Raw genomic sequence first — 115,343 nt, forward strand, 5'->3', positions numbered from 1 at the left:
GAACGCCTTATCCGGCCTACAACCGCATTTCCCCGTAAGCCTGATAAGCGTAGCGTTATCAGGCGGCAGACAAAAAAAAGCCCCTCACAAGAGGGGCTTGATGATCATAGGCTAATTATCCAAGCTGTTTACGCGCGTTGCGGAAGATACGCATCCACGGGCTGTCCTCGCCCCAATTTTCCGGGTGCCAGGAGTTGCTCACGGTACGGAACACACGTTCTGGGTGCGGCATCATAATGGTGACGCGACCATTTTCAGTGGTCACAGCAGTAATACCATTCGGCGAACCGTTCGGGTTAGCCGGGTAAGCCTCGGTCACCTTACCGAAGTTATCGACGTAGCGCAGTGCCACCAGACCTTTGCTCTCAAGCTGAGCCAGATGCGCACCGTCACGCACTTCCACACGACCTTCACCGTGAGAAACGGCAATCGGCATCATCGACCCCACCATATCGGCAAGCAGTAAGGACGGGCTTTGCGTCACTTCGACCAGGCTGAAGCGGGCTTCAAAGCGGTCGGAGTGGTTACGCACAAAGCGCGGCCACAGGTCGCTTCCTGGGATTAGCTCACGCAGGTTAGACATCATCTGGCAACCGTTACACACCCCGAGCGCCAGGGTTTGCGGGCGATGGAAGAAGGTTTCGAACTCATCACGCACGCGGTTGTTGAACAAAATTGACTTCGCCCAACCTTCCCCTGCGCCGAGTACATCGCCGTAAGAGAAGCCGCCGCAGGCTACCAGCGCCTGGAAGTTACCCAAGCCGATGCGTCCCCCCAGCAGATCGCTCATGTGTACATCGATGGCGTCAAAGCCCGCACGGTGGAAAGCTGCCGCCATTTCGACGTGGGAGTTAACGCCCTGCTCGCGCAGCACGGCCACTTTCGGACGCGCACCGGTGGCGATATACGGCGCGGCAACATCGTCGTTAATATCGAACGTCAGTTTGACGTTGAGACCCGGATCGGCATCGTTGGTTTTAGCGTCGTGTTCCTGATCGGCGCATTCCGGGTTATCGCGCAGACGTTGCATCTGCCAGGTGGTTTCCGCCCACCACATACGCATCGTGGTGCGACTTTCGCTGAACACCGCATGACCATCTGCTTCGACCACGAAGCGGTCGCCCTGCACGGCTTTCCCCAGATAGTGCACGCAATCGGCCAGGCCATGTTGAGCCAGCAACGCCTCAACCGCTTCACGATCACCTGCGCGAACCTGAATCACCGCGCCCAGCTCTTCGTTAAACAGCGCCGCCAGACGATCTTCCCCCAGAGAGTGGATATCAGCTTCAATACCGCAGTGACCAGTGAAGGCCATTTCCGCCAGCGTCACCAGCAAGCCACCGTCGGAGCGATCGTGGTAGGCCAGCAGCTTACGTTGTGCGACCAGCGCCTGAATGGCGTCGTAGAAGCCTTTCAGTTGCGCTACGTTACGCACATCGGCAGGCTTATCCCCCAGTTGACGGTAAACCTGCGCCAGCGCCGTCGCACCAAGCGCGTTGTGACCCAGACCAAGGTCAATCAGCAACAGGGCGTTATCTTCAGTAGAAAGCTGCGGGGTAATGGTGTGGCGCACATCTTCCACGCGGGCAAAGGCGGTGATCACCAGCGATAGCGGCGAGGTCATTTCACGCTGTTCGTTGCCTTCCTGCCAGCGGGTTTTCATCGACATAGAGTCTTTGCCCACCGGAATGGTCAGGCCAAGCGCCGGACATAATTCTTCCCCAACGGCTTTTACCGCTTCGTACAGTCCGGCGTCTTCGCCAGGGTGACCTGCAGCCGCCATCCAGTTGGCCGACAGTTTAATGCGTTTGATATCGCCAATCTGCGTTGCCGCAATGTTGGTCAGCGCCTCACCTACAGCCAGACGCGCAGAGGCTGAGAAGTCGAGCAATGCGACTGGCGCGCGCTCGCCGAGAGACATCGCTTCGCCGTAGTAGCTATCGAGGCTTGCGGTAGTGACCGCGCAGTTGGCGACCGGGATCTGCCATGGACCAACCATCTGGTCACGCGCCACCATACCGGTAACGGTACGGTCACCGATAGTCACGAGGAACGTTTTCTCCGCGACAGTTGGCAGATGCAGCACGCGGTTAACCGCATCTGCAATCGAGATTTCACTACGATTCAGGGCATCGCCTTTGGCTTTCAGCGTCTGCACATCGCGGGTCATTTTCGGTGTTTTACCCAGCAGCACATCGAGTGGCATGTCGATCGGCTGGTTGTCGAAGTGGCTGTCGCTCAAGGTCAGATGCTGTTCTTCGGTAGCTTCACCGATGACCGCGTACGGCGCGCGTTCACGCTTACACAGCTCATCGAACAGCGGAAGCTGGTCAGCAGCAACCGCCAGCACGTAGCGCTCCTGTGACTCGTTACACCAGATTTCCAGCGGGCTCATACCCGGCTCATCGCTGAGGATATCGCGCAGCTGGAACTTACCGCCGCGACCGCCATCGCTTACCAGCTCCGGCATGGCGTTAGACAGGCCACCCGCGCCAACGTCATGGATAAACAGAATTGGGTTCGCATCACCCATCTGCCAGCAACGGTCGATAACTTCCTGGCAACGACGTTCCATTTCCGGGTTGTCACGCTGTACAGAAGCGAAATCAAGATCGGCATCAGACTGGCCGGAAGCCATAGAGGAGGCTGCCCCGCCACCAAGGCCAATGTTCATCGCCGGGCCGCCGAGGACGATCAGCTTGGCGCCAACGACGATCTCGCCCTTCTGCACGTGATCGGCACGGATGTTACCGATCCCGCCTGCCAGCATGATCGGTTTATGGTAACCGCGCAGCTCTTCGCCGTTATGGCTGTTGACCTTTTCTTCATAGGTACGGAAGTAGCCGGTCAGCGCCGGGCGACCAAATTCGTTGTTAAACGCCGCGCCGCCCAGCGGGCCTTCAGTCATGATGTCGAGCGCGGTGACAATACGATCCGGCTTACCAAAGTCCTCTTCCCAAGGCTGTTCAAAGCCAGGAATACGCAGGTTGGAGACGGAGAAGCCTACCAGCCCGGCTTTCGGTTTTGCACCACGACCGGTTGCACCCTCATCGCGGATTTCTCCGCCGGAGCCGGTTGCCGCACCTGGCCACGGAGAGATAGCCGTCGGGTGGTTATGAGTTTCTACCTTCATCAGGATGTGGGCTGGTTCCTGATGGAAATCGTAGCGGCCGGTTTTGTGATCGGCAAAATAGCGGCCCACTTCAGAACCTTCCATTACCGCGGCGTTGTCTTTATAGGCAGACAGCACGTGGTCCGGCGTGGTTTCGAAGGTATTCTTGATCATCTTGAACAGCGACTTAGGCTGTTGTTTACCGTCGATAACCCAGTCGGCGTTAAAAATCTTGTGGCGGCAGTGCTCGGAGTTGGCCTGCGCAAACATGTACAGTTCAATGTCGTTCGGGTTGCGCCCCAGTTTGGTGAACGCATCCTGCAGATAGTCAATTTCGTCTTCCGCCAGCGCCAGACCCAGACGCAGGTTAGCGTCGATCAGCGCCTGACGTCCCTCACCCAGTAGATCAACGCTGGAGACCGGCGCCGGTTGGTGATGGACAAACAGTTTTTCGGCATCGTTCAGCGCAGAGAAAACCGTTTCCATCATTCGGTCGTGCAGTTCGTCGGCCACCATCTGCCATTGCTCAGCGGTCAGTGTAGAGGCTTCTACATACCAGGCAATGCCACGTTCCAGGCGGCTAATCTGATGCAGACCGCAGTTGTGGGCAATATCAGTCGCTTTAGAAGACCACGGGGAGATGGTGCCAGGGCGAGGCGTAACCAGCAGCAGTTTTCCTTCCGGGGCGTGGCTTTGCAGAGCAGGACCATATTTCAGCAGGCGTGCAAGCTGCGCGTGCTCATCTTCATTTAACGGTGCATTCAGATCGGCAAAATGGACGTACTCGGCGTAAATATTGTGGACCTGGAGGTTGGCAGCCTGAAAACGTGCCAGCAGTTTGTTAATACGGAATGCAGACAGTGCAGGTGAACCACGCAGAATTTCCATCATAAGTCTCTCGTCTTCTAAGCTTTCGGTGTGCCCAAGTGGGGAAACGGGCGTCATTATAAAGAATCTACCGCGCCGACGAAACCGTTTGCGTCGAAATAAAATCACGACCGTCACTTATCATCAAATGCGGTCAGATTTCTGAATAAGTTGCCAACTGACGCAAGTTTAAGCAAAATGCCGTTCATTAATGACGACTTCACTTCTTAATCAACACCACAGCAGGCAGAGAAAACGTACGGTTCAGAGAATTAACTAATTGAAAAAATTAAAGATTAATTATCTGTTCATCGGCATATTGACGCTGTTGTTGGCAGCGGCCCTTTGGCCATCTATTCCCTGGTTCGGTAAAGCCGAAAATCGTATCGCCGCCATTCAGTCGCGGGGAGAGCTGCGCGTCAGTACCATCGACTCGCCGTTAACTTACGCGACCCTCAACGGCAAAAAATTCGGCCTGGATTATGAACTGGCCCAGGAATTTGCCGACTACTTAGGCGTGAAGTTAAAAGTTACCGTACGCCAGAACATCAGCCAGCTTTTTGACGACCTGGATAACGGCAATGCCGACCTGTTAGCCGCAGGCCTGGTCTATAACAGCGAGCGGGTGAAAAATTACCAGCCGGGCCCGACCTATTATTCGGTTTCACAACAGCTGGTGTACCGGGTTGGGCAATATCGCCCGCGCACGCTTGCCACCGTGAACGAAAGCCAACTGACTATCGCCCCGGGGCACGTGGTGGTTAACGACCTCCAGCAGCTAAAAGAGAAAAAATTTCCCGATCTGAGCTGGAAAGTTGATGACAAAAAGGGCACCACCGAATTGCTCGATGATGTAATCGCCGGAAAGCTGGATTACACCATTGCAGATTCTGTCGCCATCAGCTTATACCAACGCGTGCATCCTGAGCTGGCCGTGGCGCTGGACGTCTCTGACGAACAGCCGGTGACCTGGTTTAGTCGTCTGGACGATGACAACACGCTGTCTGCCGCCTTGTTGGATTTCTTTAACACCATGAATGAAGACGGTTCTCTGGCACGGCTGGAAGAGAAATATCTCGGGCATGGCGATGATTTTGACTATGTCGATACCCGCACCTTTTTGCGCGCCGTAGACAGCGTGTTGCCGGACCTTAAGCCGCTGTTTGAGAAGTATGCGCAGGAGATAGACTGGCGACTGCTCGCCGCAATATCCTATCAGGAGTCGCACTGGGACGCGCAGGCTACATCCCCGACCGGCGTACGCGGACTGATGATGCTGACCAAAAATACTGCTCAGAGTCTCGGGCTGACCGACCGTACCGATGCCGAACAGAGTATCAGCGGCGGCGCGCGATACTTGCAGGATATGATGAGTAAAGTACCGGATACCGTCCCCGAAGGAGAACGCATCTGGTTTGCCCTTGCAGCCTATAACATGGGTTATGCGCACATGCTTGATGCGCGGGCGCTAACGGTGAAAACCAAAGGCAATCCGAACAGTTGGTCCGACGTAAAACAGCGGCTACCGCTGCTCAGCCAAAAGCCGTATTACAACAAGCTGACCTATGGCTATGCGCGTGGCCACGAAGCTTACGCCTATGTGGAAAATATCCGTAAGTACCAGATTAGCCTGGTGGGGTATCTGCAGGAGAAAGAAAAACAGGCGCAGGAAACGCAGCAACTGGCTCAGGATTACCCGGCGGTGTCGCCGGCTGAGCTGTTGGGTAAAGATAAATTTCCGCTTTCAGCCTTTCTGACTCAGACGTCGTCAAACTACCTGTCGCACTCCCCTTCCCTGCTATTTTCGGCACAAAAGAAAGAGGACCAGTAGTCTGATTGGTATTTACTGATTAGCGGATTTTTTCAGGGCCTTGATTTCCTGCCGACGCATGCGAAAGAAATCACTGAGCAACGTGGCACATTCATCCCGCAGGACCCCCTCTGTCACTTCAACCCGATGATTCATCCCAGGGTGATGCAGCACATCCATTAATGACCCGGCAGCGCCCGTTTTCGCATCGCGTGCACCAAAAACGACCCGACCGATACGGCTATGCACCATCGCGCCTGCGCACATCACGCACGGCTCCAGAGTGACGTACAGCGTGGCATCTAACAGACGGTAGTTTTGCAGCACCAGGCCGCCCTGACGCAGCGCCATAATCTCAGCGTGGGCAGTCGGATCATGATGACCTATCGGGCGGTTCCAGCCTTCGCCAATCACTCGGTTGTTATGTACCAATACCGCACCCACCGGGACTTCACGCTCATCCCAGGCGCGCTTAGCCAGCGTTAAAGCATGACGCATCCAGTATTCGTGGCTAAATTCAACATCTGACAAAGGGGTTACTCCACCAATAAAAGCGGGCGCATTATACACAGACGCTATCGTTTACTCTATTCGAGTTGTTGCAGCTCTCCGCGCGGCGTGACGCGCCAGCGATGCTGGCAAAAAGAGAGTAACGGATTATCCTGCTTACTGTCGCTGTAGCCGCTGTAGAGAGACAACGGTGCGCCAATCTGCCGCTCCAGTTGCGTCACTTTCTCATGGCCCAGACAGCGCAGAGTCAGCACCCAGCCGCCGTATCCCCGCGCCATTTTGCTGGCGATCAGATTGACTCGCGGTAACCACGGAGTATCAAAGTAAACCTGCTCGACCAACGACTGCGGAGAGCCGGTGATAAGCCAGATGTCAGCGTCAGAGCTTAACAGGTAGGTTGTCAGCCGCTGCTGCACGAGCGGAAATGCTGTCACGTTACTGCGAAACCAACGCACAAAGTCGGCCTGATGCGCTTTCAGACGCGCCTCGCTGCGACCAAAAGTGCATCCCCATAACAGCAGGCTCATTGGCCAGCGGGCGGCGCGCCCTTGTATTAGCAATGCCAGCGCAATCACCGGTAGCAGAGGCAGCACCAGCAACGCGTTCAGCGGCTGGCGACGCAGCAGATAACGAATAAAACTACCGAACATATCCTGCTGGTGTAACGTGCCATCCAAATCAAAAAAGACAACGCGGCGCTGGTGATTGGTCAAACCTTATTCCTCTGGATCAGTGAATCCCAATAGCCAGGTAAACAGGAACCCGGCGATAACTGCTACCAGATAGCCTAACAGATAGAACATCACTTTTCCGGCAACAATCGTCAGTGCCAGCGGTAATCCGGAGATGCCAAACGTGATGACCGTCGCCACCTTCCAGTAGCTAATCAGCGCTCCACCTACCGCGCCGCCAAGACATGCACCGATAAACGGCTTACCCAACGGCAGCGTTACGCCAAAAATCAGCGGCTCGCCTATACCCAGCAGTCCGACAGGCAGTGCACCTTTGATTACTTTTTTTAACCGCGCATTTCGGGTTTTCATCAGAACCGCGATCGCAGCACCTATTTGCCCAACGCCCGCCATCGCCAGGATCGGAAAGAGCGCGTTATAACCGTGTGCCTGAACCAGCTCAACATGGATGGGCACCAATCCCTGATGAAGTCCAGTGAGCACCAACGGCAGGAAGGTTCCTGCCAGCACGGCACCGACCAGAAAACCGCCGCGATCGATAGCCCAGGATGCGCCGTGAGCAATAGACTCAGAAATCCAGCCGCCAAGCGGTTGCAGCGCCACAATCGCGATTACGCCGGTAATGATGGTAGTCAGCAGCGGATTAAGGATAAGCTCCAGTGATTCTGGCAACAGCTCGCGGAATTTGCGTTCGATCCAACACATCAACACCACCACCAGCAGTACCGCGATCACTCCGCCGCGCCCCGGCTGCAACGCTTCGCCAAACAGCGTGATTTGTGCCAGTTGCGGGCTGGAGAGAATCCCCGCCATCACCCCGCCCATCGCCAGGGAACCACCGAAAACTTTGGCGGTATTCACCCCGACCAGAATATTCATAATGGCAAACACGGCGCTGCCAAATATGCCCATCAACCCCAGCATATTCGGATAGTGGGTCGCAAAATCCCCCACGATGTCCGGGCGCTTAAGGATGTTAATAATGCCGGTAATCAAACCAGAGGCGATAAACGCCGGAATAAGAGGGATAAAGACGTTCGCCAGCTTGCGCAGCGCATCGCTCATCGGCGCTTTGTACTTCGCTTTGGCATCTGACTTTGTGCGCTCGATATCATTGGCACCAGCTCGCTCGCCGCCATCGGCAATCAGGGAACGCATGGCATCCACCACTTTGGCCGCTTTACCGGGGCCGACAATAATTTGGTGTTGCGCGCCCTGCTTCACGTAGCCGCTGACACCGGGCAGTTGCCTGAGACGAGGGATATCGAGCTGTCCATCATCCTGAACTTCAACCCTGACGCGGGTCATACAGTTTTCCAGGCGCAGAATATTTTTCTCTCCACCAACGCCCAGTAGAATATCGCTGGCCAGCACCACCGTCTTATCCATATACACCTCTTAGTGTTCTAACGCCGCGCGTAAAAAACCCTGGTGAGCGGCAAGCTTTTCGCGGGCGGCAGCGGCGTCAAGGCCGGTGAGCGCCATTAAAATAGCTGGCTTAACGTCAAAATCAGTCTGCTTTAGCAGCGCTTGCGCCTGTTCACGCGCAATTCCCGTGGCTTCAACCACCATACGGCACGCCCGATCGACCAGTTTGACGTTGGTTGCCTGCATGTCCACCATCAGGTTCTGATAAACCTTACCGAACTTCACCATCGCTCCGGTGGAGATCATATTGAGCACCAGCTTTTGCGCGGTGCCGGATTTCAGTCGTGTTGACCCGGTCAGCGCCTCTGGCCCCACTACAGGAGAAATGGCAATATCCGCTTCATGCGCGATAGGGGAATCCGGATTGCAAGAAATAGCCACCGTCGTACAGCCCACCGAACGCGCATATTTCAGCCCACCAATTACATACGGCGTGCGACCAGATGCTGCCAGCCCCACCACCAGATCCTGCGCGGTAAGATTGAGCGCACACAGATCGTCTTCACCTAACTGTGGGTTATCTTCCGCACCCTCAACCGCCTTCAGCAGCGCGCCCGGCCCCCCGGCAATCAACCCAACCACCAGACCGTGCGGAACGCCGAAGGTCGGTGGGCATTCAGACGCATCCAGTACCCCGAGACGCCCGCTGGTCCCCGCTCCCATGTAAATAATGCGACCACCTGCTTTTAGCGCGTTAGCTGCCGCATCAACCGCACACGCAACTTGAGGCAGAGTTGCTTTTACTGCTTCGGCTACCAGCGTATCCTGTTGATTAAAACGATGAACCAACTCCAGCGTGGAGAGCGCATCCAGGTCCATGGTCTGTGGATTGCGGGTTTCTGAAACTAATGCACCGAGATTCATTTTTTGTTCCTTAGGAATTTTTAATTCATAATAATCTGCCATAATGGAATATTATATTCATCCAGGCGAATGAAATTTTGTTTTGTAATCGCCATCACGTTTTCGCCAGGAGACAGCATGAACTGTTTAATTCGCATTCGTCAGCGTTACCCGGACCTCGCGCAAAGCGATAAAAAATTGGCAGATTATCTCCTTTCCCAGCCGGATACTGCGCGTCATCTCAGTTCGCAGCAGTTGGCCGCGGAGGCGGGCGTCAGCCAGTCCAGCGTGGTGAAGTTCGCGCAAAAGATGGGTTTTAAAGGATTTCCTGCACTCAAACTGGCGATCAGCGAAGCGCTGGCCAGCAATCCCAACCCCCATTCCATTCCGGTACATAATCAGATTCGCGGTGACGATCCTATGCGTCTGGTGGGGGAAAAGTTGATTCAGGAGAACGTGGCGGCGATGCATGCGACGCTGGACGTCAACAGCGAAGAGAAACTGATGGAGAGCGTCACAATGCTGCGTTCAGCCCGACGCATTATCGTGACCGGGATTGGCGCATCGGGTCTGGTGGCACAGAATTTTGCCTGGAAGTTGCTGAAGATTGGTTTTAACGCGGTGGTGGAACGCGATATGCACGCCCTGCTGGCGACGGTGCAAGCCCTTTCGCCCAACGATCTGCTGCTGGCCATTTCGTATACCGGAGAGCGCCGCGAGCTCAACCTGGCTGCAGATGAAACGTTGCGCACCGGCGCGAAAATCCTCGCCATCACTGGATTTACACCGAACGCCCTGCAGCAACGGGCAAGTCATTGTCTGTACACGATTGCCGAGGAGCAGGCCACGCGCAGCGCAGCGATTTCCTCCACTCATGCGCAAATGATGCTCACTGATTTACTGTTTATGGCGCTGGTGCAGCAGGATCTGGAGCATGCTCCGGAACGTATTCGCCACAGCGAAGCTCTGGTAAAAAAACTGGTCTGAACAAAGAATGCGCGTATAATGCCCGCCCGATTTGTGATGTTTTGAGAGTTTCCTGATGGCCCTGTTAATCACTAAAAAGTGTATCAATTGCGATATGTGCGAGCCCGAATGCCCGAATGAGGCGATTTCGATGGGTGATAGCATTTACGAGATTAACAGCGACAAGTGTACGGAATGCGTAGGCCATTACGACACGCCAACCTGCCAGAAGGTGTGCCCGATCCCCAATACTATTTTGAAAGATCCGGCACATGTCGAAACAGAAGAGCAGTTGTGGGATAAGTTTGTGCTGATGCACCACGCCGATAAACTTTAACCGCGTCGCCATTCGGCGATGAAGCCTGATGGCGCTAATGCTTATCAGGCCTACCCAGCCCTGCAATAATCGTATAACCCGTAGGCCGGATAAGACGCCACGCGTCGCCATCCGGCAACGTGCAGAATCTAACTCTCGATAATCACCGTGGCGCAGGCGTAGTGACGCTCATCGGCCAGCGTCACATGCATATGCGCGACGCCGAGTTTTTCCGCCAGTTTTAACGCCTCTCCCCATAATCGCAGACGCGGCTTACCGAGTTCGTCGTTAAAGACTTCAAACTGATTAAACGCCAGCCCATTGCGAATACCCGTGCCAAAGGCTTTTGCTGCCGCCTCTTTGACTGCAAAACGCTTCGCCAGGAAACGCACCGGCTGCTGATGCGCTTCCCAGATTGCCCATTCGTTGTCGCTGAGCACACGTCTTGCCAGGCGGTCGCCGGAACGGGAGATTACCGCTTCGATGCGGGCAATCTCCACGATATCCGTACCTAATCCCAAAATCGCCATTAGCCACGCGCTTCCAGCATCAGGCGCTTCATTTCGACTACGGCATCTTTCAGACCGCTCATCACCGCGCGCCCGATAATGGCATGGCCAATGTTCAACTCATGCATTTCCGGGATCCGTGCAATAGCTTTAACGTTGTGATACGTCAGGCCGTGGCCCGCATTCACCTTCAGGCCAAGGCTGGCGGCAAAAGTTGCCGCTTTGGCAATACGCGCCAGTTCGCTGGCCTGCTCTGCGTCGGTTTTCGCATCGGCGTAACAGCCGGTGTGAATTTCAATAAACGGCGCGCCAACTTCCGCAGCGGCCTTAATCTGTTCTTCGTCGGCATCGATAAACAGCGAAACCAGAATGCCTGCGTCCGCCAGGCGTTTGCAGGCATCGCGCATCTTGTCACGCTGACCGGCGACGTCCAGACCACCTTCAGTGGTAACTTCCTGACGTTTTTCCGGCACCAGGCAGCAAAAATGCGGCTTAGTCTCAACGGCAATCGCCAGCATCTCTTCGGTGACTGCCATTTCCAGATTCATGCGCGTATCCAGCGTCTGGCGCAAAATACGCACGTCACGGTCGGTGATATGGCGACGGTCTTCACGCAGGTGTACGGTAATACCGTCCGCGCCCGCCTGTTCAACGATAAACGCTGCCTGAACCGGGTCCGGATATGCGGTACCGCGTGCATTACGTAACGTGGCAATGTGGTCAATATTGACGCCTAACAGTAATTCAGCCATGACAATCCTCGTTAATCATTATTTGTTTTTACTGCGCGTTTTGGCATAAATTGCCGGAACAGTTCCCGGCTTTTTAACGGCTTACCACCAAGATACGGCTTTAACGCCATGCGGGTAAAGCGTTTCGCGGCGCGTAACGTATCGACATCAGGAAATTCACGCGACTCAAGTGCTTTGAGATGGCGTCCGGTAAAGGTATTGTTATCAATAACGACGCTGGCAATAAACCCTTTTTCTTCCCGGTAACGATAGGTCATCGTGTCGTCTACCGGCTCGCCGCTGCCCGCACAGTGGGTAAAATCGACGCCGTACCCCAGATGTCCAAGTAAGGCCAGCTCAAAGCGACGCAATGCAGGTTCTGGCGAACCCGTCACGCCAGCCAGCGCCTGAATACAGTTCAGGTAATCGAAAAAGAGTTCAGAAAAGCGGGTTTCGTACTCGAGTACGCGCGAGACAAGCTCGTTGATATACAAGCCGCTGTACAGCGTGATACCGCTAAGAGGGAGTGCCAGAGAAACGGCTTCAGCACTACGTAGGGTTTTGACCTCTCCACGCCCACCAAAGCGAAGCAACAACGGGGTAAAAGGCTGGAGCGCGCCTTTGAGATTAGAACGTTTGGAACGTGCGCCTTTAGCCACCAGGCGCACGCGACCCGACTCTTCCGTGAAGACGTCCAGCACGAGACTGGTTTCGCTCCAGGGGCGACTATGCAAGACAAAGGCTCGTTGCCATCCTTCCATATACTCGCCGTGTTTCAGAAGATGGGTTTAGACGTCGTCGCCGTAACCGAGGCTACGCAGCGCGCGTTCGTCATCGGCCCAGCCGGATTTCACCTTCACCCACAGTTCGAGGTGGACCGGCGCTTCGAACATCTCCTGCATGTCTTTACGCGCTTCGATGCCGATGGTTTTAATTTTGGCCCCTTTGTTGCCAATAACCATCTTCTTCTGCCCTTCACGTTCAACGAGGATCAGACCGTTAATATCGTAACCACCGCGCTCATTGGAGATAAATCGCTCAATTTCCACGGTAACGGAGTACGGCAATTCAGCACCCAGAAAACGCATCAGCTTTTCACGGATGATTTCTGAGGCCATAAAGCGCTGAGAACGATCTGTGATGTAATCTTCCGGGAAGTGATGAATAGCTTCCGGCAAATGCTTACGCACGATGCCCGCAACGGTATCGACATTCAAGCCGGTTTCGGCAGAAATCGGCACGATATCAAGGAAGTTCATCTGGCTTGCCAGGAACTGCAGGTGCGGCAGCAGATCGGCTTTTTCCTGAACGTTGTCTACTTTGTTCACAGCCAGAATAACCGGGGCTTTGCCATCACGCAGCTTGTTGAGCACCATTTCGTCGTCCGGCGTCCAGCGGGTGCCTTCCACAACGAAAATAACCAGTTCAACATCACCGATCGAGCTGCTCGCCGCTTTATTCATCAGGCGGTTGATCGCTCGTTTTTCTTCCATATGCAGGCCCGGGGTATCGACATAAATCGCCTGATACGCGCCTTCGGTATGGATGCCAACAATACGGTGACGTGTTGTCTGAGCCTTACGTGAGGTAATAGAAATCTTCTGCCCAAGCAGATTATTCAACAGGGTGGATTTGCCGACGTTCGGGCGACCGACGATGGCAATAAATCCGCAGTAAGTTTTCTCTTCGCTCATTCCAGCTCCAGTTTTTTTAACGCCTGTTCGGCGGCAGCCTGCTCAGCCTTACGACGGCTCGAACCTGTGCCAACCACCGGTTCACTCAGGCCGCTGACCTGGCAGTGGATAGTAAATTCTTGATCGTGTGCTTCACCACGGACCTGTACCACCAAATAAGACGGCAGAGGCAGGTGGCGACCCTGCAAATATTCCTGCAGGCGCGTTTTCGGATCTTTTTGTTTGTCGCCTGGGCTAATTTCATCCAGACGAGTTTGATACCAGTTCAGGATTAATTGCTCAACGGTTTGAATATCGCTGTCGAGGAAGACGCCGCCGATCAAGGCTTCAACGGTATCGGCCAGGATCGATTCACGACGGAAGCCGCCGCTTTTCAGCTCACCAGGCCCCAAACGTAAACATTCACCGAGGTCAAACTCACGGGCTAATTCAGCCAGCGTATTGCCGCGAACCAGCGTTGCGCGCATGCGGCTCATGTCACCTTCGTCCACTCGTGGGAAACGGTGATACAGCGCATTAGCGATAACAAAGCTCAAAATAGAGTCGCCCAGAAATTCTAAACGCTCGTTATGTTTGCTGCTGGCGCTCCGGTGAGTTAATGCCTGCTGCAACAGCTCCTGATGATTAAAAGTGTAGCCCAGCTTCCGTTGAAGCCGATTAATTACGATGGGGTTCATGCGATACCAATAAATGAATGCGTCAACAATTCAGCACACGAAACAGACCTGATATACGCACTTTGCGGAGCCATCTGGCTTCGCCTGCATGCTTTTATATACAAACCAACGCTGTTTCGTGTGCCGTGGCAACCTGTCGGTGCCAACCTAAAACTTCGGGGGAATATTCTATACACAACGACAAGGGATGTCGTTAGTCTGCGGGAATTTATCCGAGAAATAATTCACGCTGCCGCCGTAATGACGACAACGTGAACGATTATCGGCGATTAGTGAATGCCACCAATACGGCTTAAACGCACACCGGTCGGCCATTCACCTTCTTGCTTATCGAAACTCATCCAGATAGCGGTCGCTTTACCCACCAGATTCGCTTCCGGCACAAATCCCCAGTAACGGCTGTCCGCACTGTTGTCACGGTTATCACCCATCATGAAGTAGTGCCCTGGCGGGACGATCCAGGTTGCCAGTTGCTGACCAGGCTGGCGGTAATACATTCCCACCTGATCCTGCGCGATTGGCACGGTCAGAATGCGGTGCGTAACCTCACCCAGCGTTTCTTTACGCTCAGAGAGACGAATACCGTTCTCTTTCGTTTCGTTCGGCGGAACTTCAAAGAAGCCACTGGTCGCTTCCCCACCGTTACGGCGCGCAAAGGTCTGTACGAAATCACTTGGCTGAACATCCGAATACGTTACCGGCAGCGCGTTTTCACACGCCTGACCGGAACGGCATCCTGGCTGAATAGTCACTTCTTTCGCCACTGGATCGTACGTTACTTTGTCTCCCGGTAAACCGACAGCACGTTTAATGTAGTCCAGGCGCGGATCTTCCGGGTATTTAAACACCACGATATCACCGCGTTTCGGATGACCGGTTTCGATCAGCGTTTTCTGGTAAATCGGATCTTTAATCCCGTAGGCGAATTTCTCCACCAGGATAAAGTCACCGATAAGCAGCGTCGGCATCATCGAACCTGACGGGATCTGGAACGGCTCATAAATAAATGAACGTACCACCAGCACAATCGCCAGTACCGGGAAAACGGATGCCCCGGTTTCCAGCCAGCCCGGCTTAGGGGATACTTTTTTCAGCGTTGCTTTATCCAGTGAATCACCTGCAGCAGCTTGCGCTGCTGCCTGACGCTCCCGGCGTTTTGGTGCGAAGATGAATTTATCTACGCACCATAAAATGCCCGTCACCAGTGTGGCAATCACCAGAATCAGGGCAAACATGTTCGCCATGCCAACTCCTTAAGATTATTTGCTGTCTTTACCGACATGCAGAATGGCGAGGAACGCTTCCTGCGGCAGTTCGACGTTACCGATCTGCTTCATGCGCTTTTTACCCTCTTTCTGTTTTTGCAGCAGCTTTTTCTTACGGCTGATATCACCGCCGTAGCATTTCGCCAGAACGTTTTTACGCAGCTGCTTCACGGTTGAACGCGCGATGATGTGCGTACCAATGGCCGCCTGGATCGCGATATCAAACTGCTGGCGAGGGATTAGATCTTTCATCTTCTCAACCAGTTCGCGGCCACGGCTCTGGGAGTTGTCGCGGTGAGTAATCAGCGCCAGCGCATCGACACGTTCGTTGTTGATAAGGACATCAACGCGCACCATGTCAGACGCCTGGAAGCGTTTGAAGTTATAGTCCAGCGACGCATAGCCGCGAGAGGTCGACTTCAGACGGTCGAAGAAATCGAGTACTACTTCCGCCATCGGAATCTCATACGTCAGCGCCACCTGGTTACCGTGGTAAACCATGTTGGTCTGGACGCCACGCTTCTCGATACACAGGGTGATGACGTTGCCAAGGTAAGCCTGCGGCAGCAGCATGTGACACTCAGCGATCGGCTCACGCAGTTCGTAGATGTTGTTCAGCGGCGGCAGCTTGGACGGGCTATCGACGTAGATAGTCTCTTTCGCCGTGGTTTCGACTTCGTAGACTACGGTCGGCGCGGTAGTGATCAGATCCAGATCGTATTCACGCTCCAGACGTTCCTGAATGATCTCCATGTGCAGCAGACCAAGGAAGCCACAACGGAAGCCGAAGCCCAGCGCGGTAGAGCTTTCCGGTTCGTAGAACAGGGAGGCGTCGTTCAGGCTCAGCTTGCCAAGCGCGTCACGGAAGTTTTCATAGTCGTCAGAGCTGACCGGGAACAGACCGGCGTAAACCTGTGGCTTCACTTTTTTAAAGCCTGGCAGCGGTTTGTCTGCCGGGTTACGCGCCTGCGTCAGGGTATCGCCAACCGGCGCGCCGAGGATGTCTTTAATCGCACAAACCAACCAACCTACCTCGCCGCATTTCAGCTCGGTACGGTCAACCTGTTTTGGCGTGAAGATCCCCAGGCGGTCGGCGTTATAGACCTGACCGGTGCTCATTACTTTAATTTTGTCGCCTTTACGCATGGTGCCGTTTTTAATACGCACCAGCGACACCACGCCAAGGTAGTTGTCGAACCAGGAGTCGATGATCAGCGCCTGTAATGGGCCTTCCGGATCACCTTCCGGCGGCGGAATGTCGCGTACCAGACGTTCAAGAACGTCAGTGACGCCAACGCCGGTTTTCGCCGAGCAGCGAACGGCATCTGTCGCATCGATACCGACGATATCTTCGATCTCTTCCGCTACGCGTTCAGGATCGGCGGCCGGTAGGTCGATTTTGTTCAGAACCGGCACCACTTCCAGATCCATTTCCATGGCGGTATAGCAGTTAGCCAGGGTCTGTGCTTCTACGCCCTGCCCGGCATCAACCACCAGCAGTGCACCTTCACAGGCGGCAAGCGAACGGGAAACTTCATACGAGAAGTCAACGTGGCCCGGGGTGTCGATAAAGTTAAGCTGATAGGTTTCACCATCAGATGCTTTGAAATCGAGCGTCACGCTCTGCGCTTTGATAGTAATACCGCGCTCACGCTCAAGATCCATCGAGTCGAGAACCTGCGCTTCCATTTCACGGTCAGACAGGCCACCGCAGATCTGGATAATACGGTCAGACAGCGTCGATTTACCGTGGTCGATGTGAGCTATGATTGAAAAGTTACGTATGTTCTTCATATAGTGTAATTATTGTGCCTTACGCCCGCCTGAGCAGGCTCTGAGAAGTCGCTGTTCTGAGCTTAACGTCTGTTTAAGTGAAACGCCGCATTCTACACTACAACGCTGAGGCGAGGAAATGTTCATAGAGCAAGGATAGCGGGAACTGGAAACAACTTTGCAAAGTCGATGAAACTTTTGTCGGATGGCGGCATAAACGCCTTATCCGGCCTACGCCTGCATCTGAGGACGCTGTAGGCCTGATAAGCTCAGTGCCATCAGGCAAAGATATCACTGCTGGGTTTCGACGCGAATAAGATCGGGTGGGAGAGCAACGTTCAGAATGACCGGCTGCCAGGCTTCGCGTTCAGCAAGCTTACGAGAGTATCCACGAGCAATCAGGAATCCGCCCACGCCCCCCAACACTGCTCCGCTTAATGCCGCAAGATCGGAACCAAACAGTACCTGGAATAGCGCCGCGAAAAGAAACAGTCCCGCCAACGGAGACATGTAGACCAACATCGCCGAACCAAGCAGGCTACCTTCGGCAATGCCCAGTTCAACTTTTTGACCAGGGGTCAAGGGATCGTCGCAGGGCACCACGATGGTGTGTGTGGTCTGTGGTCCCAGTTTGTTCAGCACGCGGCTCCCGCATCCGGCCCGGGAAGCACAGCTACTACATGATGCTTTAACATCACAGCTGACCGTCGCCAGACCATTTTGCCAGGAGACGACCGTCGCCCACTCTTTAATCATTGTGCAGCCCTGAACTTAATATTGTCCGCGATACGCTTCGCCGTTTGCGGCGGAAGCTCACCGACAATAGTGATTTCGGCGTTATCTCGCACGCTGGTGCTAACCGTGCGGCGTCCAGTGCGCAGCAGTTGATCGGCACTGTTTTGCATCGCGCGGTTTACGTTCACGGAGAAACTGAACAGACCATCGGAATAAAGCCGTGATTCGATCGGCATGTTATCCATCGTCGGCAGCGGACGTCGACTGCTGGACACCTCGCTGAAGCCTTGCGGCAACCACGACGGACTCCAGTTAAAGTTGGTTTTCTCACCCGCAGGAACTGACAACAACGGCGGCAGATTGGCTTTCGCCAGCGTCTGCATGCTGTCGCTGACACCGTTGTTAACAGTAAACGCGATGACGCGGAACTGTTCCAGCGTTTCGCCATCACGGTCAAGAAGATCAACACGCATTGGCAGCTTGGTCTCAGCGTCCATCCAAACGATATAGCTGTAACGGGTGCCGTCACGCGCCACAACGCGGATCACTTCACAGAGCCTATCGGCAATACGGGTGCGGCCTACTGAGATAAAATCATAGTAGGGAGCAAGACGTTTGAAGTCGGTGTAAATCAGGGAGGGCAGTGAGTCAACGATATAGTCGCCGTTCAGAGTGAACGGTTCGAGACCTGGCTCAAAATAACTGATTTCGTTGCCACGTTGCACCACTTCCCGGCGCGGACCATCCATTTGCAACAGTTGCGCGAGCGGACGGTTATCCAGGCGGGCATGGCGATAACGTAGGGATTCAACACCCTGCTTATTGATGCTGACAAATGACAGCTCATAGGTGAGCGACTGGCTGGCCAGATTCATCTGCTGCAACAACGCCCCGGACGCAGGATTGGCCGAGGCGTTGACAGAGAAGAACAGGCTACCAGCCACAAGTGACATGGCAAACCAAAGTTGCTTCATTACTGCGATTGCGTTCCTAAAGTTTGAATTCCTGGCACCTGCACAGCGGCTTGCTGTGTCTGGGCCTGCTCAAACTGAAGCTGTTCAGAGTGCAGTCGACGTTGCAGTTCGTAATCCTGCAACATGGCATTAATACGACGACGCTGCTCCTGTACCTGCTGTTGCTGACCGCCGCTGGCCGTCGCGTCAGAAGGTACACCCAGGCTTACCGGACTGGCTTTACCCATCATCGGTAATGTATTAAATACCGGCGTTTCGGGCTGCTGGGACGTTTCAGATTGCCCATTATAGTGCTGGACGCCAACAATAACTGCAAGTGATACACACGCGGCCACACCCATTTGAGTAAGCTGCGCGGCCCACGGACGCATTTTCTTCCAGAACGGCATTTTCTGCCACTGGTGCGGTGCTGGCTGGGCCTCAGGAATCAATGGCGCCGTCTGACGTACCGGCTCATCCTGGATGGCGGCCATTACGCGGGCGGAAATATCGAAATGGAGAACGTCGGCAGTATCACCTCGCATGGAATCGCGAATCAGGTGATAACTCTCCCAGGTTTTTTGCATTTCCGGGTCGTGAGCCAGCTCTTTGAGCAACTCAGTATCCAGCGTTTCGCCATCCATTAAAGCGGAAAGTTTTTCTTTCTGCATGCCTAATACCTTTTCCAGTATCCCGCTATCGTCAACGCCTGATAAGCGGTTGAACTTTATTATCAATAGCTTCCCTCGCTCGGAAGATACGTGAACGCACCGTACCCACCGGACAATCCATGATAGCGGCTATCTCTTCATAGCTCAGGCCATCCAGCTCCCGCAAGGTTATTGCCATGCGTAAATCTTCCGGGAGGGACTCAATAGTTCGGAAAACTATCTGTCTCAGTTCTTCTGACAACATTAAGTTCTCAGGGTTCGAAATTTCTTTCAGCGCACCGCCACTTTCGTAATTTTCTGCTTCAATCGCATCTATATCACTGGAAGGTGGACGACGCCCCTGAGCGACCAGGTAATTCTTCGCTGTATTGACCGCAATACGATACAGCCAGGTATAAAAAGCACTATCCCCCCGGAACGAGTCCAGCGCACGATAGGCTTTGATAAATGCTTCTTGTACTACATCGGGTACATCACCCGATGGTACATAGCGAGAAACCAGACTCGCCACCTTATGCTGATAGCGCACTACCAGTAGGTTAAAGGCTTTCTGATCTCCCTTCTGGACCCGTTCTACCAGGACCTGGTCCGTTAACTGCTCGCTCATCCGAGGTAAAGTCTCCCCAAACCAAATTTCCACGCGCCTTCGAAACGCCACTCCATCAGCTTCACTATGAGCAAGCAAATGCTTAGAGTGCTCAAGTTTCGTAAAGTTCCGTTACGCATTGTTTTTTGTTTGTCATGTTGTAGACAGGTCTTATCTCTCATTATAAGTCTACATAACCCGATCAACGCACTATCTGTACAGAAATGCCCATTTCACCGCTTGCAGAGTAACCCAACGGGCACTTTATTTCATCACATAATCTGATGCTAACGGCCTGCTTCACAAAATATTTTTGCCTATTTCACCCTCATCATGTTTTTCTTTCATGTTTAGTCATTGCAACACGTTTAAAAATAAAACGTGCAGTATCGCGCAATGTGGTGCTATGGTGACCAAACACTGTTTAGTAAATTAAACAAAAATCATGAATACGACTCCTGAATTATCCTGTGACGTGCTGATCATTGGCAGCGGGGCTGCCGGACTCTCACTGGCGCTGCGCCTGGCTGAAAAGCATCAGGTTATTGTCCTGAGCAAAGGGCCGGTCAGCGAAGGCTCGACATTTTATGCCCAGGGCGGTATTGCCGCGGTTTTCGATGAAACCGACAGTATCGACTCCCACGTTGAAGATACGCTGATTGCCGGGGCCGGGCTGTGCGATCGCCATGCGGTGGAATTTGTCGCCAGCAATGCCCGTACCTGCGTTCAATGGCTTATCGATCAGGGCGTCTTATTTGATACGCAGGTTCAGCCTAACGGTGAAGAGAGCTATCACCTGACCCGTGAAGGCGGTCACAGCCATCGACGCATCCTGCACGCTGCGGATGCTACCGGCAAAGAAGTCGAAACCACCCTCGTCAGCCAGGCACAAAATCATCCCAACATCCGGGTTCTCGAGCGCAGTAATGCTGTCGACCTGATTGTCTCCGATAAAATCGGTCTGCCGGGAACGCGTCGGGTTGTCGGTGCCTGGATCTGGAATCGTAATAAAGAAGCCGTAGAAACCTGCCATGCGAAGTCGGTAGTGCTGGCCACCGGCGGCGCGTCAAAGGTATATCAATACACCACCAATCCGGATATTTCCTCGGGTGACGGAATTGCAATGGCCTGGCGTGCGGGATGCCGCGTCGCCAACCTGGAGTTTAACCAGTTTCACCCAACAGCGCTGTATCATCCGCAGGCGCGCAATTTTCTGCTGACCGAAGCGCTGCGCGGCGAAGGCGCGCACCTGAAACGCCCGGACGGTTCACGCTTTATGCCCGATTTTGACGAGCGTGGCGAACTGGCTCCCCGCGATATTGTCGCCCGCGCCATTGATCATGAAATGAAGCGCCTGGGTGCAGATTGCATGTTCCTCGATATCAGTCATAAACCGGAAGAATTTGTTCGTCAGCATTTCCCGATGATTTATGAAAAGTTGCTGGGACTGGGCATTGATCTAACCAAAGAACCTGTTCCCATCGTGCCTGCCGCGCACTATACCTGCGGCGGCGTGATGGTTGATGACTTTGGCCGTACCGATGTCGATGGGTTGTATGCGATCGGCGAAGTGAGTTACACCGGCCTGCATGGCGCCAACCGGATGGCATCGAACTCATTGCTGGAGTGTCTGGTTTACGGTTGGTCCGCGGCTGAAGATATCGACAGGCGTATGCCTTATGCACGCGGCGTCAGCACGCTCCCGGGCTGGGATGAAAGCCGGGTAGAAAATCCAGATGAATTGGTTGTTATCCAGCATAACTGGCATGAGCTGCGGCTGTTCATGTGGGATTACGTCGGTATTGTGCGCACCACTAAACGTCTGGAACGCGCCCTGCGCCGTATCACCATGCTGCAACAGGAAATCGACGAGTATTACGCCCATTTCCGTGTGTCGAACAACCTACTGGAGCTGCGCAATCTGGTGCAGGTTGCCGAGCTGATTGTCCGCTGCGCGATGATGCGCAAAGAGAGTCGGGGCCTGCACTACACGCTGGATTACCCAGAACAGCTTCCAGAGGCGGGCCCGTCAATTCTCTCGCCGCTCAGTCATCACATAAACAGATAGAACGCCTGGGTCAGCGCCGTATAACCTTCAGAGTAACGTTGGTCTGGCCCACGGATCACCAGCCTGTCGCTAAAGCACTCCCCGGCCTGCGGGGAGAATGCCAGCAATACCCGATGCGGTAGACGGGCCTCGGTTTCTGCTACATCCGTGCGCAATCGCAGATGCCAGCCCATGCTAAGCGCCTGCTGAGTAAATGCGTTACCAATCTGCTCCGGTAGCACCACACAAAAAAAGCCGTCTTCCGTAATGCTGTCCGCCGCCAGCGTAAGCAACGCCTGGTGATCGAGCGAGGTGGTATAGCGGGCCTGCTCGCGCTGCGGTGTAGCGCATTCCACGCCCTGTTCATAATAGGGAGGATTGCTGATTATCAAATCAAAACGCACGGTCTGACGCGGTATCCACTGTTGCGCATCTTCTGTATGAACACTCACGCGATGCATCCACGGAGATTGCGCGATGTTCTCCTGCGCCTGCTGCGCGGCGTTGACATCAAGCTCCACGGCGTCAATGATGACGTTTTCATCAGTGCGCTGGGCCAGCATCAGCGCCAACAGGCCGCTCCCGGTACCAATATCCAGGATCCGCTTTACACCCGCAACGGGGGCCCAGGCCCCCAATAAAATACCGTCCGTTCCGACTTTCATTGCACAGCGATCGTGTGCCACAAAAAACTGCTTAAAAGTAAATCCATTACGTTTCAGTACGGATGTAGACTGGGGCATGAAGAACAACCTTCCTGGAAAAAAAACGATAACATAGGATAAAAACAATACCTGAGAAGGTATATCCATACAAACAGATGAAGATTGCAGCCGTAACGTCTATAATCAGCGCCCCACTCAGAGGTAGAACATGACTGTAACGACTTTTTCCGAACTTGAACTCGATGAAAGCCTTCTGGATGCCCTCCAGGAAAAAGGTTTCACTCGCCCGACCGCCATTCAGGCTGCCGCCATTCCGCCTGCGCTCGATGGCCGTGATGTACTCGGTTCTGCGCCGACAGGCACCGGTAAAACGGCGGCATATTTGCTGCCAGCGTTGCAGCACCTGCTCGACTTCCCACGCAAGAAATCTGGTCCGCCGCGCATTTTAATCCTGACGCCAACGCGCGAACTGGCGATGCAGGTTGCTGAACACGCCCGTGAGCTGGCGAAAAATACGCATCTGGATATCGCGACCATTACCGGCGGCGTGGCTTACATGAACCACATGGAAGTCTTTAGCGAAAACCAGGACATCGTGGTTGCCACCACGGGTCGTCTGCTGCAATACATTAAAGAAGAAAACTTCGACTGCCATGCGGTTGAGACGCTAATTCTCGATGAAGCAGATCGTATGCTGGACATGGGTTTTGCCCAGGACATCGAACATATCGCCGGTGAAACCCGCTGGCGTAAGCAAACCATGCTGTTCTCCGCCACGCTGGAAGGCGATGCGATTAAAGATTTTGCCGAGCGTCTGTTGGAAGATCCGGTCGAAGTCTCAGCGGATCCGTCCACCCGCGAACGCAAGAAGATCCATCAGTTTTACTACCGTGCTGATGACATCGAGCACAAAACTGCCCTGCTGATCCATCTGTTAAAACAGCCGGAAGCGACCCGCTCGATTGTCTTCGTACGTAAACGCGAGCGTGTGCACGAGCTGGCAGGCTGGCTGCGCCAGGCGGGCATTAACAACTGCTATCTCGAAGGCGAGATGGTGCAGAACAAACGCAATGAAGCGATCAAACGCCTGACCGATGGTCGCGTGAACGTGCTGGTAGCCACCGACGTTGCCGCTCGCGGGATCGATATTCCTGACGTCAGCCATGTGTTTAACTTCGACATGCCGCGCAGTGGCGATGCCTATCTGCACCGCATTGGCCGTACCGGTCGCGCAGGTCGTAAAGGTACTGCGATCTCTTTGGTTGAAGCGCACGACCATCTGCTTCTCGGCAAAGCGAGCCGCTATATTGACGAGCCGCTGAAAGCACGCGTCATCGACGAACTGCGTCCAACCACGCGCGCGCCAAGTGAGAAATCCAACGGTAAACCATCCAAGAAAGTGCTGGCGAAGCGCGCCGAGAAAAAAGCGAAAGAGAAAGAGAAGCCGCGGGTGAAAAAACGTCACCGCGATGCAAAAAATATCGGCAAACGTCGTAAGCCGAGCGGAGCTGCTACCCAGCAGTCCGACAAAGAGTAAACCGAATGCCGGGCCGTTTAGCCCGGCATTTTTTCACGTGATGCAAAACTCTCTTCAATACACTCAAGAAACACACGCATCGCCGGACTAACGACTTTTCCGGCATGATAACCACACAATGCCGTAATTAACTCAGGTTGTTCACTGTACGGTAATTCAATCAATTCCCCTGAACGTAGCTCCCTCTCAACGGCAAAACGCGGCAAAAAGCTGACCCCAAGATTTGCCGATACGCACTGCTTAATGCTTTCAATGCTCCATAACTCAATGGTATTTTCCAGCGTAATCTGTCGTTTACGCAGTAGCCCCTCGAAGCGCTGTCTGAAAATACATTGCGGCTCATTAATGATAAAACTGCAGGGAATGTGCTGGTTATACTGAGTAAAATTAACGTGCTGGAGCAGCGGCGAAGCAACTAATGCCAGTGACTGATCGCCTAGCGGCATCAACTCAAGGGCATCGTCATTACCCACCCGATAACCCCCCCCCAGATCGACCTCATCACTGAGCAACGCATCGCGAATTACATAACAATTGAGTGACTGTAAAGACAACCGCACATGGGGCGCACGTTGTTTAACTCGCTGTAAAACCTGCGGCATTTTATACGCCAGCAGCGTTTCGCCCGTCATTTTCACTGGCGGTTATGGATCCTGCCATCATCCATTGGCTCAGTTGGGCTGGGGCAGCTTATATCCTGTGGCTGGCGCTGAAGATCGCCACCAGCCCGGCTACAAACGATGATTTGCGGTCAGAGCCGATTAGCTTCTGGGCGAGTTTTGGCTTGCAGTTTGTTAACGTGAAATCATTTTGTACGGCATTACCGCGTTATCCACGTTTGTATTACCGTACACTCAGGACGCACACTGGCTGATTGGAGTGAGTATTCTGTTGGCGCTGATCGGCACCTTCACAAATGCCTGCTGGGCGCTGGCGGGCCATCTTTTTCAGCGCGTTTTTCGCCGTTACGGCCGGCAGTTGAATATCATTCTGGCGCTGCTGTTGGTGTATTGCGCGGTAAGGATCTTTTACTAACGGATGCAAAAAAGCGGAAGACACACTGGCATCTTCCGCTTTTTGATTCTTTGCTAAACGGGGCTATTCCCCGTGAGCCTTACAGGCTCTCAGTAAAGGTACGAGCGATAACGTCGCGCTGCTGTTCTGGGGTCAGAGAGTTGAAACGCACTGCATAACCAGAAACACGGATGGTCAGCTGCGGATATTTTTCCGGATGCTTAACTGCATCTTCCAGCGTTTCGCGACGCAGAACGTTCACGTTCAGGTGCTGACCACCTTCCACGCGGACTTCCGGCTGTACGTCTACCGGTACTTCACGGTATTCGATTTCGCCCAGTTTGCTGACAGCAACGACTTCATCAGCATTGAAACCTGCTTTCGCAACGATGCAGCGTGCTTCGCCTTTTTCGCTGTCCAGCAGCCAGAAAGAGTTCAGCAGGTCGTCGTTTGCAGCTTTAGTAATCTGGATACCTGTAATCATTTGATGCCTCCCCGGCAAAATTATTTGATCTCGGTTGGCCGTCATCCGGCCAATTGGTAAAACCATTGTTGCTTGAGTGTATATATACCCCTCACACACCCTCGAATCTTTGATTTAAATCAATAAAAACCACACATGAAAAGTGGTGATAGGTGGATTTTATTGTTTTACATCAACTTACGCCGTGTACACAGCTAAACTTTTTACATAAATTTTCAACTATCTTTAAGGGGTAGACCATTGAGAAACGTACAGAATTTTGCGACGTCGAAAGAAGCAGTTAAGCTAGGGGGATTGAAAATTCGCAGGAGAGCGAGATGGCCACCGAATTAACCTGGCACGATGTGCTGGCTGAAGAAAAACAGCAGCCTTATTTTGTTAACACACTGCATACTGTTGCCGGCGAGCGTCAGTCAGGAATGACAATTTATCCGCCGCAAAAAGATGTGTTTAACGCGTTTCGTTTTACCGAGCTTGGTGACGTGAAAGTTGTCATCCTGGGTCAGGATCCTTACCACGGCCCAGGCCAGGCACACGGTCTCGCGTTCTCTGTTCGTCCGGGGATTGCCACTCCGCCTTCGTTGCTGAACATGTACAAAGAGCTGGAAGCAACAATTCCCGGCTTCACCCGCCCCACGCACGGATATCTGGAAAGCTGGGCACGCCAGGGGGTACTGTTACTCAACACCGTACTCACCGTTCGCGCCGGTCAGGCACATTCTCACGCCAGCCTTGGATGGGAAACATTTACCGATAAAGTCATCAGCCTGATTAACCAACATCGGGAAGGCGTGGTTTTCCTGCTCTGGGGTTCTCACGCACAGAAGAAAGGCGCGATTATTGATGCGCAGCGTCACCATGTGTTGAAAGCGCCCCACCCATCACCACTCTCTGCGCATCGCGGTTTCTTTGGTTGCAATCACTTTGTACTGGCGAATGAATGGCTGGAACAACGAGGTGAAAAACCGATTGACTGGATGCCGGTATTACCCGCAGAAAGCGAGTAAAAAAATGCCAGCGATTCGCTGGCATTTTTATTATCAGGCTTTGTTCTGACGCCACCACTCCGCGAGCAAAACGCCGGTCGCGACAGAAACATTGAGCGTTTCTACCTTGCCGGTACCGTCAATCGCCACGCACAGGTCGTCGGCTGAACATGCTGCTTCTGGCAGAGCTTCACGCTCACGCCCTAATACCAGCACCATTTTTTCCGGCAGCGCGGTAGTAAACAGCGGTTTACCTTTCACGCTTGAGGTCATCACTACCGTGTAACCCGCGTTACGGAAATCGTCCAACACATCGACAATGCTGTCACCGGTAATCGGCTGAACATGCTCTGCTCCACCTTCAGCAGTACGGATAGCCGCCCCCGATTCCAGCAGCGCCGCATCCTGAACCACCACGCCTTTCACACCGAAGTGCGCGCAGCTACGCATCATACCGCCCAGGTTATGCGGGTTAGCGATATCTTCCAGTGCCAGCACGCAATCCTGCGCCCCTGCCTGACTGACCCACTGCTTAACGGTGGTGCCGTTACGTTTTTTGATCAGGAAACAGACGCCACCGTGGTGTTCAGTGCCAGAGGCTTTCGCCAGCTCGGCTTCGTCAACCACGTGATAGGCTTTGCGGTTTGCCGCCATCCAGCGTAATGCTTCTTTAAAACGCGGGGTTACGCTCTGAACAAACCAGGCGCGGACGATAGCGTCCGGACGACTCTGGAACAGAGCCTGACAGGCATTCTCACCGTAAACGCGGGTTTCTTCCGCGCGCTGACGGCGTAATACTTCAGGATCGATAAAGCTCTTACCGCTAATACCGCCGTGATCGGCTTTATCCGCTGCGTCATCATTCGGTGCGCGGGAAACGGTACGCCACGGTGAATCTTCACGTCTGCGGTCGCGTTCTACATCGCGGTCACGCCCGCGTTCACGACCACGTTCGCTGTTCGGACCCTTTCGTTCATCACGGGCAGGGCGACGACCGCCTTCGGCTCGGGAAGTACCGGGGCGACCGCCGCCTTTGCCAGTACGTGGATTTTGGGTGCGTTTATCCGAGTCATCGTCACTGCGGACGTACATCACTTTGACCTTGCCGTTTTTGTTCTTCAGTTCGTCGCTCATGTTTTTCTCCACCTGCTCTGCGCGAAGCGCGCAGATTACCCGATGTGCACGTCGTTAGCCATTATTTCATTTAAAAGCTAAGGACTATTGTACTCATTGAATAAAACGCATTGTTGTTTAGAACAGACTCTCCGATAATATGTAACATAATAGAAACATACTGGCGTTTATGCCGTGAAGTCCACTCCACTCATCCAGAGGTTAGTTATGAATACCGTTTGTACCAGCTGCCAGGCTATCAACCGCATCCCTGACGATCGTGTCCAGGAAGCGGCTAAATGCGGACGCTGTGGTCACGACCTGTTTGATGGGGAGGTGATCAATGCGACCGGTGAGACACTGGATAAACTGTTAAAAGACGATCTCCCGGTGGTCGTTGACTTTTGGGCCCCCTGGTGTGGTCCATGTCGTAACTTCGCCCCGATTTTTGAAGATGTCGCGGAAGAGCGTAGCGGCAAAGTGCGTTTTGTTAAAGTGAATACGGAAGCCGAGCGTGAACTCAGCGCCCGTTTCGGTATCCGCAGCATTCCGACCATCATGATCTTCAGAAAAGGTGAAATCGTCGACATGCTTAACGGCGCTGTACCAAAAGCCCCGTTTGATAGCTGGCTTAACGAATCATTATAATCTCTACGGGGCGCATCTTGTGCCCCGTTTTCACCTCTGCGACAATAGCGTTTTTCAACGTGTTTCCCCATGACCGATAACGCTGTTCTTCAGTTACGCGCTGAGCGCCTCGCGCGCGCCACGCGTCCTTTCCTTGCCCGAGGTAATCGCGTTCGCCGCTGTCAACGCTGCCTGCTGCCGCAGAAGCTCTGCTTGTGCGCAACTCTGGCGCCCTCTGAGGCAAAAAGTCGCTTTTGTCTGGTGATGTTTGATACCGAGCCGATGAAGCCCAGCAACACGGGGCGTTTAATTGCCGATATTCTGCCCGATACCACGGCTTTTCAGTGGTCACGTACCGAGCCGCCGCAGGCGCTGCTGGAACTGGTGAAAAATCCGGATTACCAGCCGATGGTTGTATTCCCGGCCTCCTATGCAGGTGAAGAGCGTGAGGTGATTTTCACGCCACCAGCCGGTAAGCCCCCATTGTTTATCATGCTCGACGGCACCTGGCCTGAGGCGCGTAAAATGTTCCGCAAAAGCCCGTACCTCGATAACCTGCCGGTGATCTCTGTTGATTTATCACGCCTTTCTGCTTACCACCTGCGTGGCGTTCACGCCGAAGGGCAATATTGCACAGCCGAGGTGGCCATCGCCTTGTTGGATCTGGCGGGAGATACGCAAGCCGCAGAAGGGTTAAGCGATCATTTTACTCGCTTTAAAACCCGCTACCTGGCAGGAAAAACTCAACATCAGGGAAGCGTCACAGCAGATTCATCAGAAAACGTTTAAAATCATTCGGTCACTGGTGTCATTAAGGAAGCCGATATGAGTCAGCGTGGTCTGGAAGCACTATTGCGACCGAAATCCATTGCGGTGATTGGGGCGTCAATGAAGCCTAATCGCGCAGGTTACCTGATGATGCGTAACCTGCTTGCTGGCGGTTTCAATGGACCTGTTTTACCGGTGACGCCCGCATGGAAAGCGGTGTTGGGCGTACTGGCGTGGCCCAATATCAACAGCCTGCCTTTTAGCCCCGATCTCGCCGTGTTGTGCACCAATGCCAGCCGTAACCTGGCATTACTCGAAGCACTTGGCGAGAAAGGTTGTAAAACCTGCATTATTCTCTCAGCACCCTCGGCGCAGCACGCGGAGCTGCTGGCCTGCGCATCACGCTACAACATACGTCTTCTGGGTCCCAACAGCCTGGGACTTCTCGCACCCTGGCAAGGACTTAACGCCAGCTTTTCCCCCGTCCCGATTAAGCGCGGCAAGCTGGCTTTCATCTCTCAATCCGCCGCCGTGTCCAATACCATACTCGACTGGGCACAGCAGAGAGAAATGGGCTTTTCTTACTTTATCGCGCTGGGTGATAGCCTGGATATCGACGTTGATGAGCTACTGGATTACCTGGCACGCGACAGTAAAACCAGCGCGATTTTGCTGTATCTCGAACATTTAAGTGATGCCCGGCGCTTTGTTTCCGCCGCCCGTAGCGCCTCGCGCAATAAACCTATTCTGGTGATTAAGAGCGGTCGCAGCCCTGCAGCGCAGCGTTTACTGCATACCAGCGCCGGGATGGACCCTGCGTGGGATGCAGCTATTCAGCGCGCCGGTTTACTGCGCGTACAAGACACTCACGAGCTGTTCTCAGCAGTCGAAACCTTGAGCCACATGCGTCCACTACGTGGCGACAGGCTGATGATCATCAGTAACGGCGCCGCACCTGCCGCACTGGCATTGGATGAGCTATGGTCGAAAAATGGCAAACTCGCCACGCTGAGTGAAGATACCTGCCAGAAATTACGCGATGCACTACCAGCCCATGTTGATATCGCCAACCCACTGGATCTGCGTGATGACGCCAGCAGCGAACACTACGTTAAGACGCTGGATATTTTGCTCGCCAGCCAGGATTTCGACGCGTTGATGGTGATTCATTCACCCAGCGCAGCCGCTCCCGGAACCGAAAGCGCACAGGCATTGATTGAAGCGGTAAAGCATCATCCCCGAGGAAAATTCGTCTCGTTGCTGACCAACTGGTGCGGAGAGTTTTCCTCACAGGAAGCACGCAGACTGTTTAGCGAAGCCGGATTACCAACCTACCGCACGCCTGAAGGCACTATCACTGCATTTATGCATATGGTGGAGTACCGGCGTAACCAGAAGCAACTGCGTGAAACGCCTGCGCTACCCGACAATCTGACCACCAACACCGCCGAAGCGCATAATCTGTTACAACAGGCGATTGCAGAAGGCGCAACGTCGCTGGATACTCATGAAGTTCAGCCTATTTTACAGGCCTATGGCTTACATACACTGCCGACATGGATCGCCAGCGACAGCGCAGAGGCCGTACACATCGCGGAGCAAATCGGCTACCCGGTGGCGCTCAAGCTGCGTTCTCCTGATATCCCGCATAAGTCGGAAGTTCAGGGGGTAATGCTCTACCTGCGTACAGCAACAGAAGTGCAGCAGGCTGCCAATGCAATCTTCGATCGGGTAAAAATGGCCTGGCCGCAGGCACGCATTCACGGTTTATTAGTACAAAGTATGGCGAATCGCGCTGGTGCTCAAGAACTTCGCGTCGTCGTTGAACACGACCCGGTATTTGGTCCGTTGATTATGCTGGGTGAAGGTGGTGTTGAGTGGCGACCGGAAGAGCAAGCCGTGGTGGCCTTGCCGCCATTGAACATGAATCTGGCGCGTTATCTGGTGATCCAGGGGATCAAAAATAAAAAGATCCGCGCTCGCAGCGCACTACGTCCGCTGGATATCGCCGGGTTGAGCCAACTTCTGGTGCAGGTCTCCAACTTGATCGTCGACTGCCCGGAAATTCAGCGTCTGGATATTCATCCTCTGCTGGCCTCCGCCGAAGAATTTACCGCGCTGGACGTTACGCTGGATATTGCCCCTTTCGCGGGAGATAACGAAAGCAGGCTGGCTGTACGTCCCTACCCCCATCAGCTTGAAGAGTGGGTGGAGTTGAAGAACGGCGAGCGCTGTCTGTTCCGCCCCATTTTACCGGAGGATGAACCTCATCTACAGCAGTTCATTTCTCAAGTGACAAAAGAAGATCTTTATTATCGCTATTTCAGTGAGATCAATGAATTTACCCACGAAGATTTAGCCAATATGACGCAGATCGACTACGATCGGGAAATGGCTTTTGTTGCGGTGCGTTGTAAAGATAATCACGAAGAGATCCTCGGCGTAACGCGAGCAATCTCGGATCCTGATAACGTAGATGCTGAGTTTGCCGTACTGGTTCGTTCCGATCTCAAAGGGCTTGGACTGGGTCGCCGATTGATGGAAAAATTAATTGCATATACCCGAGATCACGGACTTATACGTTTGAATGGTATTACGATGCCAAACAATCGTGGGATGGTCGCCCTGGCCCGAAAACTCGGGTTTGTTGTTGACGTCCAGCTCGAAGAGGGAATTGTTGGGCTAACGCTTAATCTGGCCCAATGTGAGGAATCGTGAGTAAGGTACTGGAAATGTTGACCACATTAATGGGTACTGGTGGTATCATTGCCCGCTTATGTCGTCTGCATAGCACAGAGGACCCTTCAATGAACAGAGAAGAAATGCACTGTGATGTTGTCAAAATTTAAGCGTAATAAACATCAACAACACCTTGCCCAACTACCCAAGATTTCTCAGTCAGTTGATGATGTAGATTTCTTTTATGCTCCCGCTAATTTCAGGGAGACTCTGCTGGAAAAAATAGCCAGCGCGACGCGACGGATCTGCATTATTGCGCTGTACCTGGAACAGGATGACGGTGGTAAAGGCATACTTGACGCTCTCTATGCGGCAAAACGGCAGCGTCCTGAACTGGATGTCCGGGTGCTTGTCGACTGGCACAGAGCTCAGCGCGGTCGTATTGGGGCTGCGGCATCCAATACTAATGCTGACTGGTATTGCCGAATGGCGCAAGAAAACCCAGGTATCGATATTCCTGTTTATGGCGTTCCGATTAACACCCGTGAAGCGCTTGGCGTCCTGCATTTCAAAGGCTTTATTATCGATGACAGCGTCCTGTACAGCGGGGCCAGTCTGAACGATGTTTACCTGCATCAGCATGATAAATATCGCTATGACCGTTATCAGTTGATTCGCAATGCGCAAATGGCCGATATCATGTTCGATTGGGTTACGCAGAACCTGATAAAGGGTCGTGGCGTTAACCGCCTTGATGATATCAACCGACCTAAAAGCCCGGAAATTAAAAACGATATCCGCCTGTACCGCCAAGAACTGCGTGATGCGTCATTCCATTTTCAGGGTGATGCTGATAACGAACAGCTTTCGGTTACGCCTCTGGTGGGCCTTGGGAAATCCAGTCTGTTAAATAAGACCATTTTCCATCTTATGCCCTGCGCGGAGCACAAACTCACAATCTGTACCCCTTATTTCAACCTGCCCGCCATACTGGTGCGCAATATCATTCAACTGCTGCGTGAAGGGAAAAAGGTTGAAATCATTGTCGGTGATAAAACCGCCAACGACTTTTTCATTCCAGAAGATGAGCCATTCAAGATCATCGGCGCGCTGCCTTATCTGTATGAAATAAATCTGCGCCGTTTCCTGAGCAGATTGCAGTATTACGTGAATACCGACCAGCTGGTCGTACGCCTATGGAAAGATGATGACAACACCTATCATCTGAAAGGTATGTGGGTTGATGATAAATGGATGCTGCTCACCGGCAACAACCTTAACCCTCGCGCCTGGCGTCTGGATCTGGAAAACGCCATCCTTATCCACGATCCTAAGCAAGAGCTGACTCCCCAGCGCGATAAAGAGCTGGAGCTTATCCGTACGCATACTACCGTCGTTAAGCACTATCGCGACCTGCAAAGTATTGCTGACTATCCAGTCAAAGTGCGTAAGCTCATTCGTCGACTACGCCGTATTCGTATCGACAGATTAATTAGCCGTATTCTGTAATCAAGACCCCGTCCAGTGACGGGGTTTTTCATATGGAGGCAACGGTGCGCCTGTTCATTCTTACCAGCATCCTGGCCATTTCTGGCTGCAGCCACATGGCTAACGACCAGTGGAGTGGGCAAGACAAAGCTCAACACTTCATCGCCTCCGCCATGCTTGCCGCAGCCGGCAATGAATATGCCCAACATCAGGGCAACAGCCGCGATCGCAGTGCGGCTATCGGCCTGATGTTCTCAGTCAGCCTGGGCGCGTCAAAAGAACTGTGGGACAGCCGTCCCGCAGGGAGCGGCTGGAGCTGGAAGGACTTCGCCTGGGATGTTGCAGGCGCGTCTACCGGCTATGCGGTCTGGCAACTGGCACATTACTAGAGGCGCAGACCTTTCCCCTTCCCATGCAGCATCAGCGATACTAAAAACGCGACAACTGCCAGCGCGGTGACGTACCAGAAGAATGTCGTTTCCATACCGACAGACTTCAGGGATAACGCCACATATTCAGCTGAGCCACCAAACAGGGCATTAGCCACCGCATAAGATAAGCCAACTCCCAGAGCGCGCACCTGCGCCGGGAACATCTCAGCCTTCAAAATACCGCTGATTGACGTATAGAAACTCACGATTAACAGGGCACACATCACCAGAGCAAACGCCATATACGGGGATGTTACGCTTTGCAATGCTGTCAGAATGGGAACAGTGAAAATCGCAGCCAACGAGCCAAAACACAGCATTGAAGTACGCCGGCCAATCTTATCTGACAAAGCGCCGAACAGCGGTTGAACCAGCATGAACACACACAGTGCCGCCGTCATAATCCCGCTGGCTACGTTGGCATGCATACCAGCGGTATTGACCAGGTATTTCTGCATGTAGGTTGTGAACGTGTAAAAACACAACGAACCCGCGGCGGTAAAGCCAAGCACCATGACAAAAGCTTTGCGATTACGCCACAGACCTTTCAGGGAACCCGCTTCTTTCAGTGCGCGAACGTCATGTTTCGAGGTTTCATCCAGTTGGCGACGCAGCCATAGCGCAACAATAGCCAGCACGGCGCCCAACGCAAATGGAATACGCCAACCCCACGCTCTGAGTGCAGAGTCTTCTAACGTGTGCTGTAATATGACCACAACCAGCAATGCCAGTAACTGTCCGCCGATTAACGTCACGTACTGGAATGAAGCATAAAAACCTTTCTTACCTTCAACGGCAACTTCACTCATATAGGTCGCGCTGGTTCCGTATTCACCACCTACAGATAACCCCTGGAATAGTCTGGCCAGCAGTAATAACGCAGGGGCCCAGGTACCGATAGTTTCATATCCCGGTAGACAAGCGATCACCAACGATCCCATACACATCATACAAACGGACAGCAACATGGACTTTTTACGCCCGTGCTTATCCGCAATACGGCCAAACAACCAGCCTCCAATTGGTCGCATCAAGAAGCCTGCGGCAAACACGCCGGCGGTTTGTAAGAGTTGTGTGGTGGTATTTCCTGATGGGAAAAAGATATGAGCAAAATAAAGAGAACAGAAAGAGTAGATATAGAAATCAAACCATTCGACCAGATTCCCTGATGATGCTCCGACAATCGCCCATATACGACGGCGGGTATCGCCGTCTGCCAGCGCCCCGTTCTCAGTTACACTACTATCAGCCATTAGAATTGTACCCCTGCCAACGATCGCATGAATTTATCAATGATGGTTGTGTGTTTTTTAGTGAATTAAATGTTATATAATTGTTATATATTATTATGCAGGAAAGATCACGATTTTAATTAGCAGAGAAAGGATTCAGATATGTTCGAGGGAGAGATCCGTGTAGTAGATCGAGACAGTGTGCTTTTGTTAGTCGATTAAGGCGGTTACGTCGAATCCAGCAATCTGCCGCCGGAATTGCGTGATGCGCTACGCTTATCAGGCCTGCACAATCAATACGTTCAGCCCGGCGGTTTTTACCCCGCACACACGCAAAAAAGCCCATCCGTCAGGATGGGCTTCTTCACTTTAATTGATGCCTGGCAGTTCCCTACTCTCGCATGGGGAGACCCCACACTACCATCGGCGCTACGGCGTTTCACTTCTGAGTTCGGCATGGGGTCAGGTGGGACCACCGCGCTACAGCCGCCAGGCAAATTCTGTTTATCAACACGCTTTTGCATGTCGATATAATCTGTAATCAAGCTGAATCTGATGTCTGTCTTTCGCCAAAACATCTTCGGCGTTGTAAGGTTAAGCCTCACGGTTCATTAGTATCGGTTAGCTCAACGTATCGCTACACTTACACACCCGACCTATCAACGTCGTCGTCTTCAACGTTCCTTCAGGAGACTTAAAGTCTCAGGGAGAACTCATCTCGGGGCAAGTTTCGTGCTTAGATGCTTTCAGCACTTATCTCTTCCGCATTTAGCTACCGGGCAATGCCATTGGCATGACAACCCGAACACCAGTGATGCGTCCACTCCGGTCCTCTCGTACTAGGAGCAGCCCCCCTCAATTCTCCAGCGCCCACGGCAGATAGGGACCGAACTGTCTCACGACGTTCTAAACCCAGCTCGCGTACCACTTTAAATGGCGAACAGCCATACCCTTGGGACCTACTTCAGCCCCAGGATGTGATGAGCCGACATCGAGGTGCCAAACACCGCCGTCGATATGAACTCTTGGGCGGTATCAGCCTGTTATCCCCGGAGTACCTTTTATCCGTTGAGCGATGGCCCTTCCATTCAGAACCACCGGATCACTAAGACCTGCTTTCGCACCTGCTCGAGCCGTCACTCTCGCAGTCAAGCTAGCTTATGCCTTTGCACTAACCTCCTGATGTCCGACCAGGATTAGCTAACCTTCGTGCTCCTCCGTTACTCTTTAGGAGGAGACCGCCCCAGTCAAACTACCCACCAGACACTGTCCGCAACCCGGGTAACGGGTCCACGTTAGAACACCAGCCATTAAAGGGTGGTATTTCAAGGATGGCTCCATGCAGACTGGCGTCCACACTTCAAAGCCTCCCACCTATCCTACACATCAAGGACCAGTGTTCAGTGTCAAGCTATAGTAAAGGTTCACGGGGTCTTTCCGTCTTGCCGCGGGTACACTGCATCTTCACAGCGAGTTCAATTTCACTGAGTCTCGGGTGGAGACAGCCTGGCCATCATTACGCCATTCGTGCAGGTCGGAACTTACCCGACAAGGAATTTCGCTACCTTAGGACCGTTATAGTTACGGCCGCCGTTTACCGGGGCTTCGATCAAGAGCTTCTCCTTACGGATAACCCCATCAATTAACCTTCCGGCACCGGGCAGGCGTCACACCGTATACGTCCACTTTCGTGTTTGCACAGTGCTGTGTTTTTAATAAACAGTTGCAGCCAGCTGGTATCTTCGACTGATTTCAGCTCCATGAGTAAATCACTTCACCTACATATCAGCGTGCCTTCTCCCGAAGTTACGGCACCATTTTGCCTAGTTCCTTCACCCGAGTTCTCTCAAGCGCCTTGGTATTCTCTACCTGACCACCTGTGTCGGTTTGGGGTACGATTTCGTGTTACCTGATGCTTAGAGGCTTTTCCTGGAAGCAGGGCATTTGTTACTTCAGCACCGTAGTGCCTCGTCATCACACCTCAGCGTTAAAAAGGTACCGGATTTACCTGGAACCTCCGCCTACATGCTTAAACCGGGACAACCGTCGCCCGGCTAACATAGCCTTCTCCGTCCCCCCTTCGCAGTAACACCAAGTACAGGAATATTAACCTGTTTCCCATCGACTACGCCTTTCGGCCTCGCCTTAGGGGTCGACTCACCCTGCCCCGATTAACGTTGGACAGGAACCCTTGGTCTTCCGGCGTGCGGGTTTTTCACCCGCATTATCGTTACTTATGTCAGCATTCGCACTTCTGATACCTCCAGCATACCTCACGATACACCTTCAACGGCTTACAGAACGCTCCCCTACCCAACAACACATAGTGTCGCTGCCGCAGCTTCGGTGCATGGTTTAGCCCCGTTACATCTTCCGCGCAGGCCGACTCGACCAGTGAGCTATTACGCTTTCTTTAAATGATGGCTGCTTCTAAGCCAACATCCTGGCTGTCTGTGCCTTCCCACATCGTTTCCCACTTAACCATGACTTTGGGACCTTAGCTGGCGGTCTGGGTTGTTTCCCTCTTCACGACGGACGTTAGCACCCGCCGTGTGTCTCCCGTGATAACATTCTTCGGTATTCGCAGTTTGCATCGGGTTGGTAAGTCGGGATGACCCCCTAGCCGAAACAGTGCTCTACCCCCGAAGATGAGTTCACGAGGCGCTACCTAAATAGCTTTCGGGGAGAACCAGCTATCTCCCGGTTTGATTGGCCTTTCACCCCCAGCCACAAGTCATCCGCTAATTTTTCAACATTAGTCGGTTCGGTCCTCCAGTTAGTGTTACCCAACCTTCAACCTGCCCATGGCTAGATCACCGGGTTTCGGGTCTATACCCTGCAACTTAACGCCCAGTTAAGACTCGGTTTCCCTTCGGCTCCCCTATACGGTTAACCTTGCTACAGAATATAAGTCGCTGACCCATTATACAAAAGGTACGCAGTCACCCCATAAAGAGGCTCCCACTGCTTGTACGTACACGGTTTCAGGTTCTTTTTCACTCCCCTCGCCGGGGTTCTTTTCGCCTTTCCCTCACGGTACTGGTTCACTATCGGTCAGTCAGGAGTATTTAGCCTTGGAGGATGGTCCCCCCATATTCAGACAGGATACCACGTGTCCCGCCCTACTCTTCGAGTTCACAACCTGTGCATTTTGGTGTACGGGACTATCACCCTGTACCGTCGGACTTTCCAGACCGTTCCACTAACACACAAGCTGATTCAGACTCTGGGCTGCTCCCCGTTCGCTCGCCGCTACTGGGGGAATCTCGGTTGATTTCTTTTCCTCGGGGTACTTAGATGTTTCAGTTCCCCCGGTTCGCTTCATTACGCTATGTATTCACGTAATGATAGTGTGACGAATCACACTGGGTTTCCCCATTCGGAAATCGCCGGTTATAACGGTTCATATCACCTTACCGACGCTTATCGCAGATTAGCACGTCCTTCATCGCCTCTGACTGCCAGGGCATCCACCGTGTACGCTTAGTCGCTTAACCTCACAACCCGAAGATGTTTCTTTCGATTCATCATCGACTTGCAAAAATTTGAGAGACTCGAACACACCGCTTTTCATTTCTTATTACGGAGAAATGAAACAGTGTGTCGTTTCAATTTTCAGCTTGATCCAGATTTTTAAAGAGCAAATATCTCAAACGTCACCCGAAGGTAAGTTTTGAGATACTGAGGTCGGCGACTTTCACTCACACATACCAGCAAGTGGCGTCCCCTAGGGGATTCGAACCCCTGTTACCGCCGTGAAAGGGCGGTGTCCTGGGCCTCTAGACGAAGGGGACACTGAAGTCTCAATCGCAAGACGCCTTGCTATTTACTTTTCATCAGACAATCTGTGTGAGCACTACAAAGGTCGGTTCTTTAAGGTAAGGAGGTGATCCAACCGCAGGTTCCCCTACGGTTACCTTGTTACGACTTCACCCCAGTCATGAATCACAAAGTGGTAAGCGCCCTCCCGAAGGTTAAGCTACCTACTTCTTTTGCAACCCACTCCCATGGTGTGACGGGCGGTGTGTACAAGGCCCGGGAACGTATTCACCGTGGCATTCTGATCCACGATTACTAGCGATTCCGACTTCATGGAGTCGAGTTGCAGACTCCAATCCGGACTACGACATACTTTATGAGGTCCGCTTGCTCTCGCGAGGTCGCTTCTCTTTGTATATGCCATTGTAGCACGTGTGTAGCCCTACTCGTAAGGGCCATGATGACTTGACGTCATCCCCACCTTCCTCCAGTTTATCACTGGCAGTCTCCTTTGAGTTCCCGACCGAATCGCTGGCAACAAAGGATAAGGGTTGCGCTCGTTGCGGGACTTAACCCAACATTTCACAACACGAGCTGACGACAGCCATGCAGCACCTGTCTCAGAGTTCCCGAAGGCACCAAAGCATCTCTGCTAAGTTCTCTGGATGTCAAGAGTAGGTAAGGTTCTTCGCGTTGCATCGAATTAAACCACATGCTCCACCGCTTGTGCGGGCCCCCGTCAATTCATTTGAGTTTTAACCTTGCGGCCGTACTCCCCAGGCGGTCGACTTAACGCGTTAGCTCCGGAAGCCACGCCTCAAGGGCACAACCTCCAAGTCGACATCGTTTACGGCGTGGACTACCAGGGTATCTAATCCTGTTTGCTCCCCACGCTTTCGCACCTGAGCGTCAGTCTTTGTCCAGGGGGCCGCCTTCGCCACCGGTATTCCTCCAGATCTCTACGCATTTCACCGCTACACCTGGAATTCTACCCCCCTCTACAAGACTCTAGCCTGCCAGTTTCGGATGCAGTTCCCAGGTTGAGCCCGGGGATTTCACATCCGACTTGACAGACCGCCTGCGTGCGCTTTACGCCCAGTAATTCCGATTAACGCTTGCACCCTCCGTATTACCGCGGCTGCTGGCACGGAGTTAGCCGGTGCTTCTTCTGCGAGTAACGTCAATCGCTGCGGTTATTAACCACAACGCCTTCCTCCTCGCTGAAAGTACTTTACAACCCGAAGGCCTTCTTCATACACGCGGCATGGCTGCATCAGGCTTGCGCCCATTGTGCAATATTCCCCACTGCTGCCTCCCGTAGGAGTCTGGACCGTGTCTCAGTTCCAGTGTGGCTGGTCATCCTCTCAGACCAGCTAGGGATCGTCGCCTAGGTGAGCCGTTACCCCACCTACTAGCTAATCCCATCTGGGCACATCCGATGGCAAGAGGCCCGAAGGTCCCCCTCTTTGGTCTTGCGACGTTATGCGGTATTAGCTACCGTTTCCAGTAGTTATCCCCCTCCATCGGGCAGTTTCCCAGACATTACTCACCCGTCCGCCACTCGTCACCCAAGGAGCAAGCTCCTCTGTGCTACCGTTCGACTTGCATGTGTTAGGCCTGCCGCCAGCGTTCAATCTGAGCCATGATCAAACTCTTCAATTTAAGTTTGATGCTCGTGAATTAAACTTCGTAATGAATTACGTATGTTCACTCAGAGACTTGGTATTCATTTTTCGTCTTGCGACGTTAAGAATCCGTATCTTCGAGTGCCCACACAGATTGTCTGATGAATTGTTAAAGAGCAGTGCCGCTTCGCTTTTCTCAGCGGCGCGGGGTGTGCATAATACGCCATCCCGCTGCGAAGTCAAGCATTTAATTTCGCTTTCTTCGCCGGAGTTCTCAGTGGAACCCCGCTGACCCGGCGGCTTGTAATCCGTTGTTCCGTGTCAGTGGAGGCGCATTATAGGGAGTTATTTCAGGCTGACAAGTTAAAAATATAAAAAACCTATCAAGCGATTACTTTTCAATCAATACATCTATTTTCGCCTGAATTTTAAACAAAAACGAGCCCCGCAGGGCCCGTTTATTGTTATTTTGTGACTTACTGCACTGCCACGATGCGATCGTCATTCACTTCCAGACGAATCGTTTTGCCCGGAATCAGTTCACCAGACAGAATTTGCTGCGCCAGCGGGTTTTCGATCTGCTGCTGGATAGCACGTTTCAATGGACGTGCGCCATATACCGGATCGTAACCATTCGCGCTCAGCAGTTTAAGCGCCTCGTCAGAAATATGGATTTCATAGCCACGTTCTTCCAGACGTTTGTACAGACGCTGCAGCTGAATCTGAGCAATAGAAGCAATGTGCTGCTCACCCAACGGATGGAATACAACAACCTCATCTATACGGTTGATGAATTCCGGTCGGAAGTTATGGCTCACGACGCCCAGCACCATATCTTTCATGTGGCCGTAATCCAGCTCACCAAAGCGTTCCTGGATTAGATCAGACCCCAGGTTTGAGGTCATGATGACAACCGTATTACGGAAGTCGACCGTTCTTCCCTGTCCGTCAGTCAGACGACCATCGTCAAGCACCTGCAGCAGAATGTTGAACACATCCGGGTGCGCTTTTTCCACTTCATCCAGCAGGATGACAGAGTAAGGACGACGACGTACTGCTTCCGTCAGATACCCACCTTCTTCATAACCGACATATCCCGGAGGTGCCCCAACCAAGCGAGACACCGAGTGTTTCTCCATAAACTCGGACATATCGATACGCACCATTGCGTCGTCACTGTCGAACATAAAGTTTGCCAGCGCTTTGCACAGTTCGGTTTTACCGACCCCGGTTGGACCAAGGAACAAGAATGAACCAATCGGACGATTCGGATCGGACAAGCCCGCGCGGCTACGACGGATGGCGTTAGAAACGGCTTCCACCGCTTCGTTCTGACCAATCACACGGCTGTGCAGCTCCTGTTCCATACGCAACAGTTTTTCCCGTTCGCCTTCCAGCATGCGAGCAACCGGGATCCCGGTCCAGCGCGCCAGCACCTCAGCAATTTCAGCATCCGTGACTTTATTACGCAGCAGACGCATGGTTTTGCCTTCAGACTGAGTGGCTGCTTCCAGCTGTTTTTCCAGTTCAGGAATTTTGCCGTACTGCAGTTCAGACATCCGCGCCAGGTCGCCAACGCGGCGCGCCTGTTCGATGGCGATTTTTGCCTGCTCCAGCTCAGCCTTGATAGTTTGCGTTCCCGAGAGGGAGGCTTTTTCAGCTTTCCACTCTTCCTCTAACTCAGAATACTGGCGCTCTTTGTCGTCCAGCTCTTCGTTGAGCATATCGAGACGTTTTTTACTTGCCTCATCAGACTCTTTCATTAATGCCTGCTGTTCCAGTTTGAGCTGGATAATACGGCGGTCGAGTCTGTCGAGTTCCTCCGGCTTGGAGTCAATCTGCATACGAATGCTGGATGCCGCTTCGTCAATAAGGTCGATAGCTTTATCCGGTAACTGACGATCGGCAATATAACGATGAGACAACGTAGCTGCCGCAACAATCGCCGGGTCAGTAATCTGCACATGATGGTGCAGCTCATAACGTTCTTTCAGGCCACGCAAGATTGCGATGGTGTCTTCCACTGAAGGTTCAGCCACAAACACTTTCTGGAAACGACGTTCCAGCGCCGCATCTTTTTCGATGTACTGGCGATATTCATCAAGCGTTGTGGCGCCTACGCAGTGCAGTTCCCCGCGAGCCAGCGCTGGTTTCAGCATGTTCCCGGCGTCCATCGCGCCATCGGCTTTACCCGCCCCAACCATGGTATGCAATTCGTCGATAAACAGAATGACGTTGCCTTCCTGTTTCGAGAGATCGTTCAGCACACCTTTTAAGCGTTCTTCAAACTCACCGCGATATTTGGCCCCAGCCACCAGCGCGCCCATATCCAGCGCCAGTACACGACGGCCTTTTAAGCCCTCCGGCACTTCACCATTGATGATGCGTTGGGCCAGCCCTTCAACAATGGCTGTTTTACCGACACCGGGTTCACCGATTAACACTGGGTTATTTTTAGTACGACGTTGCAGCACCTGAATGGTACGGCGAATTTCTTCATCACGGCCGATAACTGGATCGAGTTTGCCCTGTTCAGCACGTTCAGTCAGATCGACGGTATATTTTTTCAAGGCCTGACGTTGGTCTTCAGCCCCCTGGTCATTCACGCTTTCACCTCCACGCATTTGTTCAATTGCCTGAGTGATATTGGCGGTCGTCGCCCCTGCTGATTTTAATAAATCGGTCAGCGTACCGCGTGACTCAAGCACCGCCAGAACGAACAGTTCTGACGAAATAAAGTTGTCCCCACGTTTTTGCGCCAGCTTGTCGCAAAGATTCAGTACACGCACCAGTTCCTGAGAAGGCTGCACATCACCGCCGGTACCTTCTACCTGCGGCAAACGGCTCAACGCCTGGTCAATGGCTGTACGTAACTGGCCAGCATTAATGCCAGCAGACGTTAATAAAGGACGTACCGATCCCCCTTCCTGATTCAGCAAGGCGCTCATTAGATGAAGTGGTTCGATAAATTGATTGTCGTGCCCCAATGCGAGTGACTGGGCATCGGCAAGAGCAAGCTGGAATTTATTGGTAAGACGATCCAGACGCATAACTCCTCCCATAACAGGTCAAAATTGCTACTGGAGATTAAATGAGGTCATCCCTCAATTATTCAAGGTGAATGACCTGAATTATGTGAAAAGAAAATTACACGTACCGGATCGTCTTGATTCTTTAGGTTATATCAGCCAAATAAAACTTGCCATACGACCCGTGGTATTGTCGCGACGATAAGAGAAGAACGTCTCACTTTCACTAAAGGTGCAACGGTCGCCGCCGTGGATGTTCTCCACGCCGACATTTGCCAGCCGCTGACGGGCAAGCTGGTAGATATCCGCCAGATACTTGTCGCCGCGCGGTACAAATGCGAGGTCCGCTTGCGGATCTTTCGTCATGAATGCCTCGCGAACTTCTGCTCCCACTTCAAAGGCGTTTGGGCCTATCGCCGGACCTAGCCAGGCAATAATGTTTTCAGGTTCGTCGGCAAAACACGCCACCGTCTCTTCCAGCGCGCCAGCGCATAATCCTCGCCAACCCGCATGGGCCGCAGCCACTTCCGTCCCGGCGCGATTGCAAAACAGCACCGGCAGACAATCAGCGGTCATTACAGCACACACTGTGCCCGGCGTGTTGCTATACGACGCATCTGCGCGTTTGGAGGCGTAAGGCCCGCCTGTCAGTTTCAGGACATCCTTACCGTGGACCTGCTCCAGCCAGACCGGCTTTGACGGCAGATTGCCCGCAGCAAACAGTCGTTTGCGGTTCTCTTCAACATGCTCCGGGTTATCGCCGCAATGGGCGCCCAGATTCAGCGAATCGTAAGGCGGCATACTGACTCCGCCAATACGGGTAGAACTACACGCCGCGACACCTTGCGGTATCGGCCACTGCGGAACAATTAGCTTACTCATAGCCAGGCAATATCATCCTTATGTTCTTCGAAATCAGCGCGCATCACTTCAATCAATTGCACCATATCTTGTGGGATCGGCGCATGCCATTCCATTTCGATACCGGAAATCGGGTGATACAAACGCAGCATGGTCGCATGTAGCGCCTGGCGGTCGAACTTACGCAGTACGGAGATAAATTCGTCAGAAGCGCCTTTCGGTGGACGTGGACGACCGCCGTAGACCTGATCGCCCACCAGCGGATGAGTGATATGTGCCATGTGCACGCGGATCTGGTGCGTACGTCCGGTTTCCAGACGCAACCGCAGACGCGTGTGCACACGGAAGTGTTCCATAATGCGATAGTGCGTTACCGCCGGTTTCCCCATTGGGTGTACCGCCATGTGCGTACGCTTGGTCGGGTGACGGCTAATCGGTTCCTCAACGGTTCCGCCAGCAGTCATGTGACCAATTGCTACGGCTTCGTACTCACGGGTAATTTCGCGCAGCTGCAATGACTCAACCAGACGTGTTTGTGCCGGAACCGTTTTTGCCACCACCATTAATCCGGTCGTGTCTTTATCCAGACGGTGTACGATACCGGCACGAGGAACATCCGCGATTGGCGGGTAGTAATGCAGTAACGCATTCAATACCGTACCATCAGGATTCCCGGCGCCCGGATGCACTACAAGGTCACGGGGTTTGTTGATGACAAGAATATCATCATCTTCATAAACGATATCCAGTGGGATATCCTGAGGTTCAAAACGAACCTCTTCATCAATTTCTGCATTGATGGAGACACGCTCTCCACCCAACACTTTTTCTTTCGGTTTATCGCAAAGATTGCCATTTACCAGCACGCGCTGGTCGAGGATCCATTCTTTTATGCGCGATCGCGAATAATCAGGGAACAATTCGGCCAAAGCCTGATCTAAGCGTTGACCGAGCTGATTTTCGGAGACTGTTGCGGTGAGTTCTACTCGTTGTGCCATAAACTGCTTCTTCGTTTAACGTTGGGTTTTACGGCTTTGCCGTTTAATATAGTGTGCTATTGTAGCTGGTCTTAACCGGGAGCAGGAACAGAGAATCTCCCGTATTACATTTTGAGGAAAGTCAAAACGTCATGACGCGCATGAAATATCTGGTGGCAGCAGCCACGTTGAGCCTGTTTTTGGCGGGTTGCTCTGGTTCAAAGGAAGAGGTGCCCGATAATCCGCCAAATGAAATCTACGCGACTGCTCAGCAAAAGCTGCAGGACGGTAACTGGAAACAGGCAATAACGCAATTGGAAGCGTTGGATAACCGTTATCCATTTGGACCGTATTCTCAGCAGGTGCAATTAGATCTCATCTACGCCTACTACAAAAACGCCGATCTGCCACTTGCTCAGGCTGCTATCGATCGTTTTATCCGTCTTAACCCGACACACCCTAACATTGATTATGTCATGTATATGCGTGGCCTGACCAATATGGCGTTGGATGATAGCGCACTGCAAGGATTCTTTGGTGTTGATCGCAGCGATCGCGATCCCCAACACGCCCGAGCTGCGTTTAATGACTTTTCCAAACTGGTACGTGGCTATCCGAACAGCCAGTACACCACTGATGCCACCAAACGTCTGGTGTTCCTGAAAGATCGTCTGGCGAAGTATGAATATTCTGTTGCGGAATACTACACTGCCCGCGGTGCATGGGTTGCCGTGGTAAACCGTGTGGAAGGCATGCTGCGCGACTACCCTGATACTCAGGCAACACGTGATGCTCTGCCGTTAATGGAAAAAGCTTATCGCCAGATGCAGATGAATGCGCAGGCAGAAAAAGTAGCGAAAATCATTGCCGCTAACAGCAGCAATACCTGATTTGCCTCAGAATGCAAAACGGCAGCCCAAGGGCTGCCGTTTTTTTATCCGTTAACGCTACAACTGAAGCGGTTTAGCTCCGACGCATCCCATCAAATATGGCCTGCTTTCAGGTATTCCTCAAGTAAAAAATCGCCTGTTCCTGCGGTGCCTCACAAAAAGGTTTTCTTGACAAAAAGCGACAAAAAAATGTGATTTACATCACGCATTTTGACATTGGGAACGGTATGCTGGAATCACCAAGACGGGAAAGACAAGAGGTAAAATTTATGACAATGAACATTACCAGTAAACAAATGGAAATTACTCCGGCAATTCGCCAGCATGTCGCAGACCGTCTCGCCAAACTTGAAAAATGGCAAACTCATCTGATTAATCCACATATCATTCTGTCTAAGGAGCCACAGGGTTTCATTGCTGATGCCACCATCAATACACCGAACGGACATCTGGTCGCCAGCGCAAAACACGAGGATATGTACACCGCAATTAACGATTTGATCAACAAGCTGGAACGGCAGCTCAATAAAGTGCAGCACAAAGGCGAAGCCCGTCGTGCAACAACTTCAGTCAAAGACGCCAACTTCGTCGAAGCAGAAGAAGAGTAGTCCCTTACATTGAGTGTATCGCCAACGCGCCTTCGGGCGCGTTTTTTGTTGACAGGGTGAAAACAGTACGGGTACTTTACTGACGTAGCCAAAGGAAAATTACATGAAACTTGTTCCGTTCTTCTTCGCATTCTTTTTTACCTTCCCCTGAATGGGAGGCGTTTCGTCGTGTGATAAAGAATGCGAAGACGAACAATAAGGCCTCCCACAACGGGGGGCCTTTTTTATTGATAACAAGAAAGGCAACACTATGACATCGGAAAACCCATTGCTGGCGCTGCGCGATAAGATCAGCACGCTGGATGAAAAATTACTGGCCCTGCTGGCTGAGCGACGTGGACTGGCCGTAGAAGTTGGTAAAGCCAAACTGCTTTCACATCGTCCGGTACGAGATATCGACCGTGAACGTGACCTGTTGGACCGCCTGATTCAGTTGGGCAAAGCACATCATCTCGATGCTCACTACATTACCCGCCTGTTCCAGCTCATAATCGAAGACTCCGTCCTGACTCAACAGGCTCTGCTCCAGCAACACCTGAACAAAATTAACCCACACTCCGCGCGCGTGGCCTTCCTGGGACCAAAAGGATCATATTCCCATCTGGCAGCACGTCAGTACGCCGCCCGCCATTTTGAACAATTTATTGAAAGCGGCTGCGCAAAATTTGCCGATATCTTTAATCAGGTCGAAACCGGACAGGCTGACTATGCTGTGGTTCCGATTGAAAACACCAGCTCCGGTGGGATTAACGACGTTTACGACCTGCTGCAGCACACCAGCCTGTCTATTGTTGGCGAGATGACCATTACGATAGACCACTGTGTACTGGTGTCCGGCACTACGGATCTTGAGACCATTGAAACGGTATACAGCCATCCGCAGCCGTTCCAGCAGTGCAGCAAGTTCCTGAATCGCTACCCGCACTGGAAGATTGAGTACACTGAAAGCACCTCTGCGGCAATGGAAAAAGTTGCGCAGGCTAACTCACCGCATGTGGCGGCCCTGGGGAGCGAAGCCGGAGGCGTACTGTATGGTTTGCAGGTTCTCGAGCATATTGAGGCTAACCAGTCGCAAAACATCACCCGCTTCGTGGTGCTGGCACGTAAAGCAATCAATGTATCCGACCAGGTTCCGGCAAAAACCACGTTGCTGATGGCAACAGGACAACAGGCCGGTGCGCTGGTAGAAGCATTGCTGGTGCTGCGTAACCATAATCTGATTATGACTAAACTGGAGTCACGCCCGATTCACGGCAATCCGTGGGAAGAGATGTTTTATCTTGATATCCAGGCCAATCTGGAATCGCCCCAAATGCAAAAAGCATTGAAAGAGCTGGGTGAGATTACACGTTCGATGAAAGTACTGGGATGCTATCCGAGTGAGAACGTGGTGCCGGTCGATCCGAGCTAACATTTAACAGTGCCGGATGGCACTACGCTTATCCGGCCTACAATTCATGCGATTTTTGTAGGCCGGATAAGACGAAGCCGCCATCCGGCATCTTAATTAAGGACGGCTGTCATTCGCCTGGCGTAACAAAGTACGGCTTTCACTCTGGAAGCGTTTCGCATAATCGCCAAACCAATGCTCGACCTTACGGAAACTGTCGATAAACGCTTGCTTATCGCCCTGTTCCAGTAAACCAATCGCCTCACCAAAACGTTGGTAGTAGCGTTTGATCAGCGCAAGGTTGCTCTCAGACGACATAATAATATCGGCATAGAGCTGCGGATCCTGGGCAAACAGACGGCCAACCATCGCCAGTTCAAGACGGTAAATCGGCGAAGAGAGCGCCAGCAGCTGCTCCAGTTGAACATTCTCTTCCGCTAAATGCAGACCGTAAGCAAAGGTCGCAAAGTGACGCAATGCCTGAATAAACGCCATGTTCTGATCGTGTTCAACGGCGCTGATCCGATGTAGTCGTGCACCCCATACCTGAATTTGTTCCAGAAACCACTGATAGGCTTCCGGCTGACGTCCATCACACCAGACGACGACCTGCTTTGCCAGACTGCCGCTGTCCGGACCAAACATTGGGTGTAACCCCACCACCGGGCCATCATGTGCAGCCAGCATCGCCTGCAAAGGACCATTTTTCACTGAAGCCAGATCCACCAGGATGCAGTCAGACGGCAGACGCGGTAGTTTGGCGATCACCTGCTCGGTGATGTGGATCGGCACACTGACGATCACCATCCCAGCATCAGAGACGATCTCCGGCGCGCGATCCCAATCCTGCTGTTCCAGGATCCGCACCTGGTAACCTGACAGGGTGAGCATTTTTTCAAACAGACGCCCCATCTGACCGCCGCCACCGACGATCACTACCGGCCGCAGAGAAGGACAAAGCGTTTTAAACCCTTTGTCGTTCTCACTGGAATAGGACTCACGCATAACGCGGCGTAGCACATCTTCAATCAGGTCCGGCGGCACGCCAAGGGCTTCCGCTTCTGCCCGGCGAGAGGCAAGCATAGAGGCTTCCCGTTCCGGCACGTAAATCGGCAACCCAAAACGGCTTTTTACTTCACCAACTTCGGTAACCAGCTCCAGGCGGCGTGCCAGTAAATCCAGCAGCGCCTTGTCGACTTCATCAATTTGATCGCGTAATGCGGTCAATTCAGCAACCATAACCAACCTCTTATGCTACACGCGCCGACAGCTGACCGTTTAAATCTTGACTAATTTCACGCAGCAGCGCATCCGTCATTTCCCAGCTAATGCAGGCATCGGTTACGGACACGCCGTATTTCATTTCGCTGCGCGGCTGTTCAGAAGACTGGTTGCCTTCGTGAATATTACTTTCAATCATCAAACCAATGATCGAGCGATTGCCATCTTTGATTTGTGCAATTACGGATTCAGCCACGGCAGGCTGACGGCGGTAATCTTTATTGGAATTACCATGACTGCAATCTACCATCAGAGAAGGTCGTAGTCCCGCCTGCTCCATCTCTTTTTCGCACTGGGCGACATCTGCCGGGCTGTAGTTCGGCGCTTTAGCCCCGCGCAGGATCACGTGGCCGTCCGGATTCCCCTGAGTTTGCAACAGCGCAACCTGCCCGGCCTGATTAATACCAACAAAGCGGTGCGACTGCGCAGCCGCACGCATGGCGTTAATGGCGGTCGCCAGGCTACCGTCAGTACCATTCTTAAAGCCAACCGGCATCGAAAGACCGGAAGCCATTTCGCGGTGTGTCTGCGATTCCGTGGTACGGGCTCCGATTGCGGACCAGCTAAACAGATCGCCCAGGTATTGCGGGCTATTTGGATCCAGCGCTTCAGTTGCCAGCGGCAGTCCCATATTTACCAGTTCAAGCAGCAGCTGGCGCGCAATTTTCAGACCTGCTTCAACATCAAAAGAGCCATCCATATGAGGATCGTTAATTAACCCTTTCCAGCCAACGGTGGTACGGGGTTTTTCAAAATAGACGCGCATCACCAGGTAGAGGCTATCGCTGACCTCTGCGGCAAGGGCTTTAAATCGACGAGCATACTCAATAGCCATTTCAGGATCGTGAATGGAGCATGGGCCACATACGACCAGCAGGCGCGGATCGCGACCGGAGATAATATCTGAGATGGTTTTACGCGACTGGGCGATTTGCGCCTCTTGCTCCTGGCTCAGCGGAAATTCAGCTTTCAGCTGCTCCGGGGTCATCAGAACCTGTTCGTCGGTAATATGTACGTTGTTCAGCGCGTCTTTTTGCATGATGGTGATCCTGTTTAGCTCGTTTGCGATAGTTGATCCTCAGCGAGGAGGAAATAACGATACCACAACAGGTAAAGATTTCAATCCACAATCCGTAAATTTTAATTTACACAGCGTTATTTTAAGGCAAAAACAGCCCTTATAAACGTACACTTATATTTACATCACGAATTTTAAGATCCGCTATGCTTAAAAAAACAAGGGAGCACAGGCAATGAAGCAACTCATCAGCATCTTATTTCTATTCCTTCTTAGCGGATGTCAGATAGATCCCTATACCCATGCCCCCACCTGGACTGGTACTGACTGGTATGACGCCGGGATACAAGATGCCATTTCGGGCTATGCCGTTAAAGATAATGAAACTCTTGCCGACAACTTCAATGATCCCGAAGTCGATCGTACGAAATATCTTAAGGGTTACGCCGAAGGACAACGCAAAATCTGCCAGCAAGATTTTGTTTACGCCAGAGGTCTGGCCGGGAAAACCTTTCCTGCAAGTTGTGATACGGTCGAAAATATTGACCAGTTACACGATGCCTGGAAAAAAGGAGCAAACGAAGGTTCTGCCTCAATAAGATTAAACTAAACAATGGCTTAAATTTTACAGCCAACTAGGATTTAACTTAAATCGCCATCAGCTTTACCCCTGGAATAATGACGACTTAGGAAAATAATGTTATTTTGTCTTAAACAATCTTGAATGTATTTCGACGCTTTACGGCAAACGCTGGTAGGTAACTATTCATGAGCTATTCTTACCGACTCATACTTCTACTGGCACTGCTCCTGACCGGGTTACCGCTGTACGCCCAAAGCGTTACAGAAGAAGCAAAATCTGTACGTGCTATGGTTTCCGGCATCGTCAGTTATACACGCTGGCCAGCACTTTCCGGGCCACCCAAACTGTGTATTTTCTCTTCATCGCGTTTTTCCAGTGTTCTGGAAGATACCAGTACTGGGGCATTACCCTATCTTCCCGTCATCATTCGTACGGAACAAGAAATATTAGTTTCGCAATGTGACGGTTTTTATTTTGGAAAAGAATCACCTACTTATCAGGTGGAATTAAAGAATAAATATCCGACTAAGGCATTGCTATTAATTGCAGAACAAAATCCCGAATGCGTTATTGGCAGCGCCTTTTGCCTCATAATTAAAGATGAAGATGTGAGATTTTCCGTAAATATGGATTCCCTTTCACGCAGCGGCGTAAGGGTAAGTCCTGACGTATTGATGCTTGCACGGAATAATAAGCATGGATAAGGGCCATTCTCCTGTAACACGCCCAACGTTTAAACGGACATTACGGCGTATCAGCATAATCAGCGTCCTGGTGACGATGACGTTGATCTGGCTGCTGCTCAGCATTTCTTCCGTGCTGGCCTTAAGACAGTATGCGCAAAAGAATCTGGATCTGACTGCCGCTACCATGACCCGCACGCTTGAAGCTGCATTAGTCTTTTCTGATAGTGTTGCAGCAACTGAAACACTGGCGGCACTGGGCCAGCAAGGGCAATTTTCCGTTGCGGAAGTTCGTAATAAACACCAGAAGGTGATCGCCACCTGGCGCTATAACGCGCAAGACACCACGGAGAAGATCAGCGGACTGATCAGCCACTGGCTGTTCCCACAACCGGTCACTCAGCCTATTTTGCATAATGGCAACGTCATAGGCGAAGTACGATTGACTGCACGCGATAGCGTTATCAGCCGTTTCATCTATTTGTCGCTGGCCGTTCTTACCGGGTGCATTTTGTTGGCATCAGGCATAGCATTAATGCTCACCCGCTATTTACACAATGGCGTCGTGGAAGCCCTGCAAAATATAACCGAGGTGGTACATGATGTACGTACCAACCGTAACTTTTCGCGACGCGTTTCCGAGGAACGCATTGAAGAGTTTCATCTTTTTGCCCAGGACTTTAATAGTCTGCTGGACGAGATGGAGGAGTGGCAACTTCGGCTGCAGGCAAAGAACGCTCAACTTTTGCGTACCGCACTACATGATCCTCTGACGGGCCTGGCAAATCGCGCCGCTTTTCGTAGCAGTATTAACGCGCTGATGAATGACGATGCCGCCCACAGCAGCTCCGCTTTGTTATTCCTTGATGGTGATAATTTTAAATTTATCAATGATACCTGGGGCCACGCTGCGGGGGATCGGGTTCTGATTGAAGTCGCTAAAAGGCTGTCCGAATTTGGCGGTAATCGACATTCGCCATACAGACTTGGCGGCGACGAGTTCGCGATGGTGCTGTACAGCGTTCATTCTGAATATGAGGTTCAGCGGATCTGCGCGGCACTGTCACAAGAGTTTGACCGACCTTTTGACCTGCATAATGGTCATTTAGCAAGCATGACACTCAGCATCGGTTTTGCGCTGACGTGGGAACATGCCTCTGCCGAGAAATTACAAGAACTTGCCGATCAAAATATGTATCAGGCCAAAAATTTGCGTTCTGAACGCACTATTATTAAATAAGGAATTACACACATGCTAAAACGTTTATTATCCCCGTTTCTTCTGCTTTTACTGATTCTGGCAGGCTGTCAGGCGCCTCAGGGAAAATTTACCCCAGAGCAAATTGCAGCCATGAAATCGTACGGATTTACCGAAGCTTCCGGAGACTGGTCTCTGGGCCTGTCTGATAACATCCTGTTTGATAAAAATGACTATAAACTCCGTCCTGAAAGTGAAAAACAGATCAAGGAAATGGCATCCAAACTGGCAGCTACCGGGCTAAATCATGCTCGCCTGGACGGTCATACTGATAACTACGGTGAAGACAGCTATAACGAAGCTCTGTCACTCAAACGCGCGAATGTGGTTGCCGATGCCTGGGCACAGGGTGCCAACATTCCCCGCACCAACCTGACGACTCAGGGTCTCGGGAAGAAATATCCCATTGCCAGCAACCAGACATCAAAAGGTCGTGCTGAAAATCGTCGCGTTGCAGTCGTGATCACGACGCCATAATCATCCCCCAACTGGCTGCGCGCCGCGCAGTCATTCCATTGCCATAAAGAACAACAGAGCAAACGTCGGGATAAAAAAAGGGCCAGCCTTTCGGCCAGCCCTTTTCTAACAGGATGTCGCTTGCGCGAATCTTAGTTAAGACGCTCTTTGATACGAGCAGACTTACCAGTGCGCTCACGCAGGTAGTACAGTTTAGCTTTACGAACAGCACCACGACGTTTAACAGCAATGCTGTCAACTACCGGAGAGTGAGTCTGGAAGACACGCTCAACGCCTTCGCCGTTGGAAATTTTACGAACAGTGAATGCAGAGTGCAGACCGCGGTTACGAATAGCGATAACCACGCCCTCGAATGCCTGCAGACGTTTTTTGGAACCTTCAACAACCCATACTTTCACTTCCACGGTATCACCCGGACGGAAGGAAGGTACGTCCTGCTTCATCTGTTCTTGTTCAAGTTGCTTAATAATGTTGCTCATAATTTAATCTCTTATCCTGGGTAAACTGATATTGGGGGCTTACGCCTGCCCATCATGTTTATGTTGCTGTTGTGCGTGTTCCTTTTTGAACTCCGCCAGCAACCTTGCTTGCTCTTCAGTCAGAGCCAGGTTTTCCAGAAGTTCAGGTCTTCTAAGCCAGGTCCGGCCCAGCGACTGTTTCAAACGCCAGCGACGTATCTCAGCGTGGTTTCCTGACAGTAACACTGCCGGTACTTCCATCTGCTCTAACACTTCAGGTCGGGTATAGTGCGGGCAATCCAGCAATCCATCAGCAAACGAATCTTCGATTGCTGAAGCTTCATGACCCAGAACTCCCGGAATAAACCGGGAAACGGAGTCGATCAGCGTCATTGCCGGTAACTCACCACCGCTGAGTACGTAATCGCCGATTGACCATTCTTCGTCAATTTCGGTTTGAATCACGCGCTCATCTATTCCTTCATAGCGACCACATACCAGAATCAGCTTTTGATTCGTGGCCAGTTCGCTAACGCCCGCTTGATCAAGCTTGCGTCCCTGAGGTGACAGATAAATCACCTTTGCGCCTTCACCAGCCGCAGCTTTTGCTGCATGAATGGCGTCCCGTAAAGGTTGCACCATCATTAACATCCCCGGTCCGCCGCCGTACGGACGATCGTCCACGGTACGGTGCCGGTCATGAGTAAAGTCACGAGGACTCCAACTCTGGATGTTCAGCAGGCCATTTTTTACTGCCCGGCCAGTTACCCCGTAATCGGTAATTGCGCGGAACATTTCTGGAAACAGGCTAACGATACCTATAAACACAAGCCAATCCCCATAACGCCGACTTTTACCGTTTATCCGGTGGTTTAAAAACCAGGATCCCAATCTACTTCGATAGTACGAGTAGCGAGATCGACTTTCTTGATAACCTGCCCATCGAGGAACGGCACAAGACGTTCCTTGATACCAAACGCATCTTTCAGGTTTGCCTTGATGACGATGACGTCATTCGAACCGGTTTCCATCATATCGACGACTTTACCGAGATCGTAGCCTTCAGTGGTCACTACCTGGCAGCCCATAAGGTCTTTCCAGTAGTAGGAACCATCTTCCAGCGCTGGCAACTGCGAGGAATCCACGACAATTTCGCAATTAGTCAGTAGATTCGCCGAATCACGATCGTCAACGCCTTTCAGCTTGATGATCAGATCCTGATTGTGGTGCTTCCAGCTTTCCAGCTGTACTTGCTGCCACTGACCCGCCTTCTGGATAAACCAGGGCTGATAGTCAAAAATGCTTTCGGCGTCTTCAGTGGAAGAAAACACTCTGAGCCAACCACGGATACCGTAAGAAGACCCCATTTTCCCCAAAACGATGGGTTCTACAGGAGCCTGTGCGGCGAGTTGCTTGCTCATCATGACCACCGTGACAGATTAAGCTGCTTTGTTTGCTGCTTTGATCAGCGTAGCTACGCGATCAGAAATAGTCGCGCCCTGGCCAACCCAGTGAGCGATGCGATCCAGATCCAGGCGAGTGCCTTCTTCTTTTTCGCTAGCGATTGGGTTAAAGAAGCCAACGCGCTCGATGAAGCGACCGTTGCGTGCATTACGGCTGTCGGTAACAACAACCTGGTAGAACGGACGCTTTTTAGCGCCGTGACGAGCTAAACGAATAGTAACCATAACATCCTCTTGTGTGAATAAAACACCCAGGCCCCATCGAGGAACGGAGCCCGGGTGTCATATTAAAAGCCCGAAAATTTTACTGATTTCTGGGAAAAAAGCAATCAACATGTGATGAAGCTTTATACCAGGGCGTTACCGTTGCAGCCAGTTTGGCGTCGGCGTGCGCGCAGAAAGCGGAGCGTACACGCAGTACGTGAGCATTTCGAGCACACTCCGGCGTCAAAATGGCAAATAAGGTAGCCCGATATATTTATCTACCAGGGAAGCCGGGCGGCATCATCCCCTTCATACCACGCATCATCTTCGCCATACCGCCCTTCTTCATTTTCTTCATCATGCGCTGCATGTCGTCGAACTGTTTCAGAAGGCGGTTTACGTCCTGTACTTGCATACCGCAACCGGCAGCGATACGGCGTTTACGGGAACCTTTGATAATTTCCGGCTTAGCGCGTTCTTTCATCGTCATCGAATTGATGATGGCTTCCATACGCACCAGAACTTTATCGTCCATCTGCGATTTCACATTGTCTGGGATCTGACCCATGCCCGGCAGCTTGCCCATCAGGCTTGCCATACCGCCCATGTTTTTCATCTGATTAAGCTGTTCAAGGAAATCGTTGAGATCGAAGCTATCGCCTTTTTTCAGCTTGCTGGCTAATTTTTCTGCCTGCGCGCGGTCAACCTTGCTTTCGATATCTTCGATCAGCGACAGCACGTCGCCCATGCCGAGAATACGCGAAGCAATCCTGTCCGGGTGGAACGGCTCCAGCGCTTCGGTTTTCTCGCCGACGCCGAGGAATTTAATCGGCTTACCGGTAATATGACGAATAGAAAGCGCCGCACCGCCACGGGCATCACCATCAACTTTTGTCAGTACTACACCGGTTAACGGTAGCGCTTCGTTAAAGGCTTTTGCGGTATTCGCGGCATCCTGACCGGTCATGGCGTCGACCACAAACAGCGTTTCTACCGGTTTGATAGAAGCGTGGACCTGTTTGATTTCGTCCATCATCGCTTCGTCAACGTGCAGACGACCGGCGGTATCCACCAGCAGCACGTCGTAGAATTTGAGTTTGGCTTCTTTCAGCGCGGCGTTAACGATATCGACCGGCTTCTGGCCAACATCCGACGGGAAGAAGTCCACGCCGACCTGCTCGGCCAGAGTTTCCAGCTGTTTGATCGCCGCCGGGCGATAAACGTCCGCGGAGACCACCAGCACTTTCTTCTTGTGCTTCTCGCGCAGGAATTTACCCAGCTTACCGACGCTGGTCGTTTTACCCGCACCCTGCAGGCCCGCCATAAGCACCACGGCTGGCGGCTGTGCAGCCAGATTCAGGGTCTGGTTTTCTTCGCCCATTGCCGCAACCAGTTCGTTACGGACAATCTTGACGAATTCCTGACCCGGCGTCAGGCTTTTGTTAACTTCATGACCAACCGCTTTCTCTTTTACGCGATTGATAAACTCACGCACTACCGGCAGCGCTACGTCAGCCTCCAGCAGCGCCATGCGCACTTCGCGCAGCGTCTCTTTAACGTTGTCTTCAGTAAGGCGTCCACGGCCACTGATATTGCGCAGCGTGCGCGACAAACGATCGGTTAAATTATCAAACATTGTCTCTCGCCTGGGGTGGAAACGGTCGGTCGCGACAGCGACACATCAACATAAATTTGTCGCAGTATAACATGAAGCCGCCTTTGTTGTTATGCAACGGTTGGAGCAGCGGTCACGTAACGCTATACTGCTTTTCTTTATCACTGGCCAATTGTCGACACCTATATGCCCGTTTTTGCTCTGCTTGCTCTTGTCGCCTACTCAGTCAGCCTCGCGCTGATTATTCCCGCTCTGCTGCAAAAAAACAGCGGCTGGCGGCGTATGGCTATTCTCTCTGCGGTTGTCGCGCTGGTAAGCCATGCTATCGCCCTGGAAGCGCGTATTCTGCCCGGCGGTGAAAGCGGACAAAACCTGAGTCTGTTGAACGTCGGCTCGCTGGTGAGCCTGATGATCTGTACGGTAATGACCATTGTCGCTTCCCGCAATCGAGGCTGGCTATTGCTGCCCATTGTCTACGCCTTTGCGCTGATAAACCTGGCCTTCGCCACGTTTATGCCTAACGAGTTCATCACCCATCTCGAAGCTACGCCGGGCATGATGATCCATATCGGGCTTTCGCTTTTCGCTTACGCCACGCTGATTATCGCCGCACTCTATGCGCTACAGCTTGCGTGGATTGACTACCAGCTGAAAAACAAAAAACTGGCTTTCAGCAATGAGATGCCGCCGCTGATGAGTATTGAGCGGAAAATGTTTCATATCACCCAAATTGGCGTGGTTCTGCTGACACTCACCCTGTGCACAGGCCTGTTTTACATGCATAACCTGTTCAGTACCGAGAACATTGATAAAGCCGTTCTCTCTATCGTGGCATGGTTTGTCTATATCGTTCTGTTATGGGGGCATTACCATGAAGGTTGGCGCGGACGTCGCGTCGTATGGTTTAACGTCGCAGGCGCAGGAATTCTGACACTGGCCTATTTCGGCAGTCGTATCCTGCAGCAGTTCGTGAGTTAAATCTTTAAGGAATCCTACGTGGAACACATCTCCACCACCACGCTCATTGTCACGCTCCTCATCATGGTGGTCATTTCCGCCTATTTTTCCGGTTCTGAAACCGGAATGATGACCCTGAATCGCTATCGTCTACGTCATCGGGCCAAGCAGGGAAATCGACAGGCAAAACGCGTTGAAAAGTTACTTCGCAAGCCGGATCGTCTGATAAGCCTGGTGCTCATCGGCAATAATCTGGTGAATATTCTGGCCTCCGCGCTCGGTACTATTGTCGGTATGCGCCTGTATGGCGATGCGGGCGTCGCCATTGCCACTGGGGTACTGACGTTTGTGGTACTGGTTTTTGCCGAAGTACTGCCAAAGACGATTGCCGCACTATATCCGGAAAAAGTCGCCTATCCGAGCAGTGTCCTGCTGGCTCCCCTGCAGATTCTGATGATGCCGTTGGTATGGTTACTCAACACCATCACGCGGCTGCTGATGCGCATGATGGGCATCAAAACGGATATCGTAGTGAGCGGTTCGCTGAGTAAAGATGAACTGCGAACTCTGGTGAATGAATCGCGCTCGCAAATCTCACGCCGTAACCAGGATATGCTGCTGTCAGTGCTGGATCTGGAAAAAGTCAGCGTCGATGACATCATGATCCCGCGTAATGAAATTATCGGCATTGATATCAACGATGACTGGAAATCAATCGTGCGTCAGCTTTCGCACTCTCCGCACGGTCGTATTGTGCTGTATCGTGACTCGCTGGACGACGCTATCAGTATGCTACGCGTACGTGAAGCCTGGCGATTGATGGCCGAGAAAAAAGAGTTCACCAAAGAGACCATGTTACGCGCCGCCGACGAAATTTATTACGTTCCGGAAGGCACGCCACTCAGCACCCAGCTCATTAAATTTCAGCGTAATAAGAAGAAAGTGGGCCTGGTCGTCAATGAATATGGTGATATTCAGGGACTGGTTACGGTCGAGGATATCCTGGAAGAGATTGTTGGTGACTTCACGACCTCAATGTCACCGACGCTTGCCGAAGAAGTCACGCCGCAGAATGACGGTTCGGTTATCATTGACGGTAGCGCCAACGTTCGTGAAATCAATAAGGCGTTTAACTGGCACCTGCCGGAAGATGATGCACGTACCGTGAACGGTATTATTCTTGAAGCGCTGGAAGAAATCCCGGTTGCCGGCACACGTGTGCGTATTGGGCAGTACGATATCGATATTCTCGACGTGCAGGACAATATGATTAAACAGGTGCAGGTGTTGCCCGTCAAACCGCTGCGGGAAAGCGTATCGGACCAGTGAGAGTAATCCAGACCGGGTAGCGCATCAGCATTACCCGGTCTGAGGCTGATTAGCCTTTAGCTTTCGCCACAGAGACCATCGCCGCACGGATGGTACGTCCGTTCAGGGTATAGCCTTTCTGCATAACCATCAGCACATTACCGGCAGCAACGTCGTCAGACTCTACCATGGCAATCGCCTGATGCACGTTCGGGTCCATCGGCACGTCAATATCCGCAACCACTTGTACGCCAAACTTCGCCACAACATCCAGCATTGACTTACGGGTCAGCTCAATACCTTCAACCATCGCCGCCATCGCGTCATTGTCTTTGTCCGCCACTTCCAGCGCACGGTCCAGGCTATCCAGCACCGGCAGCAGCTCGTTGACGAATTTTTCCAGTGCAAACTTATGCGCTTTTTCTACGTCCAGTTCGGTACGACGACGCAGGTTTTCCATTTCCGCTTTGATACGCAACACGCTGTCGCGCTCGCGAGTTTCGGCTTCAGCAAGCTGAGCTTCCAGATTCGCAATTTTTTCATCGCGCGGATCCACCTGCTCAGCAGAAGCGTCTGATTCAACCGCCTCAACTTCTTCGTGCTGATCCATGATAATTTCTTCCGGGGCTTGCCCCTCAGGCGTTTTCTGTTCTTTACTACTCATGAATTTCTCCGCGTTTTTTTCGCATTCATCTCGCTAACCTGGATTATTATGGGGATAAGATTCAGGGTTTCAAGGGAAGTACTCACATTGTCACTAATCTTCGTTACAAGGACCTCGAGAAAATGAACAAACATTTCAAGTGTATTGGCATTGTGGGGCATCCACGTCACCCCACTGCACTGACCACACATGAAATGCTCTACCGTTGGCTGTGCGCCAAAGGTTATGAGGTTATCGTTGAGCAACAAATCGCCCACGAGCTGCAGCTGAAAAATGTGAAAACCGGTACGCTCGCAGAGATTGGCCAGCAGGCAGACCTCGCCGTGGTTGTCGGTGGCGACGGCAATATGCTGGGCGCCGCACGCACCCTGGCACGTTATGACATCAAGGTTATTGGCATTAACCGCGGCAACCTCGGTTTCCTGACCGACCTTGACCCAGACAATGCGCAACAACAGTTAGCTGACGTGCTGGAAGGCCACTACATCAGCGAAAAGCGCTTTTTACTCGAAGCCCAGGTGTGCCAACTGGACTGCCAGAAGCGTATTAGCACTGCGATCAATGAAGTCGTGTTGCACCCCGGAAAAGTGGCGCACATGATTGAATTTGAAGTCTATATCGATGAAATTTTTGCCTTCTCCCAGCGTTCAGACGGCTTGATTATTTCCACACCGACCGGCTCTACCGCCTACTCACTCTCTGCCGGAGGCCCGATACTGACGCCTTCGCTGGATGCCATTACGCTAGTCCCGATGTTCCCACATACGCTCTCCGCACGACCGCTGGTGATCAACAGTAGCAGCACCATTCGCCTGCGCTTCTCTCATCGCCGTAACGATCTGGAAATCAGCTGTGACAGCCAGATCGCCCTGCCTATACAGGAAGGTGAAGACGTATTAATTCGCCGCTGTGATTATCATCTGAACCTGATACACCCAAAAGATTACAGCTATTTCAACACATTAAGCACTAAGTTAGGCTGGTCAAAAAAATTATTCTAATTTAACGCCAACCTCTTTACTGTATAAAAAACCAGTTTATACTGTATGTAATTACAGTTATGGTTTTTCATACAGGAAAACAGCTATGTTGGCACAACTGACCATCAGCAATTTTGCTATCGTTCGTGAACTTGAGATCGATTTCCAGAACGGAATGACCGTTATTACCGGTGAAACCGGTGCGGGTAAGTCCATTGCCATTGATGCTCTCGGTTTGTGCCTGGGCGGACGCGCAGACGCCGACATGGTACGTGCAGGTGCCACGCGAGCCGACCTCTGCGCCCGCTTCACCTTAAAAGACACCCCCGCGGCCCTGCGCTGGCTGGAAGAAAACCAGCTTGAGGAAGGCCGTGAGTGTTTGCTACGTCGCGTTATCAGCAGCGACGGACGTTCACGTGGCTTCATTAACGGCACTGCCGTACCGCTGTCACAGCTGCGCGAGTTGGGCCAGTTGCTTATTCAAATCCACGGTCAGCATGCGCATCAGCTCCTGACAAAATCAGAACACCAAAAATCCCTGCTTGATGGCTACGCCAATGAAGCGTCTCTGACTCAGGAAATGGCTGTGCGCTACCAACTGTGGCACCAAAGCTGCCGTGACCTGGCACATCATCAACAACAGAGTCAGGAACGCGCAGCCCGGGCAGAGCTATTGCAATACCAGTTAAAAGAACTGAACGAATTCAACCCGCAGCCAGGTGAATTTGAGCAAATTGATGAAGAGTACAAGCGTCTGGCTAACAGCGGGCAATTGCTCACCACCAGCCAACAGGCACTGGCTATCATGGCAGACGGCGAAGACGTTAATCTGCAAAGCCAGCTGTACACGGCAAAACAGTTGGTTAGTGAACTGGCAGGAATGGACGGTAAGCTCTCCGGTATTCTGGACATGCTGGAAGAGGCTACTATCCAGCTCAGCGAAGCCAGCGACGAGCTGCGCCACTATTGCGATCGTCTGGATTTAGACCCTAACCGTTTGTTCGAACTTGAGCAGCGTATTTCCAAAAAAATCTCATTGGCGCGAAAGCATCATGTTGCCCCTGAAGCGCTGCCACAGTTCTATCAGTCATTGCTGGATGAACAACAGCAGTTAGACGACCAGGCCGACTCTCTCGAAACCTTAACCCTGGCGGTGAACAATCACCACCAGCAGGCACTGGAAACGGCAAAAATGCTGCACCAACAGCGCCAGCATTATGCTCAGGAACTGGGACAGCTTATTACAGAGAGCATGCATACTCTCTCAATGCCGCACGGTGTCTTTTGCATTGATGTGAAATTTGAGGAACATCATTTGAGCTCAGACGGTGCCGATCGCGTAGAGTTTAAAGTGACCACTAACCCAGGCCAGCCGTTGCAGCCGATTGCGAAAGTCGCTTCCGGTGGGGAATTGTCGCGCATTGCGCTGGCTATTCAGGTTATTACCGCACGTAAAATGGAAACACCGGCGCTGATTTTCGATGAAGTGGATGTCGGCATCAGCGGCCCGACTGCTGCGGTGGTGGGAAAAATGCTGCGTCAGTTGGGCGAGTCAACCCAGGTAATGTGTGTTACTCACCTGCCGCAGGTTGCTGGCTGCGGTCATCAACATTTCTATGTCAGCAAAGAAACTGACGGCGCGATGACCGAAACACACATGCAGCCACTTGATAAACGCGCTCGTCTGCAGGAATTAGCCCGCTTACTCGGAGGTAGCGAAGTAACGCGCAATACCCTCGCAAATGCAAAAGAACTGCTGGCGGCATAAACTTTTTTACCTTGTTAAGGTCTGAGTTCAACATAAAATCGCCGACCGACCCGACAGCAAAAGGTTTTAAAGTGGTGAAAGGTCTATTATCATCGGCATATTACATATGAGCCGCGTACTGCTCGGGCCCGAAAAGGAATCAAATCACTATGCGCTGTAAAACGCTGACTGCTGCTGCAGCAGTACTACTGATGTTGACTGCAGGCTGTTCCACTCTGGAGCGAGTGGTTTACCGCCCTGACATCAACCAGGGAAATTATCTGACACCTACCGATGTCGCCAAAGTGCGCACGGGTATGACGCAACAGCAGGTTGCTTATGCTCTGGGTACACCAATGATGTCCGATCCTTTTGGCACTAACACCTGGTTTTATGTGTTCCGTCAGCAACCTGGTCATGAAGGCGTAACCCAGCAAACACTGACGCTGACTTTTAACAGCAGCGGCGTTTTGACGAACATTGATAACAAACCTGCGTTGACCGACAACAAGTAGGATTAACAGATCAAAAAAAGGTGCTCAATGAGCACCTTTTTTATTGTCTGCTATTTTTTTGCGGATTTCTCTGCTCGCTGTCGGCGCAGCTCTTTCGGATCAGCAATCAGTGGCCGGTATATTTCCACCCGATCGCCGTCATGCAGAACATCAGCAAGCTTAACCGGACGGCTGTATATCCCGACTTTATTTTTGCTGAGATCGATATCGGTACGTAATTCCAGTAGACCGGAAGCGCGGATTGCCTCTTCCACCGTAGCACCCTGTTGCAGTGTTACACGCTGTAGATACTGTTTCTCGGGCAGCGCATACGCCACTTCAACGACAATTTTAGCCGACGCTGACACTGTAAACCTCTTTCGCGCGAACCGTGAAGGCCTGCACCATGTTTGAAGCCAGCTCTTTAAAGATACGACCAAACGCCAGCTCGATTAACTTATTGGTAAACTCAAAATCGAGATGAAATTCAATACGACATGCTTCATGACTCAGTGGCGTAAACTTCCATCCGCCAATGAGTTTCTTGAACGGGCCGTCGACCAGATGCATCAGGATGCTCTGGTTACTGGTCAATTGATTGCGCGTGGTGAACGTTTTGCTAATCCCTGCTTTCGAGACATCCACAGCCGCGGTCATCTGTCCCGGAGTTGACTCCAGCACACGGCTACCGGTGCAACCCGGTAAAAACTGGGGATAGGATTTAACATCATTCACTAGCTGATACATCTGTTCCGCACTGTAAGGCACTAAAGCGGTCCGGCTAATCTGAGGCATAACAATTTCCATCAATATCAATCACACAAATAATACCATTTATCCCCCGCTAAAAAAAACGCTATAGCCTAACTCGTGCTAAGATAGCGCCTTGCGCCCCGCTGGATGAAATGGGGTGTTTTTCGATTCCAGATTACCTATACTGAGCGGCATTATGACGAAGAAAAAAGCACACAAACCTGGCTCAGCCACAATCGCGCTTAACAAGCGCGCACGACACGAATACTTTATTGAAGAAGAGTTCGAAGCAGGACTCGCTCTGCAAGGTTGGGAAGTCAAATCTCTACGCGCAGGTAAAGCTAACATCGGCGATAGCTATGTCATCCTTAAAGACGGCGAAGCGTTCCTGTTTGGCGCCAACTTCACGCCAATGGCTGTTGCCTCAACGCATGTGGTATGTGATCCCACCCGTACCCGTAAGCTGTTGTTAAACCAGCGTGAACTCGACTCCCTGTATGGTCGTATGAATCGTGACGGTTATACCGTCGTTGCGCTTTCACTGTACTGGAAAAATGCCTGGTGCAAAGTGAAAATTGGCGTCGCAAAAGGTAAGAAACAGCACGACAAGCGCTCCGATGTGAAAGAACGCGAATGGCAGTTAGATAAAGCGCGTATTATGAAAAATGCTGGTCGCTAAACGCTACTCCTCTGTGACCAGTCTCTCCCTCTGAGACTGGTTCTTATTTTTTAGTTATTGAAACCCACCCAATACATTCATCAAATTTATGGTTTATTTGTGCTGAATCGTTCAGGTATGAAATAAACTGCCATGGCATTACCGTAGCGACCCATAGTCTAATAAAATAAAACTTCAAGACCATATCGCCTATATTTAGGCTTATTTTATAACACTATTATTACTGTTGTTTATTATACCCCCCTCATTTCAATTTAAATAAAAAACATTAAAATACAATAAGTTAACCAAAAACAAATCATTAAATACGCACCGAAAAGTATCCTTTTCAATTAGCCAAATATATTTTTAATATGGATAAGTTGCAGAATACTTTCTTTCTGACTATATCATCTAATACGAAAGAACTATTCTGTCGGCAGGTCCCGAACGTATTTACTAAGTAAACGAGCATCTGCATGACCTAATCAATGTAATTACATGTGTAAATTCATCTTTATGATGAACGGGGCCCCTGTCTGCTCATTTTCCCAGCTCGCTGTTGCGGATTAATACTCCCGACATGCCATCAGGAGTGAACATATGCGTCTACTCGCCGTTGTATCAAAATTAACTGGCGTTTCCACAAATGTTGAATCCTCTGAAGTTACGCTCAGTTCGCCTTCTATCGTGAAACTGTCAGTGTCGCGTGAGGAGGTAAGTCAACTGACACGCGTTAATCAGGATCTGGTTGTCACACTCCGCTCGGGTGAAACCATCACCATTAAAAACTTCTACGTCGGAAAAGGTGATGCGCAAAACCAGCTTGTTCTGGAAGACAGCAATGGCGCGCTGTGGTGGGTTCAGGATACTGATGGAGCGTTCCACTTCCAGCATTTAGACGATCTCACTCCGCTAATGACTGCCGAGGGAAGCCATGAAGGCGGCGCCGTCTGGCCGTGGCTTCTTGGCGGGATCGCGGTTGCTGGCGGAATTGGCCTTGCCGCAGGTGGAGGTGGCGGCGGTGGAGGTGGCGGCGGTGGAGGTGGCGGCGGTGGAAGCGATAATAACGCCGGAAGCGGTAATGGCAACGGCAACGGCAACGGCGATGGTGGTGGCAACGGTAATGGCGATGGTGATGGCGATGGTGGCGATCCGCCAACGACAACACCTAACGCACCAGATGTGCCGGTTATTACCAGCGTAATCGATGACCAGGAGCTGATTACTGGTCCTGTTAATCAGCAGGAATCCACCAACGATAATACGCCCACTCTCCAGGGCACCGGCCCCGCAAATGCTACATTGCATATTTTTGATAACGGTATAGAAATCGGCCAGGTCGCTATCGATGCCAACGGCAACTGGTCGTTTACGCCATCCTCTCCGCTCGCAGACGGTACCCACCAGTTTACCGTCAGTGCATCAGACGGTACGGGCAGCAGCGGCATGTCGGACAGTTGGGAGATTATTGTCGATACGCTTGCCCCCGACGCCCCTGTAGTCACAGAAGTAACTGACGATTCCGGTTCCATTAAAGGCTTGATCGGTAATAACGGCGTAACCGACGATGCCACGCCAACGCTCACAGGCACTGGCGAAGCCGGTTCTTACATCAGCATTTCTGATAACGGCATTCTGATTGGTATGGTCCAGGTAGATGACAATGGCAACTGGACGTTTACACCGGACACACCGCTTAGCGACGGTGTTCACAATCTGACGCTGACGCAAACTGACGATGCGGGTAACGTGAGCGCGGAAACGAGCGTACCTACATTCACCGTCGATACTACCCCGCCTGAAGGCGCGGTCATTTCCTCCGTTAATCCGGAAGGCACCGAGGTAACCGGTAGTGCAGAGGTAGGAAGCCAGGTCATTATCATCGGTAGTAATAATCAGATTTTGGGTTCAACCACGGTCGGCCAAACCGGCAATTTCGTCATCGCGATTTCACCTTCACAGACGCACGGTGAAGCGCTAATCGCGAAGATTCAGGACCAGGCTGGTAACATCGGGCCAGATACCCCATTCAATGCGACGAACTCGGGCTATCCTGGCGTACCGGTTATCGTCAGCGTGATGGATGACTTCTCCCCATCAACCGGGCCATTGAGCAACAATCAGGCCACCAACGATAATACCCCCACGCTCTCTGGCACTGCCGATGCCAACAGCACGGTGACTATTTACGACAACGGCACAATTATCGACAGCGTACTGGCTGACGGTAACGGTAACTGGACATGGACTTCCAGCTCCCCGTTATCAGATGAGCTACACGCCTTCACCGCCACCGCGACAAACCAGTCAGGTACAGGAGGCATGTCACCAGCGTTCAATATCAACATCGACACCCAGCCACCGTTGCCACCTGATGATCTCAACGTATCTGCAGATGGGACTGTCGTCACCGGAACGACCGAGCCAGGCAATACCGTAGTTATCACCAGCAGTAGCGGAACTCAGATCGGCAGCGGCGTCGCCGGGCCGGATGGCTCATTTACCATCACCATTAACCCACCACAGACCAATGGCGAAAGCATTGAAGCCATCGCAACCGATCCGGCAGGAAACCCAAGCCTGCCAGAAACTGCGCTTGCACCAGACATTACCGCGCCACAGCCCCCGACAAACCTGCTAGTTAATGGCACTGGGGACCAGGTCACCGGCAAGGCCGAACCCAACAGTACGATCAATATTCTGGATCCGGATGGCAATATCATTGGAACAGCAACTGCCGATACAAATGGGGATTTCACCGCAACGCTGGTTCCGCCACAAACCAACGGCGAGCCCCTTACGGCAAATGCGACCGACACCGCAGGCAACAAGGGCGACGACGCCTCTGTCAACGCACCGGACACCACCGCACCTGATGCGCCGACAGGCGTCACAGTTGCAGGAAATGGTGGAGCGGTTAGCGGTCACGCCGAAGCCGGAAGTACCGTCACCGTCAAAGACAGCAACGGGGCTCCTATTGGCGTGGGTCAGGCTGACAGCGGCGGCAATTTCACCGTCCAGATCACCCCGTCGAAAATCAACAATGAAACAGTAAACGTCACCGCAACGGACAGCACTGGTAACGAAAGCCTGCCAACTTCGGCTGTTGCCCCGGATCTCACCGCGCCAAACCAACCCGTTATCATTGCCGTTACTGATGACGTCGCCGATATCACAGGCCCCATCAATAACAATGGGTTAACCAACGACGATAAACCGAAAATTGAGGGCAAAGCTGAGGCCGGCTCTCAGGTCAAAATTTACGATAACGGAACTCTGCTTACGACCATTACCGCTGATATCAACGGTAACTGGAACTATACGCCCACCTCGGCATTGGGCCAGGGGGCACACGTATTTACAGTGACGGCAACCGATGCCGCTAATAACACCAGCACTGCCGCCAGTTGGAAAATCATTGTCGATAGCATCGCGCCGACAGTGCCAGTCATAACGCTGGTTAACGCTGATGTTGGCAGCAGCGCCGGTAACGCCACGAGCAATGCCTGGATTACCAACGACAACACGCCAACCCTCTCAGGTACCGGTGAGCCGGGCTCGCTCGTGAGCCTGTACGATGGCAGTCTGCTGATGACGGTGATGCTTATCGACAGCTCGGGGACCTGGAGCTATACCGTTCCAACTAATCTGGCGCTCAACGATCGCATCCACCAGTTTACGGTATCAGCAACAGATGCAGCCGGTAACGTCATTACCTCGCCCATCGTAGTCAGTGTTACCGTGGATACCCAAGCACCTGGGACCCCCGTGATTTTGACCGCAACCGACGACGTCGGGAATGCACCAACCGATCTGCCCACCGGTAGCCGTTCAAACGATACCCTGCCGCTGCTGAAGGGGACCGGGACCGTCGACTCCACCATCACTATCTATGATGGCGCCACACTTATTGGAACCGCAACGGTCGTGTCTGGGGGCACCTGGAGTTTCCAGGTCACTCAACCGCTGAGTGAAGGTCCACATGCGCTGTCGGCTATCGCAACAGATGCAGCGGGTAACGCCAGCAATGCCGGAAATTTCACGCTGACCATTGATACCACCCCACCAGCGGCTCCGGTGATTATCGCCGGTGAAGGACTCGTGGGCAGCGCCACCGTTGCTCTGGCGAACGGCGGTAGTACGAAAAGTACCGCCCCGGCCCTCTCCGGTACGGGCGAGCCGGGCGCAACCATTACTATTTTTGACAATAACGTCAGTATTGGCACCGCCACCGTTCAACCAAATGGAACCTGGACATTTACCCCAGATCCCGTGCTCATCGAGGGGCCACACAAATTCACCGCCACGGCGACTGACGCTGCAGGTAATACGGGGATCCCATCGGCTAGCTTCACTCTGACGGTAGACAATACGCCTCCCGCGCAGCCTGGCGCCCCTATCATTACTGACGATGTGGCTCCGGTAACGGGCGTGGTCACGAATGGCAACACCAATGACACCACGCCAACCTTTAGCGGTACAGGGAACGTTGGGGATTTGATTACCGTTTATCTGAACGGCACTCCCCCTTTGCAGGGAACAGCAACAGTAGGTGCAGACGGAACCTGGAGCTTTACTCCATCAGCACCGGTTTCCCCTGGTACTTACCAGATAACCCTTACCGCAACCGATCCGGCTGGCAACGTCAGCCAGCCGTCGAATGCCATAACACTGAACATCGACACGACGCCGTCTGCACCTCCGGTGATTATCGCCGCCAATGATAACGTCGGTGGCTCGGTAGGCGATCTCTTGCCCAATGCCGTGACCGATGACGCCACGCCAACCATTCGCGGTACTGGCACTGACGGGGATATCATCACCCTGTATAACAGCGGTGTAGTGATCGGTACGGCAACGGTGGCTGGTGGCACCTGGAGTATTACGCCCGGGACTGCGCTGGCAAACGGCAACTACACGCTGACCGCTACCGCAACCGATGCGGCAGGTAACATCAGCGGCAGCTCAAATAGCATTTCGTTTACGGTGAATACCACCCCGCTCACAGCGCCACTTGTGACGAATATCGAAGATAACGTCGGCGTGATTACCGGTTCGCTCACCAGCGGTAGCGTCACGGACGATACCACCCCAACCATTAGCGGGACGGGTACGCCGGGCAGTACGGTGTTAATTTATGACGGTGGCATTCCCATCGCGATAACCACCGTGGGCGCGAATGGCTCCTGGAGCATAGATGTTCCCCTCACGCCCAACATGATTCATACGCTGACTTTCGGCGCACAAGATGCTACCGGTAATGTGCTGCCGGCAGGAAATCCTGTCACGTTGATTGTTGATACGCTACCTCCTGCAATGCCTATCGTTACCAGCGTTGATCCGAACGGTACGCTGGTTAGCGGTACAGCCGATGCTGGTAGTACCGTGATTATTCGCAGCGGTAGCACCATTCTCGGCCAGGGGGTGGCAGACGGTTCAGGTATCTTCTCTGTCACGATTTCACCAGCGCAAACGGCTGGTCAGGCACTGAATGCCATCGCCCAGGATCCCGCGGGTAACCAGAGCAATCCCACCCCGTTTACCGCTGCTACCTCCAGCGTTCCACACCCGCCAACTCTTGAGATCGTGGATGACGTAGCCCCCGGCATGGGCGAAATCGGCAGCGGAAAAACCACCAACGACACTTTACCGCGGTTGCAAGGAACCGCCACGGCTGGGGCTACAGTGACTATCTATCAAAATGGCGCGTCTATCGCCACGGTCACCGCCGATGCGGTTTCCGGCGCCTGGAGTTATCAGTTGCTCACCCCGCTAACTAACGGCACAACCTATAACTTCGCAGTCTCACAAACCGTCAACTTAATACCCAGCGGGCAGTCACCCAATTATGCCATTACCATCGACACCACCGCGCCGCTGGCACCGCTCATCACCAGCATTATCGATGACGTTTCACCCGGCAGTGGGCCGCTGGATAAAGGACAAATTACCAATGACTCACGCCCGACCTTAAACGGAACCGGCGAAGCGGGAGCAACCATCACCCTCTACGATAACGGTATCGCTTATGCCACAACCACGGTAAACAGCAACGGATTCTGGAGCTTTACCCCGACAGACGCGCTGGGAGAAGGCAATCACCTCTTTACCGCTCGCGCAACCGATGCTGCTGGCAACCAAGGCGATGCCTCCGCTGATTTTCTGATCATTGTTGATACTTTAATTCCGAATGCCCCCTCCATTGTCACAGTCACAGACAACGTTGGCACCATTCAAAACCTGACGTCCGGACAGTCAACTAACGATAATACCCCAACGCTCACGGGCGTTACCGAGGCAGATTCAATTGTCACCATCCGTGATGGCAACACAGTGATTGGCACAACCACCAGCGACGCCAGCGGTAACTGGAGCTTTACGCCAGCCCCTGCGCTCAGTGAAGGCAGCCACTCGCTGACAGCCACCGTCACGGATGGTGCGGGCAACATCAGCCCGGCAGCGCCACCGTTCGTCGTAGTTGTCGATACGCTGGCGCCCGCCGCGCCAAGTATTACCTCGGTCATCGACGATCAGCCGGGAAGCACGCTGTTGACCAACGGCCAACTGACCAATGATGCCCAACCAACACTAAGTGGCACGACCGAAGCTAATGCTATTGTCACCATTCGTAGTAACGGAACGATCATTGGCACCGCAAATGCCGATGGCTCCGGTAGCTGGAGCTTCACCCCAACAAACGCGCTGGCGCAGGGGGAAAATATCTTTACGGTGACCGCAACGGATGCGGCGGGCAACACCAGCGGAGCTTCTGCCTCGTTCACCGTTTTGGTCGATTCAGTTGCCCCGTCTGCACCAGTAATTCTGACCGTTCAGGACAATACCGCGCCGACAACCGGGCCAATCTCCAACGGGCAAATCAGTAACGAAAGTCGCCCGGCGCTCAGCGGTACCGGTGAAGTTGGCGCGACCATTACCGTCCTGAGCGATGGTCAGCCCATTGGCACCACCATCGTCGGCGCAGGCGGAACCTGGAATTTTACGCCCTCAACGACATTGGGTAACGGCCTGCATACTCTGACCGTCACGGCGACAGATAGCGCAGGCAATACCAGTCTGCCTTCAGGCGGCTTTACCTACACCGTCGACACACAAGCACCGGCAGCACCAGTGATTACTCAGGTTGCAGATGATGTCGGCCCGCTGACCGGAAATCTGAACAACGGCCAGGCGACAAACGATGCGCGCCCTACCCTCAGCGGTATGGCTGAAGCCAATTCCACGGTGAGAATTTACGATAACGGATCGTTTATCGGTTCAATCACAGCGGATGGTACAGGCGCCTGGAGCTTCACGCCGGGAACCGCGCTTGGCAACGGCAACCACACGTTGACGGTAACAGCAACCGACGCAGCCGAAAACGTTAGTCCAACGTCCGCTGGATTTAACATCGTTGTTGATACTGTTGCTCCGCTTGCGCCAACGATTATCCAGGCTTTTGATGACGTGGTGCCGGGAACCGGAACGCTGTCGAACGGCGCTTACACCAATGATACTCGCCCCGTACTGAACGGCTCGGCGGAAGCCGGTGCCCGGGTAGCCATCTACGATAATGGCATGCTGCTGGCGACGGTGACTGCGGCAATAGATGGTACCTGGGAATATCTGCCTGCCACACTGGGCAACGGCCAGCATGTCTTTACCGCCATTGCCACGGATGCCGCCGGGAACGTCAGCCCCACCTCAAGCGAATTTATTATCAACGTTGACACGATCGCGCCGTCAGCGCCGCTCCTGACCTCGGTGGTGGATGACGTCGCAGGCGGTGTGTTCAACGCGGGGCTTAGCAACGGGCAACTGACTAACGATGCCCGACCAACGCTCAACGGTACCGCCGAAGCGGGCAGCACCGTCAGCATCTATGACGGCAGCACCCTGCTGGGCACGGCGCTGGTACAAAGTAATAACAGCTGGACGTTTACCCCAACCACGCCGCTGGCGAATGGATCGCACACCTTCACCGTCACCGCTACCGATGCGGCGGGCAACACCAGCGGCGCAACGGCAGGCTTTAGCGTAGTGGTCGACACTACGGCACCAACGCAGCCTTCAATCAGCAGCATTATTGACGATGTTGGGCCAAACACCGGGGTGATTGGCAATAATCAGCCAACCAACGACGCACGCCCAACGTTAAACGGCACCACGGAAGCCAACGCTCGGGTCGATATATATGATAACGGCACCTTTGTAACCAGCGTAACGGCGGACGGCAGCGGCAGCTGGAATTACACGCCACCTACGGCGTTGGGTCAGGGGACGCATTCCTTCACCATCACAGCAACAGACACCGCAGGTAATACCAGCGGGCTATCGTCTGCCTCTGCAATTGTGGTCGATACCGTCGCACCGGGTACTCCAACCGGTCTGGCGGTCAACGCCAACGGCACCACGCTGACCGGCGTTGCCGAAGCAAACAGTACGATAATCATCACCTCCAGCAGCGGAACCGTACTTGGTACCGCAACAGCCAACGCCTCCGGTAATTTCACCTTCACGCTGAGCCCACCGCAAATCAGTGGGCAAACGCTGCTGGTCAGCGCACAGGATGCCGCAGGCAACATCGGCACAGCGGGTAACGTGCTGGCACCGTTTACTGGTGTACCGCCTGCGCCGGTTATTGCCAGCGTATTTGACGACGTGGGCACAATTACAGGTCTGGTCGCGGCAGGTAAAACCACCAATGATACCCGTCCAGCCCTTAGCGGAACGGCGCAGGCTAACACCATCATCAATCTGTACAACAACGGCGTACTCATGGGTAGTACGACCGCAGATAGTAACGGGCTCTGGAACTTTACCCCATCCGGCGCGCTCAGCGAAGGTAACCACGCGTTTACCGCCACGGCAACAAACGCCAACGGCGTAAGCGGGGTGTCCGGCTCGTTCAGCGTGATTGTGGATACCACGCCGCCGACCGCGCCAACGATACTGATCAGCGCCGATGGCGGTACCATCAGCGGCGTCGCCGAAGCGGGAAGCACGGTTACCATCTCTCTTCCGGGCGGCACCAGCGTGACGGCAATCGCCAACAGCAGCGGTGTCTACAGCGTCAACCTGCCGGTTCGCCAGATTGAGGGTCAGTCGCTGTCCGCCACGGCGACCGATGCGGCGGGAAATACCTCATTGCCAACAAGCGCTATCGCGCCGGTATTGCCGCTGCTGGCTGAAGACAATGTCACCAGTCTGCCTCTACAAACCGATGTCACCGTCAGCACCGAGCATCAAAGCGATTATGGTTTCCTGTTGGTCAATGCGCTGGGAAATGTCGCCAACGTGCTGGGGAACGATACAGCAAGCGTCAATTTCAGCATCGCTTCTGGCGGCAGCGGATCCATTACAATCAATGCCGCAGCGACCGGCGTGGTGCTGTCGCTGTTAAACACGCTTGAAGTCGTCATCCAGCGCTTCGACACCGCGCTGAATGCCTGGGTAACGGTGGTGGATACCGGGAAACCAGACTTTGCCAGCCTGCTCACCCTGGGCGCCTCGGGCGTAACGCTCAATTACAGCGGACTGACTGGCGGGGATTACCGCGTAGTCAGCTACAACACCAACCTACTGGCGACAGGGGCATACACCAGCCTTGATGTCTCGGTGGTAAAAGCCAGCGCAGGGACCATCACCGGTGGTACTACCGAGTCTGGCAATATCATCACCGATACCGATCCCGCCAATGGGCAGGATAACGCCCCTTCCGGCACGCTGGTCACCACCATCACTGACGGTAACGGCAACGTGGTGAACATCCCGGTGAGCGGCATTGATGTGCAGGGAAAATACGGCACCCTGCATATCAATCAGAATGGTAGCTACACCTATACTCTGACCAATACGTCAATCTCAGTGTATGGACGTTCCGAAAGCTTTACCTACACGCTAACGCATGGCAGCGATCACTCCTCGGCAAAACTGGTGGTCACGCTGGGTCAGGCCCCAACCACCAGCACGGTAACGGCGGCAGACGATGTGGCTGCGCTGACTTACGGGACGCAGGTCATCGCAGTCGACAACCATCCATCACAACAAACCGGCTTCACGCTCGCCAGCGTTGGTTTGGGACAATTGTTGGATGTTAGCCTGGTCAACGGTTTGACCAACCCGATTAAATTCAACGTTGATGACGGCGCGACACGAACGATCACGGTTCAGGCCAACGTACTTGGCGTAACGCTGGGCGGCTTTGATCTCTATGTCTACCGCTTCAACGAGTCTATTCAGCAGTATGAGCAGTACCGGGTACAGCCGAACTGGGTCACCGCCCTGCTGGGCGGCAGCTCACCGGCGTATACCATTACACTGCCGGGCGGTGACTATCTGTTCCTGCTTAATGCTTCCGGCGGCCTGACGCTACTGACCAGCTATACCCTGAATATTCAGGCCGATCACACCTACGCCGTCGACAGTCTGAGTGCAGCTACCAATGGAAATCTGCTGGCCAACGACTCGGCTCCGGCTAATACCGTTATCACCGAAGTTAACGGTGTCACCGTTAACACAACAGGCACTACCACCATTAACGGACAGTACGGCACACTGACTATTGATGCGAAAGGGAACTATACCTACACGCTGAGAAGCGGACTGGGCGCAGACGGTATCAATACGCCGGACAGCTTTGTGTATAAGGTCAAAGCACCAAACGGCGATACCGGCAGCGCGTCGCTGAACATTACGGCAACCCCACAGGCGCTGGATGCCGTAAACGACATCAGCAGCCAGATGGCGGTCACCACCCAGGCCGATACATCCAGGTCGTTTACCGACAACAGCGTTGGGAACGCCAGTTGGAGCGCCCAACTCCTTTCACCCACCTCACAAAATGGTACTGGCGTCATTGAAGTCGCGACGGGAACGGCGGTGCAAAACGCCATACTGCATTTTAACGTCGCTTCAGGTCTGACGCTGGGCGGACTGACCGTCACCTGGGCGCTGTATGACAGCAACAACATCAAGATTGCCGGTAACTCATTCAATGGCGGATTGCTGATTGGCGGCAATATTGATATTGCCCTCAGCGGGGTAGTACTGCACCCCGGCAACTATCGCCTCGACTATACCGGCAGCGTCGGGGCTCTGGGGCTGGGGAATATCACCATCACCCCCAGCGTGAAAGGCACGATAATCGACCTGCAAAACTTCGAGACTTCCACAGCGAATAGCGTCACCGGCAATATTTATGACGGAGACCATATTGCCAGTGTGCATACCTTGCTAACGGTGAATGGCACGGGCGGCAGCGCCGCCACGCTGGATCCGCTGAGCAGCACGACCAGCGCCATCATTAACGGGTTGTACGGCAAACTGACCATTGGCATTGATGGTCATTACACCTATGCCCTCAACAGCGATGTCTCGCTCTCCACCATCGTCACCAAAGAGACATTTACCTACACCCTTAACGACCTGAATGGCCATACCGATACCGCTACGCTGACCATCAATATGAATCCGCAAGTGGTGAGTACTGTCGATGCCGATCGCCTGACTGGCAGCGCCTACGGCGATACGCTGATTTATCACCTGCTCAATGCCAACGACGCTACCGGCGGTAACGGAACAGCGGACACCTGGACCAACTTCTCGCTGGCCCAGGGTGACAAAATCGATATCGGTGACCTGCTGGTGGGCTGGAACGGGCAGAACGCGACGCTCGGCAACTACCTCACCGTTACCACCAGCGGTAACAACACGGTTATTGCCATCGACCGTGACGGTACGGGCAACACTTATCACTCAACCAATCTCATCACGCTGGAGAATGTACACACCACGCTCGACGAGCTGGTGCAACAAAATCACATTGTGCCCTGAAGTGAACATATAGCGTTAAAGCGCCATAACTACAGCCCCGGATGCGATGACATCCGGGGCAATAACAGTCGTCGCTGCCGTATTTTGTAAGGGATAATCTATGAGAAATGTCGCGCCTGTTGCCTTACTGCTGGCATTAACGTTCTGTACCCTGCGGGTGAATGCCGAAGATGAACCGCAAATTATTACGCCGGAAGGACTGGCCACTAGCCAGATGCTTCCCTCGCTGGACGGCGCGGTTGCCGATCTGCCGCTAAGTGCCGCCGCTCCCGGTAGCCTGACGCTCAACGACGCGGTGAGTCGTGCCGTGAGCTGGCATCCTTCTATTCGTGAATCCATCGGCAAACTGCTCTCGCAAAACGAGCAAATCGACGTGGCGAAGTCAAAATATTACCCGCAGGTTTCTGCCGGAATGAACAACGGTTACAGCAATACCTACACCGACCACGGCTTTAGCCCGGCGCTGGTGATTTCGGTATCGCAAATGCTGTACGACTTCGGCAAAGTGGCAAGCCAGGTCCGCGCCGAGACCGCCGGAGCCGCGCAACAGCAGGCGAATGTGTTACTCAGTATTGATACCATCGCCCACGCCACCGCCAACGCGATAGTCCAGGTGCAGACGTGGCAGCAAATGGTGGACGCCGCCGAAGAGCAGCTCACCGCCTTAAACGGCATTGGTCGACTGACCCGTCAACGCAATGATGAAGGGGCAACCTCGCTGTCAGACGTGGTGCAAACCGATGCGCGTATTGAGTCTGCTCGTTCTCAGTTGGCGCAATATCAGGCCAATCTCGACAGCAGCAAGGCCACATTGATGAGCTTCCTCGGCTGGAACTCGCTTAACGGCATCAGCAATGAATTCCCGGTCAAACTGGACAGCAGCTGTGATGTAGTCAAACCGGACGATAAACTGGTTCCCGCGGTCCTGGCGGCCTGGGCACAAGCGAATGTAGCGCAGGCAAACCTCGACTACGCTAACGCGCAGATGACGCCCACCATCTCTCTGGAGCCGTCGGTTCAGCACTATCTCAACGACAAATACCCCAGCCATGAGGTACTCGACAAAACCCAGTATTCTGCATGGGTAAAAGTTGAAATGCCGCTGTATCAGGGCGGCGGACTCACCGCCAGACGCAACGCCGCCAGCCATGCGGTAGAATCTGCACAATACTCCATCCAGCGCACCCGACTCGAAGTACGGCAGAAATTACTGGAGTCCCGCAGCCAGGCGATGAGCCTCGCCACCGCCCTGCAGATTCTACGTCGCCAACAGCGGCTGAGCGAACAAACGCGCGAGCTTTATCAACAGCAATATCTGGACCTTGGCTCGCGCCCGCTGCTCGACGTGCTTAACGCCGAGCAAGAGGTGTATCAGGCCCGTTTTGCTGAACTCCAGACTCAAAACCAGCTGCGCCAGCTCCAGTTGAACTGTCTCTATAACACCGGCTCGCTTCGCCAGGCGTTCGCCTTAAATAATCGCAGCATTCAATCGGTGGAGATCAAGCTATGAGCAACCTCGATTCACATGCGGATGATGTAATTGGCGAACACGCCCTGAGCCAGTGGGCGCAGGCGATGACGCATATTGCCAATCACTATCGCGTGGCCTGTTCTCCCGGCGCAATCCAGGCCAACGCCCCATGGTTTGCGGGAAAAAGCCGGGCCACGGCCCTGTCGCAACTGGCGCGTCAGGTGGGACTGTCATTTCATGCGCTGAATACCGCCACGCAGGCGTTCGGTCAATGGCGCCTGCCGGTGGTGGCGGAACTGCGCGACGGCCAACTGATGGTAATAGAACATTTTAACGGCGAAGATACGTTAGATGTTTTCATCATCGCCGAAGAGGGCCAGCGTAACAGGTTAACGATTGCAGAACTTCTGCCGGAGATCGTGAGCATTACCGCGCTGCGCCCGTTGTCGGCGCTGAAGGACAGTCGGGTAGACCGCTATATTTCGCGCTTCAAGCCCGACTGGATGCGCGAACTGGTGTTAAAGGACATCCGCCCTTACCTGCCGGTCATGATTGCTGCCTTTCTGATTAACGTCCTGTCGCTCGCCGGGATTATCTTTTCCATGCAGGTCTATGACCGGGTGATCCCCGCCCAGTCTTATCCAACGCTGTATGTTCTCTCTACCGGTGTTCTGGTAGCGGTGCTGTTTGGCTTTTTGCTGCGCGAAGCGCGTACCCACATAATGGACCTGCTCGGCAAACGCGCCGATATGCGCATTTCCGATCGCGTGTTTAGCCACGCATTGCGGCTGCGCAACAGCGCCGTCCCCCGCTCGACGGGGAGCTTTATTTCTCAACTGCGCGAGCTGGAACAAGTTCGCGAGATGATCACCTCTTCGACCATGTCGACCATTGTCGATCTGCCGTTTTTCTTTCTGTTTATCGTGGTGCTGGCATTTATCGCCCCGCCGCTGGCGTGGATTGCACCCGTCGCGGCCCTGCTGATGATCCTGCCTGGCTTGCTGTTACAGAAGAAGCTGGCTGTGCTTGCCAACCAGGCTGCCCATGAATCCACCCTGCGCAACGCGGTGCTGGTCGAAAGCGTTCAGGGGCTGGAAGACATCAAGCTGATGCAGGCGGAAAACCGCTTTTTACAGCAGTGGAACAGCTATATCCGTATTACCGGAGAGTCAGGGCTACGCACGCGTAAGCTGACTCAAGGGCTGATTGGCTGGGGCATGTCGGTACAAAGCCTGGTCTACGCCGCCATCATTATGTTTGGCGCGCCGATGGTCATTGAAGGCACGATGACCACCGGCGCCGTGGTGGCGGCTTCAATGCTCGGTTCCAGAATGATTGCCCCGATGGCTAATCTGTGCGGCGTGCTGGCCCGCTGGCAACAGGTTAAGGCGGCAAAGATGGGATTAGACAGCATCATGCAGCTTCCCACCGAAACGCAGTACGACGAAGACCGGGTGCATCAGGAGATTTTTCACGGCCATTATCTGTTTGAGAACGCACACTTTCGCTACCACAGTGATGATCAGCGCGTTCCACTACGGATCTCGCGCCTGGAGGTCATGCCCGGCGAACGGGTGGCGATCCTCGGGCGTAACGGCGCCGGGAAATCAACGCTGCTGCAGGCCATGGCGGGTGGTGTGGAGATTATCCAGGGCGATGTCCGGCTCGATAACCTGAGTCTGGTGCAAATCGATATGGCCGATTTACGCCGCAACATCGGTTTTCTCAGCCAGAATGCGCGACTGTTTTTCGGCACCCTACGCGAGAACCTGACCCTCGGCGCACCGCACGCCAGCGACGCGCAGATCTTCGAAGCGCTGGAGGTCAGCGGCGCGGCTGCTTTCGTTAAACAGCTCGCCAAAGGGCTGGCGCATCCCATTATGGAAGGCGGCAACGGTTTGTCCGGTGGACAACGGCAGTCGATCCTGCTGGCTAGAATGCTGCTGCGATCGCCCAATATCGTGCTGCTCGATGAACCCAGCGCCTCGCTGGATGAACATACCGAGCGGGAATTTATTCAGCGCCTCAACCAGTGGTTGGGTAACCGCACATTGATTGTCGCCACCCATCGCGTACCGGTTCTGGAACTGGTCGAGCGCGTGGTGGTGTTGAAAGAAGGTCAACTGGTCATGGATGCCCCGAAAGCGCAGGCGTTGAATGCGAGCCGGGCACCTGCCCCAACTCACGGTCGGGAGTGGAAAAATGAAAACCAATCCGCATGATGCCGCCATGGACGACCTCGATATTCGCCGCGAGCACCGTTTTTCCGGGGCCAGCCGCATTATTCTGCTCAGCACGCTGTTGTTTGCCGTCCTGGGTATCTGGGCATATTTCGGCAAGCTGGATGAAGTCTCAACCGGCAGCGGGAAAGTGATCCCCAGCTCGCGTGAACAAGTCTTGCAATCACTGGATGGCGGTATTCTCGCCGAACTGACGGTCCGCGAGGGAGATAAAGTCCAGGCTAATCAAATTGTTGCTCGCCTCGACCCTACCCGTTCAGAGTCCAACGTTGGGGAGAGCGCCGCCCGTTATCGCGCCTCACTGGCCTCCAGCGCAAGGCTCAATGCCGAAGTTAACGATCTGCCGCTGGTCTTTCCCGATTCACTGCGCGCTTGGCCGGATCTCATCGCCTCCGAAACTCGCCTGTATAAAAGCCGCCGCGCACAGCTTGCGGATTCAATGGCGGAACTGCAGGATGCGCTGGTCTCGGTAAATAAAGAATTGGCCATTACTCAGCGACTGGAGAAAAGCGGTGCCGCCAGCCACGTAGAAGTGCTGCGCCTGCAACGCCAAAAAAGCGATCTGGGATTAAAAATCACCGACCTGCGCTCGCAATATTTCGTGCAGGCGCGGGAAGCGCTGTCAAAAGCCAACGCCGAAGTGGATATGCTGGCGGCTATTTTAAAAGGACGCGAGGATTCCGTCACCCGCCTGACCGTACGCGCGCCGATGCGCGGTATTGTGAAAAATATCCAGGTCACCACCATTGGCGGCGTTATTCCGCCTAATGGCGAGATGATGGAGATTGTACCGCTGGACGATCATCTGCTGATAGAAACCCGCCTGTCGCCGCGTGATATCGCGTTCATCCATCCCGGCCAGCGGGCGCTGGTGAAGATAACCGCCTATGACTACGCCATTTACGGCGGTCTGGAAGGCGTAGTCGAAACCATCTCACCGGACACCATTCAGGATAAAGTGAAACCGGAAATCTTCTATTACCGCGTGTTTATCCGCACCCATCAGGACTTCTTACAGAACAAACTGGGACGCCATTTCTCCATCGTACCGGGCATGATTGCAACAGTGGATATAAAAACAGGTGAAAAAACCATCGTCGACTATTTAATCAAACCGTTTAATCGCGCAAAAGAAGCGCTGCGTGAGCGCTAAATCCTTGAGGATTAGGGGTTGCGGGGGCTGGTCACGCGTGTCACAAGTCTGTTATACTTGCTCTAACACATTGGGGCTGATTCTGGATTCGACGGGATTCGCGAAACCCAAGGTGCATGCCGAGGGGCGGTTGGCCTCGTAAAAAGCCGCAAAAAAATAGTCGCAAACGACGAAAACTACGCTTTAGCAGCTTAATAACCTGCTCTGAGCCCTCTCTCCCTAGCTTCCGCTCTTAAGACGGGGATCAAAGAGAGGTCAAACCCAAAAGAGATCGCGTGGATGCCCTGCCTGGGGTTGAAGCGTTAAATCTAATCAGGCTAGTCTGGTAGTGGCGTGTCTGTCCGCAGGTGCCAGGCGAATGTAAAGACTGACTAAGCATGTAGTACCGAGGATGTAGGAATTTCGGACGCGGGTTCAACTCCCGCCAGCTCCACCAATCATGATTGGATAGTGCCAGGACAGCACTAGCAAAAACAGGAAGTTAGCAGTCTCAGCAGGACACCGACCAGACGGTGAGGGGACAAAAAAGATACGCAAAGGAGCCGCGGCTCTTTGATGACACAGAAGCCCGCTGATGCGGGCTTTTTTTATGGGATAAGACATATGAACCAACTGCAAGAAATCATTCAGATACTAAGTACTGGTGACGAAGGCACAACAAATGCTCTCATAAAAACGAAGATCCTTCTTTTCTCTATCGGGAAAAAGGAGCTTGCTGCATGGGTAAATCATGAGATCAACGGTTATCCTGATTCAGTTTCCCTTCCCGATTATAGAATTGTTGGCACAAGAATTCTTGCAGATCTGAACAACGGCGTTCGCCTATATAGAGCTTTTCCGTTACCGATTGGCTACCTAAGTGAAGATGACTATGAAGATGCTACAACCAGTGAAGTTAGACTTTCAATCAGTCAAATCGAAGACCTAGTTACCAATGCTGGTGATAGCCATGCTCTTCAGCAGCCAATTCCTTTAGATTACGCGTTAGTTAAATATTGCAAAGGTATCGATAGAGGCTATGAGTTAACACGCTGTTATAAAGAGATCGCGCTTCATAACTTCACTTCCATCTTAACTCAGGTCAGGTCACGACTACTTGATTTTATACTTGAACTTTCTGATCAAGTTTCTGAAATACCAGATGAGAAAAACATGACAGAAAAACTTAAAAATATCGACACGTCTTCATTATTCCATAACTCAATTTTTGGAGATAATACTGTCATAAACTTCGGAAATGAAAACTCATTTTCTGTGAATAACCACGTCGTAAAAAACGACACTGAATCATTAAAAGAGTATCTCTCCGCTCAGGGGTTCCCTAAATCTGATGTTAACGATTTAGAAATTGCTATTGGTGAAGATGGCCCGATAGCTAACAAACGTGGTGAATATGGTCATTCTGTTAGTAAATGGTTGGCAAATATTGCGAGTAAAGCAGCCCATGGTACTTTGGGCATAGGAATAGCTGCTGCAACTCAAGCAGCAACAGCTGCTCTGAAAAAATACTACGGTCTATCATAACCATAATGGGGTGTCGGGGGTCGGAGGTTCAAATCCTCTCGTGTCGACCAAAATTCCCGAAAAACCAACCTTCTACGGTTGGTTTTTTTATACCTGTTTTCTGAACGGGGAATAATCGGGGAAAAACCCCGAAACAAAACATCGACTTTACCGTAAAGTTTCAGCTATTCAGTACCAAAGTGATAAATCAGAGGCAGAAAGTAGTTATGTGGTTGATTCGCTATCACCCGCAGAAGTAGACGCTTTACTCTCTGCTGCTGCCGATAAACAATGGGAGTATCTTTTCTGGTTCGCGATACAAACCGGGTTGCGTAACTCTGAACTGTGCGCTCTTCGTTGGCGTGATATCGACTTTGTAGGGAAGACAGTCCACGTTCAGAACGCCAGCGTAGTTGGTGTCATCAAAGGAACAAAAACAAAGGCCGGTACGCGGAAAGTAGAACTGACTGAAGAGGCATTGGCAGCTTTAGGCAGCCAGAAACTGTTCACTTTTATGAAGGATGAAACGATATTCGAAGATCCAAAAAGTAACAAACCATGGGCTAGTGCTGACGCAATTAGAAAAAAGCATGGGTTCCAAAACTACGAAAGGCTGGGATTCGTTACCGTAATCCATATCAGACACGTCATACCTTCGCTACTAGCCTGAAAAGTCGGGGGTTAACCTATTCTGGTTGGCAACGAAAATGTGACAAAAGGTCCAGAAATGTTATTTCGACATTATGTGTTCATATCTCAAAGAGATATAATGGAAATACATCTTTAAATATAAAAACAAAAAGTAATTTAGATATAATTAATGGCCATCATAGGCCATTAATTATATCAATGTTTTTTGAAAAGCGTAATTCTCAATACCATAATGAGTTACTAATACTGATAAAAACTTATCTTTTGAAGATAAAACATCATCCAACATATTTCGCCGCACTAAAGAGACAAAAAGAGCTGCTGCTCTAGCTTGGCAATTAATAGACTTCGCTGGATTAAATTCAATATCAGTAAAGCCATCAAAATTTAACAAATGGAGAGCTAATGTTTTATTTTGGTTAAGCGCACTTAAATATAACCAATCATAGAAAGCCGTTCTGGGAATAAGGGGCCATATAGTATTATAAAATTTGAAATTAACCAGACTCCCTGACTCCTTCAATCTCATATCTTTCTTGGCCTCTACAGAGCTTTTGTCTAAGATATCGACATATGGTCCTCCCATTTCAAATACTTTACTTGCCTGAAATGCAGATTCAACTGTAAACTCTTTACCAAGTTTTTTTGTCTTTATTCTTAGATTAAAGGCACTAAGTTCTACTCCTAACTCATCCTCAGATTTACTAGAAATCTCCAACAAAGAGTTCACCCCCTGCTCATTCGCAGCTGCATGTAATGCCCTGATCGATTTTTGCTTTTGCGTTTTAGACATCCCTGGTGCCCAAGGGAAGTCTACATCCTTCGTAACGGATAGTACGTTACCGGCATTTGTAGGGATGAAAACAGGTCTAACGGCCATAACTTATCCTAAATAATAGTGCCTCTGAGAGTAGAGTGTTCTACCATTAAGATTAGCATAGTATCTCTGATGTGTCTGGGGATATAGTCCTTTGAAATGTTCGGCAGATTGTTTGTTAGGGTGAAATGTATTTACAATAAATGATGGGTCAATTTTTTCAAACACCAGCACTTCAGCTTGAACATCCGTTGTATATTCAGCAGGAAGGTTTGCATCTCTCTGAATGCCAAACACCTCATCTGAAAACAAAGCACTAAATGCCACATTCCCTTTCATTAACTCAAGATCGTTAAAACGAACATTATTTGATGCTGCATTAGTGGGGTAAAATGCGCAATTCTTAGTCCAAAGAATGGATGGATTAATCTCTAATATGACCCAGTTACCAGGTTTTAAGCTCCTATATTTCCAAAACATTTTTGCATTAGGGAAACTTATCGACAAACATATCGCATCTAAATGCCCATCAATCCTATCTTCATCGTTGAAATCATAGTTATATTCATTCACTTCATCATCAAGCTCTGAACGTGATAAAAGACCATTTTCTAAAATAGAAGATAGATTGTCGCTATGTGTAAAATGAAACAGTCTAGTAATATTACGTTGTTGAATTAATTCCTGAAGTGTCATTCTCTACATCCATTCGATTGATAAAACAACATACTGAAAATATCATACAAAAAAAGTATCCTCAAATGGTACGTATGTGATCAACTTCAAAATAAAACAAGAAATTACAGTTAGTTACCGAGAGTTGGCGCGGGTTCAACTCCCGCCAGCCAATCATGATTGGACAGTGCCAGGACGGTACTAGCAAAAACAGGAAGTTAGCAGTCTCAGCAGGACACCGACCAGACGGTGAGGGGACAAAAAAGGATACGCAAGGGAGCCGCGGCTCCCGAGTGACAAAAAAAGCCCGCTTATGCGGGTTTTTTTATGCTCTTTGACCCGTCCTGAATAGCGTTGGCACGTTCCAGACTTAAATCCGGAGAACGTGATGATAGCTGAATACGAACAAGCAGATTAATTTCCTGACACCCCTTTATATTTAACAGTGAACGACCATGGTTAAATAACACCCCTACAAACTTAAAATCGTCACGATAAAAAGAAACATATTTTTTAAATATATTTGTCATTTAAACATTCGACATAGTTAGCCCCCCCCACGCCACATAGTGTAAAAATATCCAGTTAACTTCTCCATGAACAACTCTTGAATTTTCCTACTAAATACATATATTACGCATCCCGTTCAGTACATAGAATAACCTTTGATTTTTTTAATTGATATTGGAGTTACGAATGTCAAATAAGAAAATTTCGCGGAGCAATGGGGCAACAGGCCCCGTTAATAAGGTTGTCGCATGGTCAACAATCGCTTTGCAGGCCCTGTATCCTGCCCTTCTTAGCTTCACGCCAACCATTAGCCATGCGTCAGCCGTTAAGGCATCGCAGACCGCCGCAGAACAGCAAGAACTGCGCGGCCTGTCTTCTCTCGCCGCGCAAGCTGGCAGAAGTATTGAAAACGGCCATGCGGGCAGTTTTGCTGCCAATACCGTCTCAGCACAGGCAACGAAGGAGGTGGTAGAGTGGCTACAGAAGTACGGTAATGCGCGTATTCAACTCAACGTCGATGACGCTTTCTCGTTGAAAGATTCGTCGTTCGATTTCCTTTATCCGTGGATTGATACAAAGCAGCATGTTTTATTTAGCCAGACATCGCTTCACCGTACCGATGACAGAACCCAAACTAATATCGGTATGGGTTATCGCTACTTCACGGCGGATAATTCAATGCTGGGCGCAAACTTATTTTATGACTACGATTTAAGTCGTCATCACGCACGTATGGGTGCAGGCGTTGAGTATTGGCGAGATTATTTACATGCAGGCGCAAATGCTTATTTAAGATTATCAAAATGGAAGGATTCCCACGATCTGGATGATTATCAGGAACGTCCAGCGGATGGATGGGATATCTATACCCAAGGTTGGTTGCCATCGTATCCGCAACTGGGCGCATCGCTTAAATATGAAAAGTATTACGGCAAGAATGTCGGCCTCTTTGGCAGCGATCATCTTCAGGAAAATCCGTACGCCTTTACAGGCGGGATCAGCTATACGCCGGTTCCGCTAGTTACGCTTTCCGCTGAACACAAGCAGGGGCAGAGCAATACTCATGATTCACGCTTCGGCGTAGAGATTAACTATCGCCCCGGCATCTCGCTGGCGAAGCAGTTGGACAGCGACAATGTTGCGTTGATGCGCGAAGTTCAGCACGGACGCTACGATTTTGTCGAACGAAATAACAATATTGTTCTGGAATACCGCAAAAAATCGGTTCTGAAAATCCGCCTGCCTGAAAGCGTACAGGGGGAAGGTGGCACCGTTGTTCCGGTGACTATTTCACTGGATAAATCCCACTGGGGCATTCAGTCGGTAGAGTGGAACGATAGCGCATTTGCCGCCGCTGGCGGGCGCATTTCCGGTAGCGGCACGTCATGGCAACTGACGTTACCCGCTTATACACCAGGCGGCACCAATCAGTGGCAGATCGGCGCAACGGCGCGAGATATTAAAGGAAACGTCTCTAACTATGCGGTGATGAGCGTGATGGTGACGGGGAATTCAGCCACTGTCGGCACAATGGATTTTACATTGAACGACGAGCAGCAACCGATCATCGCGGCTGATGGGAAGTCACAGCATCCGGTTAAGCTGGTGCTTAAAGATACCAATGGCAATCCGTTAACAGGGCTTGCACATGACATTGAGTTGTCTTTGGCATTTACGCCTGACGCACAGAGAAATCGTGAGCGTTCGGCACTGGCTCCAAAGCTTGGTGAAGTACAGGAAACCCGTTCCGGGGTGTATACCGCTATGCTGACGCCGGGTTTAACGGCGGGGACGGCACGCATAACCGCTAAAGTCCTGGGTAAAACAGAAACCCTGACAGTGACACTAAAAGCGGTTTCCGCCGAGTCGGCAAAATCGACATTCACGGTAATGCCCATGGAGCAGGTCGTAGGGCACCCGATTAACCTGGCGTTAGAAGCAAAAGATAAAGACGGGACTGCCATCACCGGCGACGACAGCTTACGTTTTTATGCTGTTTCAGCCAGCGGCGAGATCCGTTTTACTGCAGTAGAAGAGAAAGACGGCGTGTACAGCGCTAAGGCAACATCTGAACTGGCTCAGGCGACACGCATTGGTGTGACGTCACAAAAACATGATTTCTCCGGGCTGGAAAAACAAGCCAACTGGATTGCAGACAAAACGCAGCCGGTGGTGCAGGCGTTTAACCTGACCAGAGACAATGCGCTGGCGGATGGCAAACAGAGTAATGTCGCGGTCGTTACCCTGACCGACCCTTATGGTAACGCGCTATCCGGATACACGGTCACCCTGGCGTTACCGTCACAGGTCAAGGTTGCGAATGGCGAGAACGTTGCCACCACCGATGCCAAAGGTGAAGCAAGATTCTCACTGACCAGTTCAACGCCGGGAACCTATGAGGTTACGCTGAACGTGGGGAACATCAGCTCATCCCTAAGCGTCACATTTGCCTCTGCAATGGAGGGGGCAACATTGTCTCTGACAGCCAAAGACAATGGCGCAATCACCGATATTGCAGCAAACGGTCGCGATGGTGCCACGCTTGAGATCATGCTCAACAATACCAACGCGTCGGTTGAAGGACAGAAAGTGGAGCTTATCGTAACGCCACAAGGTCTCGTGTATCCGGACAAAATCACCACCAATAAAGAGGGTTACGCGACGGTAACGTTAACAACGGTTAAGGCGGGTCATTACACCGTTAATGCCAGGGTTACAGATGGGCAGCACAGCGTTGAGTCCTCAAGCGTTGACCTGGAATTCGTACCTGATATTAACAGCGCAGTGCTGAATTTGGCGGCACCTGCTGAGAGCATCGTGGCAAACGCATCAGCTACGCATGAAATTCAGGTACAGGTTGTCGACGGTGAGAACAACCCATTTAGTGGCAACGTGCACCTGACCAGTACCCCTGCCAGTGGATTAAAACTGGGCCAGTCAGAACTGACATTGGATGAGAAAGGAATGGCATCAACAACCTTTGTTGCCACAGAAGCCGGGCACTATCAATTGCAGGCAACCTTTATCAAAGAGGGTAAACGCGTTACGGCGGGTAAGGCGATTGAGGTGGTATCAGATCTGCAAAATGCAGCGTTGACGATCGAACCGTCAACCACATCCGCCGTAGTGAGTGATGTGGATAACGTGGCGTTTACCCTGCATCTGAGCGATACATCGGGGAACAGCGTCAGCAACCGTAAGCTGAAGATTACGGCCACAGGCCCATCGCCACGCGATCCTCTGGTGATTGATAATACGCTTGTCACCACCAATGCTTCCGGTACTGCGACCGTAAATGTCCACGGTCAAAAGGCGGGTCGTTACACGCTGACCGCCACATTGGCTGAACACGGTAGCAACGTCTCGGCAAATGCTTCGCTGATACTGAATGCTGATGCCCAGAATCCAGTACTCACTCTGGAGCAGGATTTTGGCTACGTCGTTGCCAACCTTGAGCCGATGGGCTTTATGGCCCGATTGCGAGATAAATTTGGCAATCCGTTAAACGGCAGTGTCGAATTTAGCGCAGGCAGCAGAGCCAAACCCGACAGCGGAACCTTTACGATGACACCGGATAAAACCAACTTTAAGTTAGGAAATGCCTACTCTGAACTGAGAACGGATACTGCTGGTGAAAGTTGGGTGAAAGTGAAGGCAACGACGGGAGATAAAACGTTGGAAAAAGAACTCACCGTCTGGGTAGTTGAGAATCATCAACCGAATTCCTGATCGGGATATAAACAGGAGATAGCCGCAGCATGGCGGCTATCTCCCTTTCTATATATTGTCCACACGTCTTCTACCCACTAAGACTCAGAACTGTAATAGGTATAGCAAAGCTAAGTTCACTCTCGACGATTCCCCCTCCCCCGTTGATTTTAAAACAAGCAGCAATATAATAAAGGGGCTGGAAATATCGGCAAAGCCTCAGGTAAAATATTTTAAGACTTATGGCTACATTATCAAAATTAATTTATCACGTGACAAACTACGCAGGGAGACTTGAATCAAGTATCCAGTACTGATGTTTACACCACATTAATGACACATGACATATATCATCAATTCGGAGATCTGCATTTTCACTCTCAAAATGTGGCCCGATAAATACCTTACCCCAAAAGTGTTAAATTTTTATTATGATTATTTTGCGGAGAGTTTATGAACAAAATATATCAAATAAAATGGAGTAAAGTCCGTAATTGCTGGTGTGTGTGCTCCGAACTGGGAAGGAAGAACACGAAAAAAAAGTCCTGGGCGTTATTAGCCGGTGCTGTAGCGCTATGTTCATCAATGGCCTTTGCTAATGATATTGATGTCAGCACAGATAACACCGTTGATTTCGGCGAAAAAAACCAGTCTATTAATTACCATATCAATGTAAAAGATAATGCTAACCTGGTAATCAATGCGCCGGACTCTCGCCCCCGCCTGACCTTCACATCAGGTGGTGGGCTGGATATTACCCAAGGAACAGTGCGTATCAATGGTGAGCTAAACGTTCTGCTGAGAGGTACGGGTTACCTTAACGTGTCCAATGCAGGCAGCGAACTCTATGCTGACGACTTATATGACAGCGCATCAGACAACTGGCGAACTGGCGGTTATTTTAACGTGTCTGATGGCGGTAAGATTCATGTTAAAGGGACCAGTCGTCTTACCTACGAAAGGGGAAACATTAGCGGTGAAGGTAGCCAGGTAAATACACAAACATTCTTTATGGGTGTTTTCAAGAGCTACGGTGGCGATCAATTCCTGTCGGTTAATAACAAGGGTGAAATTAACGCCAGTGAGAAATTAAGCCTGGGGTATTATAATCAAGATTCAAATACTACGCTGGTGGTATCTGACATGGGGAAAATATCTTCCCCAGAAATTAGCTTGAGTACGAACTCAGAATTAGCATTAGGCGCTCAAGAAGGTGAGAAAGCTAAATCTGCAGGGGTTATTGACGCCAAGAAAATAGAGTTTGTCTGGGCTAGCACGGACAATAAAAAAATCACATTGAACCACACCAGTGATAACGCAAATATAACAGCTGATATATCAAGCGGCAGTGAGGGGCTGGGTAATATCAATGCGCTAAATGGTACAACGTTTTTATCTGGTGATAACTCAAAATTTAGCGGCAACGTAAAAATTGCCAGGAATGCCACCCTTGGGGTTACGCAGAACCTGGGAACCGCTGATATTAGCAATAGCGGCAAACTCTTACTGAACGCCCAGGACAACATGGCGTTTACCAATAAGGTTTCGGGGAACGGCATTATCTCCGTCGGCGCCGGAAATGTGGCGTTATTAGGTGATAACACCGCCTTTAAAGGAAAGATCAATGTTGAATCGGGTGCCGTTGCAACCGTGTCCGATCAGAAAAACTTGGGCTCTGCCGGGTTATCCGTTGACGGGAAACTGCAGCTCAATAGCACCAGCGACTGGTTGTTTAGCCACCAGATTTCTGGGTCTGGCATCCTGGGGGTCGATACGGGAAATCACGCTTTCTCTTTTAAAAATAGCGCAGCGACCTCTGGGTTCACTGGTGCTCTGGCATTACAAAATACGACATTCAACCTGCAGGGAACCAACACCGATGCTCTTGCAAAAGCAGGGCTGATTGCAGGAAAAGGGAGTGAAATTTCACTGGGTACAGGCACACAGTCCATCGGAAGTCTGGCCTTTTCTGGCGGTACCATTGAGTTTGGTAACATTACCCCCGGCATACACCAAACCGACAAAATGGTGAATGTTAAAGACCGGTTAGACCTGACAGGGTCTGGTGCTGTGCAGGTGAATCCTGTGGGCGTAGTGGACGCCATATCTCAAGGTATTGATACCGGTCTCTCCTTAATGGAGCAGGAAGACGCCAATGCGGAAATTAAACTGGTTTCCACCAATTCAGCAACCGTTGTAACAGGAGATGCCGGAAACCTGCAACTGCAGGATCTGAACGGTAACGCGATAACCGACGCTGTTCAGCATGACATCAGCCAGGACGGGCAGGTTGTAGCAAAGGGAACATACGACTATCGCCTGACCAGCGGGCAAAACCATGACGGCCTTTATGTGGGCTACGGTCTGACGCAGATTGAACTACAAGGACAGGGTCAGAATGCACTGAGCCTGAACGCCAACGGAAAAGTCGGGGCGGCTGCGGAATTGAGTTCCCGCCTGACCGGCTCCGGGGATCTGGCGCTCGACAGCCAGAAAGGCCACACAGTTTCACTATCTGGTTTGAATAATGATTACACCGGTCTGACCGATTTGCGCAGCGGTAATCTACTGATGCTCAATGATAATGTTCTGGGCCATACAGCAGGTCTGCAGATGGCAGAAGAGACCGTTTTGGATATGAATGGGCATAGCCAGACGATTGGGCAGCTAACCAGCGCAGCGGGATCAGTTCTGAATATTAATAGCGGTAGCCTGACGATTTCTAACGGCGGAACATCCGCGGGGGCATTGGTCGGCAGCGGTAATCTGAATATAGATAACGGTGTCTTTAGCGTGAAGGGCTGTAATGCGTCCTTAAACGCAACAACGGCCATTGCCTCCGGCGCAGAGGTCACTCTGGATAATGCTCAGGGATTGGGAACCGGGAAGATTATTGCCGATGGTCATCTCAACCTCAATGCTGTTGAGGGACACTTGTCCAACAACCTTAGCGGTAAGGGTGAAGTTTCATTCAGCGAATCTAACGTCGCTCTTAAGGGGGATAACAATGGATTTAGCGGCCAGTTAAACCTGGATAAAAACACACAATTAGTGGCATCAGCCGCCGAACATCTGGGGGAGGCGACGATTCACAATCAGGGTGACATGATCCTTAACAGCATGGATGACTGGACCATGCAAAACCAGGTAGATGGCAGCGGTAATATCATCAAGCAAGGCCAGGGCACTGTCACTCTGACTGCGAATTCCACCTATACCGGCACCACGGATATTCAACAAGGGGGGCTGATGCTGGGTCAGGAGGATGCGCCTGTTACTTTAGCGAGCCAGCAGGTCAATATATCTTCTGCCGGTATGCTTTCAGGCGCGGGAACGGTACTAGGCAGTATCCATAATGCCGGACTGTTTGTTGCCGGAAATGGAGCATCAGGCCACTTTACTGTTGGCGGAGATCTCACCAATCAGGGTGCGATATCTTTGGGGAATATTGGACAGTCCGCCGGCAACCAGCTGATTGTTGAAGGAAATTACCACGGCAACAATGGTCATATTAATTTTGATACGGTTCTGGGGGACGATCGTTCGGCCACCGATAAGCTTATTGTAAAAGGTGATACTACTGGCAATACTCAAGTAAGTGTCACCAATGCAGGAGGCCAGGGCTCACAAACTCTGGAGGGGATTGAGCTTATTCATGTTGATGGCCGTTCTGATGGTGATTTTGCTCAGAGCGGGCGTATCACTGCGGGTGCGTATGATTATTCATTGGTTCGAGGTCAGGGGGCTAACAATAATCACTGGTATCTGACCAGTCAGTTGATTAAGCCTGAAAATCCCGAAAAACCGGTTTCGCCCACAGAGCATATGCTTCGCCCGGAAGGAGGAACCTATACCGCGAACCATGCTGCAGTAAACACCATGTTCAACATGCAGCTACACGATCGCTCGGGCAAAGCTCAGTACACAGATGTGTCAACCGGAGAGATGAAAACCACCGGTATGTGGATGCGTCAGGCAGGTAGCCACCAAAGTTGGTATGACGGTAGCAGCCAGTTGCGTACTCAAAGTAATCGCTATGTGATGCAGCTCGGCAGCGATATCGCGCAGGGCTCAACCAACGGGCATGATAGCTGGCGTCTCGGGATCATGGCCGGATATGGCCATGACAATAATCAGACCCGCTCATCAGCAACGGGTTACGCCTCGCGAGGTAGCGTCAATGGCTACAGCACTGGCCTTTATGCCACGTGGTTTGCCGATAACACTGATCATAAAGGCCTGTACTTCGACGGTTGGGCACAATATGGATGGTTTGATAACCATGTCAAAGGTGAAGGACTGGCTTCTGAGTCCTATAAATCCAAAGGTCTGACGGCATCTGTTGAAACGGGGTATACCTTTAAAGTTGGCGAATTCTCTGGCAGCAAAGGAACCGTTAATGAGTGGTATGTTCAACCGCAGGCGCAGGTTACCTGGATGGGGGTCAAATCTGATGACCATCGGGAAGCTAACGGAACGCGTATCGAGATGAATGGTAACGGTAATATTCAAACCCGTCTTGGAGCCAGAGCCTATCTGAAAAGCTTTAATAAAATGGATGAGGGCAAAGGCCGCGAATTCCAGCCATTTATTGAAGCTAACTGGCTCCATAATACACGCAGTTTTAGCACAAAAATGGACGACGTTAGCGTCAGCCAGGAAGGTGCACGCAATCTGGGAGAGATTAAACTGGGTGTCGAAGGCCAGATTACGCCAGATTTAAATCTGTGGGGTAATGTGGGCGTCCAGATTGGAGACAACGGTTACAACAACAGCGCGGCAACGTTAGGACTGAAATATCATTTCTAATCAGCCCGCAACAAAAGATAGCCGGGGTGTTTTCGACAGCACCCTGGCTACTGCCATAACCCCAAATATATCGACGCTTGCATTATTCTCATAGCCAGGCGAGCTATGAGAATAATGAGCACTTAAATAGTACCAACCGTCATCCCATCCCTCCCATTTTACTGATCAAGAAGAGGGAAAAAACGACTCGCTTTTAACAAAGCCATTCAAAACCTTACTTATCAACTGGATACTCGCGATTAATCCACGCATGTTCATCTTCCCAGGTGAACATCCATTTGCGTACCGGGCCCGCCATCACGTTGAGGTAGTAGCTGTCATATCCTGCCAGGGTTGCCACCGGGTGATACCCTTTTGGCACCATCACGACATCGCGGTTATAGACAGCCATACACTCGTCAAGCGACCGGTCGTCGGTGTATACCCGCTGCAGACAGAATCCCTGCGGCGGGTTGAGGCGATGGTAGTAAGTCTCTTCCAGATAGGTCTCCTGCGGCGGATTGTCGGTATCATGCTTATGACTTGGCCAGGAACTGGTACAGCCTTCGTTGGTCCACACTTCCACCACCAGCAGGCTATCAGCAGGTTTATCTTCCGGTAAAATGTTATGCACATAACGCTGGTTGTGACCTTTGCCGCGCGCTTCCCCGTCGATATCCTTAGGTGCGATCAGCCGTGTTGGGTGTGTGCCTTTCCCCGGCGCAGCGCAGACCGCCAGCTCCAGTCTGGTCACCGCCTCAACCTGTATGGTTTCACCAGCGGTGACATAGACCGCCCACGGTTTGATCCGTTCGAACGGGCTCATCCGCTCGCCGATATCCGTAAAGGTTGCACCCGGCGTGGTGACGGTCGCGCGTCCGGCGACCAATACCAGACAACGTTCTTCGCTGACGGCGGGCAGCGTAAGCTGCTGCCCCTCTTCCAGTTCGTACGCTTTAAAGCCAACATATTCCCAACCGGCGCTTTCCGGCGTCACTGACTGCGTACGCCCCTGCGCGTCCGGCTGCTGCCAGCGTGATAATAAACGTGACATATCACCTCCTCAGATAAGATCAGCGTCACGCGCCAGACGGCTAAGGTTGTTATAGCCCAGACGCGCATACGTTAGCGGATGCGCGATGGCCGGATCCTGCTCCGCCTCCACGACTAACCACCCCTGATACTGGTTCGCCTTCAGCAAGGCCATGATCGGCGGATAGTCAACGCAGCCATCGCCCGGCACGGTAAAGACCCCACTCAGTACCGCATCGAGAAAGCTGGTTTTGCGATTTTTGACATCCGCCAGCACGTCGGCACGCACGTCTTTACAGTGAACATGGTTGATACGCAATGCCCAGCGCTGCGCCACCGCCAGCGGATCGGCCCCGGCGAAGGTCAAGTGTCCCGTGTCGAGCAACAATCCAACTTCATCACCGGTATTCGTCATCAGATTACCCACATCTTCAGCAGATTCAATCACCGTTCCCATGTGGTGGTGATAGGCAATCTGTACCCCCTGCTGCTGGGTGTAGCGCGCAAACTCGGTAAGTTTTTCACCGTATTCTTGCCAGCGCTCTTGCGGGAAGCGCGGACGCAGATGTACCGGCGTCTGCTGCTCGCCGTGAATGCAACCACTGACTTCGGCAAAGACCAGCACCTTGGCACCCAGTTCGCGCAGTAACGTCAGGTGCGATTGCACGGCGGCAATCTCTTCCTCCACGCTGCGTTCCAACAGACGTCCGGAGTACCAGCCGGACACCAGTTGCAGGTCGTGACGCTGCAAAATGGGGCCGAGCAGTCGCGCTTCGCGCGGGAATTTATTGCCCAGTTCGAAACCGGCAAATCCGGCTTCTTTGCCTTCGCTCAGACAAGTATCAAGCGACGTCTCTGCACCCAGTGAAGGAAGATCGTCATTCGTCCATGTCAGTGGATTAATACCTAATTGTACCGTCATTATCTTCTCCTGAATTATGCTTGTCCGCGCTCGCGCCACCAGGCGATAAGCTGCAGGTAGTTATCTTTAATGCGCGCCACCAGTTGCGCATCGTCAATATCGTGTTTCAACCACGCGCGGGAAGCGTCGCCAAACAGCGTGCGTCCCACGGCAAATCCTTTCACCACCGCATGACCCGCAGCCGCTTTGAAATCCGCGCGCAGTTGCTCTGCCGGTGCGTCCAGACCAAGGATCACCACGCCACGGCAGTGCGGATCGCGCCGTTCGATAATGTCACTCAACGCCGTCCAGCCAGCAGAAGTCAGCGGTGGGAGTTTCCACCAGTCGGGGTAGATCCCTAAGTTGTAGAAGCGGGAAATAGCGCGCAAATACAGTTCATCACTGCGCGGCATACTGGCCGGCAAAATCACCTCCAGCAGCAGCTCATGACCAGACTGGCAACAGGCGCGGTACACCTCGGCGATTTTCTGTTCTTGCTCCAGACGCAACGCGTGGGCATCTTCCGGATGGAAAAAAACCAGACACTTCACCACATGTTCCTGCGGCCAACTGATGAGCTGCGAGCCAATATTGCCGTGTTCCATCTCCAGCGGGCGAGATCCCGGCAGTTCGATAGGGCGACCTATCCACCAGCCCTCTCCGGTTATCGAATTCAGCGCATCCTGACCAAACGTACCGTCGCAAAGCAGCCCGGCCTTGCCCTCCAGCCCGGCGCTGTTGGCCGCTTCACGGCTGGCCTGCAAAATAAGCTGTTTCAATGCCGGAATACGCTTCAAAGACGCGCCGCACTGTAGCGCCATCTCTTCAAGCTGACTGCGGTGATCGAAAGCCATCACGCACAGTTCCGACCATGTGCGACGGCGAGTCGTCACGCGATGCAAATGGTTGAGATGCGGATCAAGATCCGGACGCGGAACCTCCGCAGCGCGGGAGAGATAATCATCCAGCTCGATTTTGCTCGGCATCGCCGGGGCACAGCCGTGACGCGATACCACCAGCGCACCACAGGCATTAGCATAGCGGCACGCCTGCTCCCATCCCTCATCGTTGAGGTAGCCGCGCAGCAGGCCGGACATAAACGCATCCCCCGCCCCCAACACGTTCAGCACCTCCACGCGTACGCCGGTCACCGTCAGGCCATCGTCCAGCCGGGCCGGGATCGCGTCGGTATACACCGAGCTACCGAGCGCACCGCGCTTGCAGACCAGCGTCGCGTTACTCACGCCGCGAACCTGCGACAGCGCCTGCAGCGTATCGGTACTGCCGCCCGCGATATGAAACTCTTCCTCGGTGCCGACAATCACATCAAAAAGATGCAACACCTCCTGCAACTGACGGGTGACCTGATCGGCGGCGATAAAACGTGTTTCGCCGTCGCCTAAGGATGTAAGCCCCCACAGCACCGGGCGATAGTCGATATCCAGCGCCGTGCGCACGCCGTGACGCCGGGCGTAGGCGAGCGCCGTCAACACCGCCTCGCGGGTTTGCGGATGAGAAAGATGCGTCCCGGTGATGGCAAGACAACGAGCAGAAGCGATGTACTGTTCATCAACATCGCTGGCGGTAATCGCCATATCCGCGCAGTTATCACGGTAAAAAATCAGTGGGAAGGTGTCCCGGTCTTTAATGCCGAGTAGCACCAGCGCTGTCAGGCGGTCTTTATCGGTAATCAGATGGCTGGTATCGCAGCCTACCTGATTTAATTCTTCACGCAGGAAACGCCCCATATGTTCGTCGCCAACCCGCGCCAGCATTGATGAACGCAGTCCCTGCCGCGCCGTTCCGTAGGCCACGTTGCCGGACGATCCGCCAAGATATTTGGCAAAGCTCGACACATCTTCCAGGCGTGCGCCAATCTGCTGACTGTAGAGGTCAACCGCCACGCGGCCCATGCATATCACATCAAACTGCTTTTCCACGTTGATACCTCTTCAGACAATATCGTTCACATTCAGCCAGCGGCCTTCCAGGTGCGAGAGTGCGATAGCGTCAAGCACACGCGACACCTTCCAGCCCTCTTCGAAGTCCGGCCACATCGGCGCATCGGCGGCAATGCCGTCCACCAGGTCGCGCACTTCCACAGTTTTCTGGTCGTTAAAACCGATACCATGCCCGGCTCCCATGCAAAACGCGCCGTAGTCCGGATGCGAAGGACCAACCAGTAAAGTGCGAAACCCCTGGCGGTTGACCGGATCGTCATGCAAATAGAGCTTCAGCTCAGCCATGCGCTCCTGGGTAAAACTGATGGTTCCTTTGGTCCCGGTAATCACATACGACAACCCCATCTTGCGGCCACAGGCGACGCGGGAGGTTTCAATCACCCCTTGCGCACCGCCTGCAAAGCGCACCATTGCGTGGGCCTGATCTTCGTTCTCTACCGTCACCATTTGCGAGGAACCGGCTTGCGCCGGACGCTGTGGCACCACGATCTTCAGGTCGCCGCAGACCTGATGAATATCGCCAACCAGGTACTGCGCCATATTGACGATATGCGCCGCCAGATCGCCAAGTGCCCCCAGACCCGCCGTTTCTTTAAAACAGTGCCAGTGGATCGGTGCAAGCGGATCGGCCATGTAGTCTTCGTTGTGGGTGCCGTAGAAATGGATCACCTCGCCAATTTCGCCGCGCTCAATGATCTCTTTCGCCAGCTGCGCCGTTGGGTTCTTCATATAGTTGAACCCCACCAGGGTTTTCACTCCTGCCCGCTGTGCAGCCTCAACCATTTCACGCGCGTCGTGGGCGTTCAGCGCCAACGGTTTTTCCGAATACACATGCTTGCCGTGGCGAATCGCTTCCAGCGCCATCTCTTTGTGCAGATGATTAGGAGAACAGATATCCACCACATCAATGGCCGGGTCGGCCACCAGCGCCCGCCAGTCTCCGGTTGAGCGATTGAAGCCAAACGCCTGCGCCCGCTCTGCCGCCAGTTCCGGCGTGACTTCCGCCACCATCTCGCGCACTAGTTTGCCGCGCAGGTTGAACACCGTCGGGGCCTGGGCATAGGCGATAGCGTGCGCCTTACCGATATACCCGGTGCCAATCAATCCAATACGAACCTCTTTCATCATGATCCTCACAGTGCGCCGCGACGGCTCTTGGCGTAGGTATCGAACGCCACCGCCAGAACGATAATTAAGCCGGTAATAATTTGTTGGTAGTAAGCCGAGACGTTCATCAGCACCAGACCGTTAATCAGGATGCCCATGATGATCGAGCCGATAATGGTGCCGCCGATGCGTCCGTAGCCCCCCATCAGCGACGTGCCGCCAATCACCACCGAAGCGATGACCCGCAGCTCAAAGGAGATCCCGGCGACCGCTTCCGCACTGCCTAAACGCGCACTGAGGATGAAGCCCGCCAGCCCCGCCAGACAGCCAATCAGCACGTAGACGCTCACCAGCACGCGCTTCACGTTGACCCCTGCCAGACGCGCCGCCTCCGGGTTGCCGCCGATGGCGTATACGAAGCGCCCCCAGCGGGTTTTATGCAGTGCCAGGTAACCGCCAATAGCGACCAGAGCAAAGATCCAGATAGGAATCGAAATGCCGAGCAGTTCGCCGCGTCCCCACCAGCGGTATCCCGCGTCGAAACCGGCAATCGGCGCGCCGTCGTTGATCACCAGCGTCAGGCCGCGCCAGATGGTCATCCCACCGAGGGTGACGATAAACGGCGGAAGACGCAGGCGGGTCACGCCGAGGCCATGCAGAAAACCAATCGCGGTGCCCATCGCCATACAGATACCAAGGCCAATCAGCCAGCTCATGCCGCCCCAGGCGTTCGGATCGACGGTGGTGAAGTTGTCGCCCTTGATCACATACGCAGCGGTCATAGCGCAGACCGCCAGGATAGAGCCCACCGACAGATCGATGCCGGCAGTCAGAATGACAAACGTCATCCCCACCGCCATGATTCCGTAGATGGAGACTTCGGTCAGAATGTTGAAAATGTTGCGTTCAGAAAGAAAATTGCTGTTCTGCAACTGAAAGAAAATCAGCAGCAGGATCATAAAAATCAGCACCCCAAAGCGCTCAAAAAAGGCAATGGGATCAAGACGTCCACCGCGTTTGGCTGGAACCTGCGTTTTAGAAATAATCTGCGTCATGAGTCACTCCGTTATGCCGCATTCAAGGCGTTATGGTTGATGGCCATCATCGTCATTAGCCGCTCTTCGTTGGCGTCATCGCCGTGGATCTCGCCAGTCACCCGACCTTCACTCAACGTGATGATCCGATCGGAAACCGCCATGACTTCCGGCAGATCGGAGGAGATCACAATCACCGCCACGCCCTTTTTCGCCATATCAAACAGCACCTGATGGACTTCTGATTTGGTGCCAACATCGATGCCGCGCGTCGGTTCATCCACAATCAACACCCGAGGGTTAAGCGCCATGCAGCGCGCGAGGATCACTTTTTGCTGGTTTCCGCCGGAGAGCTTGCGCACCTCCTGCGCACTGTTGACCATTTTGATCTGCAGCGCCTGGCGGTAAGACTCAATCAGGGCATCTTCTTTGCGGGTATTCACAAACCAGCGCCAATGCAGCAGTGACGACAGGCTGGAGAGCGACAGGTTGTCGCGGATCGACAGTCCCAACACTGCGCCCTCTTTTTTACGATCTTCCGGTACCAGCGCCAGCCCCTGATCCAGCGCAAACAGCGGATCGCGCGGCTGATACGGCACGCCATCAAGTTCAAAGCTGCCGGAGGTAAAACCGTCGGCGCCAAACAGGCAGCGAGCCACTTCGGTGCGCCCGGCACCCACCAGTCCGGCAATACCTAATACTTCGCCAGCATGCACGTGGAAGCTAATGTCGTGCAGCGCGATGCCATGCGGATCCAGCGGCGGTTTTTCGCGGCTAAGCCCCTTCACCGCCAGACGCACAGGTTTATCTTCATGGTGAGTTTCGCTGGCCGGGCGGCGATTAAAGGCCACATCGCGCCCCACCATCAGACGGATCAGCTGTTCTACGGTGGTCTGTGCAACCGCGCCATTCCCGGTGAATCGCCCATCCTGGAAAACGGTGAACTGGTCGCAGAGCTGAAAAACTTCATGCAGGCGATGGGTGACGTAGATAATGCTCACGCCACGCCCTTTAAGTTCCCGCACCACCCGGTGCAGACTTTCTACTTCGCTGTCGCTCAGCGCGGCGGAAGGTTCGTCCATGATGATCAGCTTCGCGTTCAACGTCAGCGCCCGCGCAATTTCCACCATTTGCTGCTGCGCCACGCTCAGTCGGGCCACGGCTGTGGTTGGCGCAACGTTCAGTTGCAGGTAATCCAGAATTACCTGCGCCTCCTGATTTACCGCCTTTTCGTCCACAATCAGATTGCGTTTACGCGGTTCACGTCCGAGGAACATATTCTCGGCGACGGTCATATTGGGCAGCAGATTAAATTCCTGATAAATCGTGATAATGCCCTTGTTCTGCCGCTCAACCGGAGAGTCTTCTACCGGCAATGTTTCGCCGTTGAACCAAATATCCCCGCGTGTTTGCGGCTGTGCGCCCGCCAGCGCTTTCAGCAGGGTCGATTTTCCGGCACCGTTCTCACCTAACAGCGCATGAATTTCGCCTGCTCCGACAGTCAGTTGTGCGCTGCTCAGCGCCCAAACGCCGGAAAAGCTTTTCGCCAGGTCGGTCACTTTCAGTAAGGGTTGCGACATCGGTCTGCTCCTCCTCATAGAGAGCCGCCACTTGCGCGGCGGCTGCGGACATATCAGTTACCGGCCTCACTAATACGCTCGGCCTGCTGCAGGTTCTCTTTGGTGATAAGCGTTGGCGGGTAGTCAGCCCCGGTGATCGCAGTCTTCTCACGGACGTTATTCACCAACTGGCTCATGGCCGTTTTCACCGCAAAGCCAGGACGTTGATCCGCCGTCACTGCCAGCCAACCGTCGCGCACACGCGCCAGTGCTTCCGGCACGGCATCGAATCCCGTGACCAGAACTTCACCCGGCTTCAGTCCTTGCCCCTGTAACGCTTCAATCGCGCCCAGCGCCATATCGTCGTTAGCGGAGAGGATCACCTGCGGACGCTTCGGCAGCGAAGGCAGCACGCTTTCAACAATGCGCATCCCTTCAGAACGCATCCAGTTACCCGTCTGATCGGCAACGATCTTGTACTTTTCACCGCCCGCCTTCAGGCTGTCGCGAATACCTTTAGTACGTTCAATGTTGGAGGAGGAGCCTGGCTGGCCGGTCAGCAGAATAATGTCTGCCCCGTCTGGGAATTTGGTTTTGACAAAGTCGCCAATCGCCTGGCCGCCTTTGTAGTTGTTCGCGCCGAAGTGCGGCACTTTTTTCTGGCTGTCAACGGAGCGGTCGAGCGTGACCACGGGCAGTTTCGCATCCTGAATTTCATCTACCGCGCTGGATACCGCGTTGACATCGTTCGGCGAAACAATAAAGCCCTGTGCGCCACGAGTTATGGCGTTTTCCAGGTCAGCGACCTGTTTTGGCGAGCTACCCTGCCCGTCCAGGACCTGTAAATTCACGCCCATCTCTTTTGCGGCTTTCACCGCCGTGCGCTGCATGTGAACTTCAAATGGCATCGCCAGGTTTGGCGTACTGAAAACAATTTGCTCGTTTTCAGCAATGGCTGCCCCGGATGTCATGGCGATGAGGACAGCTAAGATCAGTTTTTTCATTATTATGTCTCTCTGTGTAGGGTAGGTTGTGGTGACAATCAGAGGAGAACTTCACGCTGGCTATGCAGTGACTCCAGCGCTTTATCCGCCAGATACAGCGCACGCTCGCCATCGTCCCCGCTGCAATCAGGGACCGCTTCGCCGCGCAGTACCGCAACAAAGTGTTCCCATTCCGCGGCATAGGCCGATTTATAACGCTGCAGGAAGAAGTGTTCAGGTAACGCGCTGGTGCAGCCCTGTTTGCCGTAATGCTGCACCTGGTTTTCGAGAATATTGCCCGCGCACAGCAGCCCTTCAGAGCCGTGCAGCTCAAGGCGCTGATCGTATCCGTAAGAAGAACGGCGGCTGTTGACGATGGTCGCCATCGCGCCGGAGGCATATTTCAGTACGATGAACGCGGTGTCGATATCGCCCGCTTCGCCAATCGCCGGATCCACCAGATTGCTGCCCTGGGCATACACCGAAACCGGCTCTTCACCCATGATAAAGCGCGCCATATCAAAATCGTGGATGGTCATATCGCGGAACATACCGCCGGATACACGCACATATTCCGCAGGCGGCGGCGACGGATCGCGGGAGATGATCAGCAGCGATTCCGGCTTACCGATACGCCCGGCCAGTGCGTCAGTTTTCACTCGGCGAAATTGCGGATCGAAGCGGCGGTTGAAACCGATAAACAACGGTACGTCGTACTCTTTGACCACTTTCAGACAGTCGCGTACACGGGCCAGATCCAGGTGGACCGGCTTTTCACAGAAGATGGCTTTGCCGTGGCGTGCGGCCATTTCAATCAGATCCGCGTGGGTATCGGTCGCGGAGGCAATCAGCACGGCGTGAACGTTAGGGTCCGTCATCGCCTCATCCAGGCTTTGCAAACGAGCCTGGTACTGTGTGGCAAGACGAGTGGCAAATTCCTGATTCGGGTCGACGACCGACCAGAGGTTAGTGGCACTGTGACTGGCAATGTTAGCTGCATGTACCTGGCCAATTCGGCCAGCGCCCAGTAAAGCAATGTTAAACATAACGGCTCCCGGTGTTGGTGAATGCGATGAACTAACGACCCCTTAAATAAAACATTTATTTCATTTTTATAAATAGTGAAAATTATGTTTTTGGGTGCAAGTTAACACTTTTGAGATGATCGAGATAAAATTTGTTATCAATATCACAACATAAAGACAGGAAAGATGAAGGAATTGGCCCTCCTTCCGTTCAGGAAGGAGGTGATGGATGAAGAGAAAGGAAAAATGAAATGAAAATTTCGTTGTCGCAGGTTGCCGGATGACGACGCTAACGCCTTATCCGGCCAGGAGGTAGAATCCGCTGTAGGCCGGATAAGCGCAGCACCATCCGGCATTAATCGCTTTTAGTACTGACGTGCGTTTTTCACCTGCTCAAACGTCTGCTCAGCCGCTTTTCGCACCGACGGAGAGTCTGCCACCTGCGCATCGCCAGTACGCCACCAGGAGGCATAGTCGTGGGTCATGGTTTTCGGCAGAACTTTGATATCCAGCAGCACAGGCCCTGAATGCACACGGGAGGCTTCCAGCGCCGCCAGCAGACTTTGCTCGTCATGTACGCGCCATGCCCGACAGCCGTAGCTTTCCGCGTTTTTGGCAAAATCGACCTTCACCAACGGTCCATCTAACCGTCCGGTTTGCGGGTTGCGGTGGCGGTTTTCCGTACCGAAACTCCCCATCCCATGCCCCATCTGCAGGTTGTTAATGCACCCGAAGCTGGCGTTATCAAACAACAGGATAGTGACTTTTATCCCCTCCTGAACGGCGGTTTGTAGCTCGGAATGCAGCATCATGTATGAGCCATCCCCCACCATGGCATAAACCGGCTGCCGTGGCTTCGCCAGCCTGGCTCCAATAGCAGCCGCAATTTCATAGCCCATACAGGAGTAGCCGTATTCCAGGTGATAGCTGTCCGGGGTTTTGACCTGCCAGATACGCTGTAAATCGCCAGGCAGCGATCCAGCGGCCCCCACGACGATAGCGTTATCTTCAATGTGCTGATTGATAAGTCCCAGCACCTTCGTCTGGGTCAACCGGGTGTTTAGCGTGTCGCCATATTCCGCTAACTGAGCGTCAAGATGCCCTGCCACTTCGGGTTCGTCGTCGGGACGCCAGTCGCGATCCCATAAACGTTGGCACTCATCGCGCCAGGCCTCTTGCGCCTGCGTGACCTCCTTCCCCCAATCGCTGCGGTAGTCTTTCAGCGTTTCAGTTAACGCCGTAAGCCCGGTACGGGCGTCGGCGATAAGCGCGGTGGCATCAAGCTTCAGCGCGTCAAACTCCGCCACGTTCAGCAGCAGGAACTCAACCTCCGGATGAGAAAACAGCGCTTTCGAACCGGTGGTAAAGTCGGTGAGGCGCGTACCGATGCCGATCACCAGATCGGCTTGCGGTGCGAGCTGATTCGCTGCCATCCCTCCAGTTACCCCAATGCCTCCGAGGTTAAGTGGGTGGTCACTAACCAGTGCGCCTTTTCCGGCCTGAGTTTCGGCAAACGGCAGTTGCAGCGTTTCAACAAACGTACGAAACGCCTCATGCGCGCCGGAATATCGTACCCCGCCGCCGCATACCACCAGCGGACGGCGTTTGCGGGCAATCAGCGCCCGCGCCATCGCCAGACGCTGTGGGTCGGGCGGTCGACGTTCAATCAGATGAACGCGGCGTGCAAAGAAACTCTGTGGATAGTCCCAGGCTTCTCCCTGTACATCCTGTGGCAGGCAGATGGTCACGGCACCAGTATCTGCGGGGTCAGTAAGCGTTCGCATCGCGTTTAGCATCGCACTCATTAACTGCTCCGGGCGGTTAATCCGGTCCCAGTAACGCGAGACCGGGCGGAAGCAGTCGTTGGTGCTGATGCCGAGGTCATGGTATTGCTCAATTTGCTGCAATACCGGGTCCGGCTGACGGCTGGCGTAGACATCGCCTGGCAATAACAACAGAGGAATACGGTTCGCCGTCGCGGTTGCCGCTGCGGTCACCATGTTTGCAGCTCCCGGCCCAACCGATGACGTCACGGCAAAAATACGCTGGCGCCGATGCTGTTTGGCGAATCCGGTCGCCATGTGCGCAATTCCCTGCTCATTACATCCCTGCATCACCTGCAAATGACCGGGATCCTGCTCCAGCGCCTGGCCAATGCCAAGCACATTACCGTGACCAAAGATGGTGGCGACCCCCTCGACAAAGGGCGTTTCCACGCCATCGACACAGATATATTGTTGATTAAGGAATTTGACCAGCGCCTGAGCCATGGTCATACGTTCGGTTTGCATAAACCCTCCTGTCAGCCCAGCGTTGGCATGGAGAACGCTGCCCCTGTGTCCTGCAGCATCTCCGGCCAGCGTGCGGTGACGGTTTTCATCCGGGTGTAGAAGCGCACGCCATCATTGCCGTGAACATTGAGCGCACCAAAAATGGACCGCTTCCAGCCGCCAAAACTGTGGAACGCCATCGGCACCGGAATAGGCACGTTAACGCCCACCATGCCCGCCTGCACCTCTTCGCAGAAACGACGCGCACAGCCGCCATCACGTGTGAAAATTGCCGTGCCGTTACCATATTCATGACGGTTAATCAGTTCCACCGCGCTGCTGTAATCTGCTACGCGCACCACAGAAAGCACCGGTCCAAAAATCTCTTCTTTATAAATGGTCATCTCCGGCGTGACGTTATCAAACAGGGTCGGCCCAACAAAATAACCCTGCTCATGACCTTTGACGCTAAAACGTCGACCATCCACGCGCAGACTGGCTCCTTGAGATTCCCCACTGTCGATATACCCGAGCACTTTATTCCGATGCACCGAGGAAATAAGCGGTCCCATTTCGTTTTCCGGTGTCTGATCAAGCCCCGGCCCGACACGCAGCGCCGCAATCTGTTTTTCCAGTCTCGAGCACAGCTCATCTGCCGTTTTATCACCCACCGCCAGCACGACAGAAAGCGCCATGCAGCGTTCACCCGCCGCGCCGTAAGCGGCACCCATAATGGCGTTGGTCGCCATATCCATGTCGGCATCCGGCATTAAAATGCAGTGATTTTTAGCACCACCTAACGCCTGGCAACGCTTACCGTGGGCTGACGCTGTCTGATAAATGTATTCCGCAATCGGCGTAGAGCCGACAAAGCTCACGGCTTGCACGCGCGGGTCAGTCAGCAGCACGTCGACGGACTCTTTATCTCCCTGTACGACGTTGAACACGCCGTCCGGCAGGCCCGCCTCTTGCAGCAGTTTCGCCAGAGCCAGGGCGAGAGAAGGATCTTTTTCCGAGGGTTTCAGCACAAAGGTATTCCCGGTTGCCAGCGCGATGGGGAACATCCACATCGGTACCATTGCCGGAAAGTTAAACGGCGTGATCCCGACGCAAACCCCGAGAGGTTGCATCAGCGAATGGCTATCGACGCCGGTGCCTACGTTGGCTGAGTGTTCGCCCTTTTGCAGATGTGGGATGCCGCAGGCAAACTCCACCACTTCCAGGCCGCGGGTCAGCTCACCAACTGCGTCAGAGAACACCTTGCCATGCTCTTCGCTGATGATGCGAGCCAGCCTCTCCATGTTTTCTTCCAACAGCGCCTTAAAGCGGAACATCACTCGCGCACGTTTTAACGGAGAATGGCGCGCCCACCCGGGGAATGCGTCGTGCGCTGCCGCAATGGCCTGCTCGGTTTCCTGTGTCGTACTCATCACCACCTGGCGGATCTGCTCGCCGGTGGCCGGGTTGAAGATTGCCTGAACGCGCTGGCCTGAACCGGTGACACATTCGCCGTGGATAAAATTCGCTACTGTCTCCATCCTTAACCTCTCGCTGTTGATACGTGACTGTTACCTGAACACTGTTATCTGTGTACTATATATGAAACAAACATTCCATTTTAAGTTGAAATAAAATAAATAATGATTAATGTGATCAAGGATGGGTTTTTATGTTAACAAGCGGAATCGCATGATTAGCGTGCACTGGCAGAACGTTTCAGCGAACGGCAAACCTGAAGCTTTTGTTTCGTTTTTACAGCCAGATGAATGAGTGACATTTCAAAGACGCGGTTTTGCGTTTAGAATCATAAAACTATGTACCAGGAGGTAAAATGACAACAGCAACCAGCCTGAACGAGCTGCAGCAGCAAATCCGCGATCGCTACGATAGCCTGAGTAAGCGGCTGCAGCAGGTGTCCCGCTATGTGCTGGATAATACCAATAGCGTGGCCTTTGATACGGTTGCCGTCATTGCTGAACGTGCCGGAGTGCCACCCTCAACGCTGATCCGCTTCGCCAATGCCTTTGACTTCACCGGCTTCAACGAAATGAAACAGCTGTTTCGTATGAACCTGGTGGAGGAAACCGCCAGCTACAGCGACCGCGCGCGCATGTTCCGTGAGATGGAAAGCGAAGCCGTGCCGGAAACCCCGCTCGATATCCTGCAGGAGTTCGCCCGTTCGAATACCCAAGCGCTCCAGCAGCTGGCAGCCCGTGCCGAACCTGAAATGCTGGAACGCGCCGTACAATTGCTGGCAGAAGCCGACACCATTTACATCGCCGGTCTACGTCGTTCGTTTAGCGTCGCCGCCTATCTCACCTACGCCCTGAGCCATCTTGAGTGTCGCCCTATTTTGCTCGACGGAATGGGCGGAATGCTGCGCGAGCAAATTAACCGCATTAAAGCGCGCGATATCGTGGTGTCGATAAGCTTCTCACCTTATGCGGAAGAAACGGTGATGGTCAGCGAAACTGCGGCCAATGCCGGCGCGCGCCAGATCGTGATTACCGACAGCCAGATAAGCCCGCTGGCAACATTCAGCGATCTCTGCTTTGTGGTGAAAGAGGCGCAGGTCGACGCGTTTCGCTCCCAGTCAGCGACGCTGTGCCTGGTACAGTCACTAGTCGTGGCGCTGGCTTACCGGCTAGGTGACGGGAGTAATGAACGCGGTCATTCTGTCGGTTGATGAGCGCCGCGAAAATTGATGATCCGCTTTATTACATTCCCGCCAGCGTGACGTGAAATCGTGATGTCTGCAGTTACTTTTATGGTCGTTGAAAATATCGCCATCATTCAGCGACCGGATAAAATACAATCCGTTATTACCATGAGCTACAATTATATTAATTTTAGATAATCAACAATGCGTCTGCTGACAATAATACGCAAAGGTTTACTATAGCCCTGTCTTTTTTAAGCAGGAAAGTAAAATGAAAAATACAAAAGGGTTGATGATTATTGCCCTTGCTTTCACCCTGGCATCATGTGCCGCCATTCCTGAGAATATCAAAGGTAATAATCAACCCGATATCCAAAAAAACTTTATCTCCGTGCATAACCAGCCTGGTTTATATACCGGTCAGCAGGCCCGCTTTGGCGGTAAAGTCATCAATGTGATTAACACCAAAAAAGATACGTTGCTGGAAATCGCCGTTTTGCCACTGAACGACTCTGCTAAGCCACAAATTGACGCGAGCTATCAGGGACGTATTCTTGCCCAGCAGAAAGGTTTCCTCGATCCGGTAAACTACAGAAACCATTTCGTGACTATTTTGGGAACAATTCAAGGAGATGAGTCAGGTTTCATCAACAAAGTCCCGTACAACTTTGTTAAAGTTGATTTACAAGGTATCCAGGTTTGGCATTTAACTGAGTCTGTCAACACCACTTATAATATGTGGGATTATGGTTATGGTGCGTTCTGGCCTGAGCCGATGTGGGGAGCGCCTTACTACGCTAATACAGTAACTCAGGTAACTCCGGAGCTAGTGAAATAATCCCAGAGGTAAGATGGCGCGACTATATTCCGGAGTCAGGTGTTGGCAAACAACCCTTCTCATTACCCCGCGTTTATCTTATTGCGCCATCCTGCTTCAGGAGATCCTTCGCTTAACATGCATTCTTCCTGTTACATATAATTTTTAACCGCTAATTCTTTAGCGAAGAAATGGGCTTTACCCTTCTCATGCCTGACCATCTTTTGTTATTTACCGACAACTCCCCCACCCTGCATGCAATAAAAGAACATTTGTGTTTACACATTATTCAGGGATTACTATGAACAGAAAATGCTTACTGTTGATACCATTATTCTTTAGTAGCGTCATCATCACCGCCTGCGATAATAAACCTGCAGTAAAAACCACCATGGAGCCCGAGGTCGGCGTTGTTACCTTAGCCCCCTCCTCAGTAAATATTAAAAGTGAACTTCCGGGTCGCGCGCTTGCGTTCGAGATCGCCGAAATCCGCCCTCAGGTTGGTGGGATCATCATAAAACGCAACTTTGTTGAAGGTGATAAAGTCAGCAAAGGAGAATCACTGTATCAAATTGATCCAGCCCCACTGCAGGCACGACTGGACTCAGCCAAAGGCGCGTTGGCAAAGGCACAGGCTACCGCCAATAATGTTCGTCTGACACTAAATCGGCAGTCAGCATTAATAAAATCTAATTACGTCAGCCGCCAGGACTATGACACCACGCTTTCACAGCTTAATGAAGCGCAAGCCAATGTTGCCGTCGCTAAAGCGGATCTTGAACAAGCCACTATCAATCTTCGATATGCCAATGTTACCTCGCCCATTGATGGCATTAGCGGCAAATCTTCCGTGACCGTGGGTGCCCTGGTTACTGCCAATCAGGAAAACTCGCTGGTCACCGTTCAGAGATTAGATCCGATCTATGTTGATTTAACGCAGTCAGTACAGGACTTCTTACGCCTGAAAGAAGAGAAAGCTAACGGCAAAATTGCCCAGCAACAAGGCAAAATTCCGGTTGAGCTGATGCTGGAAAACGGCAAACCCTATCGCCATACCGGTACGCTTGAGTTTTCCGATCCCGCTGTTGATGAGACCACCGGTTCGGTAACCCTGCGCGCCGTATTTCCCAATCCTGAAGGTGAAATTTTACCCGGCATGTATGTCACTGCGTTGCTGGACGAAGGCAGTCAACAAAACGTGTTGATGGTCCCCCAGCAAGGAATTACGCACAACGAGCAAGGAAAAGCCACCGCGCTGATCCTTGACCAGGAAAACGTAGTGCAACTGCGTGAAATAAACGCAGTGAAGGCCGTTGGTAATCAATGGTTAGTGACCGCGGGATTACGCCCCGGCGATCGGGTCATTGTGTCCGGATTACAAAGAATTCGTCCGGGAAGCAAAGCCCGGGTCCTCCCTTCAAAACTGAACACACCTGACACGGTAGCTGAACAGTAATATTTCAGGTATTAAGGACACTTTCTTTATGGCCAACTTTTTTATTGAGCGCCCAGTTTTCGCCTGGGTGCTCGCTATTATCATGATGTTTACGGGCGGTATCGCGATAATGAACCTGCCAGTCGCCCAATATCCACAAATTGCGCCCCCAACCATTACCATCAGCGCGGCCTACCCCGGGGCAGATGCAAAGACCGTTGAAGACTCCGTCACCCAGGTGATTGAACAGAATATGAATGGTCTTGATGGCCTGATGTATATGTCATCCACCAGTGATGCGGCAGGTAATGCCTCGATTATCCTGACCTTCAAAACGGGTACATCACCCGATATTGCGCAGGTTCAGGTACAGAATAAACTGCAGCTGGCGATGCCTTCCTTGCCACAGGAAGTACAACAGCAAGGGATCAGCGTTGATAAATCCAGCAGCAATATCTTAATGGTCGCCGGTTTTATCTCTGATAATAACAGCCTGAGCCAATATGATATTGCCGACTATGTGGCCTCGAACATTAAAGATCCGCTAAGCCGCACTGCCGGGGTGGGGAGCGTGCAGTTATTCGGTTCGCAATACGCCATGCGCATCTGGTTGGATCCGCAAAAGCTCGACAAGTATAACCTCACTCCCGAGGACGTCATTACCCAGCTCAAAGTACAGAATAATCAGATATCTGGCGGGCAACTGGGGGGCATGCCTCAGTCAGCCGATCAGCAATTAAATGCGTCGATAATCGTCCAGACGCGTCTGCAAACAACCGATGAATTTGGCAAGATCTTCCTTAAAGTTCAGCAAGATGGTTCTCAGGTTCTGCTGCGCGATGTCGCACGCATTGAGCTGGGTGCGGAAAATTATGCCACGGTTGCACGTTACAACGGCAAACCCGCCGCTGGGATCGCGATTAAACTTGCCGCAGGCGCCAATGCCCTTGAAACGTCCCAGGCTGTTAAACAAGAGCTGAACAGATTATCAGCCTGGTTTCCGGCCAGCATGAAAACCGTTTATCCCTATGACACCACGCCGTTTATCGAAATTTCGATTCAGGGTGTTTTTCATACTTTGATCGAGGCAATCATTCTGGTATTCCTCGTCATGTACCTGTTTTTGCAAAGTTTTCGTGCGACGCTCATCCCCACTATCGCCGTTCCGGTGGTTATCCTTGGCACCTTTGCCATTCTCGACGTCGCCGGTTTTTCGATTAATACGCTCACGATGTTTGGCATGGTGCTGGCGATAGGGTTGTTAGTCGATGATGCTATCGTGGTGGTTGAGAACGTAGAACGTATTATTGCTGAAGAGCACTTGTCTCCAAAAGCGGCAACGCATAAAGCAATGGGCCAGCTCCAGAGGGCGCTGGTTGGTATTGCCGTCGTGTTATCCGCCGTATTTATGCCGATGGCATTTATGAGCGGCGCGACAGGAGAAATTTTCCGTCAGTTTTCCATCACCTTGATCTCCTCCATGCTGCTGTCGGTGTTTGTGGCGATGAGCCTGACGCCAGCACTCTGCGCCATGCTGTTAAAAGCACACGATGACGAGCAGGCAAATACGCATTTTCTGTTTACCCGATTCAATCATTTCATGGAGAAATGCACTCAGCACTACACGGACAGCACCCGAAAACTGTTACGTTGCACGGGCCGTTACATGGTCGTTTACTTAGTCATTGGCGCGGGCATGATGGTGCTGTTTTTACGTACGCCGACCTCCTTTTTGCCTGAAGAAGACCAGGGGGTATTCATGACCACGGCGCAATTGCCCTCAGGTTCAACGATGGTGAACACCAGCAAAGTGCTCGGGGAAATAACGGACTACTACCTGACGAAAGAACAGAAAAACGTTGCTTCTGTTTTCACCGTCGGTGGATTTGGTTTCAGCGGTCAGGGACAAAATAATGGCCTGGCGTTTATCAGCCTGAAGCCGTGGTCAGAACGCGTTGGCGAAGAAAACTCGGTTACCGCCATTATTCGACGGGCAATGATGGCCTTAAGTACCATCAATAATGCCGTCGTTTATCCGTTCAATTTACCCGCGGTCGCGGAATTGGGCACCGCATCAGGGTTTGATATGGAGTTGCTGGATAACGGTAATCTTGGGCATGAAAAAATGATGCAGGCCCGAAACGAGCTTTTGGCTCTGGCCAATCAGTCCTCAGGTGAGGTCGACGGGGTGCGCCCAAACGGCCTGGAAGATACGCCGATGTTCCGCATTCACGTCGACGCCAAAAAGGCTGAAGCTATGGGCGTTGCGTTATCGGATATTAATCAGACCATCTCCACCGCGTTCGGTAGTCGCTACGTCAATGATTTCCTGAACCAGGGGCGCGTAAAAAAAGTGTATGTCCAGGCCGATACGCCGTTCCGTATGTTGCCTGATAATATTAATCACTGGTATGTACGTAATGCCTCTGGCGCGATGACCCCGCTTTCCGCCTACTCATCAACCGAGTGGACCTACGGCTCTCCACGCCTTGAACGCTACAATGGTCAGCCAGCAATGGAAATTCTGGGTCAGCCGGTAGAAGGGAAAAGCAGCGGTGATGCGATGAAATTTATGGCATCGCTGATTAATAAACTGCCCGCAGGCGTCGGTTATGCCTGGACCGGTCTGTCTTATCAGGAGGCGCTATCCACAAACCAGGCACCAATGCTGTACGGCATTTCGCTGATCGTCGTATTTCTGGCGCTGGCGGCGCTGTATGAAAGCTGGTCGATCCCGTTCTCGGTGATGCTGGTTGTGCCAATCGGGGTGGTCGGCGCGTTGCTGGCCACCGATCTGCGCGGCCTGAGCAATGATGTTTATTTCCAGGTCGGCCTACTCACCACGATGGGGCTATCGGCTAAAAATGCTATTTTGATCGTCGAGTTTGCCGTCGAGATTATGCAGAAAGAAGGGAAAACGCCGCTTGAAGCCGCGGTGGAAGCCGCGCAAATGCGCTTACGTCCTATTCTGATGACCTCACTGGCCTTCATCCTGGGGGTAATTCCACTAGCAATAAGCAACGGCGCGGGCTCTGGCGCGCAAAATGCCGTCGGTACGGGGGTTATCGGTGGGATGCTGGCCGCGACGGTACTGGCGATCTATTTTGTTCCAGTGTTCTTTGTTCTCGTTGAAAATACGTTAGCGCGATTTAAAGCTCGACGTTGATCCCCTGCCCTATCCCTGGGTTTAGATTATCAAATCCAGGGATGGGACTTCATTTGCCAGGTCTACAGTTATTAGCGGGCACGGCTATCCAGCGAGTTTCTCGTGGATAGCGGGGTAAACATTACGCAGATTTTCTTGTAGGGGAACAACTGGGGCAGGTACAGAGGTTGTCAATTCTAACTAAAGCCAGGCTATCAAAACGGTTAATCAATAGTGCAAACCGGAACCTTTCAAATTTACAGCCAGTTCACCCAGTTTTGTATTCGGATGCTGATGACACATTTTAACCATTTTCGGTACAGCTTCCGTTTCTACCTCATGCAGGGGAACATAATCATCGCCTTTAAAGTCCGAATTTTTATTAACAATCACAAAGGCAATTGCCGTCTTGTATTGCTGACTCATATCAACGAATTCTTTACAGGTCATATCTTGTGGCGCAGCTTCCGTTGCCTGAGTAGCAAAAGCACGGGTCATTGGCGCCATAACAGAGGTCACAAGAATAGCTGCAGAAACCATCATCTTAATATTCACTATGCGCTCCAGAGGTAGCATTAATTTTTATCGGCGAGCTTATCAGTTTTTACCAGCGTCGCATTTCTACGCAGACTGATAAAAGCTAAAGAACTAAAGATCATCTCGACACCAATAAAGATTGAGGTAAATACATACGATCTGTCGGGATCCATATTCAGCCACACGCCGACAATAAGCAGGTCAAAAATACCAATGAAAATGTTCCATCCATAACCCGGACTGTGGAACAGTTTGACCCCAGATGCGATACGAAAAATACCCCCCAGAATAAACAGGCAGCAAAATACCATTGCCAATGAATTCATACCTATCACAGGATTCACCAGGAAACAGTAACCCAGCAGTAACCACGCGATAGCAAAAAAGGCATAGGTAAATTTGGCTTTCAATTGTTTTTTACTTGAGCTAAACAGGCTATAAATAGAATAGAAACCACATACCAGAAACATAAAGCCAGTTGCATAGCTTAAATAAACACCTGCAGCAATCGGATAAATCAAGCAGCAGATGCCACAAATCAACATCAACACCGCCATAATCGTCGCATGCTTTTTATA

At 52.4% G+C, this 115,343-nt stretch carries 84 protein-coding genes, 1 tRNA gene, 3 rRNA genes, 1 other RNA gene, 3 pseudogenes and 1 other annotated feature (1 of these 93 only partly in view); of the genes and pseudogenes, 39 read left to right on the forward strand and 53 right to left on the reverse strand.

Translation table 11 applies throughout. The annotated features are described in order from the left end of the window. Nucleotides 1-115: 115 nt before the first annotated feature. Nucleotides 116-4,003 carry a phosphoribosylformylglycinamidine synthase gene (purL, locus tag G4551_RS17450; protein WP_032941156.1) on the reverse strand — a complete coding sequence of 1,296 codons (3,888 nt, stop codon included), beginning with the start codon at nucleotides 4,001-4,003 and terminating at the stop codon, nucleotides 116-118. Nucleotides 4,004-4,259: 256 nt separating this feature from the next. Between purL and mltF the strand changes: the two genes are divergently transcribed. Continuing rightward, complete coding sequence (gene mltF, locus G4551_RS17455; protein ID WP_003838390.1) at nucleotides 4,260-5,810, forward strand: membrane-bound lytic murein transglycosylase MltF; 1,551 nt, start codon at nucleotides 4,260-4,262, stop codon at nucleotides 5,808-5,810. Between the two features lie 12 nt (nucleotides 5,811-5,822). Here mltF and tadA read toward each other — a convergent pair whose 3' ends face one another. From tadA to murQ, 4 genes are all read right to left on the reverse strand, one after another. Then, a complete protein-coding gene (tadA, locus tag G4551_RS17460; RefSeq protein WP_229235875.1) occupies nucleotides 5,823-6,287 on the reverse strand; it encodes a tRNA adenosine(34) deaminase TadA in 465 nt (154 codons plus the stop codon). Nucleotides 6,288-6,376: 89 nt separating this feature from the next. Next, a complete protein-coding gene (gene yfhb, locus G4551_RS17465) occupies nucleotides 6,377-7,012 on the reverse strand; it encodes a phosphatidylglycerophosphatase C (RefSeq protein WP_003037603.1) in 636 nt (211 codons plus the stop codon). Between the two features lie 3 nt (nucleotides 7,013-7,015). Continuing rightward, entirely contained in the window at nucleotides 7,016-8,380 is a 1,365-nt protein-coding gene (locus tag G4551_RS17470) for a PTS transporter subunit EIIC (RefSeq protein WP_003838387.1), read from the reverse strand. A gap of 9 nt (nucleotides 8,381-8,389) precedes the next feature. After that, entirely contained in the window at nucleotides 8,390-9,283 is an 894-nt protein-coding gene (murQ, locus tag G4551_RS17475) for an N-acetylmuramic acid 6-phosphate etherase (protein ID WP_003037596.1), read from the reverse strand. Nucleotides 9,284-9,400: 117 nt separating this feature from the next. Here murQ and G4551_RS17480 point away from each other — a divergent pair, with 117 nt between their 5' ends. Together G4551_RS17480 and G4551_RS17485 are read left to right on the forward strand one after the other, a co-directional pair. Continuing rightward, nucleotides 9,401-10,249: a MurR/RpiR family transcriptional regulator gene (locus tag G4551_RS17480; RefSeq protein WP_003037593.1), complete on the forward strand. Its 849-nt coding sequence runs from the start codon at nucleotides 9,401-9,403 to the stop codon at nucleotides 10,247-10,249. 55 nt (nucleotides 10,250-10,304) lie between these two features. After that, nucleotides 10,305-10,565 (forward strand): YfhL family 4Fe-4S dicluster ferredoxin, encoded by a 261-nt coding sequence (locus tag G4551_RS17485; protein ID WP_003037590.1) that lies wholly within the window; start codon nucleotides 10,305-10,307, stop codon nucleotides 10,563-10,565. A gap of 128 nt (nucleotides 10,566-10,693) precedes the next feature. On the opposite strand, the gene acpS is transcribed toward G4551_RS17485, so the two are convergent. The 12 genes from acpS to rseD all read right to left on the reverse strand — a co-directional run bounded on the left by acpS (nucleotide 10,694) and on the right by rseD (nucleotide 20,320). Next, entirely contained in the window at nucleotides 10,694-11,074 is a 381-nt protein-coding gene (gene acpS, locus G4551_RS17490; protein ID WP_003838384.1) for a holo-ACP synthase, read from the reverse strand. Beyond that, nucleotides 11,074-11,805, reverse strand: a complete 732-nt coding sequence (gene pdxJ, locus G4551_RS17495) for a pyridoxine 5'-phosphate synthase (protein WP_003838383.1) — start codon at nucleotides 11,803-11,805, stop codon at nucleotides 11,074-11,076. Before pdxJ ends, acpS begins: the two co-directional genes overlap by 1 nt. Nucleotides 11,806-11,816: 11 nt before the next feature. Next, on the reverse strand, nucleotides 11,817-12,545 hold the full coding sequence (recO, locus tag G4551_RS17500) for a DNA repair protein RecO (protein WP_003838382.1): 729 nt from the start codon (nucleotides 12,543-12,545) through the stop codon (nucleotides 11,817-11,819). A 27-nt stretch (nucleotides 12,546-12,572) separates the two neighbouring features. Further along, entirely contained in the window at nucleotides 12,573-13,478 is a 906-nt protein-coding gene (gene era, locus G4551_RS17505) for a GTPase Era (protein ID WP_003037581.1), read from the reverse strand. Continuing rightward, nucleotides 13,475-14,155 (reverse strand): ribonuclease III, encoded by a 681-nt coding sequence (gene rnc / locus G4551_RS17510; RefSeq protein WP_003037579.1) that lies wholly within the window; start codon nucleotides 14,153-14,155, stop codon nucleotides 13,475-13,477. The genes era and rnc overlap by 4 nt, the downstream gene beginning before the upstream one ends. A 269-nt stretch (nucleotides 14,156-14,424) precedes the next feature. Then, nucleotides 14,425-15,399: a signal peptidase I gene (gene lepB / locus G4551_RS17515; protein WP_003838377.1), complete on the reverse strand. Its 975-nt coding sequence runs from the start codon at nucleotides 15,397-15,399 to the stop codon at nucleotides 14,425-14,427. Nucleotides 15,400-15,414: 15 nt separating this feature from the next. Then, nucleotides 15,415-17,214 carry a translation elongation factor 4 gene (gene lepA, locus G4551_RS17520; RefSeq protein ID WP_003037577.1) on the reverse strand — a complete coding sequence of 600 codons (1,800 nt, stop codon included), beginning with the start codon at nucleotides 17,212-17,214 and terminating at the stop codon, nucleotides 15,415-15,417. A gap of 270 nt (nucleotides 17,215-17,484) precedes the next feature. Further along, nucleotides 17,485-17,949, reverse strand: a complete 465-nt coding sequence (gene rseC, locus G4551_RS17525; protein ID WP_003838375.1) for a SoxR-reducing system protein RseC — start codon at nucleotides 17,947-17,949, stop codon at nucleotides 17,485-17,487. After that, nucleotides 17,946-18,902 carry a sigma-E factor regulatory protein RseB gene (rseB, locus tag G4551_RS17530; protein WP_003838374.1) on the reverse strand — a complete coding sequence of 319 codons (957 nt, stop codon included), beginning with the start codon at nucleotides 18,900-18,902 and terminating at the stop codon, nucleotides 17,946-17,948. The genes rseC and rseB overlap by 4 nt, the downstream gene beginning before the upstream one ends. Then, nucleotides 18,902-19,552 carry an anti-sigma-E factor RseA gene (gene rseA, locus G4551_RS17535; RefSeq protein WP_003037574.1) on the reverse strand — a complete coding sequence of 217 codons (651 nt, stop codon included), beginning with the start codon at nucleotides 19,550-19,552 and terminating at the stop codon, nucleotides 18,902-18,904. The genes rseB and rseA overlap by 1 nt, the downstream gene beginning before the upstream one ends. Nucleotides 19,553-19,583: 31 nt before the next feature. Further along, complete coding sequence (gene rpoE / locus G4551_RS17540) at nucleotides 19,584-20,159, reverse strand: RNA polymerase sigma factor RpoE (RefSeq protein WP_003037573.1); 576 nt, start codon at nucleotides 20,157-20,159, stop codon at nucleotides 19,584-19,586. Then, complete coding sequence (rseD, locus tag G4551_RS17545; protein WP_049259737.1) at nucleotides 20,156-20,320, reverse strand: rpoE leader peptide RseD; 165 nt, start codon at nucleotides 20,318-20,320, stop codon at nucleotides 20,156-20,158. Before rseD ends, rpoE begins: the two co-directional genes overlap by 4 nt. A 263-nt stretch (nucleotides 20,321-20,583) precedes the next feature. Between rseD and nadB the strand changes: the two genes are divergently transcribed. Then, entirely contained in the window at nucleotides 20,584-22,206 is a 1,623-nt protein-coding gene (gene nadB / locus G4551_RS17550; protein WP_003037572.1) for an L-aspartate oxidase, read from the forward strand. Here nadB and trmN read toward each other — a convergent pair. Further along, nucleotides 22,191-22,928 carry a tRNA(1)(Val) (adenine(37)-N(6))-methyltransferase TrmN gene (trmN, locus tag G4551_RS17555; protein WP_003838371.1) on the reverse strand — a complete coding sequence of 246 codons (738 nt, stop codon included), beginning with the start codon at nucleotides 22,926-22,928 and terminating at the stop codon, nucleotides 22,191-22,193. The two genes, nadB and trmN, sit on opposite strands and share 16 nt — an antisense overlap. Nucleotides 22,929-23,058: 130 nt before the next feature. On the opposite strand from trmN, the gene srmB reads away from it, so the two are divergent. Continuing rightward, on the forward strand, nucleotides 23,059-24,387 hold the full coding sequence (srmB, locus tag G4551_RS17560) for an ATP-dependent RNA helicase SrmB (protein WP_003037569.1): 1,329 nt from the start codon (nucleotides 23,059-23,061) through the stop codon (nucleotides 24,385-24,387). Nucleotides 24,388-24,404: 17 nt separating this feature from the next. On the opposite strand, the pseudogene G4551_RS17565 reads toward srmB, so the two are convergent. Continuing rightward, nucleotides 24,405-25,016, reverse strand: a pseudogene (locus G4551_RS17565) (substrate-binding domain-containing protein); the annotation flags it as partial. Between G4551_RS17565 and eamB the strand changes: the two are divergent. Further along, nucleotides 25,016-25,422, forward strand: a pseudogene (gene eamB, locus G4551_RS17570) (cysteine/O-acetylserine transporter); the annotation flags it as partial. The pseudogenes G4551_RS17565 and eamB sit on opposite strands and share 1 nt — an antisense overlap. A gap of 79 nt (nucleotides 25,423-25,501) precedes the next feature. On the opposite strand, the gene grcA reads toward eamB, so the two are convergent. Continuing rightward, nucleotides 25,502-25,885: an autonomous glycyl radical cofactor GrcA gene (gene grcA, locus G4551_RS17575; protein ID WP_003037563.1), complete on the reverse strand. Its 384-nt coding sequence runs from the start codon at nucleotides 25,883-25,885 to the stop codon at nucleotides 25,502-25,504. Between the two features lie 317 nt (nucleotides 25,886-26,202). Here grcA and ung point away from each other — a divergent pair, with 317 nt between their 5' ends. Then, nucleotides 26,203-26,892 carry a uracil-DNA glycosylase gene (ung, locus tag G4551_RS17580; protein ID WP_003037561.1) on the forward strand — a complete coding sequence of 230 codons (690 nt, stop codon included), beginning with the start codon at nucleotides 26,203-26,205 and terminating at the stop codon, nucleotides 26,890-26,892. A 33-nt stretch (nucleotides 26,893-26,925) separates the two neighbouring features. Here the strand turns inward: ung and G4551_RS17585 are convergent, their stop codons facing one another. Then, nucleotides 26,926-28,005, reverse strand: a complete 1,080-nt coding sequence (locus G4551_RS17585) for a tRNA/rRNA methyltransferase (protein ID WP_003838362.1) — start codon at nucleotides 28,003-28,005, stop codon at nucleotides 26,926-26,928. Between the two features lie 207 nt (nucleotides 28,006-28,212). On the opposite strand from G4551_RS17585, the gene trxC reads away from it, so the two are divergent. From trxC to G4551_RS17610, 5 genes are all read left to right on the forward strand, one after another. Beyond that, entirely contained in the window at nucleotides 28,213-28,632 is a 420-nt protein-coding gene (gene trxC, locus G4551_RS17590) for a thioredoxin TrxC (RefSeq protein ID WP_003037559.1), read from the forward strand. Nucleotides 28,633-28,701: 69 nt separating this feature from the next. After that, nucleotides 28,702-29,400 (forward strand): tRNA-uridine aminocarboxypropyltransferase, encoded by a 699-nt coding sequence (gene tapT / locus G4551_RS17595; RefSeq protein WP_003835347.1) that lies wholly within the window; start codon nucleotides 28,702-28,704, stop codon nucleotides 29,398-29,400. A 36-nt stretch (nucleotides 29,401-29,436) separates the two neighbouring features. After that, nucleotides 29,437-32,097 carry a bifunctional acetate--CoA ligase family protein/GNAT family N-acetyltransferase gene (locus G4551_RS17600; RefSeq protein WP_003838358.1) on the forward strand — a complete coding sequence of 887 codons (2,661 nt, stop codon included), beginning with the start codon at nucleotides 29,437-29,439 and terminating at the stop codon, nucleotides 32,095-32,097. 114 nt (nucleotides 32,098-32,211) lie between these two features. Next, entirely contained in the window at nucleotides 32,212-33,567 is a 1,356-nt protein-coding gene (pssA, locus tag G4551_RS17605; RefSeq protein WP_008319601.1) for a CDP-diacylglycerol--serine O-phosphatidyltransferase, read from the forward strand. A gap of 32 nt (nucleotides 33,568-33,599) precedes the next feature. After that, nucleotides 33,600-33,935 (forward strand): YfiM family lipoprotein, encoded by a 336-nt coding sequence (locus tag G4551_RS17610; protein ID WP_153687927.1) that lies wholly within the window; start codon nucleotides 33,600-33,602, stop codon nucleotides 33,933-33,935. On the opposite strand, the gene G4551_RS17615 is transcribed toward G4551_RS17610, so the two are convergent. The 8 genes from G4551_RS17615 to rluD form a co-directional block, all read right to left on the reverse strand. Continuing rightward, on the reverse strand, nucleotides 33,932-35,230 hold the full coding sequence (locus G4551_RS17615; RefSeq protein WP_003838353.1) for an MFS transporter: 1,299 nt from the start codon (nucleotides 35,228-35,230) through the stop codon (nucleotides 33,932-33,934). The genes G4551_RS17610 and G4551_RS17615 overlap by 4 nt on opposite strands. Nucleotides 35,231-35,587: 357 nt before the next feature. Beyond that, nucleotides 35,588-35,703: ribosomal RNA gene (gene rrf, locus G4551_RS17620) — 5S ribosomal RNA — on the reverse strand. A gap of 96 nt (nucleotides 35,704-35,799) precedes the next feature. Continuing rightward, a 23S ribosomal RNA gene (locus tag G4551_RS17625) occupies nucleotides 35,800-38,706 on the reverse strand. Between the two features lie 221 nt (nucleotides 38,707-38,927). Further along, a tRNA-Glu gene (locus G4551_RS17630) sits at nucleotides 38,928-39,003 on the reverse strand. An 85-nt stretch (nucleotides 39,004-39,088) separates the two neighbouring features. Beyond that, a 16S ribosomal RNA gene (locus tag G4551_RS17635) occupies nucleotides 39,089-40,630 on the reverse strand. Together the 16S, 23S and 5S rRNA genes with 1 tRNA gene alongside form the textbook arrangement of a ribosomal RNA operon. A gap of 439 nt (nucleotides 40,631-41,069) precedes the next feature. Then, nucleotides 41,070-43,643, reverse strand: a complete 2,574-nt coding sequence (gene clpB, locus G4551_RS17640; RefSeq protein ID WP_003031249.1) for an ATP-dependent chaperone ClpB — start codon at nucleotides 43,641-43,643, stop codon at nucleotides 41,070-41,072. A 129-nt stretch (nucleotides 43,644-43,772) separates the two neighbouring features. Then, complete coding sequence (gene yfiH / locus G4551_RS17645) at nucleotides 43,773-44,504, reverse strand: purine nucleoside phosphorylase YfiH (RefSeq protein WP_003839851.1); 732 nt, start codon at nucleotides 44,502-44,504, stop codon at nucleotides 43,773-43,775. Next, nucleotides 44,501-45,481, reverse strand: coding sequence for a 23S rRNA pseudouridine(1911/1915/1917) synthase RluD (gene rluD / locus G4551_RS17650; protein WP_003031246.1), 981 nt, complete (start codon nucleotides 45,479-45,481; stop codon nucleotides 44,501-44,503). The genes yfiH and rluD overlap by 4 nt, the downstream gene beginning before the upstream one ends. A gap of 131 nt (nucleotides 45,482-45,612) precedes the next feature. Here rluD and bamD point away from each other — a divergent pair, with 131 nt between their 5' ends. From bamD to pheA, 4 genes are all read left to right on the forward strand, one after another. Then, complete coding sequence (bamD, locus tag G4551_RS17655; protein ID WP_003031245.1) at nucleotides 45,613-46,350, forward strand: outer membrane protein assembly factor BamD; 738 nt, start codon at nucleotides 45,613-45,615, stop codon at nucleotides 46,348-46,350. A gap of 269 nt (nucleotides 46,351-46,619) precedes the next feature. Continuing rightward, nucleotides 46,620-46,958, forward strand: a complete 339-nt coding sequence (gene raiA, locus G4551_RS17660; RefSeq protein WP_003031244.1) for a ribosome-associated translation inhibitor RaiA — start codon at nucleotides 46,620-46,622, stop codon at nucleotides 46,956-46,958. A gap of 102 nt (nucleotides 46,959-47,060) precedes the next feature. Then, nucleotides 47,061-47,186: a sequence feature (Phe leader region), on the forward strand. Further along, nucleotides 47,062-47,109, forward strand: a complete 48-nt coding sequence (gene pheL, locus G4551_RS17665) for a pheA operon leader peptide PheL (RefSeq protein ID WP_100250063.1) — start codon at nucleotides 47,062-47,064, stop codon at nucleotides 47,107-47,109. Its footprint overlaps the feature before it by 48 nt. 22 nt (nucleotides 47,187-47,208) lie before the next feature. Next, a complete protein-coding gene (gene pheA, locus G4551_RS17670) occupies nucleotides 47,209-48,369 on the forward strand; it encodes a bifunctional chorismate mutase/prephenate dehydratase (RefSeq protein ID WP_003839850.1) in 1,161 nt (386 codons plus the stop codon). A gap of 96 nt (nucleotides 48,370-48,465) precedes the next feature. Here pheA and tyrA read toward each other — a convergent pair whose 3' ends face one another. Continuing rightward, complete coding sequence (gene tyrA / locus G4551_RS17675; RefSeq protein ID WP_003839848.1) at nucleotides 48,466-49,587, reverse strand: bifunctional chorismate mutase/prephenate dehydrogenase; 1,122 nt, start codon at nucleotides 49,585-49,587, stop codon at nucleotides 48,466-48,468. Nucleotides 49,588-49,597: 10 nt separating this feature from the next. Further along, complete coding sequence (aroF, locus tag G4551_RS17680; RefSeq protein WP_003839846.1) at nucleotides 49,598-50,668, reverse strand: 3-deoxy-7-phosphoheptulonate synthase AroF; 1,071 nt, start codon at nucleotides 50,666-50,668, stop codon at nucleotides 49,598-49,600. Nucleotides 50,669-50,882: 214 nt separating this feature from the next. Here aroF and G4551_RS17685 point away from each other — a divergent pair, with 214 nt between their 5' ends. From G4551_RS17685 to G4551_RS17700, 4 genes are all read left to right on the forward strand, one after another. After that, the gene (locus tag G4551_RS17685) at nucleotides 50,883-51,257 is read left to right on the forward strand and encodes a DUF2799 domain-containing protein (protein WP_003839845.1); all 375 of its coding nucleotides are present in this window, start codon (nucleotides 50,883-50,885) and stop codon (nucleotides 51,255-51,257) included. Nucleotides 51,258-51,415: 158 nt separating this feature from the next. Next, nucleotides 51,416-51,934, forward strand: a complete 519-nt coding sequence (locus tag G4551_RS17690) for a YfiR family protein (protein WP_003839843.1) — start codon at nucleotides 51,416-51,418, stop codon at nucleotides 51,932-51,934. Beyond that, complete coding sequence (dgcN, locus tag G4551_RS17695; protein WP_003839838.1) at nucleotides 51,927-53,153, forward strand: diguanylate cyclase DgcN; 1,227 nt, start codon at nucleotides 51,927-51,929, stop codon at nucleotides 53,151-53,153. The genes G4551_RS17690 and dgcN overlap by 8 nt, the downstream gene beginning before the upstream one ends. A 12-nt stretch (nucleotides 53,154-53,165) precedes the next feature. Continuing rightward, the gene (locus G4551_RS17700) at nucleotides 53,166-53,648 is read left to right on the forward strand and encodes an OmpA family protein (RefSeq protein WP_003839836.1); all 483 of its coding nucleotides are present in this window, start codon (nucleotides 53,166-53,168) and stop codon (nucleotides 53,646-53,648) included. A 131-nt stretch (nucleotides 53,649-53,779) separates the two neighbouring features. Here the strand turns inward: G4551_RS17700 and rplS are convergent, their stop codons facing one another. From rplS to ffh, 5 genes are all read right to left on the reverse strand, one after another. After that, nucleotides 53,780-54,127 (reverse strand): 50S ribosomal protein L19, encoded by a 348-nt coding sequence (gene rplS / locus G4551_RS17705; protein ID WP_002914145.1) that lies wholly within the window; start codon nucleotides 54,125-54,127, stop codon nucleotides 53,780-53,782. 39 nt (nucleotides 54,128-54,166) lie between these two features. Beyond that, nucleotides 54,167-54,934 (reverse strand): tRNA (guanosine(37)-N1)-methyltransferase TrmD, encoded by a 768-nt coding sequence (trmD, locus tag G4551_RS17710; RefSeq protein ID WP_003031232.1) that lies wholly within the window; start codon nucleotides 54,932-54,934, stop codon nucleotides 54,167-54,169. Between the two features lie 44 nt (nucleotides 54,935-54,978). After that, on the reverse strand, nucleotides 54,979-55,527 hold the full coding sequence (gene rimM / locus G4551_RS17715) for a ribosome maturation factor RimM (protein WP_003031230.1): 549 nt from the start codon (nucleotides 55,525-55,527) through the stop codon (nucleotides 54,979-54,981). Between the two features lie 18 nt (nucleotides 55,528-55,545). Next, complete coding sequence (gene rpsP, locus G4551_RS17720; RefSeq protein WP_003031228.1) at nucleotides 55,546-55,794, reverse strand: 30S ribosomal protein S16; 249 nt, start codon at nucleotides 55,792-55,794, stop codon at nucleotides 55,546-55,548. A gap of 253 nt (nucleotides 55,795-56,047) precedes the next feature. Next, complete coding sequence (gene ffh, locus G4551_RS17725; protein WP_003839832.1) at nucleotides 56,048-57,409, reverse strand: signal recognition particle protein; 1,362 nt, start codon at nucleotides 57,407-57,409, stop codon at nucleotides 56,048-56,050. A gap of 165 nt (nucleotides 57,410-57,574) precedes the next feature. Here ffh and G4551_RS17730 point away from each other — a divergent pair, with 165 nt between their 5' ends. Beyond that, nucleotides 57,575-58,366, forward strand: a complete 792-nt coding sequence (locus G4551_RS17730) for a cytochrome C assembly family protein (protein ID WP_003031224.1) — start codon at nucleotides 57,575-57,577, stop codon at nucleotides 58,364-58,366. Between the two features lie 18 nt (nucleotides 58,367-58,384). Beyond that, the gene (locus tag G4551_RS17735) at nucleotides 58,385-59,674 is read left to right on the forward strand and encodes an HlyC/CorC family transporter (RefSeq protein WP_008324538.1); all 1,290 of its coding nucleotides are present in this window, start codon (nucleotides 58,385-58,387) and stop codon (nucleotides 59,672-59,674) included. A gap of 49 nt (nucleotides 59,675-59,723) precedes the next feature. Here G4551_RS17735 and grpE read toward each other — a convergent pair whose 3' ends face one another. Next, nucleotides 59,724-60,317: a nucleotide exchange factor GrpE gene (gene grpE / locus G4551_RS17740; protein WP_003031221.1), complete on the reverse strand. Its 594-nt coding sequence runs from the start codon at nucleotides 60,315-60,317 to the stop codon at nucleotides 59,724-59,726. Nucleotides 60,318-60,439: 122 nt separating this feature from the next. On the opposite strand from grpE, the gene nadK reads away from it, so the two are divergent. From nadK to bamE, 3 genes are all read left to right on the forward strand, one after another. After that, nucleotides 60,440-61,318, forward strand: coding sequence for an NAD(+) kinase (gene nadK, locus G4551_RS17745; protein WP_003031220.1), 879 nt, complete (start codon nucleotides 60,440-60,442; stop codon nucleotides 61,316-61,318). A gap of 85 nt (nucleotides 61,319-61,403) precedes the next feature. Beyond that, a complete protein-coding gene (gene recN, locus G4551_RS17750; RefSeq protein ID WP_003839825.1) occupies nucleotides 61,404-63,065 on the forward strand; it encodes a DNA repair protein RecN in 1,662 nt (553 codons plus the stop codon). Between the two features lie 149 nt (nucleotides 63,066-63,214). Further along, nucleotides 63,215-63,559, forward strand: coding sequence for an outer membrane protein assembly factor BamE (gene bamE, locus G4551_RS17755; RefSeq protein ID WP_003826401.1), 345 nt, complete (start codon nucleotides 63,215-63,217; stop codon nucleotides 63,557-63,559). Nucleotides 63,560-63,609: 50 nt separating this feature from the next. Here bamE and G4551_RS17760 read toward each other — a convergent pair whose 3' ends face one another. Together G4551_RS17760 and ratA are read right to left on the reverse strand one after the other, a co-directional pair. Then, complete coding sequence (locus G4551_RS17760; protein ID WP_003839823.1) at nucleotides 63,610-63,906, reverse strand: RnfH family protein; 297 nt, start codon at nucleotides 63,904-63,906, stop codon at nucleotides 63,610-63,612. After that, nucleotides 63,890-64,333: a type II toxin-antitoxin system toxin RatA gene (ratA, locus tag G4551_RS17765; RefSeq protein ID WP_003031213.1), complete on the reverse strand. Its 444-nt coding sequence runs from the start codon at nucleotides 64,331-64,333 to the stop codon at nucleotides 63,890-63,892. Before ratA ends, G4551_RS17760 begins: the two co-directional genes overlap by 17 nt. Nucleotides 64,334-64,487: 154 nt before the next feature. Here ratA and smpB point away from each other — a divergent pair, with 154 nt between their 5' ends. From smpB to G4551_RS17805, 8 genes and pseudogenes are all read left to right on the forward strand, one after another. Then, complete coding sequence (gene smpB, locus G4551_RS17770; RefSeq protein WP_003031211.1) at nucleotides 64,488-64,970, forward strand: SsrA-binding protein SmpB; 483 nt, start codon at nucleotides 64,488-64,490, stop codon at nucleotides 64,968-64,970. A 582-nt stretch (nucleotides 64,971-65,552) separates the two neighbouring features. After that, on the forward strand, nucleotides 65,553-76,784 hold the full coding sequence (locus tag G4551_RS17775) for a BapA/Bap/LapF family large adhesin (protein ID WP_003839819.1): 11,232 nt from the start codon (nucleotides 65,553-65,555) through the stop codon (nucleotides 76,782-76,784). Between the two features lie 100 nt (nucleotides 76,785-76,884). Next, the gene (locus G4551_RS17780; protein ID WP_003839817.1) at nucleotides 76,885-78,294 is read left to right on the forward strand and encodes a TolC family outer membrane protein; all 1,410 of its coding nucleotides are present in this window, start codon (nucleotides 76,885-76,887) and stop codon (nucleotides 78,292-78,294) included. Continuing rightward, nucleotides 78,291-80,477 (forward strand): type I secretion system permease/ATPase, encoded by a 2,187-nt coding sequence (locus G4551_RS17785; protein ID WP_003839815.1) that lies wholly within the window; start codon nucleotides 78,291-78,293, stop codon nucleotides 80,475-80,477. The genes G4551_RS17780 and G4551_RS17785 overlap by 4 nt, the downstream gene beginning before the upstream one ends. A gap of 7 nt (nucleotides 80,478-80,484) precedes the next feature. After that, nucleotides 80,485-81,648 carry an HlyD family efflux transporter periplasmic adaptor subunit gene (locus G4551_RS17790; protein WP_085951585.1) on the forward strand — a complete coding sequence of 388 codons (1,164 nt, stop codon included), beginning with the start codon at nucleotides 80,485-80,487 and terminating at the stop codon, nucleotides 81,646-81,648. 72 nt (nucleotides 81,649-81,720) lie between these two features. Further along, nucleotides 81,721-82,084, forward strand: a transfer-messenger RNA (tmRNA) gene (gene ssrA, locus G4551_RS17795). Nucleotides 82,085-82,251: 167 nt separating this feature from the next. Next, the gene (locus G4551_RS17800) at nucleotides 82,252-83,172 is read left to right on the forward strand and encodes an AbiTii domain-containing protein (protein WP_032941184.1); all 921 of its coding nucleotides are present in this window, start codon (nucleotides 82,252-82,254) and stop codon (nucleotides 83,170-83,172) included. 157 nt (nucleotides 83,173-83,329) lie between these two features. Continuing rightward, nucleotides 83,330-83,937, forward strand: a pseudogene (locus tag G4551_RS17805) (site-specific integrase); the annotation flags it as partial. Nucleotides 83,938-83,992: 55 nt separating this feature from the next. On the opposite strand, the gene G4551_RS17810 reads toward G4551_RS17805, so the two are convergent. Together G4551_RS17810 and G4551_RS17815 are read right to left on the reverse strand one after the other, a co-directional pair. After that, nucleotides 83,993-84,682 carry a DarT1-associated NADAR antitoxin family protein gene (locus G4551_RS17810; RefSeq protein ID WP_003839808.1) on the reverse strand — a complete coding sequence of 230 codons (690 nt, stop codon included), beginning with the start codon at nucleotides 84,680-84,682 and terminating at the stop codon, nucleotides 83,993-83,995. Between the two features lie 3 nt (nucleotides 84,683-84,685). Then, on the reverse strand, nucleotides 84,686-85,315 hold the full coding sequence (locus tag G4551_RS17815) for a DarT ssDNA thymidine ADP-ribosyltransferase family protein (RefSeq protein ID WP_003839806.1): 630 nt from the start codon (nucleotides 85,313-85,315) through the stop codon (nucleotides 84,686-84,688). A gap of 675 nt (nucleotides 85,316-85,990) precedes the next feature. On the opposite strand from G4551_RS17815, the gene G4551_RS17820 reads away from it, so the two are divergent. Together G4551_RS17820 and G4551_RS17825 are read left to right on the forward strand one after the other, a co-directional pair. Next, complete coding sequence (locus G4551_RS17820; protein WP_003839804.1) at nucleotides 85,991-89,533, forward strand: inverse autotransporter beta domain-containing protein; 3,543 nt, start codon at nucleotides 85,991-85,993, stop codon at nucleotides 89,531-89,533. 432 nt (nucleotides 89,534-89,965) lie between these two features. After that, nucleotides 89,966-94,321 carry an autotransporter outer membrane beta-barrel domain-containing protein gene (locus G4551_RS17825; protein WP_032941182.1) on the forward strand — a complete coding sequence of 1,452 codons (4,356 nt, stop codon included), beginning with the start codon at nucleotides 89,966-89,968 and terminating at the stop codon, nucleotides 94,319-94,321. A gap of 214 nt (nucleotides 94,322-94,535) precedes the next feature. On the opposite strand, the gene iolB is transcribed toward G4551_RS17825, so the two are convergent. From iolB to G4551_RS17875, 10 genes are all read right to left on the reverse strand, one after another. Continuing rightward, nucleotides 94,536-95,354, reverse strand: coding sequence for a 5-deoxy-glucuronate isomerase (gene iolB, locus G4551_RS17830; protein ID WP_003839800.1), 819 nt, complete (start codon nucleotides 95,352-95,354; stop codon nucleotides 94,536-94,538). A 9-nt stretch (nucleotides 95,355-95,363) separates the two neighbouring features. Next, entirely contained in the window at nucleotides 95,364-96,254 is an 891-nt protein-coding gene (gene iolE / locus G4551_RS17835; protein WP_003839797.1) for a myo-inosose-2 dehydratase, read from the reverse strand. 14 nt (nucleotides 96,255-96,268) lie between these two features. Continuing rightward, nucleotides 96,269-98,173 carry a bifunctional 5-dehydro-2-deoxygluconokinase/5-dehydro-2-deoxyphosphogluconate aldolase gene (locus G4551_RS17840; protein WP_003839795.1) on the reverse strand — a complete coding sequence of 635 codons (1,905 nt, stop codon included), beginning with the start codon at nucleotides 98,171-98,173 and terminating at the stop codon, nucleotides 96,269-96,271. Nucleotides 98,174-98,185: 12 nt separating this feature from the next. Then, a complete protein-coding gene (locus tag G4551_RS17845) occupies nucleotides 98,186-99,319 on the reverse strand; it encodes a Gfo/Idh/MocA family protein (RefSeq protein WP_003839793.1) in 1,134 nt (377 codons plus the stop codon). A gap of 8 nt (nucleotides 99,320-99,327) precedes the next feature. After that, the gene (locus G4551_RS17850) at nucleotides 99,328-100,356 is read right to left on the reverse strand and encodes an ABC transporter permease (protein WP_003839791.1); all 1,029 of its coding nucleotides are present in this window, start codon (nucleotides 100,354-100,356) and stop codon (nucleotides 99,328-99,330) included. 11 nt (nucleotides 100,357-100,367) lie between these two features. Next, nucleotides 100,368-101,915 (reverse strand): sugar ABC transporter ATP-binding protein, encoded by a 1,548-nt coding sequence (locus G4551_RS17855; RefSeq protein WP_003839789.1) that lies wholly within the window; start codon nucleotides 101,913-101,915, stop codon nucleotides 100,368-100,370. A 53-nt stretch (nucleotides 101,916-101,968) separates the two neighbouring features. Continuing rightward, nucleotides 101,969-102,898, reverse strand: a complete 930-nt coding sequence (locus G4551_RS17860; RefSeq protein ID WP_003839787.1) for a sugar ABC transporter substrate-binding protein — start codon at nucleotides 102,896-102,898, stop codon at nucleotides 101,969-101,971. Between the two features lie 38 nt (nucleotides 102,899-102,936). Then, entirely contained in the window at nucleotides 102,937-103,923 is a 987-nt protein-coding gene (gene iolG / locus G4551_RS17865; RefSeq protein WP_003839784.1) for an inositol 2-dehydrogenase, read from the reverse strand. A gap of 344 nt (nucleotides 103,924-104,267) precedes the next feature. Next, complete coding sequence (gene iolD, locus G4551_RS17870) at nucleotides 104,268-106,193, reverse strand: 3D-(3,5/4)-trihydroxycyclohexane-1,2-dione acylhydrolase (decyclizing) (RefSeq protein ID WP_003839783.1); 1,926 nt, start codon at nucleotides 106,191-106,193, stop codon at nucleotides 104,268-104,270. 11 nt (nucleotides 106,194-106,204) lie between these two features. Beyond that, on the reverse strand, nucleotides 106,205-107,710 hold the full coding sequence (locus G4551_RS17875; RefSeq protein ID WP_003839780.1) for a CoA-acylating methylmalonate-semialdehyde dehydrogenase: 1,506 nt from the start codon (nucleotides 107,708-107,710) through the stop codon (nucleotides 106,205-106,207). Nucleotides 107,711-108,003: 293 nt separating this feature from the next. Here G4551_RS17875 and G4551_RS17880 point away from each other — a divergent pair, with 293 nt between their 5' ends. From G4551_RS17880 to G4551_RS17895, 4 genes are all read left to right on the forward strand, one after another. Next, on the forward strand, nucleotides 108,004-108,858 hold the full coding sequence (locus G4551_RS17880) for a MurR/RpiR family transcriptional regulator (RefSeq protein WP_003839777.1): 855 nt from the start codon (nucleotides 108,004-108,006) through the stop codon (nucleotides 108,856-108,858). A gap of 244 nt (nucleotides 108,859-109,102) precedes the next feature. Further along, nucleotides 109,103-109,669, forward strand: a complete 567-nt coding sequence (locus G4551_RS17885) for a Slp family lipoprotein (protein WP_003839775.1) — start codon at nucleotides 109,103-109,105, stop codon at nucleotides 109,667-109,669. 280 nt (nucleotides 109,670-109,949) lie between these two features. Continuing rightward, nucleotides 109,950-111,104 carry an efflux RND transporter periplasmic adaptor subunit gene (locus tag G4551_RS17890; RefSeq protein ID WP_003839773.1) on the forward strand — a complete coding sequence of 385 codons (1,155 nt, stop codon included), beginning with the start codon at nucleotides 109,950-109,952 and terminating at the stop codon, nucleotides 111,102-111,104. 28 nt (nucleotides 111,105-111,132) lie between these two features. Further along, the gene (locus G4551_RS17895) at nucleotides 111,133-114,249 is read left to right on the forward strand and encodes an efflux RND transporter permease subunit (protein ID WP_003839771.1); all 3,117 of its coding nucleotides are present in this window, start codon (nucleotides 111,133-111,135) and stop codon (nucleotides 114,247-114,249) included. Nucleotides 114,250-114,456: 207 nt separating this feature from the next. Here the strand turns inward: G4551_RS17895 and G4551_RS17900 are convergent, their stop codons facing one another. Both G4551_RS17900 and G4551_RS17905 read right to left on the reverse strand, forming a co-directional pair. Continuing rightward, on the reverse strand, nucleotides 114,457-114,804 hold the full coding sequence (locus G4551_RS17900) for an HdeA/HdeB family chaperone (RefSeq protein WP_008321512.1): 348 nt from the start codon (nucleotides 114,802-114,804) through the stop codon (nucleotides 114,457-114,459). Continuing rightward, a protein-coding gene (locus tag G4551_RS17905) for a DUF308 domain-containing protein (protein ID WP_003839767.1) crosses the window boundary here: on the reverse strand, nucleotides 114,804-115,343 show its 3' portion. 57 nt of this gene lie beyond the right edge of the window; only the last 540 of its 597 coding nucleotides appear in the window; its start codon lies beyond the right edge, outside the window; it ends in the stop codon at nucleotides 114,804-114,806. The genes G4551_RS17900 and G4551_RS17905 overlap by 1 nt, the downstream gene beginning before the upstream one ends.

Origin of the sequence: Citrobacter freundii ATCC 8090 = MTCC 1658 = NBRC 12681 (genome assembly GCF_011064845.1) — a bacterium.
Lineage (GTDB): Bacteria > Pseudomonadota > Gammaproteobacteria > Enterobacterales > Enterobacteriaceae > Citrobacter > Citrobacter freundii.

Bases quoted from the DNA above. Each gene is read 5' to 3' on its own strand.
- G4551_RS17810 (WP_003839808.1), bottom strand. From the start codon at position 84,682: ATGGCCGTTAGACCTGTTTTCATCCCTACAAATGCCGGTAACGTACTA.
- recO (WP_003838382.1), bottom strand. From the start codon at position 12,545: ATGGAAGGATGGCAACGAGCCTTTGTCTTGCATAGTCGCCCCTGGAGC.
- G4551_RS17855 (WP_003839789.1), bottom strand. From the start codon at position 101,915: ATGTCGCAACCCTTACTGAAAGTGACCGACCTGGCGAAAAGCTTTTCC.
- rluD (WP_003031246.1), bottom strand. From the start codon at position 45,481: ATGGCACAACGAGTAGAACTCACCGCAACAGTCTCCGAAAATCAGCTC.
- trmN (WP_003838371.1), bottom strand. From the start codon at position 22,928: ATGCCCCAGTCTACATCCGTACTGAAACGTAATGGATTTACTTTTAAG.
- pdxJ (WP_003838383.1), bottom strand. From the start codon at position 11,805: ATGGCTGAATTACTGTTAGGCGTCAATATTGACCACATTGCCACGTTA.
- G4551_RS17790 (WP_085951585.1), top strand. From the start codon at position 80,485: ATGGACGACCTCGATATTCGCCGCGAGCACCGTTTTTCCGGGGCCAGC.
- iolB (WP_003839800.1), bottom strand. From the start codon at position 95,354: ATGTCACGTTTATTATCACGCTGGCAGCAGCCGGACGCGCAGGGGCGT.
- G4551_RS17690 (WP_003839843.1), top strand. From the start codon at position 51,416: ATGAGCTATTCTTACCGACTCATACTTCTACTGGCACTGCTCCTGACC.
- G4551_RS17780 (WP_003839817.1), top strand. From the start codon at position 76,885: ATGAGAAATGTCGCGCCTGTTGCCTTACTGCTGGCATTAACGTTCTGT.
- G4551_RS17890 (WP_003839773.1), top strand. From the start codon at position 109,950: ATGAACAGAAAATGCTTACTGTTGATACCATTATTCTTTAGTAGCGTC.
- rpsP (WP_003031228.1), bottom strand. From the start codon at position 55,794: ATGGTTACTATTCGTTTAGCTCGTCACGGCGCTAAAAAGCGTCCGTTC.
- iolE (WP_003839797.1), bottom strand. From the start codon at position 96,254: ATGACGGTACAATTAGGTATTAATCCACTGACATGGACGAATGACGAT.
- raiA (WP_003031244.1), top strand. From the start codon at position 46,620: ATGACAATGAACATTACCAGTAAACAAATGGAAATTACTCCGGCAATT.
- G4551_RS17610 (WP_153687927.1), top strand. From the start codon at position 33,600: ATGGAGGCAACGGTGCGCCTGTTCATTCTTACCAGCATCCTGGCCATT.
- G4551_RS17585 (WP_003838362.1), bottom strand. From the start codon at position 28,005: ATGAGCGACGAACTGAAGAACAAAAACGGCAAGGTCAAAGTGATGTAC.
- recN (WP_003839825.1), top strand. From the start codon at position 61,404: ATGTTGGCACAACTGACCATCAGCAATTTTGCTATCGTTCGTGAACTT.
- bamD (WP_003031245.1), top strand. From the start codon at position 45,613: ATGACGCGCATGAAATATCTGGTGGCAGCAGCCACGTTGAGCCTGTTT.
- rnc (WP_003037579.1), bottom strand. From the start codon at position 14,155: ATGAACCCCATCGTAATTAATCGGCTTCAACGGAAGCTGGGCTACACT.
- G4551_RS17820 (WP_003839804.1), top strand. From the start codon at position 85,991: ATGTCAAATAAGAAAATTTCGCGGAGCAATGGGGCAACAGGCCCCGTT.
- dgcN (WP_003839838.1), top strand. From the start codon at position 51,927: ATGGATAAGGGCCATTCTCCTGTAACACGCCCAACGTTTAAACGGACA.
- grpE (WP_003031221.1), bottom strand. From the start codon at position 60,317: ATGAGTAGTAAAGAACAGAAAACGCCTGAGGGGCAAGCCCCGGAAGAA.
- G4551_RS17470 (WP_003838387.1), bottom strand. From the start codon at position 8,380: ATGGATAAGACGGTGGTGCTGGCCAGCGATATTCTACTGGGCGTTGGT.
- tapT (WP_003835347.1), top strand. From the start codon at position 28,702: ATGACCGATAACGCTGTTCTTCAGTTACGCGCTGAGCGCCTCGCGCGC.
- murQ (WP_003037596.1), bottom strand. From the start codon at position 9,283: ATGAATCTCGGTGCATTAGTTTCAGAAACCCGCAATCCACAGACCATG.
- era (WP_003037581.1), bottom strand. From the start codon at position 13,478: ATGAGCGAAGAGAAAACTTACTGCGGATTTATTGCCATCGTCGGTCGC.
- G4551_RS17895 (WP_003839771.1), top strand. From the start codon at position 111,133: ATGGCCAACTTTTTTATTGAGCGCCCAGTTTTCGCCTGGGTGCTCGCT.
- G4551_RS17900 (WP_008321512.1), bottom strand. From the start codon at position 114,804: ATGCTACCTCTGGAGCGCATAGTGAATATTAAGATGATGGTTTCTGCA.
- G4551_RS17700 (WP_003839836.1), top strand. From the start codon at position 53,166: ATGCTAAAACGTTTATTATCCCCGTTTCTTCTGCTTTTACTGATTCTG.
- G4551_RS17875 (WP_003839780.1), bottom strand. From the start codon at position 107,710: ATGGAGACAGTAGCGAATTTTATCCACGGCGAATGTGTCACCGGTTCA.
- tadA (WP_229235875.1), bottom strand. From the start codon at position 6,287: ATGCGTCATGCTTTAACGCTGGCTAAGCGCGCCTGGGATGAGCGTGAA.
- pssA (WP_008319601.1), top strand. From the start codon at position 32,212: ATGTTGTCAAAATTTAAGCGTAATAAACATCAACAACACCTTGCCCAA.
- G4551_RS17885 (WP_003839775.1), top strand. From the start codon at position 109,103: ATGAAAAATACAAAAGGGTTGATGATTATTGCCCTTGCTTTCACCCTG.
- bamE (WP_003826401.1), top strand. From the start codon at position 63,215: ATGCGCTGTAAAACGCTGACTGCTGCTGCAGCAGTACTACTGATGTTG.
- rseA (WP_003037574.1), bottom strand. From the start codon at position 19,552: ATGCAGAAAGAAAAACTTTCCGCTTTAATGGATGGCGAAACGCTGGAT.
- G4551_RS17845 (WP_003839793.1), bottom strand. From the start codon at position 99,319: ATGAAAGAGGTTCGTATTGGATTGATTGGCACCGGGTATATCGGTAAG.
- G4551_RS17685 (WP_003839845.1), top strand. From the start codon at position 50,883: ATGAAGCAACTCATCAGCATCTTATTTCTATTCCTTCTTAGCGGATGT.
- G4551_RS17860 (WP_003839787.1), bottom strand. From the start codon at position 102,898: ATGAAAAAACTGATCTTAGCTGTCCTCATCGCCATGACATCCGGGGCA.
- G4551_RS17850 (WP_003839791.1), bottom strand. From the start codon at position 100,356: ATGACGCAGATTATTTCTAAAACGCAGGTTCCAGCCAAACGCGGTGGA.
- rseC (WP_003838375.1), bottom strand. From the start codon at position 17,949: ATGATTAAAGAGTGGGCGACGGTCGTCTCCTGGCAAAATGGTCTGGCG.
- G4551_RS17800 (WP_032941184.1), top strand. From the start codon at position 82,252: ATGAACCAACTGCAAGAAATCATTCAGATACTAAGTACTGGTGACGAA.
- G4551_RS17775 (WP_003839819.1), top strand. From the start codon at position 65,553: ATGCGTCTACTCGCCGTTGTATCAAAATTAACTGGCGTTTCCACAAAT.
- G4551_RS17480 (WP_003037593.1), top strand. From the start codon at position 9,401: ATGAACTGTTTAATTCGCATTCGTCAGCGTTACCCGGACCTCGCGCAA.
- G4551_RS17600 (WP_003838358.1), top strand. From the start codon at position 29,437: ATGAGTCAGCGTGGTCTGGAAGCACTATTGCGACCGAAATCCATTGCG.
- aroF (WP_003839846.1), bottom strand. From the start codon at position 50,668: ATGCAAAAAGACGCGCTGAACAACGTACATATTACCGACGAACAGGTT.
- acpS (WP_003838384.1), bottom strand. From the start codon at position 11,074: ATGGCGATTTTGGGATTAGGTACGGATATCGTGGAGATTGCCCGCATC.
- nadB (WP_003037572.1), top strand. From the start codon at position 20,584: ATGAATACGACTCCTGAATTATCCTGTGACGTGCTGATCATTGGCAGC.
- trxC (WP_003037559.1), top strand. From the start codon at position 28,213: ATGAATACCGTTTGTACCAGCTGCCAGGCTATCAACCGCATCCCTGAC.
- G4551_RS17825 (WP_032941182.1), top strand. From the start codon at position 89,966: ATGAACAAAATATATCAAATAAAATGGAGTAAAGTCCGTAATTGCTGG.
- clpB (WP_003031249.1), bottom strand. From the start codon at position 43,643: ATGCGTCTGGATCGTCTTACCAATAAATTCCAGCTTGCTCTTGCCGAT.
- tyrA (WP_003839848.1), bottom strand. From the start codon at position 49,587: ATGGTTGCTGAATTGACCGCATTACGCGATCAAATTGATGAAGTCGAC.
- G4551_RS17485 (WP_003037590.1), top strand. From the start codon at position 10,305: ATGGCCCTGTTAATCACTAAAAAGTGTATCAATTGCGATATGTGCGAG.
- iolD (WP_003839783.1), bottom strand. From the start codon at position 106,193: ATGCAAACCGAACGTATGACCATGGCTCAGGCGCTGGTCAAATTCCTT.
- purL (WP_032941156.1), bottom strand. From the start codon at position 4,003: ATGATGGAAATTCTGCGTGGTTCACCTGCACTGTCTGCATTCCGTATT.
- rpoE (WP_003037573.1), bottom strand. From the start codon at position 20,159: ATGAGCGAGCAGTTAACGGACCAGGTCCTGGTAGAACGGGTCCAGAAG.
- nadK (WP_003031220.1), top strand. From the start codon at position 60,440: ATGAACAAACATTTCAAGTGTATTGGCATTGTGGGGCATCCACGTCAC.
- yfiH (WP_003839851.1), bottom strand. From the start codon at position 44,504: ATGAGTAAGCTAATTGTTCCGCAGTGGCCGATACCGCAAGGTGTCGCG.
- G4551_RS17880 (WP_003839777.1), top strand. From the start codon at position 108,004: ATGACAACAGCAACCAGCCTGAACGAGCTGCAGCAGCAAATCCGCGAT.
- G4551_RS17815 (WP_003839806.1), bottom strand. From the start codon at position 85,315: ATGACACTTCAGGAATTAATTCAACAACGTAATATTACTAGACTGTTT.
- rplS (WP_002914145.1), bottom strand. From the start codon at position 54,127: ATGAGCAACATTATTAAGCAACTTGAACAAGAACAGATGAAGCAGGAC.
- ratA (WP_003031213.1), bottom strand. From the start codon at position 64,333: ATGCCTCAGATTAGCCGGACCGCTTTAGTGCCTTACAGTGCGGAACAG.
- ung (WP_003037561.1), top strand. From the start codon at position 26,203: ATGGCCACCGAATTAACCTGGCACGATGTGCTGGCTGAAGAAAAACAG.
- srmB (WP_003037569.1), top strand. From the start codon at position 23,059: ATGACTGTAACGACTTTTTCCGAACTTGAACTCGATGAAAGCCTTCTG.
- lepA (WP_003037577.1), bottom strand. From the start codon at position 17,214: ATGAAGAACATACGTAACTTTTCAATCATAGCTCACATCGACCACGGT.
- grcA (WP_003037563.1), bottom strand. From the start codon at position 25,885: ATGATTACAGGTATCCAGATTACTAAAGCTGCAAACGACGACCTGCTG.
- G4551_RS17785 (WP_003839815.1), top strand. From the start codon at position 78,291: ATGAGCAACCTCGATTCACATGCGGATGATGTAATTGGCGAACACGCC.
- ffh (WP_003839832.1), bottom strand. From the start codon at position 57,409: ATGTTTGATAATTTAACCGATCGTTTGTCGCGCACGCTGCGCAATATC.
- smpB (WP_003031211.1), top strand. From the start codon at position 64,488: ATGACGAAGAAAAAAGCACACAAACCTGGCTCAGCCACAATCGCGCTT.
- iolG (WP_003839784.1), bottom strand. From the start codon at position 103,923: ATGTTTAACATTGCTTTACTGGGCGCTGGCCGAATTGGCCAGGTACAT.
- rseB (WP_003838374.1), bottom strand. From the start codon at position 18,902: ATGAAGCAACTTTGGTTTGCCATGTCACTTGTGGCTGGTAGCCTGTTC.
- rimM (WP_003031230.1), bottom strand. From the start codon at position 55,527: ATGAGCAAGCAACTCGCCGCACAGGCTCCTGTAGAACCCATCGTTTTG.
- G4551_RS17730 (WP_003031224.1), top strand. From the start codon at position 57,575: ATGCCCGTTTTTGCTCTGCTTGCTCTTGTCGCCTACTCAGTCAGCCTC.
- lepB (WP_003838377.1), bottom strand. From the start codon at position 15,399: ATGGCGAACATGTTTGCCCTGATTCTGGTGATTGCCACACTGGTGACG.
- pheA (WP_003839850.1), top strand. From the start codon at position 47,209: ATGACATCGGAAAACCCATTGCTGGCGCTGCGCGATAAGATCAGCACG.
- rseD (WP_049259737.1), bottom strand. From the start codon at position 20,320: ATGAGAGATAAGACCTGTCTACAACATGACAAACAAAAAACAATGCGT.
- G4551_RS17615 (WP_003838353.1), bottom strand. From the start codon at position 35,230: ATGGCTGATAGTAGTGTAACTGAGAACGGGGCGCTGGCAGACGGCGAT.